Here is a 93,496-nt window from a genome sequence, read left to right as displayed (position 1 = left end):
GCCATTTCAATTCACCTCGTGTATTTAGAGTGATGCTTAGACAACACCATTCTAACTGAGGGATTTGAATATGGCTCCCTTTATTTTTAGGAGCTCTAGCATTTTACACAATTATACGGACTCAACTTTCTTCTCGAAGGGCTTTTTTGTTACCTTGAAACTGACCTTGTTAATTATTTCCACAAGCTGTACTATAATTTTTAGTTGAAATGTATGATTATGTCGGCATTTGATACTCGGATTTTCTTATATAAAAGTTAATAGAAATATATATCTTATTCTTGGATTATTTTTGAGAGAGTTGCGAGAAGAAAAGCAAGGGAAGTGGTGTCATGAAAGCGAAACGTATTCTATATATTGAAGACAATCTAGAAATCGGACGCTGGGTTCAGGAGGAACTTGAAAAGCGGGGATATGCATTTCGCTGGCAGTTATCCGGTGAAAATGTGGAAGACGAAATACAGGGAAGTGATGTGGTTATTCTCGACATCATGCTGCCGGGACTGGACGGTTTTACGATCGGCCAGCGATTGAAGAAAGCAGCGCCTTCGCTGCCCATCTTGCTGCTGTCCGCCCGAGCAGCTGTCGATGATAAGCTGCAAGGACTGCAGTTTGCCGATGATTATGTCACCAAGCCTTTTCACCTCGATGAGCTGGCTGCCAGAATAGAAGTGCTGCTCCGCCGCAATGGAGCGGGACTCCCGGATCATATAAAGCTTGGGCAGCACATCCTTGTTGATCTTTCTGGACGCACGGTGACCAACGAGCGTACTGGAGAAGAAGTTAACCTGACAGGAAAACAATATCAGATTCTTGAGTGTTTCCTGCGCCATCCGAATCAGATTCTTACGCAAGAGCAAATTTGGGCAGCTGTCTGGGGAGAATCATATATCCATGGAGACAAAGCTCTGTCGGTCCATATTCGCCATCTTCGCAAGAAACTGGAACAAGATCCTGATGAGCCGGAAATCATCCAGACCGTACGCGGCATTGGATATCGGGTGAAAATATGAAGCAGCGCTCCTTTTTTCGACGGTACTTAGTAATTCATTTCCTGAGCCTTGTTTTACTCCCCGTAATGATCCTTATGATGGTAATGGGCGTGCAGCCGTCTTCTGATCCGTCCATGGATACGACACGCAGCATACTCGTTTTGATCGGCCTCATCATTACCACCTTTATTTCAGTTTCAGGGGTGTTTTTTTATCGCCTTCGGCAGCAGCTCATCCGCTTGCAAAAGGCGATGACTGTTCCTGGGGACGGTTCCTGGATTCCAGAACCAATCCCAGAACGTGCTTCAGGAATGAATGAAGTGGATCAGTTGGGGGCTTCGTTTAATCAAATGATTCGGAAACTTCGCGATAGCCACCTGCGTGAGCAAGAAGAAGAATCGCTCAGAAAGCAACTAATTGCCAATCTGTCCCATGATTTACGGACGCCGCTGACCGCTCTTCGGGGGCACGCCTCCAGATTGCAAAGAGAACCTCTCAGCCAGGAAGGGATGGCCTCGCTTACAGCGATTGACCACACGATCACGCATATTAGCGAGCTAATGGATGATCTTTTATCCTATACAATGCTTACATCGGGTAAATACCCGTACCATCCTGAGCCCACCGATATGGTTCGATTCCTAAGAACATCTATTGCAACGTGGTATCCAGCATTTGAGAACGCAGGCTTCCATATAGATGCGGACTTGCCGTTCGATGCGACCTTCTCATGGGAAGTCGATCCGCAATGGATGACGCGCGTGCTTAGCAACCTGTTTCAAAATGTCCTTCGCCATGCGGTCGATGGACGGTTTATCGGTATTGCTGTGGATATCAGGCAAGAGCGGTTCATCATTCAAGATCATGGACCGGGGATGAATGCCCTTTCTGCCAATCGCGGCGCTGGGATGGGACTCACCATTTCAAAGTACATGCTAAATGAAATGGGGCTGCAAGTCCATTTTAGTTCAGATGCGATGGGAACGACCGTCTGGATCGGAAAAAAATTAGACTAAACTTAGAAATAATCTTCCCTGATTTTAGACTTGGTTCGATAAGATGTGAAGCATAACAAAGATAAGGAAGGTGTTATGCTTGCTCATTATCGAACAGTTAACCAAACGCCGTGGATCGCACAATATCCTAAACGGCATTAGCTTTAAAGCGAAGCCCGGTCGCGTGACCGGGTTCCTCGGTCCCAATGGCGCAGGGAAAAGTTCTACGCTGCGAATCCTATTGGGACTTGACCGAGCCACATTAGGGACTGCGCTGATCAATGGCGTGCCATACGCCCAGCTTACCGATCCACTGAAGACCGTTGGTGCCGTATTTGACGGATCAGGAGCACATCGGTTGCGCACAGGGCGAGCGCATTTGAATTGGATTGCCAGATCCGCAGGGCTTCCTCGTTCTCGGGTTGATGAAGTCCTCGAAATTGTAGGGCTTGAGCATGCTGCTTCGAAGAGGGTTGGCAGTTACTCACTTGGTATGGCGCGGCGACTAGGCTTGGCTGCCGCACTTCTCGGTGATCCGGAGATTTTGATATTGGACGAACCTACGAATGGGCTTGACCCCGAGGGAATCCGTTGGATTAGGACGTTTCTCCGTGAACGTGCGGCATCAGGGCACACCGTATTATTATCGAGTCATCTGATGGGGGAAATCGCCGAAACGGTAGACGACATTGTTATTCTCAATAAGGGGCACATTGTGGCAAGCGGTACGATTACCGAGATCGTAGGTTCCTATAAGACATTAGAAGATGCCTTCTTCGCTTTTACCACGAGGAGGGGAATCTCATGAAAACAGCGCTTGCCGCTGAGCTTTCAAAGCTTCTCTCCTTACCGACCATATGGATCGCAGTTGCGGTTGGTATACTGGTTGCGCCTGTAATCGCCGCAATCCGCTCCTTTCAGGAGCTTTCCGAAATCACAAAAGGTGTTCATACAGCGGCCGAATACCCTATCGGCTTGGAAGCGTTGGGGTTCGGTGTTCAGGGTGTTATTATTGTTGGCATTATAGCAATCAGTAGTGAGTACTTCACCGAGAGTGAAGAATCCGGCGGCGGACGCCAGATAACCACCAGTTTGACCGCCAACCCATCACGAATTCGTTTTCTGCTGTCGAAAGCGGCTGCCGTTGCAACGGTTAGCGCCATTCTCGCCATCATCGCGATCACTCTCACAATAATTGTGGTTCAGATCATCCTTGTGGAGCATGCTCCTGCGTTTGGGATTACCGATATTTCCCGGATTATCGGCGTTGTATGCTATTGGGTGCTTACCGCGCTGTTAGCCTTAGGAATGACAATCCTGACACGGCACGCCGCTCTGCCGCTGGCCGTTTTGATTGTGAATACCTCCTTCGTGACCGTGACTTATTTGCTGACCCGCATCACCCCTTTGGCCAACTATTTGCCGGATATGGCCGGAATTCGCATGTTGCTTGAAATCAAAGATACCGGGAGTACACTCACACCGCTTTTGGGCGGTGTAGTCATGGCGGCTTGGGTGACCGCATTGTTGTTCTTTGGAACGATTGCCTTTTGTCGGAGGGATGTATGAGTACGTTAATAGCCCGGACGTATGGCCCAGAAATGTATCGGGCGATCAAGGCGGAGCTGTCAAAGTTATGTTCGCTGCCGATTACATGGTTCACTCTCGGCGGTACCTTTATCGTCAATCTTATGCTGGCTTACGCTTACTCAAACGCCGGATTGCAGGGCTTAACCTCCATACAGAGCACGCTACAAATCGGGTTGGCTTCTGTCAGCTTTTCGCAAGCGGGATTTATGATCTTTAGTATACTGACCGTTTGCTCCGAATATAACGGAGGTCAGATTCGCACAACATTGACGGCCATGCCGCGGCGAGGCATCCAGATTTTCGCGGCGTTATTCGCGCTGACAGTCGTGCTCATCCCTGCTGCATTCGTTGTATCATCTTCTGGAGTTCTGCTAACCCAAATTCTAGTCGAAGATGCTGGGGCTCCTATAGTATGGGTACATCTCGTGTTCACCATGCTGGGAGTAAGCGCATACCTCACGTTGACTGCACTCATCAGTGCGGCACTCGGAGTTGTTCTGCACCGGATGCTTCCTGCGCTCGCTATCATGCTCAGTTATTACTACATAGCGGGTCCGCTTATACGGGATCAAGCAGATTTCGCAAAGTATCTTCCAGATAAGGCAGGAGTTGTGATGTGGTTTCCACAGCCCGATCATGCAAGTGCGCTCACCCCAGTGCAAGGCGGCATCCTTTTGGGTGCTTGGACACTTGCCGCAATTATCATTGCTGCGACAGTATACCGAAAGCGAGATGTATGAGCGATTGATGTTAGTTAATAGGCGAGTTGCACACTATTTGTTTGGAGCGGAAATAACGGATGAGAAGTTCATATGGGATTGCCCTCTCTTTTTTGAGAGGGTATTTTTAACATATGGTACATGAGGTTTAGGTAACGGTCTTGAGTCTGCCATTAGGCTGCAAGAAAACAGAAGATCCTGTCGAAGGTGAAATGAACAAAGATTAATTGGAGGGCAATCATGAGGGAATCGAAGGCACTCGCACGAGCAAAGAGTAACGCTAGAGAAATAAAACGGAACATTTTTGTGTTATATCTAGCTTATAAAGACCCGAGAGTTCCGTGGTATGCTAAGTTATTTGCGATTGCAGTTGTGGCATATGCATTCAGTCCAATCGATTTAATTCCTGATTTCATACCCATTTTAGGTTATCTAGACGATTTAATCTTGGTTCCGCTCGGGATCACAATCGCACTAAAAATGATTCCAACTCCAGTGATAGAAGATTGTAAGGAAAGGCGGAGGACATCCGCAAGAACGGTAAGCCTAAAAATTGGGTGACTGGCACCCTATTTATTTTCATTTGGATTTTATTAGCCGTTTGGATTGGGAGCATGTGCTATCACTTCTTCTCGTGGTGAAATGAACCCTTTTTCATGAACAATAATTTTTAATTCTTCTCTGGATAAGGTCCAGTGATTATTTCTCAATCTGCATGTATGAATTCTTTTTCCATAATATAATCATCCATGATAAATCCGTTGCCGATATCTGCGGCTTCTTCCCGTACGATCTGAAAGCCTTTTTTCTGATATACCGCGATGCTCGATTCATTATGACGATTAACCGTCAGCCAAATATGGCTTAGGTTTCGCTCTATGCACAGCTGCTCCAGGAACGCTAGCGCTCGGCTGGCGTAGCCTCGTCCCCGGTACTCCTTTTTGATATAAAACTTGCTCAGGAACAGTTTTTGTTCTTCTTGTCTTACCGACATATATCCGACAGCGAAGCCATCATGGCTGATCAAGTAATATTCATAGCCCTGATGATGAATCTGATCTGTCATCGCTGAAACGGATTGGAATTTTTCTATCATGTAATCGATCTGCTCCATCGTAATAATGGATACATAGTATTCGCGCCAAATTTCTGCCGCCAACCTAGCAAGCTCTGCGATTTCTTCCGCTGTATTCACGAGTGATATCTTAAGGTTCATATCCTGTGGCCGCCTTTCCGCAATTTCTTGTCTACGCTATTTTAAAAGAATACCACGAATTTGTGCAAATCGTTAGCGCATGGAGATACGGTTGGAAATAAGTCAATCAGTCCGTGAAATGGCATGGCGTGTGCAGGTTTCAAAAGACCAATAATGAATGAAAGAAGCTTATCTTTATTAATGATATAATGGAACATAACATGATGATGCCGCGATATTGGTAGGAGGGAAATTCACATGAATCAGACTAGTAGAAAAAATCATAACAAGGAATTGTCACCGGAACAGCGTGAACAACTTATCACCATATTGAAATCCCGTTTTGAGAAAAACTTGAACCGCCATGAAGGTATGGCATGGGCTGAAGTACAATCTAAGCTCGAAGCGAATGCCGATAAATTGTGGTCGCTGAGTGAAATGGAAAGAACCGGCGGCGAACCGGATGTGGTTGGGTATGATTCTCAGACGGACGAATACATTTTCTTCGATTGTTCAGCAGAAAGTCCTAAAGGACGGAGAAGTGTTTGTTTCGACCATGAAGCGTTGGAATCAAGGAAACAGCATAAACCAGGTGATAGTGCCGTGAATATGGCTGCTGACATGGGCATTGAGCTTTTAACAGAAGCACAATACCGGGAGCTGCAGAAACTTGGAAGCTTCGATTTGAAAACATCGAGCTGGGTCCAAACCCCTGCTAACATTAGAAAACTCGGCGGAGCTCTATTTTGTGACCGTCGCTACGATACGGTCTTTGTATACCACAATGGAGCAGAATCCTACTATGCTGCACGGGGATTCCGAGGCTCGCTGCGGGTCTAGAAAAACGTTAAGAATGTCGTTGCGGCGGGTTATTAACGTTACTTTCATCGTAATAGTATTAAGCAATACACATTCTACGTGGGCACATGCAGGGCTGCTACAAACTGCTCTTCAATGGTGAAGTACTGCTCACTAGTAAGCAGGAACGAAAAAAAGCGAATAGGAAATGAATGCAGAAGTACCCTCTCTTACCACGAGAGGGTACTTTTTTTGTATACATAGAGAATTATAATTTCGACATTTTTACTAATTATTCGTGATTTTTAACTATTTTTACATAGCGTTAATAATTGACGTTTATGATGGAAGAAAAGACCTGAAGGGAGTTGGACGAGGTTGATTACGGCGATTATAGATGTCGGATCGAACACGATTCGTCAAATGGTCTACGAATACTCGAATGACAACTATCGGATCCTGTTTGATCGCAAGACGATGGCGGGACTTGTACATTATGTGAAGAAGAAGCGGATGAATGAAGATGGGATACGCTTGGTTTGCGCGACATTGAATGAGTACTTGTTGATGCTGAGGCAGTCACCGGTTACACTGGACAGCATTCATGTCATTGCAACGGCATCCATTCGCAACATTGAAAATACACAAGAAGTCATAGAAGCGATTTTCGAGCACACCGGTTTACAGGTAGAGGTGATTGAAGGAGAGGAAGAAGCAAGGCTCAGCTATATCGGCGCAGCTCAAAGTGTCCATCTGGAAGATGGCGTGCTTGTGGATATTGGCGGCGGCAGCACGGAAATTGCGGTCTTTCAGAATAAAGAAATTTGTTTTAGCGAAAGTCTCTCCATCGGGAGCTTGAATATGTATGAGAGATTCGTAAAGAAGATTATTCCGGCCGAAGAAGAACGTGAGGCCATAGCAGCATGGGTTCGGTACCAGCTCTCTACCTTGAAGGTGCCGGATTTGGGTCCGCTTCCGATCTGCGGCGTAGGCGGCACGATTCGCAATGCGTATAAGCTGAAAGCAAAACTGAACGAGGATACGGATGAGAAAGACATACTCACCACTGTCCAATTGAGAGAATTGCTTCAACGTTTCAAGAATCACAAGAAGAAGCATATTGGCGCTATTCTCTTAAAGGCACCCGACCGCATTCATACACTGATTCCAGGCATGATCGTCCTGCATGAAATTGCGAATTTTTTCCAAAGTGAGTCTGTTTATATTAGCAGAAATGGCATCCGTGAAGGATTTCTATACGATCGAGTGATCAAAGGAAGGGAAAAGTCGTGAATACGATATATCAAGCGGCAGTAGAAACCCCATATATGCAAAATCGCGAGCTCTCATGGCTCAGATTTAATGAGCGCGTGCTGGAGGAAGCGATGGATGAAAGTGTCCCGCTGTTTGAGCGGTTAAAATTCATTTCAATTTTCACCAGCAATTTGGATGAATTCTATATGATTCGGGTTGGCAGTTTGACAGACTTGTCCTACATGGAGGAAGAGCATCGGGATACGAAGACGGGCTGGACAGCACAGGAACAATTAAAACATATTTTCTCGGCAACTGTCCCGTTGTATGAGAAGCGAAATGCTGCATTTGCACAAATCGAGAAAGCCTTGCAGCAACATCAGATTTATCGGATCGGAATGGATGATCTTGACAAGCTGGAGAAACGGCAAGTCGAAGCCTACTATGAACAATACATATACCCTGTCTTGTCCCCGACGGTTGTTGATTCTCATCATCCGTTTCCGCATTTGATGAACAAAGTACCGTATGTGATTTGCAGCTTCGAGGACAAAAAACATACACTGGGGATTATTCCGGTGTCAGCGGCGTTGCCGGCATTCATTACCGTTCGAGAGGAACCTTTTCGCTACATATTAACCATTGATGTCGTAAAGGGTTATGCAAGCCAGCTTTTTCACATGTATAAGCTGCAAAGCGCCAATCTAGTAGCAGTCACCCGCAATGCTGACATTTCTCCGGATGATGAACGGCTCGAATATGATGATGACTTCCGCCAGCTCATGAAGGAGACGTTAAAGAAACGCGCTCGATTAGATCCGGTTCGGCTAGAGGTGCAAGGGGTGCTGCCCAAATCCGTTGAAAAAATATTTCGTGAAAAATTACAGCTGGGTCCCGACCAGATTTTTGGGAGCATGGCTCCCATCGTGATGCAATATCCGTTCGACTTAATCCAGCGCATGCCGGAATCGCTGCAGAACGAATGCCTGTATCCGCCTTTCAAAGCTCACAATGCGATGGAATCGCAGCCTTATCTGTCCATGACCGAGTGGTGTCTGAAAGAGGATGTGTTGCTGTTTTATCCCTATGATTCGATGGAACCCTTCTTGCAGCTTTTGAAGGAAAGCGCGGAGGATCCTCATGTGGTGTCGATCAAATTGACGGTCTATCGATTGGCCAAGCATTCGCAAGTCATTCAATACTTATGCCAAGCTGCGGAGAATCATAAGGAAGTCGTTGTGCTTATTGAATTGAAGGCCAGATTCGATGAACAAAACAATATTGAATGGGCCGAACGGCTTGAGGAAGCAGGCTGCCAGGTGATATTTGGCGTGGAAGGCTACAAGGTGCACAGCAAGATTTGCTTGATCACACGCAAAGACAGGAATACGATCCGTTATATTACGCATATCGGAACTGGAAATTTCAATGAAAAAACAGCAAAACTGTACTCAGATATTTCAATTATTACCGCCCAAGAAGAGATCGGCAGAGATGCAGATGCCTTCTTTAAAAATATGGCCATCTCCAATCTGGAGGGGCACTATGAGCATTTGCTCGTTGCGCCCCATCATTTTAAGGAGCCCTTACTGCAATGTATTGACCGTGAAATAGAGAAATCTAGGCGCGGGGAGCCCTGCCGCATTGTGATGAAATCCAATTCTCTCACAGACAAGGAAATTCTCGAAAGGCTGACCGCGGCCTCTAACGCAGGGGTACCCGTCATGCTCATCATTCGCGGGATATGCTGTCTGCTACCGGGGATTTCAGGACATACGGAGAATGTAGAAGTTCGCAGCATTGTCGGCCGCTTTCTCGAGCATTCGCGTATATTCTGCTTCGGTACGGATGCGGACTGCACGATGTACATCTCTTCAGGCGATTTAATGACACGCAGTACAAGCCGTCGTGTCGAGATTGCTTGTCCGGTCAATAACCCCCATCTCAAGCAGCGTATTCTGCACATCTTAAAACTCCAATTGGAGGATAATGTGAAGGCTAGGCGTTTATCGAGCAATGGCCGGTTCGAGAATGTCGCGGTATCTTTCGGTACAGAGCGGGTAGACAGCCAGAAACAGCTTGTCGACGAATCGTCGCATGTGATGAATCGTCAGATTCGCGGACAACGCAGCTTCTGGCACAAATGGGTCCAAAATTGGCTGCAGTAATTCGGGGGAAAACATGTCCATGACAAACAAGTATTATGGCTCACGGCTCCATAAGCCTATAAGGAAAATAATAGTTAATATGCATAGGATGGCCGATATCATAAAAGCAGCATAAATGAAAGTCCAAAATACTTTATAAAGTGACTTTTGTAAAAATCGCTTGATCTTCATCACCCACGTTTTAAAATTTGTATCACTTAAATCAATTTCATAATACTTCAGCAGCTTTAATCAAGACTACATGTTGTATCGAACGGTTCAATCGATCAATATGTAGTGACAAATTCAGTATTTAGATCATTTATGAAATGGATTCACTTATATAATGCAATTCAAATTCACTAGGTTTCGCTTATATTTCTCAGCTCATACGAAAAAAGCATCCTAAATGAAGCAAGGATGCTTTTTTCAATTACTTTTTCCCAAGGTACGGCTTCTTTTATGTTGCTATTCAAAAGGGATCAGTTCATATCCTTCGCGTCCGAAGGCAGATGATAGACGAGCTGAAGATAATCGTTCACTCGGTTATCTTCGTCCATCGGATACGGATAACCAAAATGCTCGGATACCGTATGTGCCGATTCCCGGAACAGCTTCCCCATTTCAAATAAAGCCTGCCAGATCAGCTCGTAATTCCCGTCTGCAAATGTCCGAACAAATGCATCCCATTTCGGCGGTTCGAGGCATTGTTCGAAATATTTGCCCTCTTTGCCGGGCTCGACCTGAAACCCCGTAGCTGCGCCAATATACCACGTAAGCATACGCATCAGCATATCCCGCACGGGTCCCTCATACATCCGCATGGCATATGGCAGCTGTCTACGCCACAACCCTTTGGCAACGTACGTGCTCACCCACCAAAACTCGTTGCAGCAATGGTAAAATTGAACGTCCGTTGGAGGAGCCGGCAAATAATCGCGATTACTTGGCGGCGGCAGGTGTCCGAATCGTCCATCCTTATCCATCCATACGATGGTCTGGCTGTCATGGTCAAAGCGGTCTAATTGATCGATCTGATACCAGGTTAGGTCGATTCGGTTTCCATCCGTAAACAGCATCAGAAATGCGAACTTATCAAACCGCTCCGCATGAGGATTATCCATCTTGTCCGGAGTCTGCATTATCAATATGTCGCCAAAATGAGAGATCCAGCTCTGATCCTGGACGAAGTCATTCACGGAATCCACCAAATAGACGATATCGTAATCTTGAAACAAATCTTTCGGCGCTTCCGGGTTTGCCCTTGAACCGTTCAATAACACGGCTCGGATTCGTTCATCATGCATCGCAAAATCACAAATGAGCTGCATCATTTCGCGTTCATTTCGCATACACGCGTCACTCCTCTTGATTTTTCATTGCTTCGCAAAACTGGAAACAGGAGGAGGCCCTCGGGCATCATATGGTTACAGCTTGTTCATTTCTTTTTTCATGAATTGCTCACCTACCCCTCTTCAAGATCACTTTGTTATACTATAACACCGGCTAACACACAGGGTTAAGCTTAAATTCGATGGATAGGAAGATACATGTTAAGCATGACATGAACTAACTTTAACAGATCTTGCAAACGCCTTATAATTATGGTTATACCTCTAGCTAAAAAGGAAGTGTGAATCAATGAATATAGAAATGGTGATGCAGGAGCTTGAAGCACTCGGCAAGGAACGACTCAAGAAAATGTACATGTCCAATGGCGCACGCGAACCGCTTTTTGGTGTGGCAACGGGCGCAATGAAACCCATCGCCAAGAAGATCAAAATCAATCAACCGTTAGCTGAAGAGCTTTACGCCACGGGAAACTATGACGCGATGTATTTTGCCGGCATCATTGCCGATCCGAAAGCGATGACTCCAGCGGACTTTGAGCGTTGGATGGACGGAGCTTATTTTTACATGCTGTCCGATTATGTGGTTGCGGTCACTTTAGCAGAGACCGATATTGCACAGGAAGTGGCAGATCAATGGATCGCAAGCGGAGAAGAGCTGAGAATGTCGGCAGGATGGAGTTGTTACTGCTGGCTTTTAGGCAGTCGGCCAGACCATGAATTTGATGAACATAAAATCGCGAGTATGCTTGAGGTTGTAGAAAAGACGATTCACGATGCTCCCGAACGTGCGAAAGCTTCGATGAATAATTTTATTTACACGACAGCGGTATCCTATTCGCCGCTCCATGATAAGGCCGTCGAGACCGCGAAGGCCGTTGGCCCGGTAGAAGTCAAACGAGATCATAAAAAAAGCAGCATCCTGCTCGCTTCTGAAAACATTCAAAAGGCCATGGACAGAGGACAGCTTGGCTTCAAACGCAAATATGTAAGGTGTTAAATACGCGAGCTTATACCGCTTATCGGAGCCATCGGATGATATACTTATCCGTTTCCGAACAGAAAATTGAAGAAAAAAGGGGCCTTGAGCCCCTCTCTTGGTTTGAAATCTATATAAACATCGTGTGTCTTAACATAAGGCAATATTGCAGCCGCTCAGTATGCAAGAATTCTCCTCCTTCATAGATCGGCAAATACCAAAAATTCTCCTCTTACACTGACTCTCCGTGACATGGCACGTTTCGGTCTGCTTTATTTAAACCAAGGTATGTGGAACCATCAACAAGTAGTTGCAAGGACCTGGATTACAGAATCCATTTCGGCACACTCGGGTTCTTATGGATATCTATGGTGGCTGCGTGAGGAAGATGGAGTCTTTGTATACTTTGCTATGGGAGATGGCGGGAACATCCCGGATAAAGACATTGTCGTCGCAATTGCCTCCCACTTCGATATGCCTAAACGAGAATTTCCATTGACGCGAATGATGTTTTGATAGAACATATTTAGTAGAATCTGGATCGTTCGCGGTCCAATACACGTTAAAGGAGACACTCTCGATATGTTAGATCAAACTTTAATTCGTAGATTGAAAGAAACTTTAAAAACAGGCATCGAAAACCGTGAAGTTGCCGGCGCCAATTTACTGCTGATCCAAGAGGGCAATGAGATCTTTTATCATGAAGACGGTTTAGCGGATCGGGAAGCCAAGCTTCCCATCCAACGTGACACCCTCTTCAGGCTGTACTCCATGACGAAACCAGTTACTGCCGTGGCTGTGATGATATTGATGGAACGCGGGCAGATTGATTTGTTTGATCCTGTAAGCAAATTTCTGCCCGGATTTAAAAATCAAAGAGTCGAAGAAAACGGCCGATTAATTCCGGTAGATCGAGAAGTCAATGTATATGACCTGCTTTCCATGACTTCGGGATTGGTTTATGGAGGTCTTGGCATGGCTGGACGGGAAACCGAGGCCTTATTTCAAGAAATCGATCGCAGATTGTTAACCGATTCGCCGCTGAGTACATTAGAGATCAGCAATCGATTAGGTCAGTGTCCACTAGCGTTTCAGCCGGGATCCTCTTGGGCGTACGGCACCTCAGCCGATGTGCTCGGGGCAGTCGTCGAAGTGGTCAGCGGCATGCGTTTTGGACAATTTCTGCAGAAGGAATTGTTCGAACCGTTGGGCATGAAAGATACCGGATTCTGGCTGCCTGAAGAAAAGCGCATACGCTTGGCAAAGACGTACCAAAACGACGAGAATGGCGATTTGATGCTCTATACAGGGAATAATCTCGGCATTGTTCATCAGATGGACCGTGATCCGGCATTCGAATCGGGCGGAGCCGGCCTCGTTTCGACGATTGATGATTATGCTAAATTTGCTACTATGCTGATCAATCAAGGCCATTTTAACGGTGTTCAAATTTTGCAGCCGAGAACGGTCCATTATTTCTCATCGGCAACCCTTCATGCAGACCAGCAAAAAGCCTTTGATTCGTGGCATACACTGCGGGGACACAGCTACGGCAGCTTAATGCGCGTCATGACGGATTGCAAGAAAGCTGGTTTTCTGGGCAGTCCGGGCGAGTATGGATGGGACGGCTGGCTGGGAGCTTATTTCTGCAATTGTCCGCAGGAAAAGCTGACTTTCCTGTTCATGATCCAGAAGAAGGACGCCGGAACAACCGCTCTGACTAGAAAGCTGCGGAATATTATATTCAGTTCGTTACAATAGTCATTTGAACAATTAAACACCGTCACATGGGAGCGATGAGCTCCCTTTTCTTTGTATAAACCTATGAAGGGAATAAGCAATATTTTAGCAGAATTCAGCAATATTCAAGAGGAATGATGATCATCTATCCAACTACTATGAAAGAAAGGCTCTTTAGCTCCACCCATCATAGAAATCTAATAAAAGGAGTCGTTTATGGATATTCATTCTGTTTTCAACGAATTTCCTTTGGAGGGGTTTTACTTTTTAAGTAGAATGTGATCTATAACGCAATGATAAGCAAGTGAAGAATAAAATCAATATTGTTATTGGTTTATTGGAAATGAGTGGAATAACATATGAACAAGATTCTCATCATAGGAATTGTAGCTAGCGGCAAGACCACATTGGCAAAACGGATATCAGAAGAATTACATGTGCCTTGGTATGAGCTGGATTGCATCGTACATCATCAGACTGCGTCAGGGAGATATAAACGCACGGCCGACGAGCAGGTTGAAGTGATCATGGAGATTGATCAAAGCGGCCCATGGATCTTCGAAGGTACCGATCGAGAATCCTATCAATGTCTCTATGATATGGCCGATACCATCATATTCTTAGATACTCCGCTGTGGAAGCGTAGAATAAGAATCCTCACTCGATTCATAAAACAAAGGCTCGGGATGGAAACGAGTCACTATAAACCTACGATGCAGATGCTAAGGATGATGTATCGATGGACACGAGAGTTCGAAAGCAGCAGAAGCCTTTTTGAAGCTAAACTGCAATCATATCAGCATAAAGTAATCCGCCTTCGTGACAACTCAAGCTTACATTTTTTGACGGAGCATGCAAGGAACTGATCAAGTCGACACTTAACAGCAAATGAATAACTAATCTTGACATCAAAAAGAGGGGGCTTTCATCCCCCTCTTCCTATTTTCCTCTCATTGGTTTATTGACCGGCCGCTTGTTTTATGGACTATACACCTGCAAATTGCTGTATTCGGCGATAAGCGGGGCCATCTGCCGAAAACCCAGCTTACCTCCTCCCAGCACTGAACCGAATTCCGTGCCGTCATCCGTCCAATCGAGCACCGGCAATTCATTGATTCTGAACTGAATGTGCCCTCCTTGCTTGATCAGGAGCAGCCGGTAAGGCTGCAAGCAGTCCGCCGTCCCGGGAATCGGGTCCGCTCCTTGTGTGACGAGATGAAATCCGTAGCTTTTCCGCAAATTGCACGTATGAAACTGACGCTCCTCCGGCCACATGCGGCGGAAATAAGACAAGTGGTAGGCGTTGATATCTCCGTGATGATATTGATCATAGATGCCTGCCCGAGGTGCAAGTAACGGATCGAACAAATCCTGCCCCTTATCGCCGCGGGCTGAGAAGAATAAGATCGCCAATCCCGGCTCGCGAATCGGAAGGAATTCCCACGACACCGCATAGTCATCGCCGCACTCATAAGGAGCCCAGAAAACCAAATTTGCGGCTTGCCCTTCCTCGGGGGAGCGCACACTTTCTAACCGCATTCGCTTTAACGGGAAAGTGACTGCACCATCGCCTTCCATTCGAAATGATTTAACGTCCTCCGCGTTCGCTAAAGCATTCTCATAACGCAGCATCCACCCTTCCGGAATCAGTGAAGGTTTATCCATCTGCGTATACACCCTCTTCCTCCTTAAGGTAGTCTGTGATCAGCGTCAGTGCGATGATCGTATTGAGCGACCATTGGGCAGCTTCATTCGTATTGATCCAGTCGATTTCCTGAATGTCTCTCACTTGCTTGACGTTTACCGCATCCTTCTGCAGATCGACTTTCGCATATGGATTCCCGAGCAGGATCGACCACACTTTCTCCGCTGTCTCCTGATCGCGTCGATAATAAGCGCCATACGCCGCAATGCCCGCACTGAGCACGGGATGTTCGAAGCGCTTCGTGCTGATCGCGCTATGCGTCAACTGATCCTTCTGCTCCTGCGTCATATTGTAATAAACGCCGAACTCGGCTAGCATCTCCGGCCACTCAGGATCCTGAATCATATCCGCGAGCTCGAACCATACCTGAGGTCCGCCCATACTTATCGCCAAATGTCGTCCCCAGTTATCATCACCCATCGGCGACAAACGACCGGTCTTCGGATCGTAGCCATAGGTTGGACCGGAAATGAGCCGATAATTGGCTTGCTTGATGCACTCAATGCCGGTTAAAATTTTGTCCCGATAAGCAGTATCCTCATACCGTTCCCAGCGCGTCATCCAGTTCGAGCTGAACGCCGCCCAATCTGGGCCGACACGAATGTGTGTCGGATGCTCATCCTTCGGGAAGTAAGCCCGCATCGGGTCAAGCTGTACTGTTGCGAAGTCCGCATCCTTCACTTCATCCATTTGATCTCCAATCCGTTCATCGGCAGTCAAATAATAGTAGTAGCGATGCAGTCCAGCCATCGCGATCCGCGCTTCCTTGCATCCACAGCCCCAATGCACGACGTTATGCCGTGAGCCTAGACCTGCATATTCTCCGAAATGATAAACGTCCACTTCACTCGTATGGCGGGTCATCGCTTCCGCCATGCGGAAGATGTCCTCGCGTCCCGTGCGTAAAAACATGACCCACAGCCACATATTCGGTGCGAGCTCGGTATTTTGCCATGCGCAGCCTCCCAAATCGTAATTCCATACATGCCGTACAGGGTCATAGCTGTGCATGAAGTCTCCATAGTCCCAGAATCCGTACCAGCGCCGCTGTTCAACTTCATTTTGGTAAAAAGCAATGATACCGTCCAGGCGATCTTCAAGCTGTTGTCGAAGTGGCGTACTTCGATCAGGAAGACCCCAGATGCCGAAAGCACCCGTATCTCGATAATAGGACGGTTCGCATACGAGGAGCGGCGGAGATTCAAGCTGCTCCTGCATGAGCTGCAGTTCTTCCGACCCTGGCGTACGCGAAGTACACCATAACGTAAGCTCATTCGTATTGGCGATCCCGTACGGCGTGGCGCGCAGCTCCTCGGCACCCTCGTAGGACGATTCAACATGCGTCTCGGTGTCATAATGCCGCAGATCCATTGCCTGCGCGTCCGGCGACCAAAACCATGCAGTGAACTCCGTTTCTGCTTGAGCCATGCCCTTGATCTCCATCCCGGACGGATACTTTCTCCAAAAATGGCGAATCCCCGCTGCCAATCCTCCGCCTCTGCTGCCTACATACGTAAGTCCGCCTGCTCTATGTCCTTCCGCTGCTTTCAGCCAGCTGCAAACCTGCTTTGTCCGTTTCCAAATACGATAATGATCCGCGGTTTCCTGTACGATTTTGAAATCATCCCACGTGGCCGAGTCATCTAATAAACCAAGGAAAAATGAATCCTCCTCCGAGTCCATTTGGATCATTTCACCCGCTGTTTGCCGTATGTACAGCTCTCGGTATTTCCCGCCCGTTCGTCTGGTGTGAAGGGTTTTCGGTGACTCGCTGAATACACCTGTATCGCCAACGATCCGAACGTGCCGGTTATACAGCTCACCCTGCATCGGAACGGCAAACGATATGCCAAGCCCTTTGAGGCCATCCTCGTTAGGATTACCGTCATAAAACATGGTGTGGACGATACGGATCGATTCGGTCCCTGCATAAAAATACAGCCTGATACAAAATGGAATCCATTCCCGCCTGCCCGCAGATGCCGATGCCTGGTGTCTGCCGTCCACCTTTAAAACCGCTCTTACGGGACCATTTTGTTCCACCTTCACACTGTAAATATGCCCTTCAAACCTCTCCTCTCGTCTGATTACCTCGCCAGACACCGCTTGCGTTTCCTCACCCAAGCATACGAGCTTTCCACCCGTGCAGACAGTTTCGCCATCCCGAACGATACTGCGGATGACTGGACCGCCTTGCTTTGCCAAAGTACAGACGATCAGCCCCGTATCCACTACGATGGTTTCGTCTGTTTCTCGTACGGTCACTTGCTTATCCAGTGTCAGAGGTTCTCCTCGGCTAACCTCAAACTCCGTTTTCCCTTCCGGACATATAGCCGCATGTGCCGACCATTTTATGCTGCCGTCCGGCCAATACGCCGTCGCCCAGCTTTGCATCGGAATCATATTCGTGCTTCCATCATTTAACCGAAGCTGTGGCAGTTCCTCCCGCTTCAGATCCCCTTCGCTCCACGGAATGCCCCAAGTAACACCTGTTGAATCGATCAATTGCTTTTTCAAAGGACGCAGCTTCACCATCATTTTATCCGTTGGATTGCTCATGACTTACCATCTCCTTTGGTAGCCATTGTAGAGGGCCCTGAAGTTTACAGCAATTAGACTTTTTTGCGGCCATTCCTTCAACATTAGGCAAGCTTATTCTTAACGGTTGTTCCAGCCTCGCAAAAGTAGAGAAGTTTGCTATACTTTGATTTCGTGCTTTCAAATGAGAAAAACTCCTATCGGAGTCATTCGAGGAAGAGTGACCGCGTTTTAGTGAAAGCTTTTATCGCAGGCAGGAAAGTTTAACCCTTTATTACTTTAATGAAGTTAAACATTCCTATGTGGTAAAAAAAGACGCTCTCTCCCCTTATAAATCAGGGAAGAGAGCGCCTCGTGAATTTCATTATATTATCGTTTCGTATGCCTACATCTTGGAACCGCAGTGACCGCAAAATTGGCTTGAAGGATTCGCTGCTTTTCCGCATTGTCCGCAAAACCTTTTGACCGGAATGCCCATTTGGGCCTGAGGTTGAACCTGCGAGGGATGCCCGGATCCCATAGCGATTTTCTGCTCCTTCACAAAAGAAGTAATGATGACCACAATGGATGCGATGAGTGCAAGATAGATCCCGATGCCGGGACTGACATCTATCGGTCCGTAAAAATAATCTTGTGCATGATCCTCCTCAACGGCTTTAAGAATAAACATCCATGCCACCGAGAAAATACCGGAAATCATCGATAAAACAAGTCCAAGCATCCGTTTGTTATGGAACACTAGAATAAGCACACCAATTGCTGGCAGGGCTAAAAATATCGTTCCAATCATTTGAGCCTCTTCATCTGATTCTGCTGTTAATAGTTGGATCGGTGAATCGATGCCCTCATACCCTATAAACTCAATAATCGCACGGTACGAACCCTGCACATCAACAACTGGCATGAAAAAGCAAATAATTAATGCAGCCGCCGCAATCATTTTTATTACTTTTGCCGGATGATTCAAGTTGATAAGCCCCCAATAAGATCAGTATGTACAGTAACACCAAACTACGATTAGTTCATTTATCCTAATCGTCCTCTTTGATTATATGATCTATGTAAATATTTGTCGATAGATTCACGCAATCCAGGAAAAATAAAAAGCCTGGCAAGCGCCGGACCTTAAACTATCGATAGATGGTGGATTATGGTAAAATATTCTTATGCGCAACACAACTTGTGGTGGCATAGGCTCCCTCCGGAAAGGAGTTGATGCCTATGGAGATGGCTCTTCTTCTGTTAGGTACTCTGATCGCACTGGGTCGACTGATCATTGCGTTTCTGGAATACCGCATGAAAAAGAAGTAACCCGCCACAGGTTGACGGCCTAGCGGGCTAGCTTCATCCTTGAACACTATGGGAGGGAGTTCCACCCAAGTCAAACGTTGTGCGGGAGACGGTGGCCGCCGTCTCCTTTTTCTATTTTTAGCATATCACAGGAAGAATATGCCTTACAAGGGACGCGCGAGCTTTCCAAACCTAATATGATGCATATTTACCAAAACAAAGCGAGGAACAATGAATATGAGAACCTCTCATACATTTATAGAACATATACAGCACTGGGCACGAGCATACGACCGTAACGGGTATTTGAACGGATCGATTCTCGTTGCCTCCCATCAACAAGTCCTGCTTCAGGAAGGCTTCGGTATGGCGAATTGGGAACATCGGGTACCGAACACTTCCAAAACAAAATTTCGTATCGGCTCTTTGACCAAAGCCTTTACGGCGATGTGTATTTTCCAGCTGCATGCAAGCGGCAAACTCCATATACACGATGAGATCGGAAAGTATCTGAAGAATTATCCGAACGGGGATCAGATCACAATTTACCACTGTCTGACAAATAGCGCAGGCATTCCGAATTACACGAGTTTTTCGGATTTTTGGTTCCGTACCATGAGATTGCCTATGACGTTAGATCAGCTGATCGATTCCTTCAAGGGGCTGGAACTGGAATTCACTCCCGGCAGTCAATTCGCCTATTCATCGTCTGGCTACGCTTTACTGACCCAAATCATTGAAATCGTATCCGGCATGCCGTATCCATCCTATATTCTCGAACATATATGCCGCCCTTTAGGGATGAAGCATACCGGCTGCGATGACGGCAGCGAGCTTATATCCGGACTGGCCAGCGGATATTCCTATTGGGAAAAGCCTATACATGCCGCTTATGCGGACATGTCGTTTCCCTTAGGAGGATACGGGATGTACTCTACGGTAGAAGATCTATATATCTGGGATCAGGCCTTAAGATCGAATGCATTGATCGATGGAGAGCTGACCGATCTCATGTTCACCCCATACAAAGGATCTTACGGGTGCGGCTGGATGGTCTCTGATTTTCTTGGCAAATCTTGCATTCACCATTTTGGCGATATTAGCGGTTACTTTAGTGATTTTCTTCGGTTTCATGACGAGCAAGTGACGGTCATTTTCCTAAGCAATATGAATGTGACACCCGTTTCACATTTAAGCAGAGAATTGGCCAAGATCGTCTTTGGAGGACGTGCCGCTCTGCCTGTCGAAGCTAAGGCCATTCCAATGACGTTCACTGAATCCTTCATTGGAAGCTATCGGGCACATGATGAATCATTCGTTGTATCGGTTAATGAAAAAAATGAAGCGCTGTATGTCACCGTTCCTAAAATGTACGGGGTCATGTATAAGTTCAAGCTTATCCCCGTTTATCAAGACTCGAGTAAGACGGCCTTTGTCACTGAAATGATCCATGAAACGCTCGTGATCCACTATGCAGGTTCCGGAGAAATCACAGGTGCCGATTATACCGATTTTCATGGCAGGTCACATAAGCTGCATAAAGTTTGTTAGCTGCTATTGTTACAGTATACTTTCTCCTCAAAATGTAAGTTGGATCGTGAAGCATGGTTAAGACGCGGCATAATAGACCAGGATATAATAAATCCATTACACAGTCTGTCCGCTGTTCAATCCGGACGAATACCGTTATACTGATGAGAAAACACTAAATTAGCATGAACTGTAAAAAGGAGCACAACCATGTACAATTATAAATTAACCATTCAATATGACGGCGGACGCTACAAAGGCTGGCAGCGTCTTGGCGACAGTGATAATACGGTTCAAGGAAAAATTGAAAAAGCGTTGTCCGTACTCGTCGGTCACCAGGTCGAAATCATTGGAGCAAGCCGGACGGACGCGGGAGTTCACGCACTTGCACAGATAGCCAACTTCAAGATCAGCGAACCGATCGCAGAATCGAAAATGATGAATTTCTTGAACCACTATCTTCCGCCAGATATCTGCATTACCAGGGTGGAGCTGGTCGACGATCGTTTTCATGCACGCTACCATGCGAAGGACAAGACCTACCTGTATAAGATTTGGAACGAAGAATACAGCCATCCTTTTATGAGAAAGTACAGCATGCATGTGAAGAAGAAGCTGAGCCTTGAGGAAATGAAAAAAGGCTGCCAGTATTTTATCGGAGAGCACGATTTCACGGTTTATTCCAATGCCAAATCGAACAAAAAAGACATGGTGCGAACCATTTATTCGATGGATGTTGAAGTAAGCGATGGATTCATCCAGTTTCGTGTATGCGGCAACGGTTTTCTGTACAATATGGTTCGGAAAATGATCGGGACCTTGATCGAGATTGGATTAGGTGAAAAGAAGGCAGAGGAAATTCCCGCCATTCTTCAGTCAAAAGAACGACGCCAGACCGGCGGAATGGTTGACGCATGCGGACTGTATCTGGAAAGGATCAACTTTCAATAAACATTTGGGACGAGGTTTATCAACCTGCGTCCCTTTTTATTGCATCAGAAATTCATCGCTACATTCTACAAAGTGAAATGGAATGAAGTGAGATGATCAAGAAGTAGTTCACCACAACCCTTGCGGCTGTCATCTGCTTGATTTTCTGTGCGGTCATCTTTGTTCGACATATCAAGGAAGTATGGTAAATTCAACGGTTGTTCAGGAGAAAAGATTTATAGACTATTTATAGATAAAGATTTTAATAAATGATTAACAAGTTTGTAATTATATGGTATAATATTACTGAATTATAAGGAAAGGAGGTAAGGTAAGCCCCCATCTTGTAAGCGCTTAATTCGAGGTGTAATTAACGAAGAAGAGGAGGAAAAAAGTATGATGAAGAAGATTCTCTCTCTACTGACAGCGATTGTCCTTACGTTAACACTGACACCAACGATCGAAAAAGCAAGTGCTGCAACGGTGCAAGATCATGGATTGTACAAAATTATTAACCGGCACAGTGGACAAGCCCTAGAGGTCTATAATTGGTCGCACGACAACGGCGCGAATGTTTCCCAGTGGGAAGACCTCGGCGGTGACAATCAATTATGGCGTTTCGTCAGCGTAGGCAACGGCTATTATCAAATCATCAATGCCAATAGCGGACGTGCCCTCGAGGTATTTGAGTGGTCTACAGCCGATGGTGGAAATATCGTTCAATATCAAAACTTGAATAATGCGAATCAGCACTGGAGGCTGGAAGACAGCGGCGGCTATGTACAGCTGAAAAACCGTCACAGCGGAAAAGTCGCTGAAGTATATAATTTCTCTCAAGAACTTGGCGCCAACATTACTCAATGGACGGACCACGACGGAGCGAACCAGCAATGGACTTTGGTCAAAGTTTCTCCTAGCTCCACTACCGTCAATTCGACGATTGTCGTGGGTGCTGGACAAGTATTCGACGGTCAAGGCAGAACCTATATTGCCGGCTCGGCCTTAGGTGACGGCAGCCAAAATGAAAATCAGAAGCCTGTCTTCCGTCTGGAAGATGGCGCAACGCTTAAAAACGTTGTGATCGGTTCTCCAGCCGCTGATGGAATCCATACCTACGGCAATGTGAATTTATCCAATATCGTTTGGCTGGATATCGGTGAAGATGCTTTAACCATTAAAGAATCGGGAACGGTCACACTGAATGGCGGAGCCGCTTATAACGGCAGTGATAAGGTATTCCAAATCAATGCGCCGAGTACATTCAATCTGTACAATTTTGTCGCGAATAATGCGGGCAAGCTAATCCGTCAAAATGGCGGCACCACGTATACCGTTAACGTCCATATCGATAGCTGTGACATTTCCGATATGGATGAAGCGATTTTCAGAACAGACAGCAGTTCCAGCAGTGTCACCATGACGAATACAGTGTACTCCAATGTAGGAGACAAATGGATCGTCGTACAGCACGTGACGGAACACAACAACACGGAATATTAAAAAGCAGCTTCAAAGCTAAAGCCCGTTGGAATGACTCCGGCGGGCTTTTCCAATGGCTCTTCCCGAATCCATATAACACCGCTCTACTGCTCCGCCTTCTTACCCATTCCATGTCATGTATATAACTTCGGCTCTCCACATTCCTTACCCGCCCGAGTGTGCTATACTTTTATCGAATTGATCGAAATCTTCACTTATAGATCCCTTTAACGCTTGAAAGGTTTGAATTCGCATATGTTTATGTTGCAGCTTATAGCCATGATCACGATGACGATCGATCATATCGGCATTTTATTCTTTCCCGATGAAGAGGTGTGGCGAATCATCGGACGCTGTGCCATGCCGATCTATCTCTATTCACTCGTTCAGGGATACAGGCTGACTCGTTCGTTCAACCAATACACGATTCGATTAGGCCTGATCGCACTCATAGCCCAGCCGTTTTATATGGCGATGCTCGGCGGGTACCAGATCAATATCATCGGAACCTTCTTATTGATTCTTCTGCTGTTTCGGATACTCGATTCAAATCGATCATTTGAAATCAAAGCCGTTCTATTCGCTTGCGTGTTTTTGGTCTTGGAAATCCTCTCCTTTGACTATGGAGCTTATGCCCTCCTATTAGGTCTCATTTATCGTTATGTGCCGGTGCCATGGATGATGGCGGCTTGCCATGCGGCGCTAAATGTTCTCGTTTGGATGAATGATTCGAACATCATCCGCATGTACAGTACGTTCGGTACGCTTCTCATATGGCTGTTTGCCTTCGGCACATTTGGGCGATTCCAATCTATTCGGCTGCCCGCATGGCTTTGGCGCTCCTTTTATCCGGCACATCTCTTTATCCTCGTGCTGATGAGCATTGTTTTGACATATTAACCATTGACCATCTATTCGGCTATTCTCCGTCATCATCGAAAAACAATGCTCCTCTGCTTTCTTAATGTTTCCTGTTTCCACACCGGACTCAACGGTACGAGAGCAATCCCCTTTTTTTCTACGATGCAACTTCCACTTACAATAGATATCCTCATTTACTAAAAAATTACATGGATTTAACAATAAACAAATGTTCTCCCGCTATAGTCAAAGATAGATTTAAACCTATTTTTGGATTTAAGAAGGGAGTTCACTTCATGCAGCAAAAAAGATGGTTATTATTCGGATTATTAGTCATGATCGCTTCTTTAGTCATCGCATGTGGAAACGAAAAGAATGAAGGGGAGAAAGAAAACAACAACACAGCGGGTGCAGCAGGTGATGTTACGGAGAACGTATCGATCGACAAGCTTTCCATTGGGTTCGTGCCGTCACGCAATCCGGATGAAATCATTACAGCAACGGAACCACTAAAGAATCTCCTCAAAGAAGAAATGGCGGGTCTAGGCTACGACGTGAAGGAAGTGGATATTACGGTCGGAACAAACTATGAAGCCGTGGGAGAGGCGTTATCCGCCGGAACGACGGACATTGGTTTTATTCCCGGCGGAACGTACGTCATATACGATGACGACGCCGAAGTCATTCTGACCTCCACTCGTGCCGGACTCAGCATCGATTCCGACGATCCGAAGGAATGGAACGACAATAAACCAACGGCACCGACAGATGTTCAGACAAACTATTACCGCGCATTGATCATTGCCGGACCATCTGATAAGGGACAGGCGCTTTCTGAAAAAGTAAACAACGGCGAATCTCTGACCTTCGATGACTTAAACGATGCGACATGGGCCGTCATGTCCTCCTCTTCCCCCGCAGGCTACATCTATCCTGCTCTATGGCTTCAGGAAAACTATGATAAAACCATTACAGATCTAGATAACGTCGTGCAGGTTGATTCTTACGGCAACGCATTCGCGCGCCTTGCAGCCGGACAAATTGACATTCTCGTAACCTATGCCGACGCCAGACGAGATAACGAAGCGGCTTGGACTTCCGATTTCAGTCGTACCCAATCGATTTGGGATGAGACGAACGTCATCGGTGTAACACCGGGGATTTATAATGACACGATCAGCGTAAGCAAAAGCAAAGACTCCAATATCATCGATGAAGCAATGAAAGAGGCGCTTCAGGAAGCCTTTATGAATATTGCCGGAACAGAAGAAGGCAAGAAGGTCATCGCCATCTATAACCACGAAGGCTATCAAAAAGCTGTTCCTGAAGACTATGACAATGAAAGAGAAGCACAGAAAATCGTACAAAGCTTGAAATAAAAGGGTTTCTCAAATTTCACACGTTATAGGCGGCTGCCTGCATTCTCACCCTTGCCGACAGCCGTCTTCCTATTTTCCTCACATGGACCTAAGAAGGTCAAAGCGAATTCGTCAATGGATTGGAGAAGTGTATGATTGAATTTAGAGAAGTGGACAAAACGTATTCAAACGGTGTTAAAGCCTTAAGCAGCATCAACCTCAAACTCAATCGGGGGGAATTCGTTGCCGTCATCGGTCGTTCCGGTGCCGGAAAATCGACGTTCATCCGCTGTATCAATCGAATGCATGAGATTACGAGTGGTCAATTAATCGTCGACGGAACGAATGTTGCAAAGCTCAAAGGAAAGCAGATTCGGCGTTTTCGCAGACGCATCGGAATGGTGTTTCAATCGTTCAATCTCGTTACACGCACTTCTGCGCTTCACAATGTTCTTGTCTCTTTCGTCCCGGAATTGCCGCTTTGGCGGAAGCTTACCGGCATCTTTCCAAAGCACAATAAAATTGCAGCACTAACGGCATTAGACCAATTTGGACTGTTAGATAAAGCATATGTCCGGGTCGATCAGCTATCAGGAGGACAGCAGCAGCGGGTCGCTCTAGCGAGAACTCTGGCACAGCGTCCCGACATCATTTTAGCGGACGAACCGATCGCTTCCCTAGATCCGGTCACAGCCAGACAAGTGATGAACGATTTCAGAGAGATCAATGAGCATATGCAAATCCCCATTATCATGAATATCCATCATGTGGAGATTGCTCTGGAATATGCTACACGCGTCTTAGGGTTTCGGGACGGCACTATCGTCTACGACGGAGCCGCGAAAGACGTCACACCGGATATTTTAAAAGAGATTTACGGCGAAATGGAACATCAAACCCACACCGTTTTGGAGGAAGCCCATGCGTATGTATCATAAATTCGTTCCTCCTAAGCGGATGACGCTGCCTAACGGCAAAATCGTAACGGAAAAACGGTCGCCCGCCCCTCTCATCATTCTACTCGTCGTCATCGGCATCATCTTGTCCGTCCGTTTCACGGAATTCGATATACAGGTGCTGCTCAACCACTGGGACAAATTTTTCGATATTGTTCGCTGGATGATCCCGCCCGACTGGGGCTTCTTTACCGAGTTGTGGAGGCCGCTCGCGGACACGATCAAAATGTCGCTGCTTGGCTCGATCTTAGGATCTGCCGCCGCTTTGCCAGTCGCCTATGCCGCAGCATCCAACATGATCCGAAGCAGAATCATGATCTCCTTAGTCAAGGTGTTTCTAAGTATACTGAGAACCCTGCCGACATTAGTGACTGCCCTCATTGCGACTTTCATCTTCGGGCTTGGAACCACGGCGGGAACGGTTGCTATCTTTCTATTTACGCTCGCTTACGTCGGCAAGCTGCTGTACGAACAAATCGAAAACGCCGATATGGACGCCTTTGAAGCGATGGAATCGGCAGGATTAAAGCGAATCGAAGCCTTTCGATATGCGATCATGCCCCAGGTGCTGCCCGTATACTTATCAACAGCTTTGTTTTGCTTCGAAGGCAACGTTCGCTATGCTGCCATATTAGGTTACGTCGGAGCTGGCGGAATCGGATTCCTGCTGCAGGAGAGTCTCGGATGGCGTGACTATTCCGCTGTCGGTATGATCTTATTCATGCTGATCGTGACCGTTTTTCTCATTGAATCGATCAGTGAGTATTTTCGAAAAAGGCTGACCTAAAGGAGTATCCGATATGAAAACCGCGATCCAAAACCAACTAAACGCCGCACCGAGCCGCGTTCTATACTATACCGTAACGCTTACCATATTCTTGATTTTGTTGATATGGTCAGCTGCAGCTCTGGATCTGAAGCTGGTCGATGAAAGCGGCCGCAGCATCGCCGCGGGTATCATTTGGGGGCTGCTGCAGCCGGACTTAGATCTATTATTTGACTTCTCTTCTAAAGGTGTTCTGTATCTTCTTGCGGAAACTGTCGCGATTGCATTTTTGGGTACAGTCATCGGAGCGTTCCTCGCGATTCCATTCGCCTTCTTATCGGCGTCGAATATTGTTTCCTCTAAAGTTTCTTTCCTGTTCCGCATCCTGCTCATTGTCATTCGAACCGTTCCTGCATTGGTATACGGACTCATGTTCATCCGCGTGACTGGCCCCGGGGCCTTCGCCGGTGTACTGACGATTTCGTTAGCGTCCATTGGCATGCTCTCCAAGCTGTACGCCGATGCAATTGAAAACTTGGATACCCGCGTATTCGAATCCATGTCCTCCATGGGATGCTCCACCTTCGAAAAAATTCGTTACGGTATCATCCCCCAGCTGTTCTCTATTTTCTTGTCCATCGTCATCTACCGCTTTGACATGAACCTGCGGGAAGCGTCGATTCTTGGCTTGGTGCAAGCAGGAGGAATCGGCGCGCCGCTCATTTTTGCAATGAACGCTTACCGCTGGTCGGAAGCAGGCTCTATTTTAATTGGACTGATCTTATTGATTCTGCTCACGGAACTGTTTTCGAACAAAATGCGCTCCAAGCTGATTAAAGGATAATATGTAGAAATAGCATACGCCGATGAATTAGGAAGAGAAGCCTTCAATTCTATGAAACGCTGAATTGAAGGCTTCGGCTTTATTTGCACATCATCTAGCGATAACACGGTTACTACCTGGCTCCATTACGGCATCGTTTCGTTCTCACTAACCGCCCGAATATAGACGTCCGGAAACTTCCGTATAATTTCCATCTTGGCCTCATATTGATTGACGGCTTTAACATTCTCGAAATACAACACCCCATAATTGTCCTGAAATTCTACGGTATATGCATGCTGTTCATTCTCCATCTATTCCACCACCGTTCTATAATCATCCACTCGCACACAAGCTCATCTGTTTCAGGGATAGCCTCCCCTCGCCTACAAGGCAGTAATCACCTTGTCGATGATGCCGTATTCCTGTGCTTCTTCGGCTGTCATAAAATAATCGCGATCCATGTCTGCAGCCACTTTCTCCGGATCCTGTCCTGTCCGCTCTGCTATAATCTGCACCGACTTTTCGCGAATGGCCAAAATCCGCTTGGCGCTAATCGCAATATCGCTCGCCTGCCCTTGTGCACCGCCGTGCGGCTGATGAATCATGATTTCGCTATTAGGCAAGCTATATCGTTTGCCTTTCGTTCCGGCCAGCAGCAGTATGGCAGCGAAGGAGGCGGCAAAACCGGTACAGATCGTATGCACATTCGGCTTGACGAACTGCATCGTATCGAATATGGCAAATCCTGCGGTCGTGGACCCTCCCGGACTGTTAATATACATATAGATGTCCTTCTCCTTGTCCTCTGCATCGAGAAACAAAAGCTGGGCAATGACACTGTTCGCTAGCTGATCATCAATGGCTGAGCCGACAAAAACGATTCGATCCTTCAGCAGCCGGGAATAAATATCGTAGGATCTTTCTCCGCGGCCCGTCTGCTCTACGACGTAAGGAACATAATTCATTGTTCATACCTCCATTGCAGGTGTATTTTTCTCTGTTCCCTACGTAAACGGTTCGATGCGTTCAAAGGATACGGAGCTGCGAAGAAAAAATAACTAAAATATTTAGCTCATGTGCGTATCTTATCGAGGGTTTCATTCGTTTACATGAAGAGGGGGTTTCATTTCAAGTGGGACTGAATCTTATGAACATATAACAATGAATCATTGAATGATATAAAAAGGAGGACTTCCGTATGTCACGTAAAACCACCAAGGAGCTTCCAAACGCATTAAAGCACAGCGGTCAGCTGCAGCAGTTGCATGCGGCCTTACACCGATACTGTATCTCCTTAACGAAATCCACTTGGGATGCGGAGGATTTGGCTCAGGAGACTTGGCTTAAAACGTTGAAAGCGCTGGAGGGCCGCACACATGCCAATATTGAAGCCTTCATGCTGCGCACCGCCAAGAACCAGTGGATTGACAAGTCGAGAAAAACCAAGGTAGAACAGCAGTTCATCTGCGGGCTGCGTCCGGGCGATACTGAGCCGCTGCATGAAACACTGCATTTGGAGCTGGCACTGCATGCGCTCGTGGAGCTGCTTACCCCGCTCCAAAGAACCGTATTCATGCTTCGTGAAGTGCTTGAATATTCGATCGCGGAGACGGCAGAGAAGCTTTTGATGACGGAAGGTGCGGTTAAAGCTGCACTTCATCGGGCGCGCAAGTCGCTTAAGAATGTGAAAGGCGATGTAGATTTAGAGCGTCTTCCGCAGCCAATCAGTGAAGAGGAGAAATCCCACCTGCAGGAACTGGCCGCCGCTTATTTAGAAGGTGACACGACCTTGCTCATCCAGCTTCTATGGGGGAATATGGAAGTTCATGAGGCAGCACAGATGGTTCAAGGTCCAACCATCCAATTCACGGGCAGCATGTCACCTCAGATGGGAATGTACTCCGTCATGCAGATGGCCGCTTAACTTCTATCTAGCAAACCATCGGTGTCAAATTAGTTCAGGAAAAACGTCTTACGCCGCCATCCGATCAAGTTGAGAGAGTGAATAAACCAAGTAAAAAAAATCAGGGGCAGCTCCTTCATGAGCTGCCCCATTCTCTTACTCTCCGCTCTCTTGACGTGCTATCTCTTTGCGCACGATCGGCGCTACCTTCGTTCCGAGCAGTTCAATCGCCCTCAAAATGTCTTTGTGCGGCATCGTGCCGACATTGACGTGCAGGAAAAACCGGGTGATGCCCAGATTTTTGCGAAGCAAAATAATCTTCTCGGCAACATATTCGGCATCGCCGACATACAAGGCCCCGCGCATGCTGCGAGCTGCATCGAACGAAGACCGATCATAACGCGGCCATCCTCTCTCTTTCGCGAGCACGTTCATCTGTGCCTGTGTCGGCGGGAAGAATTTATCCGCCGCTTCTTCCGTTGTATCGGCGATGAAGCCGTGCGAGTGTGTCGCGATCTGCAGCTTGTCCGGGTCGTGCCCAGCACGCTTTGCTGCTTCCTTGTACAGGGACACGATTGGAGCGAACTGCTCTGGCATTCCTCCGATAATCGCTAACGCAATCGGAAGCCCCAGCATCCCTGCTCGAATCACCGACTGCGGGTTCCCTCCACTGGCAATCCATACCGGCAGCGGCTCTTGCACAGCGCGCGGATACACGCCGAGATCACGGATCGCTGGTCGATGTCCTCCTTGCCAATTCACCTTCTCCGAAGCGCGTATCTTAAGCAGCAGCTCCAGCTTCTCATCAAATAGTTCATCGTAATCCTCAAGGCTGTATCCGAAGAGCGGGAACGATTCGATGAATGAGCCTCGTCCGGCCATAATCTCCGCCCTGCCGTTCGAAATTCCGTCAAGTGTTGCGAATTGCTGATATACGCGAACCGGATCGTCCGAGGATAATACGGTTACTGCACTGGTCAGCCGAATGTGCTTGGTCATCGATGCCGCAGCCGCTAATACAACAGCTGGCGCCGAACTCGCATAATCTGCACGGTGATGTTCTCCCACGCCATACACATCGAGCCCAACCTGATCGGCCAGCACAATTTCCTCCACGGCGCGGCGCAGACGCTCTGCATGGCTGATCGCCTCTCCCGTTACTGGATCCGGTGTCGCCTCCAAAAACGTACTGATTCCGATTTCTATATGGTTATCTATATTAGACATCGTCCGCAGACTCCTTTGCAATGATCTTTTTCACTATCATACCATATTATCTTAAATTCAAACAATTTCCCCGGATATCACTTAGGGTTATGACACATTGATCTATCGCTCTCATGCAAAACTTTCTCCTCCTAGTCCATGGGGGCCTCCGCTTGCAACAAGATATAATACAAATAACCAATTCTAGCAGCGGATGAAAGGAGTGGACAGCAGGCATGGGCTTGCAGGATAAAGTAAGTACAGGACTCCAAGGCTTTGACCAAGCCATCGATAAACTCAGGCTCGGTGACAATGTCGTCTGGCAGGTCGATTCCGTAAGTAATTACAAGCAAATTATAGGACCATTTGTAGAACAAGCACGGCTGGATCAACGTAAATTGATATATGTTCGTTTCGGCAATCATGATCCTTTATTGAAAGATTCCCCAAAACTTACAACCTATCATGTCGATGCGAGTCAAGGCTTTGAGAGATTTGCAACGGAAGTACATCAAATCATTGAGCAGGAAGGCCGAAGAGCATTTTACGTGTTTGATTGCTTGACCGACCTGCTGCAATACTGGTATTCCGATCTCATGATTGGCAATTTCTTCAAGGTTTCCTGTCCGTTTCTGTACGAGCTTGACACGATCGCTTACTTCGCTATTATTCGCAACGCCCACACCTACAGCACCATTGCGGGAATCCGCGAGACAACCCAAGTACTGCTCGATCTGTATCAATTCAAGGAACATGTGTATATTCACCCTTTGAAGGTGTGGAACCGCTATTCGCCTACGATGTTTTTCCCTCATCTCATTCAAGGTCAAGAAGCCGTATCCATTACTTCCAGCACGGAAGCGGCTGAGCTGTTCTCACATATCCACCGCGGCGAGGAACGGCTGGATTATTGGAACGTCTTATTTCAACAAGCCAAAGAAGCGCTAAACCAAGACGAGTCGCTACAGCAATCGACTAAAAAACGGCTCATGTCTGTGCTGATCGGCCACGAGTCGCGCATGCTGGAGCTATGCGAGGAGTACTTTACCCTTGAGGACATCTTAGCCATTGCCGCGAGAGAAATCGGGACGGGCTTTATTGGAGGAAAAAGCGTCGGCATGCTGCTCGCCCGCAAAATCATCGAGAAGGATGGCGGCGAGCGGTTCGCATCGTTTATAGAGCCACACGATTCGTTCTATTTAGGCTCCGATGTGTTCTACACCTATGTTGTGCAAAACGGTTGGTGGAAGCTGCGCATGAAGCAAAAAACAGCCGACGGCTACTACTCCTATGCTGCTGAGCTTCGCGAAAAAATGCTGCAGGGTGATTTCCCGGAAAATATTCAAGAGCAGTTCGTTCAAATCCTCGAGTATTTCGGGCAGTCTCCGATCATCGTTCGATCTAGTTCGCTGCTGGAGGACAATTTCGGCAACGCCTTTGCGGGCAAATATGATAGTGTATTCTGTGTGAATCAGGGGACACCAGAGGAACGCTATGAAGCGTTCGAGCAGGCCATCCGCACCGTCTATGCCAGCACGATGAACGAGGATGCGCTGCGATACCGGATGAATCGCGGATTGTTCGATAAAGACGAGCAAATGGCCATTCTCGTACAGCGAGTATCCGGTGACCATTATAACGATGTATTTCTCCCGCATTTGGCTGGAGTCGGCAACTCTTCTAATCTTTATGTATGGGATCGGGACGTGGATATGGAGGCGGGAATGCTTCGGCTCGTATTCGGTCTAGGCACACGGGCGGTCGATCGAACGGTCGGCGATTATGCAAGGCTGGTTGCTCTAGATCAACCGACACGCATTCCTCCTATGAATAAAGAGGATCGCAAAAAATACGCTCAGCATTACGTTGATGTGCTTAGTCTCACCGACAACACGCTAACTACGGTAAACATCGATCAGCTGCTGACCTACAACCTTAAAACGGACACATCGCTGTTCGCTGCGCGGGATGAGCAAGCGGAAAGAAGGATGCAGGAGCTCGGCTATACGGATATGCCCGTACCGCAAATCGTCGACTTTGAGATGCTCCTGAAGCGTACAGAATTTCCGGCGCTGATGAGAGACATGCTTGCCCTGCTTTCCCGCGTTTATGACTACCCCGTAGACATTGAATATACCGCCAATTTCACCAAGGACGGGCATTTCAAAGTGAACCTGCTGCAGTGCCGGCCGCTGCAAACGAGAGGTCTCGGACGTCCCGTTGCTATGCCCGAGCTTGCTGATGAGCAGGACTTCTTTTTCGCGGCGACCGGTAATTTCATGGGCGGCAACGTCCGACTGCCGATCGATTATGTCGTTTATGTCCACGCGCAGCCTTACTTACAGCGAATCCCGCAGGACAAATACGCCGTCGCAAGACAGATCGGACTTATAGGTGCGGCGCTAAAGGGGAAAAACGTCATGCTGATCGGTCCCGGCAGGTGGGGAACGACTACACCATCGTTAGGTGTGCCGGTGCACTTCTCCGAGGTGAGCCAGATGTCTGTGCTCGTAGAGGTCGCTTCCATTGAGGCGGGGTTCATGCCAGAGCTTTCTTACGGCAGCCACTTCTTTCAGGATTTAGTCGAGACCGGCATCTTCTATGCGGCGATCTTCGACGGTCGACCAGATGTTGTCTATCATCCGGAATATATATTAAGCAGGGAAAATCTGCTGACAGAGCTTCTGCCACAAAGCGAGTCTTTCTCTGATGTCATTCATATTACAGAGGTCAGTGGCATGGAAATCTACTCGGATATCGTAACGCAGAAGCTGCTATGCAGGTAACGAATCGAACTCGCCAGATGTGCTCCTGCACCGTTATGGAGAAAAGTAATGATGTAACAGCCAGACAGCTCATGGCAGACTATAGACGAGATGCCATTCCTGCATCTGCTATAGCCCGTGCGATTGCATACGCCATTGAACAGCCTGCACAGATCGATGTGAATGAACTCGTGATCTGGCCTACCGCTCAACTGGCATAAAAGATGGTGACTCCCGCAGTTTCCGCATATTTTAGCTTTTCCTATAAAACAGCGGCGCATGTCCTGTCACCGACTTGAATATGCGGCCGAAATGTGTCACGCTGCCAAAGCCGACCTTTCGAGCGATCTGGCTTACTTTCATGGAGGATTGCTCGAGCAGCTTCTTGGCTTCCTTCACCCGCACACTGTTCAAATATTCAACGAATGAGAAGCCCGTCGCTTCTTTAAATGAACGGCTCAAATAATAGGGACTGACGAAGAACTTCTCAGCCACCAAAGGCAGAGACAGGTCCTCCATATAATAATTGTTCATGTACCGGACTACTTCCGATATTCTTTCATGCATGGGGCTCGGAAAAGCAGGGGGCTCCATGTTGTTTTGTTTGACGTGGCGGCAGCAAATTATAAGAAGCTGCAGCACCAAGGTCTGTGCATACATTTCGAAGCCTGGCTTTCGATCGTGCATTTCCTGTATAATCCTCTGTGCCAGCGTCTCAATCGAGAGCTGATCCTGCAAAGAACATCTAACGATCAAGTATTCCTTCTCGAACAGAGGCTGCAAAATATCCATATAGGATTCACTTAGTGAAGTCATTTGCTTTTCATGCAAATTCACGATCAACCGCTCATACCCTGGAATTTTCGAATTCGTTGTACGATGCAGTATGTTCGGAGCGATAATCATAATATCCCCTTCACCGATCGCCATCGTCCGGTCTTTGATAAAAAATTCACGCGTTCCAGACATCAAATAGAAAATTTCATACGTACTGTGAAAATGACTTGCCGGCATATGATGACTCAGCGCCTTCCGGTGGGATAACGAGAAGGTCCCTTTGCCATTATCGTATTGCAGCTCACTCATGCTTGCCCCCTCCCCTTCAAACCGACTTTTGTCTATTCATTTTACCGCAAGATATAAGAAGAATTCACGCCTTTTTGCAAAAAATGTACATATCGCTGTGCTACGATAAGAGTAAGCAACCGATAGGGAGGAATGAGCGCAATGAATTCTTCACAAACAAGCAGCCAAGTATTAAAAAAGGAGCTTACACCGATTGAGTGGGCGGAGAAGGCGTGTGAAGCCTTAATGGCCAAATTCGAACCGGAACAGCTTCCGCCGGACCGATTCCACTATCATCAGGGAGTCTTTCTGTCCGGTATGGAGAAATGCTGGCGGGAGACGAAAAAGGATAAGTATTATTACTACCTCAAACGTTGGGTCGACAGCCAGGTTCAAGAGGATGGCAGCATCAAAAAGTTCAATGCCGATGAACTGGACGATATTCAGCCGGGCGTACTGCTCTTCAACCTATATGAGCAAACGGGAGACGAACGGTATAAGAAAGCCCTGCACACGCTTGTACCTCTGTTAAAAGAATGGAAGACCAATCCATCAGGCGGATTTTGGCATAAGGGCCGCTATCCGAATCAAATGTGGCTGGACGGTTTATATATGGCTGGACCGATTGCGGTTCAATTCGGCAAGACATTCGGTGAAAGCAATTACTTCGATATGATGACCTACCAAGCCCTCCTCATGGAGAAGCACACCAAAGATCCCGAAACCGGTCTTTTGTATCACGGCTGGGACGAAACCAAAGAGGCAAGCTGGGCGGATCCCGAAACGGGTCAAGCGCCGGAGTTCTGGGGCCGTGCGATCGGCTGGTATCCTGTCGCTCTGTTAGAAATGTTCGAGCATCTTCCTGAGGATCATAAGGATAAAACGGCACTGGTTAAGGTCGTTCAGGACCTGTTGATCGCCCTGACGAAATACCAAGATGAAGCGACGGGCTTATGGTATCAAGTGGTCGACAAAGGACACCTAGATGATAACTGGCTGGAAAGCTCATGTACCGCCTTGTATGTGCATGCGATAGCCAAAGCCGTGCGCATGGGCTATCTGGACCCTCAATATATGAAAGTGGCTTGGAAAGGCTATCAAGGCATCATTGATACATTGAAGCACGATGAGAATGGCAACGTAGTCATCGGCAATATCTGTATCGGCACGGGCATTGGAGATTACGCCCACTATATTGCCAGACCTACAAGCGAGAACGACCTGCACGGCGCAGGCGCCTTTATACTGATGTGCGTAGAAATGAGTTTGGCGAAACCGCTGGCTGCGTAACAGCACGTTAAACAGTCCATCCAATGAGGATCGGACAACAAAAAGACTGGAGATCCATCATCAACACATTGGTGGATCTCCAGTTTTTCTTTTGCCTTGTTAGGTTTAAAGCGTCAATTATTTCTGCTGCCTTCTGCGCACATATGCCATGATCCAGCTGATGATGCCGATGGCATACAGAGGAAATACGATCAGAAAGGTGATCATGGTAAATAGGACACCCTCCAATCGAATTCCTTTTTGCTCTGTCGGTGTATCTAACATAAAGGCCAGCAAATAGATGATCAGCCCTGCCGCAAATACAAGTGCCGGACCTCGGTAAGCTTTCACCGCTGCAAGCACGAGAATTCCTAGCAGGACGATGAATGTGAAGACAGCCACTTCCACCATAGCGCTCCCTCCGTCTCCAGAGTCTATACCTCAGCCGATTCCTGCCGTGCAGACATCTTAGGACTCGCCGTTTTCCCAAGGCTCACATATATCAATACCAGTACAGGATACACGATACGGTCCGCATATACTTGTATATATGTTAAGGGTTCTGTTCCCATGTCAATGATCCCTTGCCAAATGAACAGATGCAGCATGGGCGTATACAATCCCATCATCAACCACGCGCACATCTTCCAATGGGAAGCTGCAGACTGCGTCATACCAATCATCAGGGTGATGATCAGCAGCCCGAGCCAGCCAAGGTATGCGGCGCCTGCGAGCAGTGCAACGATGCAAGTGAAAAGCATCGCACATGGGATCGGATGAAGTCTAGCGAGACGAAGCCACCGATCGACTACCTTTCGGATCGGTGCCGTCCATTTTCCGATACGCTCCGATTCCCGAAGCAGCAATGCTGCAATGAGCGTCGGAACGATCATGGACAGCAGCCAATCCGGTGCTTTGTCCACATCGAACCGATGGGCTGCGAATAATCCAATACATAAGAAAATATACAAACTGACGGTACCTTGCCAGAACCTCTTACTTCCCGAAAGCAGCAGCGTAAAGAGAAAGATAAGGAGCAGCGCACCCGCTATAGCCGTACCCATAAAGTATACTGCGGCCGATACGCAAAGCGCGGCGATTACTGAAATCGGCTCGATCCAGCCAATGAACGGTCCAAGGCCGATCCTTTGCCTCGTTTGCACCTGACTAGTTGTCGCGGTTTCCACTTCCGTATCCCTCCTTAATGTCCTCGATCATCTTCGAAAATTTCTTCCACGGCCAGCGTTCCAAATCGATATCTAAAGGACCGTAGCTGACCTTCGCCTCATTGGAGCGATCCGATGTCAATGCGAGCTGAAGCACGTTCTCGCTGCTCAAATCGCCCGCTTCGTATTCCAACGTATAAATGTAATCTTCTTCTTTCGTCACGGTATCATAAATTTCACTCAAATCATCTGCGCTTAGCGTATGCAGCATCTTGCCGCCGGTCTCATCCGCCAACTGCTGCAATACGTCCAAGTCTACATCTCCTAGACCGATCGGATATACGGAAATCTGCTCTTCCTTGGCAATTCGAATGGCATCCTCAAGTTCAGCCCTGCTGTCCTCATCATTGCCATCGGATAGCACAATCATCGACTTCCGTCCGCGTTCCTCAGACAACAGATTGGCTCCGGCAACGACCGCGTCATATAGTGCAGTTCCTCCATCTAGGTTCGTGTATACCGTCAAGCTGGCATCCCCATATTGATCCGTCAGCTGCTGAAGCACTTTGATCTCTTCCGTAAAGCCCAGCACACCCACCATCGCATCTGTCTTCCCTTCAAGATTGCGAATGAAGTCATATGCTGCGGCTTGTGACAGCTGTTTCGGCCAGCCGTTCATGCTGCCTGAATAATCCAAGTTGAGAACGATGCTGCTGGAATGAGTTAACGTCTGCTTCTCTACCATGAGCCACGGATTCAAAAGGCTGCTATCGTTCAACTTCACAATAAAATCTTTCGAACGCATATCTCCTACAGATTTGCCTGTCGATCTGTCTATGATCCGGAATTGATGCTTCATCGTGCTTCCGTCCAGGGTGGTGTTCAGCATTTGAATATAGTACGGGTACTTCGGAATCTCTTCGCCTTCCCCTGGAGGCAAGTAAGACACCGTCACTTCGCTGTCGGAAAATACAAAATAGTCCTTCACCTTCTCAGAAGGAGTAAAGGCGTATTCGCCAACCCACTCATTATTCTCGCTCCACGTTAACGGCACGGGTTTCATTTCGTCCCATGTCTGATACGTATCTCGCTCCGCTATACGCACGTTCGCCCGGCCTTTGGCGTGTATCGTAAGTTTCAGCTCTGTTCCGTAGTAGTCGCTGTCCACCCGTACGATGGCCATTCTTCCCGATATCTCGGAAGCGTCGTTCGGGTCAATTTTCAGGAGAAGATCTTCATCGTCCTCACCCGTGAAGGGATTCTCATATTCCTGAAGCAGGACATCGGTCTGCTGCATTTGATCCGAATGGAAGATGTAGTTCCCGCTCTTCTTCTGAACCGTTCGGTCGCTGGACATATCTTGATCAGGCAAAATCTGCACATTGCGGTCCATGTTCTCCTCCGGATCAAGCCCCGGCCACACTTCCAGCTTCGCGCTGCTTAACGGTACAACCCCGTCATGCTCTTCATTGTCCCACAAGCTGTAATTTTTCGTGAACATATCCACCACTTTGCGACCTGCAAAATGATCTAGATCATCTACCGTAGCAATCGAAATATATTGCGGAAAATACTCATTATGGTTCAATGCCGAGTAACGATAGTACGATTCATCCAGCCAGAGCCGATGCAGGAACAAATTCGCAACCACACTCTCCTTCACTTCCCGGCCGTCCTCTGCAATATGATTTTGCAAGTAGAATCGTTCCAGCATGAGACGGTCCTGCACGATATTTTTCGCCGAGAACTGCTGTCCGTCGCCGCAAAATCCCCAGCAATTGGCCTTCATTTCCACCCAGAATGTACCTTCATCGACGAAGGATTTGTCTGGTATCTGATTTTCGTCAGATACGTCATCCTGCGGGTTCAGCTTCGGAAACATCGTATGGTACGTTGCCGTTCTAGCCTCTCTCTCAAGAATACGGCCGATTAACAGCTTCGCATACTCCTCAAAGGCACCGCTGTACCGGTAATCTAAGCTTCCTGCAAGCACGTTCGTGCCTAACTTTTCAAGACCTTGGCCCGCTTCCTCCAGCTGCCGATTTTTAATCGTTTCCATGACCTCCGGGTGATTCTCCGTCAGCCACACTTCATACGGCTGAGATGAAATTTGCCCGCCGGAATAGCTGTCGAACATACTGTCTGCATACGCTTGGTATAATTTCCGATACTCTTTAATGTCTTGGTTGTTCCGGCCATCCTCGAAATAATCCCCTGGATCGTCGATCATCCCCTGCAGGCGGTTCATCAGTGCGGCATGAGATCCGTGGTGCGGGGTACCTATAAAGATCACCCGACGAACGCGGTCCTGAATTTCAGGATGCTCTGTGAAGTAATAACGCGTCAGCAAGCCGCCCATGCTGTGCACGATAATATCGAACTTCGAATCCTTTGGCAGCTGTGCGATCGCATCGCTGTATATTTGCTGTATTTTATCTGAGGTAATATCATTACGGTTATAATCACCGTAGTCAACAGACACGACCTTAGAGCCTTGGATTTGCAAATAGCTGTAAATTTCCGAGTTTTTCCATGATTCGCCGTCGTCGTTATAACCATGAACGAATAAGACCGGAATGTTCTCGACGACTTCATACGGATCGTATTCTTCCGCTTGTACTGGAATGACAGGCAATGTGGCCGCAAATACAGACAATATAAGCGTACACCATAGTAGTTTCATACTTCGTATCATCGCTTAATACCCTCCATCCGGATCGCTCACCACATATTTCATGTTGATCGAATCCCATAATCCGTAGTTGGAGACGACAACCTTAGATCGAACGGTGGTTCCATTTTTGTCCGCTTTTTGTTCAAAGACAGCCGTTTCACCTGGGCTTAACTCTTGCACTTGATCATCAAACTCTACTTCAATGTCCCCATGCTCACTGATCAGATCAATGGACATATGCTGGCCTGCATACAGCCTGGCCTCTTCAATGACCATGCTTCCTGTTTCATCATCCAGGGGCTCGATTTCCGAAAAACGAATCGTTGCCGAGTTTGTGTCTCTATATACACGTTCCTGCAGCAAAATATCCATTGAATTGACGTCATGAATGACGATCATATTATCCCGTGAATCGGGGAGATAGCTTTGGTCGTAAAAGTACATCGCCTTCGTCTCCGGATTGAGCGACACGTGCCGCTGATCCAGATCAAAGCCAAACGATCCCCAGTACGCATCCGTATTTAATTCCCCGACATGAACGACCGTCATCTGAGTATCATAGGTCAGCCGGCTTTCAAAGCCCTGCATCTTCGAATCCCACCACTGATCGTACTGCTCAGCAACCATCTCTTTAGTTACATCGACCGATTCCGTTGCTTCCACCGGCTTAAGTCGATCCTCAAACTGAAAAAACACAAAAGCTCCTATCATCGCTGCAGCGAATAGCAATATAACGGCTATACGCAGTTTCATAGATGCATCCCCCTCCCCTTCATGAACTCCATACCTCAGCACAGGTAAATAAGATCAGCAGAACGGACAAAGTGAAGTAAATTAGTGTCGGCAGCGAGAAGAACCTAACTTGTGCAGGTTCTTCGGCAGCGACCGTCATCTTCATCTCCGTTTCTTTGACTTCAGCGGTCTCAGCCGCTTGTTCTATGTACTCTACTTTCTCTGTACCTATCGGCGGAATCGCTTCTTCCATGACCGGCTCCCGCTCTGCAGGATTAGGATCGATCGTTTTACCTTCATTCACTGACTCTGCAGCCTGCTGTATATTCGGTTCCGTTCTTTGTACCTCTGCATTACCGATCTCCGCCGTTTCAACCGTCTCCGGAAGTCTAGCACCGCAATTCGGGCAAAATCTAGCCTCATTGGTTAATTTCTCTGAACATGTAGGACAATTCAACCGTCACACCCCTCTAGTCAAAAAATGGCACCGTATAATGAGAACACGATGCTCGTACGCATAATCCTTTATTATTCGACTAACCATTTGAAAAAGAAGTCGTTTACTGCTGCCGAAATTATAATCGATATAGGGGTATTTGTGAATGGGGATAACTGGTTTTTCTTTTCTTTTTCTGCGCATTTCGATGCATGACGAAGGTCCTACTTCTATTCGATCATGAGGTTCAACCTCCTCAGGCCAACCAGCTTCGACAGTCTAAAACAGCAGTTGAACCCCTAGAGGGAATTTTTTATAATGAATGGAAGCAGGGAGGTTGATAAATATGGCAAATCACATTGCCGGAATAAGAATCTGCTCATGCAAAGCCTGTTACGGGGGCGATACTTTGCATGAGGGTATGATCGTGACAGATTAACATCATCGCCCGAAATACGGGTTATCGTCTTCATCATAGGCTTTGCAGCGGTATGGATTTACACACCAAACCAAGGAGCTGAAAAGCCATGACAACCCCATATATTCAAAACCATCAATTTAATGTAGTCAAAAAACAAGCCAAGCTGCTTCAAGAAACGCTGGGCACCGTAGCGGATCGGAAAATGCTCCCAGATGGGTCCAAGATAAGGAAACTGCTGAATATCCGCTTTAAACAAAGGTCCTTTATATGTCCAATTCAGCATATCCTGGGACACAAAGGCCAGTGCTGCTCCACCTTCGCCCTCGATCCCGGACCCGACCAAGGCAACCCAACCGTCATCGTCCTTCCACACGAACGGATCCCGGAAATCTCCGAATGCGCCCATGCCCTTCTTCTGGACAATCAACGGTTCAGGATGTTTGACCCAACGAACCAGATCCGGATTTCCATCCTGAGAATAGGTACTTCGGGCAAGCGCCACACTCTGGTTCGGCGAAGCACCGTCATTGCCTGCCGTAAAGAACAAGACAGGCAGGCCGTCTGCATCATATGTCGCACTTCCTGACCAGATCCCGTCCGGTGCGAGTTGGTCTTTTTCTGGAGCTAATGCCACGGTAAGATCACGCCAATGCACCAGGTCTTTGCTTACCCAATGTCCCCAATGAATTTGATAAAAATAGGGTCCAAGAGGGTTATGCTGATAGAATAGGTGGTATTGACCATCAAAATAGATCGGCGCGTGGGGCTCGTTCATCCAATGCGCAGGCGGACTGACATGATATTGCGGTCTATGCCGGTCTCGAAGCAAAGGCGTCCGATCCAGCTTGATCTCGTCATACGCTAATTGCGGATGGGCCCCTCCACAGGCGGTATTCAACACATGCCGATAAGATGCGGCAATCTCCTCTGCGCTCAGAGCACGATGGTACATCTTCAGTTCATCCATGATACCGCTAAACATATGGAGGCTAAACACTTTACCCCATTGACTGCTGTGATTATTTTTGCCGATGAGCAGTTCCGTGTCTACCGCTTCGGCCAAGCGGGAATGAGGAGGCAGCTCAGCCGAGGCGATCTCGCTGCCGTTTAAGTACAATTTCATTTCCCCCTTAATTCCATCGAACACTGCATTTACATAAGACCATTTATTTTTGGGCAGTTCCAGGCCGTCCGGCGACCAAACTTCTTTCCATCCTCCGCCTTCCAGCCCGACTTGGAAGGACCAAGAGCCATGGCGAAACATGCCAAGCAAATAACCCTGTCTGCGATCCATGTTGCAGCGATTCACGATAGCTGACAACTTCCCTTCGAATCCCCATTCATAGGAACGGGGAGCTACCCATACACCTATACTCAAGGCTGATCGATATTGTATCTCCCGGTTCGGATCCCCTTCTTTAAAGGGATGAGCAATGCAAGTCGAGTAACCATCAAATAGAAGTCCGCTGCCCATAACTCCCTGTCTCCACTGCGGATTTCAGGATTCCGTCAACTCAGCTTCATTAAATACGTACTGAATATGATCCCGTACTTGAGAAATACGCTCTACCGCACTGGCTCCTGTTCCTTCATCAAAGGGCCAATACATCATCAGCCCCTGGTTGTCGGGTGATTGACTCACGCTTCATTTCCTCCTTGATATTTACTCCGCTGCGCCATTAGGAACATGAATGGATTTGAGAGCATGGAGATGGAGCGAGCTCAGTTGGGCTTCCCCTGATTTCACACTTATCTCCATACGATCCATCGGAGCATCCGGGAATATTTGGTCCGTTAGCACAACCAGCCCTGCATTCGCATACACTTCAACCGCATTGCGATCCAGCCAGATTTGCAGCCTGATTGTACCGTTTTCCGGAACAAGCCTGACTCCATGCTGGCATCCAAACGACGGGTGGAAGTCTGTTATGCCCGATTTGGTTCGGTCGATGAACAGCCATTGGCTCACGGGGTCATAACCGATGATCGTCTCAATCTCCCCAGCCGATTGCAGTTTGATTAGAACCTCGCCTGCGGATCGAATATCGATGTCCGCCTCAATCTCCAGCAAGTCATCCTCTGTCTTCAGCGTATAAGGAACCTCAGGCGTAACGGTGAGCATATTCCAGCTCTTCGATTCTTTTCGAAGCTGCTCTATTTCCCGGACAGGCAGTTGGGTTAGCACGATGCCTTCGTCCCGGCTGGTCAATGACAAGGCACGGGGCAACGTCATGGCGCCTCTCCACTCTCCGGTTGGCGTCTGGTTGGCATATTTCCAGTTGCTCATCCATCCAATCATCACGCGCCGTCCGTCTTGCGCTGGTATATCCGACCAAGTGACACCTGCATAATTATCCCTGCCATAATCCAGCCACATGACATGATCGGCAGGGTTGTCGTTGATAAACGTATTTCCGTCGAACTCTCCGATAAAATATTGCGTACGCGAGCCTTCAGGACAGTCTGGACGATCCCCGATGCTTACGATAAGCACCCATTTGGAGCGCCCGCTGTCATCGATCGGCAATTCAAAGAGATCCGGGCATTCCCAAACACCGTCGTGCGAGCCTTCCTCTTTGCCGAATTGGCCGATCAGCGTCCATTCACGCAAATTTTTAGACCCATAAAAACGAACATGATCTCCCGCCACAAGCACCATGACCCACCGCTCACTTTGCGGATGCCAGAACGCTTTCGAATCACGGAAGTCTATCAGATCTTCCTCAGCGAGAACAGGGTTCCCCTTGTATTTGTGCCAGGTTCGGCCTTGATCATCGCTGTAAGCCAAGCTTTGCCGCTGACGCGGCTGTCCGGTCTTCGGACAACTGTCCGCATGAGTAAAGATGGCGACCAATCCATGCGAACCTTCAAACAGTCCGCTGCTGTTGTTCCAATCCACCACGCAACAGCCGGAGAAAATGGCTCCATGCTCATCTGGGAACAAAGCGATCGGCATATGCTCCCAATGGATCAAATCCGAACTCACTGCATGTCCCCAATGCATCGGTCCCCATTGGTTGCCGTGAGGATGGTGTTGATAAAATAGATGATAGACTCCCTCGTAATACACTAATCCGTTCGGATCATTCAACCAATGAGAAGGAGGTGAAAAATGATAGCCTGGTCTAAATCGATCTTGTTGATGTTGTTTTTTGGTCTCGAGCATCTGATGAATCTCATCTATCCTCGGCATACTCGGTGTCTGTATTTCTACCACGCGATATTTCTTTTCGCCAGACGAGGTTGTTAGCCTAAATACTTGCCCCAGTCGCGTTAACAACATTCCCATGCCCATGGGGGATAGGAAGGAGAGCTTGCCTTTGTTAGCATCCTCTTCCTCAGGAAAACAAAGGGTGACCTGATCAGTCTTCTCTTCCTCGGTCTGAATACGGACGTCCATTCCAATCAGGACGACGTCGAATTTGGCGTCGGTCCTGCTGCTTAATATTCGTGCCAATCGCATCGTATAACGCTCGATCAACTGCTCCGCTTGCTGCTTCTGAACAGGGCTCCATGCTCTCTCTTCCCCGCACTTCTCAATGAACTGCTTTCCCTGCCGTTCGAAAAAAGAGTGCTGCTCCATGAGTTCCGACAAAAACGAAGACATTCTTCTACGTCTCATCGTAAGCCGCACCCTTCCTCGTATGTCCAAAGTCAATCCATTTCACCTTTCTTCTCCACATCCCCCGCACAATGAGGACCTCCTTCTGATCTCTTCTATATTGATGCCATTATACAGGTATGTAAGACAGCGCCTGCTTCCCCATCGCTTCCCACGTATCCATGAACGCTGCTTTTTTTATTTTCTTCGCTTGTTCTCCCGTTTGAGGGTCATTCACATATACATGCTGATCATCATATCCAACCATGACAACCGTATGCATTTGAAACGTGGCCTTCACTTCGCCTGTCGGAGAATCCCAGGTTACCCACCCGTCTGCTTGCGGCACGGTAAAAGAAACGGTTGTCCAAACCATGACAGGAGCGCCACCTGACACGTACTGCTCTAGTACTTCAAACGGTTCCCCCGTCAAATTTTGCGCTGTCGGAATATAAGTTTTCATCAGTTCCAATACAGGACCGTGATATACACCGAGTCCCATGTTCTTGCCCGTAATATCTCCGACAAATCCCTCCTCAGGATTGCCCCATTCGATAATACGGCCATGCTGATCCATCGCGATCGGCGTATGATCGCTGCGCAGCTCCGACGCTAAGCTGAGCTTATTCTTGGCAACCCCGTAATCGTTCACGACCATCGTTAAAGCAGTAATTTCACAACCGTTGTATAATTCCGGATGCTGGCGTATAGACGCTACTTCAAGCATCATGGACGGCTTTCTTTCCGCAATCATGACCTCTGGTGGTTTACCAGATTCAGCTCCTTCTTCCATCAGCACATCCGCAGCTTGTGATGAATCAACGTGCAGTTCTTCATCCATCGGACGATCGTTCCGGTATACCCAGATTTGTGCAATCAATAGACCGTTAAGACCAATGAGTGCAGCCGATAAAATCCCGTAAAACACATACTTCAAAAACGATCTCATGGATTTCGAATTCACACCTTTCCCTACGGTCCAGCTAGTTGTTCTTTATGTATGGAAATGCAACCCGACGCATCGCATCACCTCTATAATCCATTTAATGTAAGAAAGCAAATAGAACGAATGAAGACACCTCGCTCCAATGCGGCGAGATGCCTCCTTCTTACACCATAACACGGTTGGTAATGGCTGTCAATTGTACTTTAGATTTGCATTTTAAGGGAATTGGTCAATTAAAATCCAACAAAGAGATTTGGTGTCTTCATACCTATTTCCAACCAAGACTCTTCACATCCAAGTGAAACGAGCTTTGCTAGATACGAAACTTGAGTCATATGGATAGAAGAGTTTGCATTTGGAATTACAAACAGCATCTGGTAGAATAGTTCGTAAGGTCTCCAATCCGGAGGCCTCATTTTGCATAGGAGGAGTTAGAATGAAAACGCTTAACAGGCAATTTCAAGAATCCATTCTGCTGCGTCGACAAGGAGTGATTTACGATGAACCATAGTTATCTGCACACGAGTAAAGCACAATTGTTAAATCAGTTAGTTTACTTTGATGAGGAAAAAATTTATTTTATCGAGCATTATTTCCCCCATCCGAGCACTGAAAGATTTGACTTCGAACAGCTGCTTACGGCATATTGCAAGGAATTGGAGCGTCTTGTCAGCAACCTCGACGAGGAGCTGCTCCATGCACAAGTCCTCATTGGCAGTCAAGTGAAGCTGCGTTACTTAGATGACGGATTTACAGAAAGTTTTTCGATTGTGTTTCCACAGCAAGCTCGGCCAGATGCGCAAATCATCTCCTTTTTATCTCCGATCGGAAAGCAGCTGCTGTTAAGCAGGGTAGGCGAAATCCGAGAGATTGACGTACCAAGCGGTACGATTCAAGTTTCGATTGAGGAAATCAGGTTCGTCAATGCCGGTGATTTTCAAAGCAAAATATCGTAGACCATCGCAATATCGTTCTATTTTAGTTTAAAAGAATCACTGTTACCCTTTCTGTCCATCCAGCTTCGACAAAATCACTTGTATGTTTGCGGTGATGCGCGCATAACACATTAATAATGGCGTACCAAAAAAGGAGAGATGAAAATGATTCAAGTAAAGGAATTTGTGGATACCGACAGCTCCTACGCTGAGAACAAAGCGAACGAATTTCTCGCGACACTTGAGGAGGAACAAGTCGTCAATATTTGCTACGGTTCGGTCGTAAAAACATCTCCTTCCGGAACAGAGAATCAGCGAAGCACGATATTGGTGGTTTACCGATCCAATAAGAAGCGATAAGCACCATTGACACGCTGGAACCGGGTATCATATGCATAAGATGAACCTTCTGGGGAATATTACAATTGCTATGACCAAACCGCAACAAGGGGAACTGCATGATGAAACTATCGCCAGAACAGCGTGTCACCTTGCACGGATTTAATAATTTAACCAAGTCACTAAGCTTCAATATGTATGACATTTGCTACACCCGAACGAAAGAAGAAAGAAAAGCCTATATCGAATATATCGATGAGCAGTACAATTCGGAACGGCTGACCGGTATTTTAAAAGCGGTTTCCGATATTATCGGCGCTCACGTCTTGAATATTTCAAAACAGGATTATGTTCCGCAAGGAGCCAGCGTCACCATTCTCGTATCCGAAGGTCCTGTCGTCGAAGTACCAACTGAATCGTATGCCGAATCTCCCGGCCCACTTCCTGACTCTGTCGTCATGCAGCTGGATAAAAGTCATATTACGGTCCACACCTATCCGGAATATCATCCGGACGAAGGCATCAGTACATTTCGCGCCGATATTGACGTCTCTACTTGTGGAGAAATTTCTCCGCTGAAGGCACTGAACTACCTCATTCACTCGTTCGATACCGATATCATGACGATGGATTACCGTGTTCGCGGGTTTACGAGGGATATTCACGGGCATAAATTGTTTATTGACCACGACATTAGCTCGATTCAAAACTACATTCCTAAAGAAATTAAGGAACAGTACGATATGATCGACGTCAATGTGTACCCGGATAATATTTTTCATACAAAATGTAAGCTGAAGGAATTTGACTTGAACAACTATCTATTCGGCTATACGAAGGATCAATTATCTCCCGAAGAGCAGCAGGAAATTGCGGAGCGATTAATGAGTGAAATGGACGAAATTTTCTACGGAAAAAACATGGATCCTGCGTTCTAACAGACGAAAGGCCCCAGCTCTCACGATGCATTCTGTGAGAGCTGGGGCTTTTTTCTTGTCATCTAGTTACGGGCAGGCATAGGGCGTAATGCCGCCGCATCAACCTGCGGCACGAGTCCTTCGTCTGCGGCGCGCGTAAGCAGAGAGGTTACTGCTGCATAACCATCGTCTCCTAGGTCGCGGGTAAAGCTATTCACGTACAAGTCAATATGCGCTTGTGCTACCTTCGGCTCAAGCTCCTGCGCATGCTCAAGTACATAGGAGGCGGAAGCCGATGGATTGGCCCACGCATATTCGACAGATGCCCGCGTCCAATCTGCAATACGATTCAAGTCCAGATCACGCCTAGCGATAATGGCGCCTAAAGGAATCGGCAAACCGGTATCGGATTCCCACCAGCTGCCTAAGTCAGTCAGCAGAGACAATCCATAATTCGGATACGTAAATCGTGCTTCGTGAATGACCAGTCCCGCGTCGATAGAACCATCCCGCACCGCGGGCATAATTTCATGGAATGGCATGACGACGATTTCGTCCACCCCGCCTGGAACGTTCTGCGCCGCCCATAACCGGAACAACAAATAGGCCGTTGAACGTTCGCTCGGAACGGCTACTCGGCGGCCGCTAAGTGCCGAAGCATCCCCGCTTTCCTTTGCAAGGACAAGCGGACCGCATCCTCTTCCTAGTGCCCCTCCACATGGAATCAATGCATAATTCTTAAGCACCCACGGCAATGCCGCATAAGATATTTTCAAGATTTCAGGACCGCTGCCGCTGGCAGCCAGTCCATTCGTAATATCGATATCGGCATACGTCACATCTAGTTTCGGCGCACCCGGCACCAATCCATGGACCCATGCATGAAATACAAATGTATCGTTCGGACAAGGAGAAAAAGCAATCTTCATGATGACACCTCCGAAATGATTGAAAATGCAGCTTTAAGCTTGTCCAACGCTTCGGGGATACGCCATGCATCCCGGTCGCGTGGACCAACGACGTTGGAAATGGCACGGATTTCGATCATCGGCAGTCCAAAGTCTTGTGCTGCTGCGGCAACACCGTAGCCTTCCATCGCTTCGGCAGCAGCCCTTGGATGTCGGTTTAACAAGGCTTGGCAGGTTTCGGCTGTCCCGGTCGCAGTGGAGACGGTCAAGACCGATCCCGTATGTACGGGGAAGAGAGCCTCTTTTAACGCACCCCTGAACAGGTTTCCCCATTCTTCTTCTACGGCAATGCGAGACGATCCAAAACCTAACTCATCCACACTGCAGAAGCCTTCCGGGGTCTCAGCCCCAAGGTCTGCTGCTACAATCTCGTCTGCGATCACGACCGAGCCTACATCCGCGCGCTCCGCGAAGCCGCCCCCGATTCCCGCGCTAATCACCGCAGTGTACTTGCCTTTAGACAAGGCAAAGGCCGTTCTTGCTGCAGCGGAAGCCGGTCCGACCCCCGCCAGCATAACCTCAAATCGTTCATCACCCATCAGACCACTGCACACCGCATCACGCTCAGCAGCCACTGCGGTCATCACCAAAATGCGGCCGCGGCCCAGTAGTGCATTAGATTTTGAATTCTTCATGACAATCTCCTATTTGATCAATCCACGCTTGAGACCATTTTTCAATCTCCCGCAGAATCGGTTCCAATGCTTTTCCTTTGTCAGTCAATGAATATTCTATACGTACAGGAGTCTCAGGGAATACTTCTCTGTGAACGATCCCCTGCTGTTCCAAATCCTTCAGTCTTTCCGATAGCACTCTGCCGCTGATCGCTATCGATGATTCAATCGCGCAAAAACGCTGCGGCCCTGAAAGCAGCTGATAAATAATTAAACCGGTCCAGCGCTGACTGATGATCGACATCGCTTTCTCGAATCTGGGACATAAGACAGATGGATTCATGACAACTCCTCCCTTCGGTGATAATAAGATAAATCTACTCATGGAAGCTGTATAGTGCTTAAACCCTATTATAACAAAACAAAAAGATATCTCCATGAAATTTATTATCTTCATACTTGACGGAAATTCATGTGAATAATATACTTACTTACAAAAAGTAACTAATAAATCGGGAGTGTTTATATAATGAACTTTCACCAAAACCCCAATACATTTGCCAGTGAAGTACATCTTCTTGTGAGTGATTTAAACCGTTCAATTTCCTTCTATACTGAAGTGATCGGCTTCAAAGTGCTGGAACAATCGGACAGTAAGGCGATATTCACTGCAGATGGTGCGGCACCGCTTCTTACCGTTACAGAATCGGAGAATGTACAGCCGATGCAGCCCCGCAGGACGGGTCTATATCACTTTGCTCTGCTTCTGCCGACACGTAGAGATTTAGCTAAGGCGCTGCGTCATCTTGTTCAAACCGGTTATCCTTTGCAAGGGGCCTCTGACCATCTTGTCAGCGAAGCGATCTACTTAGGAGATCCCGATGGCAACGGCATTGAAATTTATGCTGATCGTCCGAAGGAGGATTGGAGCTGGCGCGGCGATCAAGTCGTAATGAGCACCGAGCCGCTCCATGTGGAGGAGCTGATGTCTTTAGACGACCAAGAGGCTTGGACGGGGCTCCCTTCTGGAACCATCATGGGTCACATCCACCTTCATGTAGCCGATTTGCACGCTGCAGAACAATTTTATTGTAACGGTCTTGGGTTTGATATCGTAACTCAGTACGGCACTCAAGCGCTCTTTATTTCGACAGGAAGTTATCACCATCATATCGGACTGAATACATGGAATGGCGTGGGCGCGGCGGCACCGGATCCCAACCATGTCGGGCTTCTCTTCTATACCCTCGTACTCCCTAGCCAAGTGGCTCTGAATGAAACGATTCAGCGTCTTCAGCAAATCGGAGCTTGGGTGGAGGAACAGCACTCGGTCACTTGGACCAAAGATCCGTCAGGGAATCTCATAGAACTTCGCGTTGGATAAAATAAAATGAAAAGGGGCTCTCTAGTAGAATCTCTAGTAGAGCCCCTTTTCATATGTAGACGAAGAACTTTGAATTATAGTCTCAATCCAAGCCGTTATCTCCTCTTCTTCAGAAGTTCATTCTCCACCTTTAATCGGTTAATCTCTTCCCTTAACTGAGCTGTATCCTTATCTACGCTGTCGGACCTTGATCCAGCTCCTTCTTTCATCCCTTTATGACTCATCCAAGCAAACAGGAGATTCGTACCGCCCCAAGCCATCATTTCGTTGGGGATATTTTCAGCCAGTCCTGCCAGGATTCCAATCACACCTGCTGCGATAAAGGCACCTCTGCTGACATTTGGTTTTGTAAATACGAACGCTAATCCGATGATCATAATGACACCCATCATCGTTCCGAACGTCTCCAAATTCTCGTTCTCTTCCCATGTTAAAGAAGGGGTGGGCGTTAAGCTCTGGTTAAAAACGAAAAGCATGAAGAAAAAAGATAAAATACCTGCTGCAATTCTCAAGCTGATTCCTCCCTGATGTTTTTCATATTTATGTATCGGTAAGGAATCTCGCAAAATGAAGTCAATTGCACATTGATGACTATTGATCATCTTTATCAATAGCGATGATTGTAATTTCATCCATTTCCTATGCTCATGTTGGAGGCGACGTTCATGTTTGTCGTGATGAGAACATTCATTGTATAAGAAGGTACTTCACAGCTTGTTGTAGATCGTTTTAGTCAGGAGGGCATTGTTGAAAAACACGACGGTTTTGTAGATGTCAATGTATTAGTGAAGAAAGGAAGAAAAGGGAACGAAGAGGTTATCGTGATGATTCGCTGGGAATCAGAAGAGCACTGGAAAAAGTGGGAAACCAGCGAAGCCCACTTTCAAGGCCACCGACAAAACTTTTGGAAAAACCTAAGCCTGAATCGTTGAAACAATTCATGGAATTTATGAGGTGAAGGCAACGAAGAAGGCATCGTCCGAATCTGCTATATAGCTCCATCCTGATGGTCTGACTCGCTGTTCTCATACCCGCCCGCAAAAAGGAACCGGCACCATCCGGTTCCTTTTTCGTACCGATTAACCGTTAATCACATGAATATGATCCAATAGCTTCATGCATAGAAAGTCCACATGATTCTGAGCCATGCTCTCTACTTCCTGATAACTTTGATTAAACCTGCTGCAGTACGTAATAAATCCATGCACCGACATAAACAAGCTCCAAGCTAATGATGATGCTTGAATGGAACCACTGCGCTCATCGAGACTTTCGACGGCTGCGGTATGTACTGCGGTAGAAAATAAATCAAAGCATTTCGCCTGTTCTGTTCTGGAATAACGCCGTAAATCCTCATCCTGAATAAGAAACATAATTTCGTATTGAAATTGATTTTCCAATCCAAATTGAATAAATGCGTCCATCATTTTTTTCAGCTTATCCAACGCATTCAATTTGCTTTCATTGATGATACGCATCTGCTGGCTGAACAGCAATGAAAAGTCATCAGCTACAAGCCGATAGAAAAGCTCGGCTTTATCTTGGAAATGATAATACAGAGAGCCATGACTGTATCCCATTTTTTTAGCAATAGATCTCATAGAAACACTTTGATAACCTTTCTCGAGGAACAGTTCTCTTGCTGCATTCAGAATAATTTCACGTGATAGCTCTTTTTCAACTGCTTTTCTTGCCACTTCCCAACTCACCTCACTATAGTATCCCTATAGACGTACTCAGCCTTGAAAATGTTCATGGTCTATAAATATGGGGTCGAGGGTCGTAATATTCGCTTTCCCCTGTGTCAGATCTGTGATCCAATCCACAAATGAATTCGATTCCGACTCGATCGGATAGCACACAAGTGTTACCTTGTCGGTAAATTCAGTTTCCCCCATGAGCATCTCTCGGTTTCTCAGCTCATTCTCCAACTTTCCCAGCCATGTATACTCGATACCGATCCGTACTTCACGATGCAGCACCTTGTATATAGTCTCCGCCGCATCTAAAGCGGCTACAGCGCCATCCGTATAGGCTCTGATGAGCCCCCCAGCCCCCAGCATAATACCGCCAAAGTAACGTGTAACGACGATCGCCGTATTTTTGATACCTTGATGTTTGATCACTTCCAAGATGGGCTTCCCCGCGGTTCCGCTCGGCTCACCGTCATCGGACTGCCTTTGAATCTGGTCCTGCTCTCCGATGCTGTAGGCGTAGCAATTATGTGTTGCGGACCAATGTTCCTTTCGGATCTGTTCAATAAATTCAAGCGCTTCTTCCTCATTCTGAACCGGCTTGGCATGACCGATAAAACGGGATTTTTTGATTACTATTTCTTTAAAGCCTTGTCGCTTCACAGTCCTAAAGTAATAAGGTGCCATTCTGTTTCTGCCTCCTTTGATGAAAAAGAAGGCAGCTCACTGCTGTATGAACTGCCTTAGCTAATCTTAACGCTGTAGACGTGCTTCGAGTTCCGCCTTTTGTGCTTCAAATCCAGGCTTTCCGAGCAAGGCAAACATATTTTTCTTGTATGCTTCTACACCCGGCTGGTCAAATGGATTGACTCCCAGCAAGTATCCGCTGATGCCGCATGCTTTCTCGAAGAAATATACCAAGTAGCCGAACCAATAAGGGGATGCTTCCGGAATCGAAACGGTCAGATTCGGAACGCCTCCGTCCGTATGGGCTAAAAGTGTACCTTCGAAAGCTTTCTTGTTCACAAAGTCCATCGTTCTACCGCTCAAGAAATTAAGTCCGTCCAGATCATCCGGATCGCTGGCAATCTCGATCGTTTCCTTTACTTGATCGACGAGAATAACCGTCTCAAACAAGTTGCGTGCACCCTCTTGCACGAATTGTCCCATCGAGTGCAGGTCTGTGGAAAAATCAACGGATGCCGGATATATTCCCTTATGGTCTTTCCCTTCACTCTCACCGTACAGCTGCTTCCACCATTCAGAGAAATAATGAAGCGATGGCTCATAATTGACTAAGATCTCAATCGCTTTTCCTTTGCGGTACAGTGCATTCCGAACGGCCGCATATTGATAGCTGGCGTTCTCCGCGAGATTTGGATTCGCGAATTCCTTGGAAGCATCTGCTGCACCCTTCATCATTTCATCAATGTCTACTCCGGCAACAGCAATAGGCAGGAGACCCACTGCAGTCAAGACTGAGTATCTGCCGCCGACATCATCAGGGATGACGAACGATTCGTAGCCTTCTTCATTGGACAGCTTTTTGAGTGCACCTTTTTCTTTATCTGTCGTCGCGTAAATCCGCTTGCGTGCTTCCTCTTTTCCGTACTTCTTCTCCAACAATGCGCGGAAAATACGGAATGCAATAGCAGGTTCCGTCGTTGTTCCCGATTTGGAAATCACGTTCACGGAGAAATCACGATCGCCAATCAATTGAATCAAATGATTTACATATGTAGAGCTGATGTTGTTTCCAGCGAAATACACTTCCGGTGTCTTTCTTTGTTCTTTAGGAAGATGATTGTAGAAGCTGTGAGTCAGCATCTCAATGGCAGCTCTTGCTCCCAGATAGGAGCCTCCGATTCCGATGACAACAAGCACTTCCGAATCCGATTGGATCTTTTGTGCCGCTTTCTTAATTCGGGCAAATTCCTCTTTATCGTACTGCGTCGGCAAATCAATCCATCCCAAGTAATCGGATCCTGCACCTGTACCTTTATGCAGCTGCTCATGTGCCGTCTTTACCGCTTCTGTCAAGTAATCCACTTCATGCTGCCCCAAAAAAGTTAAGGCTTTGCTATAATCAAACTTCAGCCTGTTCAATTGCACTTCCTCCTAACCGAAATATAGGGTGTGTCAGCCTACCTGATTTTCTTTACATGTATCATACTGTACATTTCCAACAAATTTCAAGTGATGAGGTCAACTTTCGACACAATCCCTGATGAATTTAAGCTCTTTCACCCATCGCTCGAAATTGCTTGGAATACACTTATTTTAGAAAAAACGGATGCATAAGATCATTATGCACCCGTTGTCGTTGCTGTGTATTGTTCCAATTAGAGCAGGTTTTTCACTCTGCGAACCGCTTCTTCTACTGTAAATCCATATTCTTCGATGACTTTTGGTCCTGGAGCAGACGCACCGAACGTAGAGATGCCCATGATGTCGCCTTGATCGCCGACATATTTTTCCCATCCGAGCGGATAAGCCATTTCAATTGCAAGTCTGGCTTTCACATCTGGAAGAATAACAGAATCCTTGTATTCCTTCGATTGTTTCTCGAAGAGCTCCCAGCTAGGCATGCTGATCACGCGAACTTGAATGCCCTCTTCAGCCAGCTTTTGCTGCGCTTTAACAGCAAGCTGAACCTCAGAACCGGTGGCAATAATTTGCGCTTGAGGTTTGCCGTTAGCTGCATCGGAGATGACATAGGCTCCTTTGGCAATGCCTTCTTTGCCTTTTTCAGCCGAACCTTCAAGAATTGGCAGGTTTTGTCTCGTTAAGACGAGAGCTACCGGACCGGAAGTATTCTCTACGGAATATCTCCATGCATAGGACGTTTCGTTGCCGTCTGCCGGACGAATCACAGTCATTCCAGGAATGATGCGGAGTGCTGGCAGCTGTTCGATCGGCTCATGCGTAGGGCCGTCTTCACCGACACCAATGCTGTCATGCGTAAGCACATACGTAACCGGAAGCTTCATTAATGCAGCAAGACGTACCGCTGGACGCAGGTAATCGGAGAATACGAAGAACGTTCCGCCGTATGGCTTCACACCCTCATGCAGCGCCATACCGTTCACCGCTGCCGCCATAGCGAATTCACGCACACCGTAATATACGTTGCGGCCGCTGTAATCCTTCGGTGTAAACACGCCCAAACCTTTCATATGCGTGTTGGTCGATGACTCCAGGTCAGCCGAACCGCCGATAATGCTAGGGACATTCTTCGCCAGTGCGTTAAGTGCCGCACCGGAAGCCGCGCGAGTAGCCATTGCCTTGTCTTCCGTGGAGTAAATCGGAAGATCTTTGTCCCATCCCTCTGGAAGCTGTCTATTCACAGCCGTCTCAAACTGCTTCGCCAGCTCTGGATGAGCTTTCTTATATTCTTCAAACATCGCCTTCCATGCTTGCTCTGCCTCAATACCTTTTTGCTTCACTTCGTTGTAATGAGCTTTAACTTCTTCAGGAATATAGAAAGCCTGATCTGTAGGCCAGCCGTATGCTTCCTTCGTCAGTACTGCTTCGTCAGCACCGAGCGGGGATCCGTGAGGACCTGCATGTCCGCCTTTACCGGCTTTGTTCGGAGAACCATATCCGATGACGGTCTTTACTTCGATCAATGTCGGCTTGTCGCTGCCTTGAGCTTGCTTAATCGCCGCATTGATTTCTTGCAGGTTGTTGCCGTCTTCGACCTTCAGCACGTTCCATCCATAACCTTTGAAGCGGCTGTGAACATCTTCGGAGAATGCAAGACTTAATTCGCCGTCCAAGGAGATATCATTGGAATCGTAAAGCACGATCAATTTGTTCAATTTCATGTGGCCAGCCATCGAAGCGGCTTCGCCAGAGATTCCTTCCATCAAGTCACCGTCTCCGCAGATAGAGTACGTATAGTGATTGATGACTTCAAATCCGTCCTTATTGTAAACAGCGGCAAGATGCGCCTCTGCTAAAGCCATACCTACAGCCATAGCGACCCCTTGTCCTAGCGGGCCTGTCGTAGCGTCAACGCCTGGCGTGTGACCGTATTCCGGATGTCCAGGTGTCTTGCTTCCCCATTGACGGAAATTTTTCAATTCTTCTAGGGACAGATCATATCCGCACAGATGAAGCAAGCTGTACAGCAGCATGGAACCGTGTCCCGCAGAAAGCACAAAGCGATCGCGGTTAATCCAATTTGGATTTTCCGGATTATGCTTCATGAATTGCGTCCACAATTCGTACGCCATAGGCGCTGTTCCCATCGGCATTCCTGGGTGTCCCGAGTTCGCCTTTTCAATCGCATCGATGGCCAATGTACGAATTGTATTTACGGCCAATTGCTGAATCGTTTGTTGAGTTACAGACATGCATGATTCCTCCTCCAATTGTAACTTGCATTATTGTACCATTTACGCAGTAGCTTTTCCACATTACCAAGTTAAAATGTACATGAAAATACGTTAGTTGTACGGACAAGTTGTTGTCTTTCGATTAAACAAAGACGACCGTCTTATTTTGATATACGAGAATTCGATCTTCCACGTGCCATTTTACGGCACGCGCAAGAACAATCCGCTCAATATGGCGGCCTATGCGCTTCAGCTCGTCGACGTTATCGCGATGGCTTACCCGCTGTACATCCTGCTCGATAATCGGTCCGCCATCCAGTTCTTCCGTGACATAGTGCGCGGTGGCACCGATCAGCTTCACCCCGCGGTTATACGCTTGGGCATAAGGCTTGCCTCCAACGAATGCCGGCAGGAAGGAGTGGTGTATATTAATGATCTGATTCGGATAATGCTGCAGGAAATATGGCGAGATGATCTGCATATATCTTGCCAAAATAATCGTATCCACTTTACCGCTGATCAATTCAAGATGCTTCTGCTCCGCTTCCTTCTTCGTATCTGCAGTAACCGGTACATAATAGTAAGGGATGCCGAACGATTCTACCTGCTCTCTCATATCCTCGTGATTGCTGATCACCATTTCGATATCGGCGTATAAATCACCCGCCTGCCACTGCCACAGCAATTCAAGCAAGCAGTGATCCTCTTTGGACACAAGAATAGCGAGCTTCTTCTTGCGAGCTGCCAGATGCATGCTCCAATCCATCATGAACGACTCCGCGATCGTCCCAAAATGTTTCTTCAAGCCCTCCAGCCGATTCGCCAAGTTGTCTAAATCAAATTCAATGCGCATGAAGAACATGCCGCCTTCGGGATCCATCGAGTATTGGTCCGACTGAACGATATTCGCGCTTTGTTCCGAGAAGAACTTCGAAACCGCGGCCACAATTCCAGGGCGGTCTGGGCAAGAAATCAACATCCTGCCTCGATTCTGATGGATCTCCTCTCTCTTTTTCGCGTATGCTGTTATCGATTTCACTACGCGGTTCCTCCTTCACTTGCAAACCATGCGGTTAATCGCTGATTGACCGCTTCCTCCTCATAATCCGGAAACAGTCCCGCTTCGGTGACCATATCGTACAACCGTTCCATTGGTTCCCGAGGATCTTGTTTTCTCGCTTTCGCATCCGATTTCAGTACCTGCCACGTATCTAAAATGAACGTGCGGGCATCGATCGATTGCTTCTGGAAATAGTGGCTGATCTTCTCCACATCCTCGAAAAATTCAGCCCCGAAACGCTCTTCTGCATCCCCGCGAAACAATGCGATTTCCGCCTCGTACATCGGACGCTGGATAGCCGGGTCTTTTCCAATCCATGGCGTTTCCAAAATCATCGGCAGGTGCTGCAGGGATGGATGATGCACAATGTAATTCATCGCTTTGAATCCAATCATGCCGGAACCGACGGTCGCATGGCGGTCCTTGCCGGCTCCGCGCGGGTTCTTGCTGTCGTTCAAATGCAGTACAGACAAGCGATCCAGTCCCACAATCTTATCGAACTGTTCTAATACGCCGTCGAAGTCATCGACGATGTTGTATCCGGCATCATGTGTATGGCACGTATCAAAGCAGACTTTAAGCCGTTCATTGTGCTCGACCTTCTCCATAATCGATGCCAATTCTTCGAAGCTGCGGCCGATTTCCGTCCCTTTTCCAGCCATCGTTTCCAACGCAATGTTCACATCGGTTTCCTTAATGCCCGCGAGCACCTCGTTCAGCCCTTCCGCAATTCTGGCAATACCGTATTCCGCATCTTTATCCGTATAGGCTCCTGGATGAAGCACGATGTTCTTCACGCCGATATAATGTGTACGGTGAATTTCCTGCTGAAGAAACTCCACGGCCAATTCATATGTATTGGATTTGTAGGAGCCTAGATTAATAATGTAGGGAGCGTGGACAACGATTTCCTCCACACCGATCTCCTTCATGACCGCTTTTCCTTCTTCTATGAACTGATTCTCAATCGGTTTTCTTCTCGTATTTTGAGGCGCCCCGGTATAAATCATAAATGTGCTGGATCCATATTGCTTGGCCTCATTCGCCGCATTTAAAAGTCCCTTGTCTGAGAACGACACATGGGATCCGATTTTCAACATATGGCATGTCCCCTTTTATTTTCACTATCGTCTATTGTACTAAGATTAGACTGGACCTGCAACGAACGTTTATAGGTATCGAACTTTCTGTTTTTTTCAGGTATAATGCTATATCAGGAATGAATGATAAATCTAAGGCATAAAGGGGTGAAGTAGGCATGCCGGATTGGTTTGCCTGGTTTATCTTTTTCTGGGTGTTTATATTAGTCGGCTTTATGGCGATCGGCGGTTTCTTCATGTTCCGCAAGTTTCTTAAAGTGCTTCCGAAAGCAGACGGAAAATCGAAGCTGGACTGGCAAAACTATTATGTAGAAAAGAGCAGGCATTTATGGACCGAGGAATCCAAGCAGTTTCTCGATCTGCTCGTATCACCTGTACCTTCGGCTTTCCGAGATATTGCAAAGCATTCCATTGCAGCGAAGATCGGTCAGGTTGCTCTTGAGAAAAACGCCACGGAAGTGACACGAGAGCATTGCATTGAAGGCTACATACTCGCTACACCCAAAAGAGACTACAACAGCTTGACATCGTTTTTGAACAAACACAATATCGATTACAGCCAGTATCGCCATCTGTTGAATTGATGAAACTCCCCATTCCAAGTGATGCGAAGCCTCGAAGGATTCGGCAGCGCAAATGTACTATCATCTAGATTGTCTGCGTCACTTTGATGGACCTTGTTCATGAAACGCACAGAAGCCGTTCGCCTCACTTCGTGGGAACGGCTTCTTCTTTATGATGATCGATGTAAACTCAACGGTCTCCGTTAAACAACCCGCCAAGCAAGCTTCCTTCCCCTTTACGGTTTGCATAGCCTGCTGCGGAGATCACGCGATCAGCAAGACGGCTGAACGGCAGCGATTGGATCCACACTTTGCCGGGTCCCTTCAGCGTGGCGAAGAACAAGCCTTCTCCACCGAAAAAGGCCGTTTTGATGCCTTTCACGAATTCAATATCATAATCGACATTCTGTGTCATGGCCACTAAACAGCCGGTATCAATCCTTATCTTTTCTCCCGGGCGGAGCTCTCGCTCCACGATGGTGCCGCAAGCATGAAGAAACGCCAGGCCGTCTCCTTCCACTTTTTGCATAATAAAGCCTTCTCCACCGAAGAATCCTGTGCCCAGTTTTCTTTGAAACTCAATTCCAACCGATACACCTTTTGCTGCGCAAAGGAAAGAATCCTTTTGACATATGATTTTATATTGGTACTCCGTTAAATCCATCGGCAAGATCTTCCCCGGATAAGGTGCAGCAAATGCTACTTTCTCCTTGTCATAACCGTTGTTTGTAAAAACCGTCATAAATAGACTTTCACCCGTAAGCAATCGTTTCCCAGCACCTAGCAGCTTGCCCATCAATCCCGTCTGCTGACTGCCATCTCCGAATATCGTCTGCATGGAAATACTCGGATCCATCATCATCATGCTGCCCGCTTCCGCAATGACACTTTCTCCAGGATCTAACTCAATCTCGACATACTGCATTTCTGTGCCGGAAATATGAAAATCGATTTCATGTGCATTCATCATTTTGATCCACCATCCTTTAACATGGTTTCCTTCTTATCGTTACGAATGTTTGTATCGAAAGATTCGTTTTACAATAATGAAATATTTCATCCTTATTTTGATTTTTACAATCATTTTTAGTTGTGAATTGATCATTTTTGTAATAAAATAAGAATTATGAGGATGATGATTATCGAGGGAGATGAACATAATGGACATTCATATATTCCGCGATCACGACGCATTGGATGAACATGCAGCCAACATCATTACACAGCAGCTCCTGTCTGTACCGGAAAGCGTGTTGGGCATGGCCACAGGCTCTACCCCGATCGGGCTGTACAACAAACTTACCGAGAAGCACGCGGCCGGACAAATCAGCTTCAGACAGGCCTTTACCTTTAATTTAGACGAATATGTAGGGCTGGAAAAATCGCATTCCCAGAGTTACTATGAGTACATGCAAAAGCATTTATTCCGTCATATCGATATTCCGACGGAGCATATTCGTTTTCCGAATGGAATGGCGGAAGATTTGGAGCAGGAATGCCAGCGCTACAATAAGATGCTCGCAGAGCAGCCTATCGATGTACAGCTGCTGGGTCTCGGCCACAATGGACATATCGGTTTTAATGAGCCGGATGAAGAGCTCGTTCAAGAGACGCACGTCGTACAGCTTGAGCCTTCAACGCGTCAGGCGAATGCCCGCTTCTTCGAATCGATGGATGAAGTGCCGACGCATGCCATCACCATGGGTGTCGGGTCGATATTAAAAGCGAAACACATCCTACTGATCGTCAAAGGCGAGGACAAAGCAGACATTGTCTATCAGGCACTGAAAGGCCCGATCACGACGCAATGTCCTGCTTCCCTTCTCCAGACTCATCCGCGATTGACCGTATTTCTCGACGAACAAGCAGGGAGGCGGTTGCAATAAATTCCTTTACTTCTTTTTGGATTGAACATGTTCATATCGTTCTTGAGAATGAAGTAGTCACACAGGGGGCTGTTCAAGTGCAGGACGGCCGAATCACCCAGGTTGCAGAAGCTGCTCCTGCAGATCATGGGCATGTGCTGGACGGACAAGGAGGCTGGCTGCTGCCCGGATTTATCGATCTTCATGTACACGGCGGCGGCGGGCATGATTTCATGGATGCTTCACAGAAGGCCTACGATACCATCACAGCCTTCCATGCGCAGCATGGCACTACGACGATGCTGGCTACGACCGTTACCGCTCCTCAGGATGCAATCGAACAGGTGCTTCACACCGCTGCAGAGAAGAAAAACAGCCCGATCGGTGCGAAATTAGCAGGCGTCCATCTAGAGGGCCCCTTTATCAGCCCGAAATGGCCGGGTGCGCAAAATCCAAGCTATATTGTCCCGCCTCGCATGGATTGGATGGAGCGATGGGTATCCCAATATCCGGGACTTATTCGAATGCTGACACTGGCCCCCGAGACTGAAGGTGCGCTGCCCATGATCCGCTGGCTGGCCGAACGGGAAATCATCGCTGCCTGCGGTCATACGGATGCGAGCTACGAACAAATTTTTGCGGCCGTGCAGCACGGCTTATCCCATGCGGTACATACATTCAACGCAATGAAGGGACTCCATCACCGAGAGCCTGGAACGGTAGGTGCTGTGTTGGAAAGCGATCATATGTATACGGAACTGATTGCCGATGGATTTCATGTACATCCTGGCGCAATCCGCCTATTGACGAAAGCAAAACCGAAAGACAGAGTCATTTTAATTACCGATGCCATTTCGGCTGCCGGTCTCGGAGACGGAGAGTATGCCTTAGGCGGCCTGCCCGTCGTATTGCGAGACGGCGAGGCCCGACTAAAGAATGGCGGCAGCTTGGCAGGAAGTACGCTGACCATGGACGGAGCAGTCCGGTTCATGCTTCAGCACAGCGGACTCAGCATCGTCGATATTTCACGCATGGCCAGTCTTAACCCCGCATGCCGCATCGGGATCGAACATGAAACAGGCAGCATTGCCAGCGGCAAAATAGCCGATCTGGTTCTTATGGATGCGGAATATCAAGTTCGGCAGGTGTGGATCGAAGGCCGCCCCGCTATTTCGACCTCAAAATAAATCGTCGCTTACAGCATAAAGAGGACCGTTTCAAATCGTCGTTCGACTTGAAACGGTCCTCTATTTTATTCCGGCAGATGAACACCGATATTCAACTTGGCAAGCTTGTCCGCTAACGCTGCGGGCAATGCTTCATCGGTAATACAGCCGCATATCGCATCCAGTGGAGCGATCGTAAAGAGCGAGGTTTTCCCTGCTTTCGTATGGTCGAATACGGCATACGTTTCGGTCGAACGTTGAATGAGCGCCCTTGCGATGGACGCCTCCTGCTCCGAATAGGTAGCAAGTCCCTGCAATTCGTTGATGCCGTCGACACCGATGAACATTTTCCCGATATGTATATGCTCCACCATCTTTTCAGCCAGCGGTCCGCAAAGCTCAAAGCTGTTCCCCCGCATAATACCTCCGGACACGACAATCTGAATGCTGGGGTTGGATGCCAGCTCCATCGCGATGTTAACAGCGTTCGTCACTACGGTAATATTTCGCTTCTCCTTCAAAGCTCGGGCAATTAAGAAGCTGGTCGTTCCCCCGGAAATGCCGACGACATCTCCTTCATGAATGAGAGACGCTGCAACTTGGGCGATTCGCTCTTTCTCTAAATACGATATATTTTCGCGTTCTTGGAACGAATATTCCTTCACCGAATGGAGGCCGTCATACATCGCGCCTCCGATCGTACGGATGACCGGTGACGTCTGCTCCAAAAGCTCTAGATCCCTGCGGGCGGTCGCTTCCGAAATATCAAATTGGTCAACCATTTGCTGTACCGTAATTTTCCCATGCCGCTTTAACCAATTCAGCAGCTCATCCCGGCGTTTATCCCCTTTTGACTGCTTAGGACCTGCCATACCTACACCTCTTCCGACACCTCTAGTAACCTAATGATAGCTTAGTTGATCTGAAATTTAAAGCTTGTGTCCATCCTTTGACATTCCCGGGATCGGACCCACCATCATAGAAGTTTCAAAACGATATGTATGCAAACAAAAAAGCCCTTGCAAGCAAGGACTTTTTCTAAGGTGATGCGGTTGAGAGGACTCGAACCTCCACGGGGGGTACCCACTGCCGCCTGAAGACAGCGCGTCTGCCAGTTCCGCCACAACCGCATATTTTTAACGTGCCTCAATCGAGCACGTTTTTTATTATATGATGCTCGGACCAAAAAGTAAAGAGGCATTTTTTGGTTTTTGTAAACCGATGCCTCTCACATTTCGAATATTAAGTTATTTTTGCCCGAGCGCTTCGCTTTATACAGCAGTGCATCGACACGTTGAAACAGCTTGTCCTTTTCCTCCGATGGCTGCAGCGTACTAATTCCGGCACTGATCGTCACCGGATTGTCTTCGAGCTCTTCAATCGGCGTGCTTTCAATCTTTTTCCGAATGTCCTCCATATTTTGAATGCATTCCTCAAGAGATCGTCCCATGAAGATCACCGCGAATTCTTCTCCACCGTACCTCGAAACAATGTCATTCGGTGTGACCATGCCATGGATAATCTCGCCGACCTGCTTCAGCACTTTGTCACCGATCTGATGGCCGTACGTGTCATTGACCTGCTTGAAATTATCAATATCCATAATACACAGCTGCAGTGGAATGGCGTGCCGCTTGCTGTGTTCGATTAATTTTTCCATATATTCATGGAAGGTCTTATGGTTGTACATGCCCGTTAATGCATCGATCTTCGTCATTTTATCAAGCAAAATGCTGCGAATCATAAGCTCCTGCTCCGTCTTTTTGGATTCCTCCAACAGCTTCCACAGATCCTTCACCCGTGCAACAACGATTAATGCGATGGTCATATAAGCGACAAAGCTGATCATGCTTACCACGAACTCAAATATACTGTGGTTCCCCTGATAAGGGTTCACGATCCAGTATACAACAGAGAATAATGCAATGTGGGCCGTACCGTTCCAAAGCAGCTTTGAGCGTTCGAAGAAAATGAGGGAAATGAATATTGGCAGTATCAAAACAATCTGTTCACCATATACATCCTTATGCATAAAAAGGTAGATCGTATAGGAGATAATACCGGAGCAAAGAACCAGTACGATTTCACTAGCTTTCGGGATTTTTCTGAGTAGATAATGAGCCAATAGAAGAACGCCGATGAGCAAACCGTCTGGAAAAAGCATATGGTGAAGAAGAAATGGATGAAGCGCAAAACCTTTTTGGTCCGTATGGAGCGACATCATTAAAACCATCAGTTGTCCAAGAATGAAGAGTATCAAAATGACCCAATACATGAGCATGACGATACGTTTCCATTTGATAAGATTTTGCGTCCGAAATTGATCGAAGTTCATAAACGTTAATCACCTAACGATATCGTCTTAAAGTCCTATATTATAATTTCTCTATTCTTCCAACTCTTTCCTCTTTGCTAAAAAAATTTAACAATTGAGAAATATTTGCTGACCCATGATCGACAAATCACAAACATACGTTCCTAGTATTTTACCACAAAAAGAAAGGAAAACACAGAAGCACCTCTACGATCGTTCGTAAAACCTCTAACCGAGGCCGGAACACATCATCTCGCTTCTCTGGATTCCCTCATACTTCATCAGCACGATCCAATGCCGCTAAAGTAAAAAGGGTTCAGTAAAAGGATGCCGCAGGTTGCAGCGTTACTCTGAACCCTTCACTTCTCTCCACTATGCTTTTCACTTCCCCAGGGGCAGCCACTCCAAAACTCTCTGAATCTTCATATCCCAATAGCCCCACTCATGCGCTCCCGGCTCTTCCTCATAGATATAAGGAACTTCCAGACGCTGCAGATGCTTAAGGAACCGCTGATTGTCCTCGTACAGGAAGTCTTCCGTTCCACAGCACATATACAGCTCTGTCTTTTTAGACGCCATCGCGAATTGCTCAGCCAAATAAAACAAATCGTTCGGACTATTCTTGAATTGCTCCAAACTGCCATAGATGAGATCGAATTCTTGCGGAAATTCTCGATGAAACCAGCTAGGATCCGTCACACCGGACAGACTGGCCACCGCGCCAAAGCGATCCGGAAGAGACAATCCTAGTTTCATCGCTCCGTAGCCTCCCATGGACAGGCCCGCCGCGAAGGTATCCTCTCTGCGATCCGAAACCGGAAAAAACGATTGAACAATACTTGGGAGCTCTTCGCTCACGAAATCCCAATAGCGGTTGCCGCTGACCATATTCGAATAAAAGCTGCGATGGACCTCCGGCATGACAACGACAAGTCCTAACTCCGAGACATATCTCTCGATGTTGGTTCTTCTAAGCCAAATCGAATGGTCGTCTGATAACCCGTGCAGCAGATACAGCACCGGATAACGTCCACCGCTGGCCTTACCTGTGAGCCCAATCTGATTTGTCGTCTGCTGCGGAAAGATTACATTCATCATCGTGCTTAATCCTAATGTATTCGAATAAAATGAACATTGAAATAGTGCCATATCGCAACACTCCTTAACGTATCGATATTGTATTTTACTTATTCCATAAACTAATGACAATATAAGCCGAAATTGACAATCGGCCAGAAAGTAACCGGTTGATTCAGAAAATAAAGCACTTCCTCAAAAGTCGTTACCGGAACAATCAGCATATCCGGCGCCGCAATAACCGCTTCTGCGAGAGATTCCAACGGGACGAAGAACACATCCGGATCGGCCCTTAAAGCTGCTGCGGTATATTGATAAATGCCGGGGACAGCTTCTATTCGGCCATCCTCAAGGATCGTACCGATCCCCATGACCTTCTGTCCTTGTGTCATGTCCTTACCCGTCAGTTCATTGAATAACGCTAGCGCTTCCATCAACCCGTCAGGTGTGTTTTGATTGGGGATTTGACGATAAAACTGCTCGTTCACGGTGTAGCCAATTTCACTGGACGGATTCTCCGAAGTAATGGATGCTAAAATGTTTTTAATTTGCTCCACTTCTTCTGTCCGCCTGTCATCCTTCGGTGCCTCTACCGTCAGCTGAGTACTGTTACCGATCCAAGCAGCCAGTCCATCCGCTACGAGCGCATTTCGCGTTATCATCTCCGGGACCGCAATCGTTCCTTTCGTATGGCGGTTCGCTTCGGACAATGCGATCTTATGCTGGAAATAGGGCGCGCTTACCGCCTGTCCGGGAATATGGAGGCCTAGTGTGCCGCACAGCACAAGAACGGCTCCTACACCTGTCCAAAACGGGTTCATGCCCAACCGCCTAGCACACTCCTGCATAAGGTCGATGACTGCACAAGTACCGATCACAAACATGAGCATCGACAGAAGCCAAGCTTCATCCGCAGAAGCGAAGAAGATCAAGAAGAGAACGATGTACACCACCGAACACATCAAAATGACAGCAGTGACTCGTCTTTGAAAGCACTGAGCAGCAACATCTTTCCATCTAAAATAGGATGATACGCCTGCCATCATTGCCGAAAGCAAGGGAAGCCATTGATACAATGAAGGAAGGCCGAATATCTGAATACCCAGCTTGCCGTTCAAGGTCCAGCCGAAAACATAGCCAAATATGTACGCGCCGTAAAGAACAAGCGCTCCAATATATCCGTATTGGGATCTTTTCAATCCGGAGATCCCCCTTTACTTCTCGTCTGTATTTAACCACATTATAGCGGTTGTCGAACAAAATCTCTATATGAAATAAGCACCGAAAGAAAACCTCTCCGCTTAACAAGAAAGCCCCTTCGTACAATTCATACGAGGGAGCTTTCGTTTTCTTGCTATGCGTTTGCTTTTTCCTTGATTGCCTTAAGCCGCTTCATGACGTCGTTTTCTCCGCGTCCATAATAATCATGCAGCCTGCAATACTCTTGATAGATCTGTTCGTAAACCTTTACATTATCAGGAATAGGCTTGAACGTCTCCTCGCGAACTCTTGCCATCTGCCGTGCCGCATCGACGATGGAGTCATAGCCGCCCTTTTCCGCTCCGGCCGCCACCGCACCGAACATGGCTGCGCCAAGCGCAGGTGTCTGCTTGCTGTCGGCGATTTTGATTTCTTTATTCGTCACATCTGCATAAATTTGCATCAGAAGACGATTTTTTTGCGGCAATCCGCCGCAGGCATAAAGCTCGTTAACCACCACGCCGTTGTCCTGGAATGCATCGATAATCTTTCTCGTACCGAACGCCGTCGCTTCCAGCAGCGCGCGATAGATTTCTTCCGGCTTCGTCAGCAAGGTTAGACCGAGAATCGTACCGGTCAAATTCGTATCCACCAGTACCGAGCGGTTGCCGTTCCACCAATCTAGCGCCAGAAGTCCGGATTGGCCCGGCTTGTATGCGGACGCTTTCTTTTCCAGCCATTCATGAACGCTGACTCCGGCCGCCTCTGCCTCTTTCTCGATATAAGCCGGTACGGCCTGCTCGACATACCATGCGAAGATGTCCCCCACTGCCGATTGTCCAGCCTCATAGCCTAAATAACCTGGAATAATACCGTCTTCCACGACACCGCACATGCCTTCAACTTCCTTTTCCTCCGTACCCAGAAGCATGTGACAGATTGAGGTTCCCATCGCCATGACCAGCTTGCCCGGCTCAACAACCCCTACGCCGGGTACGGCAGCATGAGCGTCGACGTTCCCAACCGCTACAGCCGTGTCTGTCGTAAGCCCCGTCCACTCTGCCATCTGCGGCGTCAGTTGACCTGCCTTCGTACCTAACGGCACGATGCTTCCTCTCAGCTTCGTATCGGTGAGCTGCTCAAGCCGAGGATCCAATGCTTTGAAAAATTCTTTGGATGGATAGCCTTCCTGCTTATGCCAGATCGATTTGTAACCGGCCGTACAGCTGTTGCGCAGGAAGCTGCCGGACAATTGCGAGATGACCCAATCTGTCGCTTCCATGAACAAATCAGCACGATCGTACAGCTCAGGCGCTTCGTTCAAGATCTGCCACACTTTGGCGATCATCCACTCTGATGAAATCTTTCCGCCGTAACGGGCAAGAAATTTCTCTCCACGCTGTGCAGCAATTTCATTCAGACGATCTGCTTCATCCTGTGCGGCATGATGCTTCCACAGCTTGACCCAGCTGTGCGGATGATCTTTGTATTCATCAAGAAAGCAGAGCGGGGTACCGTTCTCATCGACTGGAAGCATGGTACAAGCCGTAAAGTCGATGCCTAATCCGATGACATCCTCCGGCGCCACGCCAGACTGCTTCATGACCGCTGGCACCGAGCGGCGGATCACTTCGAGATAATCATCGGGATGCTGCAGCGCCCAATCGTGCTCCAGCTTCGCTCCTGTGCCGGGCAGTGTCTCATCAATGACACCATGCGGATATGGCGTCACATGGTCCGCAATTTCCGCTCCGTTGCTCAAATCCACCAATACCGCTCTTCCAGACTCTGTACCGTAGTCAATTCCAATTGCGTATTTTTTACTCATTTAAGTCCCCTCCTTTTCGAAATTATGATTTGGGCTGTCCGTAATATGCGTTCTTCCCATGCTTGCGCAGGTAGTGTTTATCCAGCAAATTCTGGTCCATGGAGCCGATACTTGGATTAAGCGCGATCGTGTGATAAGCCATCTTGGCTACTTCCTCTACCACGACGGCATTATGAACAGCTTCAGACGCATCTTTCCCCCAAACGAATGGAGCATGGCTGTACACCAGCACCCCGGGAACCTGCAGCGGATCGATGTCTTGAAACGTTTCAATGATGACCTTACCGGTATCCTTCTCATAAGCCCCTTGAATTTCTTCGGCGGTCATTGGTCTCGTGCAGGGAATTTCACCGTAAAAATAATCCGCCTGTGTCGTTCCTAGTGCTGGAATACCCTTACCCGCTTGCGCCCATACCGTCGCCCATGGAGAATGGGTATGTACAATGCCGCCAATCCCTGGAAATGCTTTATACAATTCAATGTGAGTCGGTGTATCGGAGGAAGGCCGCAAGTTCCCTTCTACCACTTGGCCGTTCAAGTCGACCACGACCATATGCTCCGGCTTCATCACTTCATATGAAACGCCGCTCGGCTTAATGACAACGAGTTTCTGCTCCGGATCGTAACCGCTCACATTTCCCCAAGTAAACGTCACCAATCCGTACTTTGGAAGCTCCAAGTTCGCCTCGCACACTTGTTCCTTCAACTGTTCCAGCATGACTCATTCACCTCTTCCAAAAAAATGATACCCTTATTATAACTTGTACGTACAAGTGTGTCGATAGTTTATTTTATTTTCCTTTGAGAAAAACACCTATCAGAATCCTTAGTTCGAGCATGAGTTCATACGAGAATAGGGTCGGAGTGGATAATACCTTCAGGACTCTCTTGCAGCCGCTTGAAAGCCGCTCCTCCAGCATTACCCGCACTTTCCGTGCCACGTTAGAGCAGTAGAGTCATCAGCTGATGACCTCTAATTTTCTCATTTTACCTTAAAAAAAAGAACCCTGCAGATGCAGGGTTCTAGATCAGTTAGGCGCGAATGGTGGACTCCCGAATAACCAATGTCGGCGGAAATATAGCTCTATCTATACTTATCTTTCCGTGCTCAATCATGGACAGCATCATTTCTGCTGCCTGCACACCGAGTTCCGCCTTCGGATGGGAAACAGTCGTCAGCTTAACCTCTGTCGCGGTAGCATAGGAGGAATCGTCAAATCCAACGATCGAGATGTCCTCCGGTACTTTCAATCCTTTTTCACGAATAACATCCAGTAAATGGACCGCCAGCTCATCGTTATAGCACACAAGCGCCGTCGGCGGTTCCTCAGATGCCAACGCATGTCTCAGCGCATTCTTCGGGCCCTCATATTTATCCTCTGTAGAATAACGGTGAACACCGTGAGGACTGACCTCCAGACCGAGCCTGCGGTGAGCCCTGACGAAGCCTTTCATCCGCTGTACGCCCTGCAAGTCGTCCGTTTTGAAAAGTCCCATGATTCGGCGGTGTCCAAGCCCCAGCAGATGTTCCGCGGCAAGATCACCGCCTGCTTCGTCGTCTAACTTCAAGTACGGGCATTCCAAGTCACCGTATCTTTCATTGATCATCAAATAAGGAATTCGCCGATTATCCAAGGACAAATAGTAATGATAATTCGGATTGCCCTCGGCACTTTTTGTCGGCTCTATAATGAGCCCGCTGATCGCTTGAGACATCATCATGTCCAGGCTTTCCCGTTCTTTTTCCTTCTGGTTATCCGTACTCGACAGCAGGAGGCGATAGCCCCGTTCCCTCAGCGTCGATTCAACCCCCCTGACAATGGAGGGGAAAATATAATCGGAAATATAGGTCGTAATCAGCCCGATCGTCTTCGGGAGATCGGCTGAAGACTCGGTGGTCAAGGTCCGCTCTGCGATGAAGGTACCTTTGCCGTGCATCCGGTACAGCCACCCCTCCTGCACCAGCTCACCAAGTGCTTGTCTAACCGTCTGCCTGCTGATTTGAAATTGTTCCGTAATTTCATTTTCGGATGGAAGCTGATCTCCAGGCTTATATTGTCCTGCGCCTATCCAAGAGATGATCTCCTGTTTCAACTGCATATATTTCGGAAGTTGTTGTTCTTTCACAGCACACCTCTAGCGATTACGTCATGTGCCCATTATAGCAACTTCCAACTTGTACGTACATATTTTAGAGCAATTTCCAACCAAGGTATCTTCTTAATATGGGCCGCGAATATGCATGCTGACTTCGTTATTGTAAAATTCGCGCAGCCGCTGGAGCTCCTCTTCCGTAAAGGATGGAACAACTGCCGCTGCCAAATTATCCTCGACCTGCTTCACATTCTTGAAGCCTGGAATGACGCAGCTGATTTCGGGTTGATCCAAAATCCAACGCAGTGCAGCACGTGCCATCGTACCTCGCCCTTCGGCAATCCACGCTAACCTCCGGCTCAGCTCCACCCCTTTTTCGAACGGCAGGCCTGCGAATGTCTCACCTACGTTGAACTGCTCCCCGTTTCTGTTAAAGCTGCGGTGATCATCCGGCTCAAACGTCGTCTGCTCCGAAAACTTTCCCGTCAATAAACCGCTTGCAAGCGGCAGTCGTACGAGAACACCCACGCCCTGCGCACTTGCCTTCGGGAGCAGCTCTTCTAAAGGCTTTTGTCTAAATATATTAAAAATGACCTGAAGCGCTCTCACATTTGGATAGTTCAGGCAGATGAGTCCTTCCTCCACCGTCTCCACACTCGCTCCGTAGTAACGAATCTTCCCTTCCTGCTGCAGCTTGTCCAGCACTTCGAACACTCGTCCGTCCTTCAATACCTCTGTCGGAGGGCAATGAATTTGATACAGGTCAATCGTCTCCCGATTTAGCCGTTTCAAACTGCCTTCCACGTACAACCGTACCGTTTGCTCTGAGTAGTTGGCTGGATCATGAATATCGCCGGCCCTGCAAAACTTCGTCGCAATACGAGTTTCCTGTTCTCTACCCTTGGTCGCCCGTGCAAGCAGCTCCTCGGCATGTCCATCGCCATACACATCCGCTGTATCGAAGAATCGCACCCCTTGATCCATCGCAGCATGAAGACCCCTAAGCGATTCTTCATCGCTTACGCTTCCCCAAGAACCGCCAATCGCCCAGGTACCGAAGCTGATTTCACTTACTTGAATATCCGTACTGCCTAACGCTCTGTATTTCATCTTCATCCCTCCATCATGACATGTGAATGGTTCCATTCCATTATAACCCAAGAAGGAACAGATGCTAGTAGAGACGACTTCGATTCTCGCGATCGATCCCCGAGGTGTTCGTCGTCCTGAAACGACTCACATCAAGTATGCCTATCGAAAATCGCCGACAGCACTGCAGTGAATCGTATGGTAAAATAATCAATAACGAACACACATCTGCTGCAAAAGGCGTGTTCATATGGAAATTCGAAAGGGTGACAACTTTGGGCGGAGAGCCAACTTCACACTGGAAAATTGCGATCCTTACGGCCAGCGACAAAGCTTCCAAATCCGAAAAAATCGACTCAAGCGCTGATGTCATTAAAAAACAGGTGGGGGATCACCAGCTCGGCGAGATTGTTGACTATCGAATCGTTCCGGACGAGCTCGATCAAATTGCGGCAGCACTGGTTGACATGGCGGATGAGCAATGCGCTGACCTGATCTTCACCACAGGGGGAACCGGGTTTTCTCCAAGAGATGTGACGCCGGAAGCGACGCTGCAGGTCATCGAGCGACAGGCTCCCGGCTTAGCGGAAGCGATGCGGATGGCATCGATGCAGATCACAAGAAGAGCCATGCTGTCCCGAGGGGTAGCCGGCATTCGCGGACGCACGTTGATCATCAACTTGCCGGGAAGCCCTAAAGCAGTAAAAGAGCACACGGATGCTGTTATCGATCAGCTGCCACATGCCCTTCAAATTTTAACGGGTAAGCAAACAGACCATGCATAGCTTAATGCTTGCTGGTCTTTATTTTGAATTTGCGAAAAAACATATTTTCGCTAATCTCGCTCCTGCTGCCGCTTTAGATTAACCTTCATCATTCATATACATGAATTCCATCGGTTCTTTGCAGTGATCAAAACCATTTCTCCGGTAAAATGAAATCGCATCATCACTCGGCCACACGATCATAAATTCAAAGCGCTGCTCTCTCCCCCACTTCTTTACATGTTGAAGCAGCTTAGAACCGATTCCCTTCGAACGACAGCTCGGAATGGTGTACACGTTCGTCATATACACAAAAGGATGGGTAATGCGGCCGGGTCTCGGCACTTTCTCGATCCGTTCGATATAAATATGAGAGACAATCGTACCGTCTATGTCTGCGACCCAGATGAACCACTGATTACCGCTGATGGCTTCCTCCAGAAATGTACGGCATTCAGCATCGAATGGTTCATAGGAAGCTTTCAACGCAGGTTTATGTTCATACGTAAAATCCCACCGCATGCATATTAGCTGATCGATATCCGCTTTTTCCGCTAATCGAATATTCAATACATTCCCCCCTGAATCCTTTGCTGGATAAATAAAAAAGCCCCTGCATGATGCAAGGACTTTCGATGTAATGCGGTCGAGAGGACTCGAACCTCCACGGGCGTACGCCCACTGCCCCCTCAAGACAGCGTGTCTGCCATTCCACCACGACCGCATATTGTATAACTGCATCTGCTGCAGCAAAAACTGGTGAGCCATGAAGGACTCGAACCTTCGACACCCTGATTAAAAGTCAGGTGCTCTACCGACTGAGCTAATGGCTCTCATTCTGTCTTAGCAAAGTAAGAAGTGGTGACCCCTACGGGATTCGAACCCGTGTTACCGCCGTGAAAGGGCGGTGTCTTAACCGCTTGACCAAGGGGCCGTAATCGTATCGTTTTTTGACGACAAAATGTATTATATCAAGAGCATCACGGTTTGGCAACTCATTTTTTTCACCAATTCGGCCAAGTTCCTCTTCATGAAAAAAGCTGCACACAGCAGCCTGTTTTCGCAGGAAAACGGTACGGAGAGAGAGGGATTCGAACCCTCGCGGCTGTTACACCCTAACGCTTTAGCAAAGCGCCCCCTTCGGCCTCTTGGGTACCTCTCCAGAAAAAAATGGCTCCCCGAACAGGACTCGAACCTGTGACAACTCGGTTAACAGCCGAGTGCTCTACCAACTGAGCTATCGGGGAAGGACATCAACTAATTTACCATGATTTAATTTTATAGTCAAGAGCACCTTCATTTCAATTATTGGAAACCTTAAAGCCGCTGCTGCAGCTCAAGTTTTCCTTTGCATTTGCCGCAGACATACTTCTTGGTATTGATTTTCCGTTTTCTGCGGTAGGATAAACCGCAGCTTGTACAGACATATACATATTTATATTCCATTTTCCGTTTGGTCGTTACGGCCTTGCAGTAACGCGATCCGCCCGTCTTTTCCAAAAGCTTCTTAAAATCCTCATCCCGGTGCTGGTATCCTTTGTTTTGCAGATGCAAATGATAATGACAGAGCTCGTGCTTAATAATTTTCTCTACTTCTTCTATTCCATGAACTTCGAGCTGCTTCCAGCTGATTTCGATATTGTGACTGCCTGTAAAATATCTTCCGCCCGTAGAGGTCAGTCTTCGATTAAACGTCGCCTGGTGCCGGAAAGGAAGTCCGAACCACTGCAGTGAAATTCGCTCGACCCAGCTTTGCAATTGCTGATCATTCATTGTCTTTGATTCCTCTCCTTATTTCATAAGCTTCCCTTGAATTTTAACTCCTCCTTCCGTTAAACTGTCAAGTATGAACGTGACTAGAGAGGGGTTAGAACGAGTTGTCAACGATGAAATATGTCATCTTTCAAGCGAAGGATCGGGTCGAATTCGTCGAAATGCCTGCATCGTATGCTTATCAATTGAGCGCTTTGAACGTGAGACTTCAGAAGGAAGTAGGCAAGCTTACGGCCGATCAAATACCTCAGCTGCCGGTAGTCCTCGGTGAATGCACGGAACTGGAAATCGTAGCTAAAGATGTAACGGTCATCAGCGGATTAGACTATATTAATCATTTGGAACGCACCTTTGCCGAGGTTCAAGAAAGTTCGTACCCGCTGATTTCCTTATTGACGGAAATTCGGGCGCTGCAAGCGCAGTTGGAGCAGTGGTACGAGGAAGAATACGAAGAAAATTAATCTGGGACCTGCACGAGAGCGGATATTAGCCCGTAAGATATTATTACCATCATACAACGTTCCGTTAGGAGGGCTGATGTCATGCCGCAATGGCTTTGCAACCAGTTGCTGCGGGCTTACCTTACGAAAGACATACGGCAGATCAAGCTCCTAAACGACTGCTGGTATTTCTACCGTGACAAATACACGGAAGACGAAGGCCAGGAGTTCAGCGGCAGCAAAGGGTTTAAATAGCTCTGTGCAGCTCATTCATGATTCATGCAATCGAATTTTTCTGTAAGCGACAAAACAAAATGCTCCCAGACAAAGGCGAAAGTCTTCGTTTCTGGGAGCATATTTTTGTTTAATCGAAAGATAGCGGCTGGCGCCTTGCGCTCTACGACGAAGCAGACCGCTTCATCGTTAAGCTGACTCTTCCCTTCTTCTCATCGACACCAAGCACCCATACAGTCACGATATCTCCTACCGACACAACATCCATCGGATGCTTCACAAATCGATCGCTTAATTGCGAAATATGAACAAGTCCATCATTCTTGACGCCAATATCTACAAATGCACCGAAATCAATAACGTTGCGAACCGTTCCTTGCAGCTCCATCCCGGGCTTCAAATCCTCAAGCTTCAGCACGTCTGTACGGAATATTGGAGCTGGCAGCTCATCCCTTGGATCCCTGCCGGGGCGCTGCAGACTCTCCACTATATCCTTGAGTGTCGGTACGCCGACCCCAAGCTGCTCTCCGAGCTGCTGAATATCCACCTGCGCCAATTTTTGCTTCATCTGTTCGCTGCCAAGCATCGAGCGGTCCAGCTTCATCTGCTCCAGCAGCTTTAGGGCTGCACTATACGATTCCGGATGAATCGGGGTGTTGTCGAGCGGCTCGCTCCCTTCCGGAATTCGTAAGAAACCGACGCACTGCTCGTATGTCTTAGCACCAAGTCTGGGCACTTTTTTGAGCTGAGCGCGGTTGTCAAACTTCCCGTTCTCATCCCGGTACTTTACGATATTTTTGGCAATCGTTGCATTAATCCCGGAAACATAGGACAAGAGCGAAGGGGAGGCCGTGTTCAAATCGACACCCACGTGATTGACGGCCGATTCCACAACGCCCTTCAAGCTTTCTTCCAACCTCTTCTGTGATACATCGTGCTGATATTGGCCGACACCAATCGATTTCGGATCAATCTTGACCAGCTCTGCAAGCGGATCCTGCACTCTACGAGCAATCGAAATGGCACTGCGCTCCGAAACATCGAGATCAGGAAATTCTTCCTGGGCCAGCTTAGAAGCCGAGTATACACTCGCCCCCGCTTCATTTACAATCAAATATTGTACCTGACGAGCCGGAGCCCACTTCTTAATCAGACCGGCAATGAACGTTTCCGTCTCACGCGATGCGGTACCATTGCCGATCACGATCAACTCGGTACCGTACTTCTCTACCAAACGGCCAATGATTTGCTCTGCCTCTGCCGTTTTATTGTGCGGCGGTGTTGGATACGTCACTGCAATTTCTAGCATTTTGCCTGTTTCGTCGACGACGCCGAGCTTACAGCCTGTACGATAAGCCGGGTCTACCCCGAGAACGATTTTGCCTTTCACGGGAGGCTGCAGCAGCAGGCTTCGCAGGTTATCCGAGAACACTTCGATGGCCTTCTCCTCACCCTGCTCTGTTAGTTCCCCCCTGACTTCACGCTCGATAGAAGGCGCAATAAGACGCTTGTAAGCATCCTCTATAGCGGAGGACAAATATGGAGTGGAAGGACATGACGCTTTGAATACTCGTTTCTGTATATACTGATAAATGATCTCATCCGGCACTTCCAAGCGAACCTTTAAGATATCCTCCCGTTCGCCACGGTTGATTGCCAACGTCCGGTGCGGCGGCAGCTTCTTTACCGGCTCTTGGTATTGATAATACATTTCATAGACCGACTCTGCTTCTTTATCCTTCGCTTCAGTGCAAAGGATGCCCTGCTGGAACGTATGCTTACGGATCCATGCCCTGATCTCGGCATCATCCGACAGCTGCTCCGCGATAATATCCTGTGCGCCTTGAAGCGCTTCCTCTATCGAATGAACTTCCTTCTCCGCATCGATGTACAGCGCTGCTTGTTCTTCAGGATGAAGCTTCGAATGCTGTTCAAGCAGCCATTCGGCCAAAGGCTCAAGACCTTTTTCCTTGGCAATGCTTGCACGGGTCTTTCTCTTCTGGCGGTATGGACGGTACAGATCCTCGACGGTCTGAAGCTTTTCTGCGATTAAGATGCTGTTTTTCAGCTCGTCTGTCAGCTTTCCTTGTTCATCGATAAGACGGATGACCTCAGATTTACGATCCTCCAGACCTCGCAAATACGCAAGCCGCTCGGAGATCAGCCTAATTTGTGTCTCGTCCAGCTCTCCGGTCATTTCCTTGCGATAACGGGCTATGAACGGGATCGTATTGCCCTCGTCCAGCAGTCCTACGGTCGTACGAATTTGACGAAGCGAGATCCCCGTCTCCACCGCCACCTGCTTCAGTATTCTTTCCTGGCGCGCCTTCAGCTCCTGTTCTTCCAACTTCCCCTGCTCAAGCGCCTGCTCTGAATTTTGCTGCATCCTTTGTCCTCCCTTTAGGGTGAAGCACGAAAAAACGAGGGGAGCCTCCCTCGTTTTACGCTTCTTAAAAATCGATTAGGCCCACACTAATCTGCAGCGCCTCCTCCACCTTCTTCATCGTTTCATCATCCAAATGTGTAATCTTATCTGTCAACCGCTGTTTATCAATTGTACGAATTTGCTCCAGCAGTATCACGGAGTCTCGGTCGAATCCGTGTGTCTTCGCATCAATCTCCACATGCGTCGGCAGCTTTGCCTTTTGAATTTGTGCCGTAATCGCCGCCACAATCACCGTAGGACTAAATCGGTTTCCGATATCATTCTGAATGATGAGGACGGGCCGGATCCCGCCTTGCTCTGAGCCGACCACTGGTGACAAGTCTGCGAAAAAAACATCACCGCGTTTAACAATCAATCGCTCACACCCCGCTAACTAAGCGGTCAAGAGTACTGTCCGCATCTTCCTCCGCATAAAAAGCCTCAGATGCCATATTCAAGTTAATCTTTGCCATTTCCATATAGCCTCGCTGCATCGTTTCACGCAGCATTCTCTTTTTCCGTTCCATTAAATATACCTTCATTGCCTGTCGAATAAATTCGCTGCGGTTGGAATTTTCATTGCGTACGATACCGTCCACCTCTTGCAGCAGATAATCTGGTAAGCTGATCATAATCCTTTTGGTGTTGTTTGCATTGGCCACCGATTCCGCACCCCCAAAACATTTCCAAACCATTAATACCATTATGTCGTAAGGCAAACAGAATTATACAAATCAATATATGAGCCTTGTATATCCTTTATGCTATACGAACATGTATTTCCCCATAGAAAAACCATTTTCCCATATAACGATAATTATTCTGCCTTCATCGCTTAATTCCTGTTTTTTTGTTCATCATTTTTGCAGCTAATTAATGTAAAAGTTGATTAATAATTTCGACGACCTGCCCATGCTTCACATACACTCTGGGTACACGATTGGAGACCATACACGTGATCTCATAGTTGATCGTGCCCAATGCATCGGCAAGCTCTTCCACAGGCAGCATTTGATCTCCCTGGCGGCCGAAAATAACCGCCTCGCAGCCAATTCGGACATCTTCAATCTCTGTCACATTCGCCATGCATTGATCCATACAGATCGTACCTACGACCGGAACTTTCTGGCCCTGAATCAGTACGTGCGCTTTATGGGAGAGCAGCCTTGAAAAACCGTCTCCGTAACCGACCGGCAGCGTAGCAATCACTTCGTCGCCGCTGGTACGATAGGTTGCGCCGTAGCTGATCGGGGTCCCTGCAGGAAGCTGCTTGACCATAACGACTCCAGTTTTAAAGCTCATGACAGGCTGCAACTGAATATGCTGCCGCTCTACTTCTGTCGAAGGATACAATCCATACATGCTGATCCCTAAGCGTACCATATTAAAGGAAAGCTCCGGCGTATCAATGGCTGCTGCACTGTTACCGGCGTGGATCCAAGTAAACCGGTGATCCATGCTTCGCTGGACAGCGTCAACAATGCCTTTGAAACGTTCATGCTGCATCAGCGTAAACCGCTTATCCTTCTCATCCGCACAGGCGTAATGGGTAAAAATGCCTTCTACTTCTACATTATTCAGTTGTAGTACTTCTTCAATGAAACGCAGCGCTTCCTCCTGATCGGTGATACCGATGCGTCCCATTCCACTATCGATTTTCACATGAATTTTTAACGTTTTCCGATGCGATGAACGCTTCATCGCTGCTAATACATTGCGGTCATATACCGTAAGCGTAATGTCTTCCTGGCGCGCAGGCTCTATTCCTTCCGGCGGCGTATATCCCAGCACAAGAATCGGCTTACGAATGCCCGCTTTCCGTAATTCAAGAGCTTCATCCAATATGGCTACGCCCAAATAATCTACGCTGAGCATCTCCAACTCCCGGGCGATCTCTACTGCACCGTGACCATATGCGTTGGCTTTCACCACCGCCATCATTTTCAATGAGGCTGGCAGTATGTTTCGAAATTCCGTAATGTTATGTCGCAAAGCATCCAGCGAAATTTCAACCCGGGTTGGCCGATAAATCGAATCCATACCCCTTCACCTTTCTCTGCGCTGTTCGGCTTATAGGTCGACGGTTATGCTGGTCATACAGACCACGAAATCATCCATCGTCGCATCCGAAACAACCACCTGAACATCCGCGTTAATCGGGTTGCTGACACTACCCATTCAGGGCATATAACAATCCTATGTTATCGGCTCGAGGGGTCTGCTGTCAATGCTCATTGCACATATGGAGCGCGAGAAAAGGCAGGTAATTTCAACCTATCGGCCTGTGCCCGGTATGAACGACTTTATTTGCCGATTTGTCCTTGAACGGATTCGGCAATTTTTACCATCTCGGATTCCGGAAGATCTGCCGAGGAGAGCTTAAACTCAATACCGTCGTAGAACCAGCGGAGCATTTTCTTCTCATCGCCGGTCATCACGCCCTGCATGCCTCCAATGTCCACCAGCTTGCCGACTCCCGCATCGACCGTTTGCTCCATCGGTCTCGACTCCACAATGGTGTAGTTGTATTCACCTGTAAAGTCCAGCATGACAGCCATTTGTTCACCAAATTCCAGGTCATGGACTCCGTTATGCAGGACACCTTCAGGCGTGTATGCCGGCATAATGACGCCAAACTGCTCCTCTACGCCATCATCTTCGATCTCACCCATCGTCGGCATCACTTCTAATTCATAGCTTGTTAAGTTATGCTGCATATCAAATTCACTTGCTTCGAATTTCTTATCGAATTCGAATTGGTTAAACTCCAATTCCACGAGCACTTGATTGCCGGAATCGGCAATTTCTACCCTTTTCGCTGCATAGCTTTTTTGATCGAGCCAAATTTTTTGTCTGGCTAAGGTACTGTTCTGGTAATTGGCCGTCACATCGAATACATAAGCACTATGTTCATCGTCCTTCGTAAACTGGCGCTGCCCGTCTTGAATAATGCTGTCTGCTAACGTTTGATACAGATACACCTGTCCTTGACCTTTCGGCCATTCGCTCTGGAAACGGAAGCTCTTCTTCAAATGAGGCGTTAAAATAAACACCCCTTCATCATTGCGAAGCACGATTTGAGAAATATCCTTCTCCATATTCGTTAGCGCGATACGGTAATACTCGGGTTTTTGGTAAGATACCTCAACTTCGTATTTTTGGGGCTCCTGGCTTGTATGAATCGTCATCACGCCCGATGCATAGTAACTGTTCAAGTCATTCACTACATCGCCTAAATCTCCAACTACATCATTTGCTGATTTGCTGCCACAACCCGCTAAAAATGCGGAAACGCATATCACGAGAGCCATAAGCACTGTGATTTTACGCATGTCATCATCCCCTCTTAAACAGTTTGGTTTCAACTGATACATGTCTATGAGGGAACTTGGACAATTATGCAGACAGGTTTGACGAGCCTGACAAGTTAGGAGTTGGGGATGATGCAGGTAGGATGGATCTAATTCGATATGGGTGGATATCACATGGGAGTACATCAAACTAGGGGCTATATTCTTATAAGGCGGCTGGCTGAACTATGCTTATAGTTCAGGAGTAGTCCATTAATGGATGGTGCTTTTTCATACGGGGATGGTCATCTTAACCGATGAGATATCATTCTATGAGATATCACTCTATGAAGAGCAGGAATGCACCACATCCACAAACGAACAAGGTTTCATGATCCGATATAGTGCATTTTTGCACCTGTATCAATCAACTGCCGAGAGTTCGCCACATTATAGTGCAGAAATGCACCTTAATCTCGTGTAGACAAGGTTTCATGATCCGATATAGTGCATTTTTGCACCTGATTCAATCAACTGCCGAGAGCTCGCCACATTATAGTGCAGAAATGCACCTTAATCTCGTGTAGACAAGGTTTCATGATCCGATATAGTGCATTTTTGCAGCTGATTCAATCAACTGCTGTGTACTCACTCCGTTATAGTGCAAGAATGCACCTTATTCTCATGCAGACAAGGTTTCATGATCGGATTTGGTGCATTTTTGCACCTGATTCAATCAATTGCCGTGTACTCGCTCCATTATAGTGCAGAAATGCACCACATCCACAGACGAACAAGGTTTCATGATCCGATTTGGTGCATTTTTGCACCTGGTTCAATCAACTGCCGTGAGCTCGCCACATTATAGTGCAAGAATGCACCTTAATCCCATGTAGACAAGGTTTCATGATCCGATATAGTGCATTTTTGCACCTGATTCAATCAATTGCCGAGAACTCGCTCCATTATAGTGCAGAAATGCACCACATCCACAGACGAACAAGATTTCATGATCCGATATAGTGCATTTTTGCACCTGATTCAATCAACTGCCGAGAGCTCGCCACATTATAGTGCAGAAATGCACCTTAATCTCGTGTAGACAAGGTTTCATGATCCGATATAGTGCATTTTTGCACCTGGTTCAATCAACTGCCGTGTACTCGCTCCGTTATAGTGCAAGAATGCACCTAAAAATAAAGTCACCTCACCCCATCCCACTCACTAGGGGGTTCTACGCGCCGGAACGGCTGCACAGTCTGACCCCCAGCACAATCTCGGCTCTTCTTTGATTGAGCTCAATTTCCCTCTTCCACCTAGGCTTCCTTTATTCCCGCCCCACCTCCCGGGCTTCCTTCTCTCTTGCCATCACCATACTGTATCATCCGCCAAAGATTGAACCCGTTCATATCGGGTGACTCTGCCGCTCTCACCTGACACCAATGGTCGCAACTTCCCTTTGTCACACAATTGCTGGAGTACCTTTACCGCTGTTCGTTTATTGATTTCGAATTCACGGACAAGATCAATCGGGCGAATAGATTTAGTCTGGCGCATGGCGAGCCGCATTACTTCGCGTTCCATAAAGGTGTGTTCACTTTCTGCCTGGGCGGATAAATAGGGAGCAAACAAGGATCTCAGCAAAAATATCGTTACATCTGCATTTTCCTCCAGCTCATCATATGGAATGGACACAATTCGATAGCCGAGCGATTGCAAATAGATCTCCCTATTCAGCTCTCGGCGGTACCTAATACGGTCCGTATTTTGGACATGTGGACCATATCCTTTAATTTCAAGGGCAAATCTAAAAGAACCGCAACTCCATACAAAATCTATAAAATAGGGCCTTCCACGCCAATCAACAATCTCATATTCAGGATGCAAATGTTCAAAATTACCGAATAAAGGCCACCATACCCGTTTTAGAAACAGGCGTTCACCGTGACCATGTCCTCGCTGCAACCGACTTCTTCTCTCTCCAGTCCGACGCCGCAAATGTGAATTCAGCCAATATTGATGCGCGTCTTCAAAACCCAAGCATTTCGCCTCCTATCCGAGCACAAAAAAGCCCCAAACTCCTTGTATCACAAAGGGAATTTGGGGCGTGCTTCGCCGTATTCTTTACCTCAATCCAAACGACATGATGAGTTTCGGCCGTTTGGATGAAATTGATCCAACATTTATATTAAATAAGCTATATGGGTCCGAGTCAACTACTATGTTGGAGATGCGTATGTAAGCAGAATCATTTGACGAACACCACATGAATCCGCCGGAAGAACTTTCCCTAATGTCCTTGTTCAGCCCTGTGCTTCTGGATATCGACCAAGTCCGTCCTCATACATTCATCGCCCAAGGATCACGTTCACCTGCAGCAAAATTGTCCACTTGGGAACTTAACGCCTTTTCACTGCAAATCTTAATACCGTCTTTAGCTTCGCTGGTTCTGTTTTTCTTGGATCCGATATATAGATTTCACGATGCGTTTTGCTCATGCGCTCCCATCCGTTGTCTTCACAATATGCCTTCATCTGGGCAAAGGTCCCCGGTTCATCATCATAGCTGCCAATATGCAGCATTTGACAGCTTGGCCCATCCGTCCATTCCCCGAACGTCACCTTCTCTAACCATGGACTTGGCTTTTTCTTTCGCGCACGCTCTTGAAAATGAACGAACCATGCATCTGTCACAAAATCCGGCTGGCGGATCATGATCGTATATTTCAGATTATTTTTGTCTGCAGCAGGCTTGGAGTAATCGACCAAATCCCACACCCCTTCAAGCGGGTAAACCGTATATTCGTAATATCCGGGAGGAACGTTATCCGTTTTATATGACATCTTCACGGCATAACTCAAACCATACAAAGCTTCTACTGCCCTTGCATACGCTTCTCCATTAGGATCTCCTTCCCCGCTGATCATGAAATAAGACATCTTGGGCACATCTATTATGGATGGAGCAGCCTTTGGCAAATAAAGATCCCTATCGTCTTTTTTATAATCGACTTTTCGAACCAATACTCTCTTCCCCTTTACAGAAAAATATAAGCTGAGTGTAACGATTTAAAGATGACAGCATATTGTCAGCATTCCATTTCTTAGTTGGACGCATGAGAAGGGAATGTGAATAAGGAACAAAAAAAGTTTAAATGTCATAATTAATTACACATCACAAATAAAATTCGATTAATATTCACATTTATCGATAAATTCCATTAATATCCTGTTAAATAACATAACATGTATTTATAATATGAAATCATAACGAGTATTTATGTTAGTTTATTTAACATAGATTACTATTTATTCGAGGAGGATAATCCATGCACTTATCCAAAAAGATGAAATGGAAGTCAAGTTTAGCCATGATTTTAGTCACCGCCGTTCTGCTTTTTCCATTATTACAAAGCTCGAAAGCCGATGCTGCAGCGAGAGAACAAGACGGACTGAACCGATTGGAGACGATACTCGAACCCATCATTCAAGCTGCACAGGAGGATGGAATTGAAGCTGCCGTCGCAGTTCAGGATTTAAGCGGTACATTTGGTCATGAGAAGCTCCAGGTGGGGTCTTCGGATTCGTATTTAGCCGCCAGCACCATTAAGCTTGCGTTAATCACTGCTCTCATGCAGGAGGTTGAAGCTGGCACGTATTCTCTGGAAGATACGATCACCGTGACACCCGACGTTGTTGTCGGCGGAGCCGGAACATTGAAAAACGAGGAATTCCCTCAAGATGTGACCATTGAGCATTTGGCCCGTTTGATGATCACTCAGTCCGACAATACCGCTACGAACGTCCTCATTGATCTAGTCGGGTTCGCTCGAGTGGAAACACTTATCGATGAACTGGATTTTGAGGTGATGCAGCTCGGCCGAAAAATGATGACGACTGCCAATCCTCCGGAACAAGAGAATTACGTGAACGCGGACGAGCTGGTTCGATTGCTGGAGTTAATCTATAAAGGCGATCTGGTATCCGCAGCTTCCCGAGACCAAATCATCGAATGGATGATGACGCAAGAGGTCAAAACTAAATTCGGCGCAGCACTTCCCGGCAAACCGATTGCACACAAAACCGGCGAATTGGGTGATGTGAGCCACGATGTCGGCTACTTCCTCATTCCCGATAAAGAAATTGCCATTTCTGTTCTAACGAAGGTGACCAGACCGGAGGATGCCGGCAAAGCACAGGAACTCGGAAATCCGATTGTCCAGCGAATTGCCAAGGCAGTATATAACTTCATAATGGACTACCCCGCTCCATCCGATACTTTGTCCTCATGGCCAGCGATGTCGGTCGCACTCGTACCGATCATCGATGAAGCTGAGCAAAATGGGATACGCGTCTCTGTGGGAATCAAAAACTTGAGTGGAGCAGAGGGAGATAGAGAAGTACTGCTAGGGTCGAGACAATCATATGCGCCGGCAAGCACGATCAAGCTGGCACTGGTATCCGCCCTGATGAAGCAGGTTGATGCCGGAGAACTGACTCTTGATCAAACCGTTACAGTAGAGCCGGAAGACGTTGTCGGAGGTACGGGTTCGCTGCAGGAAGAACAGTTTCCACAGGATGTGACCATCGAACGCTTAGCCCGACTGATGATTACCCAATCAGACAATACGGCCACGAACGTTCTGATTGACGTTGTAGGTTTGGACAAGGTGGCGGATCTCATGGACGAATTGAATCTGGAAGTAATGCATCTCGGAAGAAAAATGTTCGCAAGCGCGCCTACACCCGAAGAAGATAACTACATTGATGCCGCGGACCTGATTACCTTACTGGGTGCCATCTATAATGAAGAATTCCTCTCGAAAGCTTCCAAAGATCAAATCATAGAATGGATGGAAGCACAAGAAGTAGATACGAAGTTCGGAGCGGCGCTGCCAGACGCGCCTATCGCCCATAAAACCGGTGAAAATGCGAATGTCACACACGACACAGGATATTTCCTCATTCCAGGCAATGAAGTGGCGATTTCGGTATTGACAGAAGTCACGACAACCAGCGACTTTGACGAAGCACAAGACATCGGCAACCCGATTGTGCAGTCGATCGCCAAGAAAGTCTACGAGACGCTTACGTTCGCATTCCCATTCACGGACGTACCGGCAAACCACGAAGCAAGAGCTTACATCGAAGCCGCTGCAGCCGCCGGATTCATGGGTACACCAGCAGATACGATGTTTGGCCCCGAACTGCCGATCACGCGTGCAGAGTTTGTCTCTCTGCTCGTTAAAGCGGTCGGTGTAGAGCGAGCAGGAGCTCTTCCGTCATTCACCGATGTTCCCGGCGATAGTCCGTATGGAGCTGATATCGCGACAGCCCAAGAGATGGGGATTACATCAGGTATCTCAGCAGAGCTGTTCGGTTATGAGAACATCATCAGCAGGGCCGAAATGTCCGCTATGTTGGTTCGGGTCTATGAAAGATGGAATGGTGCTTTCGAAGACGCAACTGAACTGACTTATCTGGACACAGGCAGCATTCCGAAGTGGGCTATGGAAGCTGTATCCAAGCTGCAGCCCTTGAATGTGATGGAGGACTATGGAGACGGTACGTTCCGTCCGGACGAATCCGTTACTCGTTCCGACGCCGTGAAGGCGGTCATCACACTGTTGGGGTTGTAATGAATAAGCTTTAAACCCATCCATTTAAAACGGTGGAACAGGATTGTCTCCCTGTCCGCCGTTTTTCAACTTAGGTGCAGTGCGTCGATGATTTCCATATTTCTATTTCTTTTTACTTAATTTTTAGCAAATAATGTATTCAAGGACATACTAACCTTAATCCATGAGAAAGGTGGTAGGTATGTATGCACGACAAACAGCACGTCATCAAAGAATTGAATAAGTTTTTAAGAGGACGTTACATGGGCGTTCATCAATATGAGCAATTAATACAGCATGCGCAAAACCCGCTGCTGAAAGAGAAGCTTCAGCAATTCCAAGAGCATGCCAAGCTCGGTGCACAAAAAGTGGCAAAGCGGATTGAACAATTAGGAGGGACGCCCACTGACGATGTAGGGGTCATGGGGAAAATTCAAATTTGGCTGAAAAGCATAAAGGGATATCCCGAACAGACGGATGAGATCCTCCATGATGCGCTCGTCGGTGAAAATAAATATGGAATTCACCTCTCTCATGAAATGGTCGCAGGGGAGCTCGACGAAGAGAGCACGAAACTGATCGATTCTTTGCTCGAAGAAGATCAGAAGCGCGTCGACCAGATTAGACAATGGATCCAATCACACACCATTCTTGAAGCCCGCTGAATCCGTATCCGTCACCAAATTCACTCTTGTCGATCCTTTATGCTATACTGTTTACAACGTAAACATTTTGGAGGATCTCATCAATGAAAAAAGAAGAGCATCATCTATCCGATCCGATTCAACGTCTGCCAAAAGGGATCGCACTCAGCTGGGGCTTGGAAAAGGAACCGCAGCGAGGACCTAAACGCGAACTGACTCTACAGCAAATAGTCAACACTGCCATCCAAATTGCGGACAAGGAAGGACTTCCAGCCGTTTCGATGAATCGGGTCGCTAAATCACTCGGATATACGGCGATGTCGCTATACCGTTACATTTCCAGCAAAGACGATCTATTGCTGCTCATGCAGGATGCGGTCTGCAATATTCCGATTCCGGCGGAAAACTCTGCAGCACATTGGCGCGAACAGATGCGCGAATATACGCAAACCTGCCTCCGCACCATTTGGGAACATCCTTGGTTTGTAGACCTTCCCATCTGGGGCGAGCCGATGACGCCGAATCACATGCAGTTCGTGGAGTGGCCCCTCCGCATTATGCGAGATTTTCCGCTTACAGATCGGGAGAAGATGTCCATGATCATATTAATCAGCAGCTATGTACGAGCTTGGGGCAGTATTCTCCGAGATTCTTCTCGTGCCGAACAAGAAACCGGCGTTCCGGAATCGCAGAGAAGGGCGGATCTCGGCAGCGCACTTCTAGCATTGGCGAGTGCCGAGCGATATCCACATCTGTATCCGCTCATCGAATCAGGAACCTATACAGAAGAGAACGAGACGGAATCCAAAAGCATGTTTGGTCATGATTTTGATTTCGGACTAGAACGGATATTAGACGGAATTGAACATTACATTCAGAAATGAGCGCCTTACGTAAAAAACAGTGGCACCTTCCCAAAGGAACCACTGTTTCCCTTCATTCGCCAAAACGATTACCTCCGTCCTGCCTTCCGATGGAACACCCTGACACTCCATATGATCGAGACGGCCAAAATGAGAATACACCACCCTAATGCCCATAAGATATGCTCCGCAACAGATGTCCCTGTCAGCAAACCGCGTATGGTCTCGATGACCGGTGTAATGGGTTGATGTTCCGCCACCCATTGCAGCCATTCCGGCATTGTACTCGTGGAGACAAAAGCGCTGGATAGGTACGGCAGAAACAATATAATAAAACCATAGCCATTCGCGGCAGATGGACTTCCTGCGGATAAGCCAATGGCAGCAAACAGCCATGTCAGAGCCAAAATAAATAATACAATAATGCCGATCGAAATAAGCCACTCCACCGCATTAGCGGAAGGTCTGAAACCTACCAAAAGAGCAACGCCAATTACGATACCGGTAGCAACCAAATTACGAACTAAGCTTGCGACAACATGCCCCGTAATGACACTCAAGCTGAACATGGGCATGGTCCGAAGACGATTAATGATTCCCGTTGTCATATCCTGAGCGACGACTACGGCCGTACTTGCCGAACCAAATCCTGCGCATAATAAAATAATGCCCGGTACGACATATTGAACGTAGTTGCCGCTGGAATCGATGGCCCCGCCAAATACATAAGTAAACAGAAGCATTAAGAGGACCGGCAGCATAACAGCCATCAAAAGGGATTCAACGTCACGAATGCTGAGCCGCATACTGCGTCCAATAAAGACTAGATTCGTCGTCCCAATAGAGGCTGTTCTCGCCAATTGCTCTGTCCTATTCATGACGACATCACCTCCTTGCCCTCTTCGGTCAATGCAAGAAATGCATCATCCATGCTCGGCCTTCGTATATGGACTCGCGCCCCTTGCGGCACGGCCATTTTCAACCGATTCATCACTTGGAGGACATCCTCAATCGTTCCCTTCGTAGGAACACTTCGAATGATCTCGTCGTTCTCATCTCGCAGTTCAATGATTTCATTACCGACCCGCGATTTCAGTTCCTTAGGCGTCCCCATCGCAACCACTCTCCCTCGGTTGATGACTGCAGCGATATCCGCCAATTGATCCGCCTCTTCTAAGTACTGAGTCGTCAGAAAGATCGTGATCCCCTCCGTTTTCAGTTCCGCTTTAATGCTCCACAGCGCTTGACGACTTCTCGTATCCAGCCCTGTTGTCGGCTCATCGAGAAAAAGAATCGGCCTGTTGACCACGAGACTGATCGCCAAATCCAACCTGCGGCGCATCCCTCCTGAATAAGTCCTCACAAGCTTCTGAGCAGCCTTCGTCAGATCAAACTTTTCGAGCAGTTCATCGCTTCGATTACGCGATTCCTTGACCGTGAGACCAGACAGTCTGCACATCATTCGTAAATTTTCCGCTCCCGTCAAATTTTCATCCACTGCCGCATATTGACCCGTTAAACTGATCGATCTCTTCACCATATTTCTTTCATCTGACACATCGTAGCCATTCACTTTGGCAAAACCTCCATCCGGCTCTAGCAGTGTAGAAAGAATATGAATAAGCGTCGTCTTACCCGCTCCATTTGGGCCGAGAAGCGCAAAGATCGTACCTTCCTCTACGGAAAACTCCATATCGTCTAGTACGACCTGCTGACCAAACATCTTCCTCAGACCCTTCACCTCAATCGCATGTTGATTCACGAATATTCCGCCTTTCCGTTTATGTTATATACTATTTACTATAGATACAGTTTATGACATATACAATTATAAGTCAATGATGGTTTCATTTCGATAGCAGAACACTCGCAAAAAACAAGGATAGTCTGGACGAAACCGTGCAGATCATCTCTTTGCTGCTTCAAGGATTTAAACGCTGATTTCTGCGCGTCTATGACATATACAATAAATAAAAGGGTCCTTGCCGAACATAATGACGGCTTAGACCCTTTCATCCATCAAAAAACAATTTATTTAGACATCACTTTCCTGCGCCTTCGTTTTGAAGCTCGATACTTTCTCCTCCAGCTTCATGGCGTGTTCATACAGCTCTCCTGCATCATAAGAAATCGATTGGACATGTTCATGAATTTGTTCTGTAGCGACGTATACGTTCTCCACCTGCGACACAATTTCAGATAATTGGGACGCTTGAATTTCTCGATCCTCTGATATTTGTCCTGACTCGTCCGCGATCGATTGAAACGAACTTCCTAATTTTGATGTTTCTGCATCAAAATCATCAATATGAACGACCATGCTCCGAAGCGCGATATGCGCATCCTCCAGTTTACCCGTCAGCTTTTCCAAGCTTTGATGGGTGTCGTCCACCTTTTGCAGCCCTTGAACAATTCCGCGAATCCGCCGGTCCATCGTTCTTCGCATGCCGTCTACCGAGCTTCGGGTTTGTTCAGATAAGTTTTTAATTTCTTGGGCAACCACCGCAAAACCCTGTCCCTGTTCTCCCGCACGAGCCGCTTCAATCCTTGCATTCAATGACAATAGATTAATTTGTTCGGTCGTGTCGTTGATGAGCTGCATCATCTCTTCCACTTCGGAGGTGAACTTGCGCATGCCCTCCATTTCCTCCTGAACTGAAAGCATCGATTGATTCGTCTCTTGCTTCTCCTGCTGAATGCTTTCCATCCACTCGAAAATTTGATCGCCAAGTTTTTTTGTCTCACTCATTTTCTCTGCATAATGCCTGAACGACTCCACACTGTGCCGGATCGTCGACATGAACCCGTCCTCCCGTTCGTTCCCCGCTTCTATACTTGCCTGAAGCTCCTGCATACTGGCATTGATCTGCATCACACTTTCATGGTTGCTATGCACATTCTTACGAATATATCGCGTATGATCGAGCACATACCCGCTTGTCCTCGTAACGAGTGCCATATCACGCTGTACAGCCGATACAATTTCGTTGAGCGAATCAATCATTTTATTAAACGCTGCATTCAACTGTGCGGTATCCTCTCCAATTTCTACCGGAATCGATTTACTCAAATCTCCCTTGGCCGAGGCGATCTCTTCCATCGCCGTTATTGTATCTACCAGTGCAATAGATGCGCCATGCTCCGAAACGTTCAAACCGAGTCTCTCTTCTTCTGGAGACACCCTTACGCCGATCGTTTTCTTAATCAGCCAGAAGCAGAGCAATCCTAGCGGGAAAGCCCATAAGAAAGCGACGGAGACACCAAGCAGTTGAACTTGCAGCTGTTCCCACCTGCTGCCTGCAGACAGCATATCCACCGGCGCAAACAGCGGGATCGCCAAGGTCCCCCATACTCCACATACCCCGTGGACCGAGACGGCTCCTACCGCATCATCCAGCTTCAATTTATTTTCCAGCATGTAGATCGCAAATACGACGATAATCCCTCCGATGAATCCAACCATTACAGAGGTAAACGGACCAAGAACATGACATCCAGCAGTAATCGCTACAAGTCCGGCTAATATGCCGTTCAGCATATGCTCTACCTTTACCATTTTCGTCATCATCACGCTGCAGATCATACTCCCGATCCCGCCTGCCGAGGCAGCCAGCATCGTATTGAGTGCAATCAAGGCGATACTGCCGTCTCCGGTCGTGGTAGAACCCGCATTAAATCCAAACCACCCGAACCAAAGAAGGAACACCCCTAATGCAGCAAGCGGAATGTTGCTGCCAGGAATCGGATTGACGCTGCCATCCTCATTGAACTTGTCCAACCTCGGACCGACGATAATAACCCCTGCGAGCGCAACCCAAGCGCCAACAGAGTGCACAACAGTCGAACCTGCAAAATCCATAAAACCGAGATCGGCCAGCCAGCTCGCCTGATCCGTAAAGAATAAATTACCCCAAGACCAGTGTCCGAATATCGGATAAATGATAACGGCAATAAATATCGTCGCCAGCAAGTATGCGCGAAAGGTCATGCGCTCGGCAACCGCTCCGGATACGATCGTACTTGCCGTTCCGGCAAAAACGATTTGGAAGAATAGAAAAGCCCACAGCCAAGCATTATTTTCCGCCATAAATCCACTTAAGAAAAAACCTTCTCTCCCAAACCACCCTCCTTGCGTAGATCCAAACATGATCGGGAACCCGATAAATATAAACAATATACTTACCACACTGATGTCAGCTAAATTCTTCATGACGACATTAATTGAATTTTTCGCACGGACCAGACCAGATTCTAACGCCGAGAACCCTGCCTGCATCAAGAAAACAAGCCCCGCTGCTAATACAGTCCAAACAAAGTTCAAATTCAGTTGAATCTCCATGTTTTGCATGATCATTTCCCCCAGTCTATATTCCGTTTTTTTTGTGTCATGTTAGTTTACATTTATGATTTTACATAGTAATAAATTCCCATATAAAAATCAATACAAAAGTACGAACTTTTATTTTGTTATTATTTAAAATGTTCGGATATAATTTGGATTGTCCAACGATAATACCGTTTCTTTTTACAAATGATACATCAATTTCATAAAGGAATATTAATATTTTGTTTACGCTTACAACACCCAAAACGGTAGCGTCAAGAAATTTGTGTAAATAGAAAAACCATTTCTTGTAGATGCCGTTGTTTAGTCGGTGGTTGTGAACATTGCTAGAAGTTCAGCGCGTGCCTGGTCAAAGCCGGTATGGCAACGAGTT

General features: G+C 47.4%; 82 protein-coding genes, 6 tRNA genes and 4 pseudogenes. 38 read left to right on the top strand and 54 right to left on the bottom strand.

Features of this window, described 5'->3' with window-relative positions:
- Nucleotides 1–332 precede the first annotated feature (332 nt).
- The 6 genes and pseudogenes from ACFPXP_RS04620 to ACFPXP_RS04595 all read left to right on the top strand — a co-directional run bounded on the left by ACFPXP_RS04620 (nt 333) and on the right by ACFPXP_RS04595 (nt 4,937).
- On the top strand, nt 333–1,013 hold the full coding sequence (locus ACFPXP_RS04620) for a response regulator transcription factor (protein WP_379892814.1): 681 nt from the start codon (nt 333–335) through the stop codon (nt 1,011–1,013).
- Nucleotides 1,014–1,096: 83 nt separating this feature from the next.
- Entirely contained in the window at nt 1,097–2,008 is a 912-nt protein-coding gene (locus tag ACFPXP_RS04615) for a sensor histidine kinase (RefSeq protein WP_379892829.1), read from the top strand.
- Nucleotides 2,009–2,087: 79 nt separating this feature from the next.
- Nucleotides 2,088–2,795 (top strand): ABC transporter ATP-binding protein, encoded by a 708-nt coding sequence (locus ACFPXP_RS04610; RefSeq protein ID WP_379892812.1) that lies wholly within the window; start codon nt 2,088–2,090, stop codon nt 2,793–2,795.
- Nucleotides 2,792–3,556 (top strand): ABC transporter permease, encoded by a 765-nt coding sequence (locus tag ACFPXP_RS04605; protein WP_379892810.1) that lies wholly within the window; start codon nt 2,792–2,794, stop codon nt 3,554–3,556. Before ACFPXP_RS04610 ends, ACFPXP_RS04605 begins: the two co-directional genes overlap by 4 nt.
- Nucleotides 3,553–4,317 (top strand): ABC transporter permease, encoded by a 765-nt coding sequence (locus ACFPXP_RS04600; protein ID WP_379892808.1) that lies wholly within the window; start codon nt 3,553–3,555, stop codon nt 4,315–4,317. Before ACFPXP_RS04605 ends, ACFPXP_RS04600 begins: the two co-directional genes overlap by 4 nt.
- Before the next feature lie 219 nt (nt 4,318–4,536).
- A pseudogene (locus tag ACFPXP_RS04595) lies at nt 4,537–4,937 on the top strand (YkvA family protein).
- A 65-nt stretch (nt 4,938–5,002) separates the two neighbouring features.
- Here the strand turns inward: ACFPXP_RS04595 and ACFPXP_RS04590 are convergent.
- Nucleotides 5,003–5,512 (bottom strand): GNAT family N-acetyltransferase, encoded by a 510-nt coding sequence (locus ACFPXP_RS04590; RefSeq protein ID WP_379892806.1) that lies wholly within the window; start codon nt 5,510–5,512, stop codon nt 5,003–5,005.
- A gap of 237 nt (nt 5,513–5,749) precedes the next feature.
- Between ACFPXP_RS04590 and ACFPXP_RS04585 the strand changes: the two genes are divergently transcribed.
- The 3 genes from ACFPXP_RS04585 (at nt 5,750) to ppk1 (ending at nt 9,711) form a co-directional block, all read left to right on the top strand.
- A complete protein-coding gene (locus ACFPXP_RS04585) occupies nt 5,750–6,331 on the top strand; it encodes a DUF4256 domain-containing protein (RefSeq protein WP_379892804.1) in 582 nt (193 codons plus the stop codon).
- A gap of 336 nt (nt 6,332–6,667) precedes the next feature.
- The gene (locus ACFPXP_RS04580; RefSeq protein WP_379892802.1) at nt 6,668–7,582 is read left to right on the top strand and encodes a Ppx/GppA phosphatase family protein; all 915 of its coding nucleotides are present in this window, start codon (nt 6,668–6,670) and stop codon (nt 7,580–7,582) included.
- Entirely contained in the window at nt 7,579–9,711 is a 2,133-nt protein-coding gene (ppk1, locus tag ACFPXP_RS04575; protein ID WP_379892800.1) for a polyphosphate kinase 1, read from the top strand. The genes ACFPXP_RS04580 and ppk1 overlap by 4 nt, the downstream gene beginning before the upstream one ends.
- Before the next feature lie 461 nt (nt 9,712–10,172).
- On the opposite strand, the gene ACFPXP_RS04570 is transcribed toward ppk1, so the two are convergent.
- Nucleotides 10,173–11,042: an aminoglycoside 6-adenylyltransferase gene (locus tag ACFPXP_RS04570; RefSeq protein WP_379892798.1), complete on the bottom strand. Its 870-nt coding sequence runs from the start codon at nt 11,040–11,042 to the stop codon at nt 10,173–10,175.
- Between the two features lie 289 nt (nt 11,043–11,331).
- Here ACFPXP_RS04570 and ACFPXP_RS04565 point away from each other — a divergent pair, with 289 nt between their 5' ends.
- From ACFPXP_RS04565 to ACFPXP_RS04555, 3 genes and pseudogenes are all read left to right on the top strand, one after another.
- Nucleotides 11,332–12,039: a DNA alkylation repair protein gene (locus tag ACFPXP_RS04565; RefSeq protein ID WP_379892796.1), complete on the top strand. Its 708-nt coding sequence runs from the start codon at nt 11,332–11,334 to the stop codon at nt 12,037–12,039.
- Nucleotides 12,040–12,249: 210 nt separating this feature from the next.
- A pseudogene (locus tag ACFPXP_RS04560) lies at nt 12,250–12,534 on the top strand (serine hydrolase domain-containing protein); the annotation flags it as partial.
- A gap of 66 nt (nt 12,535–12,600) precedes the next feature.
- Nucleotides 12,601–13,779, top strand: a complete 1,179-nt coding sequence (locus ACFPXP_RS04555; protein ID WP_379892794.1) for a serine hydrolase domain-containing protein — start codon at nt 12,601–12,603, stop codon at nt 13,777–13,779.
- A 957-nt stretch (nt 13,780–14,736) separates the two neighbouring features.
- Here the strand turns inward: ACFPXP_RS04555 and ACFPXP_RS04550 are convergent.
- From ACFPXP_RS04550 to ACFPXP_RS04540, 3 genes are all read right to left on the bottom strand, one after another.
- Nucleotides 14,737–15,423: a DUF1961 family protein gene (locus ACFPXP_RS04550; RefSeq protein ID WP_379892827.1), complete on the bottom strand. Its 687-nt coding sequence runs from the start codon at nt 15,421–15,423 to the stop codon at nt 14,737–14,739.
- A complete protein-coding gene (locus tag ACFPXP_RS04545) occupies nt 15,416–18,001 on the bottom strand; it encodes an exo-rhamnogalacturonan lyase family protein (RefSeq protein ID WP_379892824.1) in 2,586 nt (861 codons plus the stop codon). Before ACFPXP_RS04545 ends, ACFPXP_RS04550 begins: the two co-directional genes overlap by 8 nt.
- A gap of 385 nt (nt 18,002–18,386) precedes the next feature.
- Nucleotides 18,387–18,968 carry a zinc ribbon domain-containing protein gene (locus ACFPXP_RS04540; RefSeq protein WP_379892792.1) on the bottom strand — a complete coding sequence of 194 codons (582 nt, stop codon included), beginning with the start codon at nt 18,966–18,968 and terminating at the stop codon, nt 18,387–18,389.
- A gap of 560 nt (nt 18,969–19,528) precedes the next feature.
- On the opposite strand from ACFPXP_RS04540, the gene ACFPXP_RS04535 reads away from it, so the two are divergent.
- The 8 genes from ACFPXP_RS04535 to phnE (ACFPXP_RS04500) all read left to right on the top strand — a co-directional run bounded on the left by ACFPXP_RS04535 (nt 19,529) and on the right by phnE (ACFPXP_RS04500) (nt 28,015).
- Nucleotides 19,529–20,842: a serine hydrolase domain-containing protein gene (locus ACFPXP_RS04535; protein WP_379892790.1), complete on the top strand. Its 1,314-nt coding sequence runs from the start codon at nt 19,529–19,531 to the stop codon at nt 20,840–20,842.
- A 189-nt stretch (nt 20,843–21,031) separates the two neighbouring features.
- Entirely contained in the window at nt 21,032–21,772 is a 741-nt protein-coding gene (truA, locus tag ACFPXP_RS04530; RefSeq protein WP_379892788.1) for a tRNA pseudouridine(38-40) synthase TruA, read from the top strand.
- Nucleotides 21,773–22,147: 375 nt separating this feature from the next.
- Nucleotides 22,148–23,251, top strand: a complete 1,104-nt coding sequence (locus ACFPXP_RS04525) for a pectate lyase (protein ID WP_379892786.1) — start codon at nt 22,148–22,150, stop codon at nt 23,249–23,251.
- 234 nt (nt 23,252–23,485) lie between these two features.
- A complete protein-coding gene (locus ACFPXP_RS04520) occupies nt 23,486–24,130 on the top strand; it encodes a TraX family protein (RefSeq protein WP_379892784.1) in 645 nt (214 codons plus the stop codon).
- Between the two features lie 257 nt (nt 24,131–24,387).
- Nucleotides 24,388–25,470: a phosphate/phosphite/phosphonate ABC transporter substrate-binding protein gene (locus ACFPXP_RS04515; RefSeq protein ID WP_379892782.1), complete on the top strand. Its 1,083-nt coding sequence runs from the start codon at nt 24,388–24,390 to the stop codon at nt 25,468–25,470.
- A gap of 131 nt (nt 25,471–25,601) precedes the next feature.
- Nucleotides 25,602–26,387 carry a phosphonate ABC transporter ATP-binding protein gene (gene phnC, locus ACFPXP_RS04510; protein ID WP_379892780.1) on the top strand — a complete coding sequence of 262 codons (786 nt, stop codon included), beginning with the start codon at nt 25,602–25,604 and terminating at the stop codon, nt 26,385–26,387.
- A complete protein-coding gene (gene phnE, locus ACFPXP_RS04505; RefSeq protein WP_379892822.1) occupies nt 26,377–27,192 on the top strand; it encodes a phosphonate ABC transporter, permease protein PhnE in 816 nt (271 codons plus the stop codon). Before phnC ends, phnE (ACFPXP_RS04505) begins: the two co-directional genes overlap by 11 nt.
- A 13-nt stretch (nt 27,193–27,205) precedes the next feature.
- Complete coding sequence (gene phnE / locus ACFPXP_RS04500; protein WP_379892778.1) at nt 27,206–28,015, top strand: phosphonate ABC transporter, permease protein PhnE; 810 nt, start codon at nt 27,206–27,208, stop codon at nt 28,013–28,015.
- Nucleotides 28,016–28,140: 125 nt separating this feature from the next.
- Here the strand turns inward: phnE (ACFPXP_RS04500) and ACFPXP_RS04495 are convergent, their stop codons facing one another.
- Complete coding sequence (locus ACFPXP_RS04495) at nt 28,141–28,308, bottom strand: hypothetical protein (RefSeq protein ID WP_379892776.1); 168 nt, start codon at nt 28,306–28,308, stop codon at nt 28,141–28,143.
- A 72-nt stretch (nt 28,309–28,380) separates the two neighbouring features.
- Nucleotides 28,381–28,962 carry an ATP-dependent Clp endopeptidase proteolytic subunit ClpP gene (gene clpP, locus ACFPXP_RS04490; protein WP_379892774.1) on the bottom strand — a complete coding sequence of 194 codons (582 nt, stop codon included), beginning with the start codon at nt 28,960–28,962 and terminating at the stop codon, nt 28,381–28,383.
- Nucleotides 28,963–29,195: 233 nt separating this feature from the next.
- Between clpP and ACFPXP_RS04485 the strand changes: the two genes are divergently transcribed.
- On the top strand, nt 29,196–29,921 hold the full coding sequence (locus ACFPXP_RS04485; RefSeq protein WP_379892772.1) for an RNA polymerase sigma factor: 726 nt from the start codon (nt 29,196–29,198) through the stop codon (nt 29,919–29,921).
- A 135-nt stretch (nt 29,922–30,056) separates the two neighbouring features.
- Here ACFPXP_RS04485 and ACFPXP_RS04480 read toward each other — a convergent pair whose 3' ends face one another.
- The gene (locus ACFPXP_RS04480) at nt 30,057–31,127 is read right to left on the bottom strand and encodes an LLM class flavin-dependent oxidoreductase (protein WP_379892770.1); all 1,071 of its coding nucleotides are present in this window, start codon (nt 31,125–31,127) and stop codon (nt 30,057–30,059) included.
- Between the two features lie 215 nt (nt 31,128–31,342).
- Between ACFPXP_RS04480 and ACFPXP_RS04475 the strand changes: the two genes are divergently transcribed.
- Together ACFPXP_RS04475 and ACFPXP_RS22740 are read left to right on the top strand one after the other, a co-directional pair.
- Nucleotides 31,343–33,892: a PEP/pyruvate-binding domain-containing protein gene (locus tag ACFPXP_RS04475; protein ID WP_379892768.1), complete on the top strand. Its 2,550-nt coding sequence runs from the start codon at nt 31,343–31,345 to the stop codon at nt 33,890–33,892.
- Complete coding sequence (locus tag ACFPXP_RS22740) at nt 33,883–34,092, top strand: hypothetical protein (RefSeq protein ID WP_449288664.1); 210 nt, start codon at nt 33,883–33,885, stop codon at nt 34,090–34,092. Before ACFPXP_RS04475 ends, ACFPXP_RS22740 begins: the two co-directional genes overlap by 10 nt.
- A gap of 31 nt (nt 34,093–34,123) precedes the next feature.
- On the opposite strand, the gene ACFPXP_RS04465 is transcribed toward ACFPXP_RS22740, so the two are convergent.
- On the bottom strand, nt 34,124–34,957 hold the full coding sequence (locus tag ACFPXP_RS04465; protein ID WP_379892766.1) for a helix-turn-helix domain-containing protein: 834 nt from the start codon (nt 34,955–34,957) through the stop codon (nt 34,124–34,126).
- Between the two features lie 132 nt (nt 34,958–35,089).
- On the opposite strand from ACFPXP_RS04465, the gene ACFPXP_RS04460 reads away from it, so the two are divergent.
- Nucleotides 35,090–36,226, top strand: a complete 1,137-nt coding sequence (locus ACFPXP_RS04460) for a glycoside hydrolase family 88/105 protein (protein ID WP_379892764.1) — start codon at nt 35,090–35,092, stop codon at nt 36,224–36,226.
- 117 nt (nt 36,227–36,343) lie between these two features.
- Here ACFPXP_RS04460 and ACFPXP_RS04455 read toward each other — a convergent pair whose 3' ends face one another.
- From ACFPXP_RS04455 to ACFPXP_RS04420, 8 genes and pseudogenes are all read right to left on the bottom strand, one after another.
- Complete coding sequence (locus ACFPXP_RS04455; RefSeq protein WP_379892763.1) at nt 36,344–36,616, bottom strand: hypothetical protein; 273 nt, start codon at nt 36,614–36,616, stop codon at nt 36,344–36,346.
- Nucleotides 36,617–36,639: 23 nt separating this feature from the next.
- Nucleotides 36,640–37,392 carry a hypothetical protein gene (locus ACFPXP_RS04450; protein ID WP_379892761.1) on the bottom strand — a complete coding sequence of 251 codons (753 nt, stop codon included), beginning with the start codon at nt 37,390–37,392 and terminating at the stop codon, nt 36,640–36,642.
- Nucleotides 37,373–40,066, bottom strand: a complete 2,694-nt coding sequence (locus ACFPXP_RS04445) for an alpha/beta fold hydrolase (protein ID WP_379892759.1) — start codon at nt 40,064–40,066, stop codon at nt 37,373–37,375. The genes ACFPXP_RS04450 and ACFPXP_RS04445 overlap by 20 nt, the downstream gene beginning before the upstream one ends.
- Before the next feature lie 3 nt (nt 40,067–40,069).
- The gene (locus ACFPXP_RS04440) at nt 40,070–40,798 is read right to left on the bottom strand and encodes a hypothetical protein (RefSeq protein WP_379892757.1); all 729 of its coding nucleotides are present in this window, start codon (nt 40,796–40,798) and stop codon (nt 40,070–40,072) included.
- 19 nt (nt 40,799–40,817) lie between these two features.
- Nucleotides 40,818–41,234 carry a zinc-ribbon domain-containing protein gene (locus ACFPXP_RS04435; RefSeq protein WP_379892755.1) on the bottom strand — a complete coding sequence of 139 codons (417 nt, stop codon included), beginning with the start codon at nt 41,232–41,234 and terminating at the stop codon, nt 40,818–40,820.
- A 605-nt stretch (nt 41,235–41,839) separates the two neighbouring features.
- Nucleotides 41,840–43,276, bottom strand: a pseudogene (locus ACFPXP_RS04430) (LamG-like jellyroll fold domain-containing protein); the annotation flags it as partial.
- A gap of 21 nt (nt 43,277–43,297) precedes the next feature.
- Nucleotides 43,298–45,256, bottom strand: coding sequence for a GH32 C-terminal domain-containing protein (locus ACFPXP_RS04425; protein WP_379892753.1), 1,959 nt, complete (start codon nt 45,254–45,256; stop codon nt 43,298–43,300).
- Nucleotides 45,257–45,365: 109 nt separating this feature from the next.
- The gene (locus tag ACFPXP_RS04420; RefSeq protein ID WP_379892751.1) at nt 45,366–46,184 is read right to left on the bottom strand and encodes a C39 family peptidase; all 819 of its coding nucleotides are present in this window, start codon (nt 46,182–46,184) and stop codon (nt 45,366–45,368) included.
- A 497-nt stretch (nt 46,185–46,681) separates the two neighbouring features.
- Here ACFPXP_RS04420 and ACFPXP_RS04415 point away from each other — a divergent pair, with 497 nt between their 5' ends.
- From ACFPXP_RS04415 to speD, 3 genes are all read left to right on the top strand, one after another.
- A complete protein-coding gene (locus ACFPXP_RS04415) occupies nt 46,682–47,137 on the top strand; it encodes a GreA/GreB family elongation factor (protein ID WP_379892749.1) in 456 nt (151 codons plus the stop codon).
- A gap of 144 nt (nt 47,138–47,281) precedes the next feature.
- Nucleotides 47,282–47,476, top strand: coding sequence for a sporulation protein Cse60 (locus ACFPXP_RS04410; protein WP_379892747.1), 195 nt, complete (start codon nt 47,282–47,284; stop codon nt 47,474–47,476).
- 101 nt (nt 47,477–47,577) lie between these two features.
- Nucleotides 47,578–48,393 carry an adenosylmethionine decarboxylase gene (speD, locus tag ACFPXP_RS04405; protein WP_379892820.1) on the top strand — a complete coding sequence of 272 codons (816 nt, stop codon included), beginning with the start codon at nt 47,578–47,580 and terminating at the stop codon, nt 48,391–48,393.
- A 62-nt stretch (nt 48,394–48,455) separates the two neighbouring features.
- Here the strand turns inward: speD and ACFPXP_RS04400 are convergent, their stop codons facing one another.
- The 3 genes from ACFPXP_RS04400 to ACFPXP_RS04390 are packed head-to-tail and all read right to left on the bottom strand — an operon-like array spanning nt 48,456 to nt 50,297.
- On the bottom strand, nt 48,456–49,301 hold the full coding sequence (locus ACFPXP_RS04400) for a 1,4-dihydroxy-6-naphthoate synthase (protein ID WP_379892745.1): 846 nt from the start codon (nt 49,299–49,301) through the stop codon (nt 48,456–48,458).
- Entirely contained in the window at nt 49,298–49,975 is a 678-nt protein-coding gene (locus ACFPXP_RS04395; protein ID WP_379892743.1) for a futalosine hydrolase, read from the bottom strand. Before ACFPXP_RS04395 ends, ACFPXP_RS04400 begins: the two co-directional genes overlap by 4 nt.
- On the bottom strand, nt 49,956–50,297 hold the full coding sequence (locus tag ACFPXP_RS04390; protein WP_379892741.1) for a winged helix-turn-helix transcriptional regulator: 342 nt from the start codon (nt 50,295–50,297) through the stop codon (nt 49,956–49,958). The genes ACFPXP_RS04395 and ACFPXP_RS04390 overlap by 20 nt, the downstream gene beginning before the upstream one ends.
- A 186-nt stretch (nt 50,298–50,483) precedes the next feature.
- On the opposite strand from ACFPXP_RS04390, the gene ACFPXP_RS04385 reads away from it, so the two are divergent.
- Complete coding sequence (locus ACFPXP_RS04385; RefSeq protein ID WP_379892739.1) at nt 50,484–51,338, top strand: VOC family protein; 855 nt, start codon at nt 50,484–50,486, stop codon at nt 51,336–51,338.
- Nucleotides 51,339–51,433: 95 nt separating this feature from the next.
- Here the strand turns inward: ACFPXP_RS04385 and ACFPXP_RS04380 are convergent, their stop codons facing one another.
- Nucleotides 51,434–51,850: a hypothetical protein gene (locus ACFPXP_RS04380; protein ID WP_379892737.1), complete on the bottom strand. Its 417-nt coding sequence runs from the start codon at nt 51,848–51,850 to the stop codon at nt 51,434–51,436.
- A gap of 153 nt (nt 51,851–52,003) precedes the next feature.
- Here ACFPXP_RS04380 and ACFPXP_RS04375 point away from each other — a divergent pair.
- Nucleotides 52,004–52,334 (top strand): annotated as a pseudogene (locus tag ACFPXP_RS04375) (antibiotic biosynthesis monooxygenase family protein).
- Nucleotides 52,335–52,417: 83 nt separating this feature from the next.
- On the opposite strand, the gene ACFPXP_RS04370 reads toward ACFPXP_RS04375, so the two are convergent.
- The 6 genes from ACFPXP_RS04370 to ACFPXP_RS04345 all read right to left on the bottom strand — a co-directional run bounded on the left by ACFPXP_RS04370 (nt 52,418) and on the right by ACFPXP_RS04345 (nt 59,532).
- Nucleotides 52,418–53,035: a TetR/AcrR family transcriptional regulator gene (locus tag ACFPXP_RS04370; protein ID WP_379892735.1), complete on the bottom strand. Its 618-nt coding sequence runs from the start codon at nt 53,033–53,035 to the stop codon at nt 52,418–52,420.
- Between the two features lie 39 nt (nt 53,036–53,074).
- Nucleotides 53,075–53,719 (bottom strand): YigZ family protein, encoded by a 645-nt coding sequence (locus tag ACFPXP_RS04365; RefSeq protein ID WP_379892733.1) that lies wholly within the window; start codon nt 53,717–53,719, stop codon nt 53,075–53,077.
- 66 nt (nt 53,720–53,785) lie between these two features.
- Nucleotides 53,786–55,138, bottom strand: a complete 1,353-nt coding sequence (locus ACFPXP_RS04360) for a glucose-6-phosphate isomerase (RefSeq protein ID WP_379892731.1) — start codon at nt 55,136–55,138, stop codon at nt 53,786–53,788.
- 236 nt (nt 55,139–55,374) lie between these two features.
- The gene (gene tkt / locus ACFPXP_RS04355; protein WP_379892729.1) at nt 55,375–57,390 is read right to left on the bottom strand and encodes a transketolase; all 2,016 of its coding nucleotides are present in this window, start codon (nt 57,388–57,390) and stop codon (nt 55,375–55,377) included.
- Nucleotides 57,391–57,514: 124 nt separating this feature from the next.
- Nucleotides 57,515–58,411, bottom strand: a complete 897-nt coding sequence (purU, locus tag ACFPXP_RS04350) for a formyltetrahydrofolate deformylase (protein ID WP_379892727.1) — start codon at nt 58,409–58,411, stop codon at nt 57,515–57,517.
- The gene (locus tag ACFPXP_RS04345) at nt 58,411–59,532 is read right to left on the bottom strand and encodes a deoxyribonuclease IV (RefSeq protein ID WP_379892725.1); all 1,122 of its coding nucleotides are present in this window, start codon (nt 59,530–59,532) and stop codon (nt 58,411–58,413) included. The genes purU and ACFPXP_RS04345 overlap by 1 nt, the downstream gene beginning before the upstream one ends.
- A gap of 158 nt (nt 59,533–59,690) precedes the next feature.
- Here ACFPXP_RS04345 and ACFPXP_RS04340 point away from each other — a divergent pair, with 158 nt between their 5' ends.
- Nucleotides 59,691–60,116 carry a DUF2621 domain-containing protein gene (locus tag ACFPXP_RS04340; RefSeq protein WP_379892723.1) on the top strand — a complete coding sequence of 142 codons (426 nt, stop codon included), beginning with the start codon at nt 59,691–59,693 and terminating at the stop codon, nt 60,114–60,116.
- Between the two features lie 169 nt (nt 60,117–60,285).
- On the opposite strand, the gene ACFPXP_RS04335 is transcribed toward ACFPXP_RS04340, so the two are convergent.
- A complete protein-coding gene (locus ACFPXP_RS04335) occupies nt 60,286–61,062 on the bottom strand; it encodes a TIGR00266 family protein (protein ID WP_379892818.1) in 777 nt (258 codons plus the stop codon).
- Nucleotides 61,063–61,255: 193 nt separating this feature from the next.
- Between ACFPXP_RS04335 and nagB the strand changes: the two genes are divergently transcribed.
- Both nagB and nagA read left to right on the top strand, forming a co-directional pair.
- Nucleotides 61,256–61,981, top strand: coding sequence for a glucosamine-6-phosphate deaminase (gene nagB / locus ACFPXP_RS04330; protein WP_379892721.1), 726 nt, complete (start codon nt 61,256–61,258; stop codon nt 61,979–61,981).
- Nucleotides 61,936–63,147 (top strand): N-acetylglucosamine-6-phosphate deacetylase, encoded by a 1,212-nt coding sequence (gene nagA, locus ACFPXP_RS04325; protein ID WP_379892816.1) that lies wholly within the window; start codon nt 61,936–61,938, stop codon nt 63,145–63,147. The genes nagB and nagA overlap by 46 nt, the downstream gene beginning before the upstream one ends.
- A 65-nt stretch (nt 63,148–63,212) precedes the next feature.
- Here the strand turns inward: nagA and ACFPXP_RS04320 are convergent, their stop codons facing one another.
- The 9 genes from ACFPXP_RS04320 to ACFPXP_RS04280 form a co-directional block, all read right to left on the bottom strand.
- On the bottom strand, nt 63,213–63,998 hold the full coding sequence (locus tag ACFPXP_RS04320; protein ID WP_379892719.1) for a DeoR/GlpR family DNA-binding transcription regulator: 786 nt from the start codon (nt 63,996–63,998) through the stop codon (nt 63,213–63,215).
- Nucleotides 63,999–64,173: 175 nt separating this feature from the next.
- Nucleotides 64,174–64,256, bottom strand: a tRNA-Leu gene (locus ACFPXP_RS04315).
- Nucleotides 64,257–64,354: 98 nt separating this feature from the next.
- Entirely contained in the window at nt 64,355–65,461 is a 1,107-nt protein-coding gene (locus ACFPXP_RS04310) for a GGDEF domain-containing protein (protein ID WP_379892717.1), read from the bottom strand.
- 360 nt (nt 65,462–65,821) lie between these two features.
- The gene (locus ACFPXP_RS04305) at nt 65,822–66,589 is read right to left on the bottom strand and encodes an alpha/beta hydrolase (RefSeq protein ID WP_379892715.1); all 768 of its coding nucleotides are present in this window, start codon (nt 66,587–66,589) and stop codon (nt 65,822–65,824) included.
- A gap of 50 nt (nt 66,590–66,639) precedes the next feature.
- Nucleotides 66,640–67,716 (bottom strand): hypothetical protein, encoded by a 1,077-nt coding sequence (locus ACFPXP_RS04300; protein WP_379892713.1) that lies wholly within the window; start codon nt 67,714–67,716, stop codon nt 66,640–66,642.
- Nucleotides 67,717–67,871: 155 nt separating this feature from the next.
- Complete coding sequence (locus tag ACFPXP_RS04295) at nt 67,872–69,545, bottom strand: ribulokinase (RefSeq protein ID WP_379892711.1); 1,674 nt, start codon at nt 69,543–69,545, stop codon at nt 67,872–67,874.
- Nucleotides 69,546–69,567: 22 nt separating this feature from the next.
- Entirely contained in the window at nt 69,568–70,263 is a 696-nt protein-coding gene (araD, locus tag ACFPXP_RS04290) for an L-ribulose-5-phosphate 4-epimerase (protein WP_379892709.1), read from the bottom strand.
- A 314-nt stretch (nt 70,264–70,577) separates the two neighbouring features.
- Nucleotides 70,578–71,672, bottom strand: coding sequence for a GntR family transcriptional regulator (locus tag ACFPXP_RS04285; RefSeq protein WP_379892707.1), 1,095 nt, complete (start codon nt 71,670–71,672; stop codon nt 70,578–70,580).
- 93 nt (nt 71,673–71,765) lie between these two features.
- Nucleotides 71,766–72,749 carry an aldo/keto reductase gene (locus ACFPXP_RS04280; RefSeq protein ID WP_379892705.1) on the bottom strand — a complete coding sequence of 328 codons (984 nt, stop codon included), beginning with the start codon at nt 72,747–72,749 and terminating at the stop codon, nt 71,766–71,768.
- Nucleotides 72,750–73,003: 254 nt separating this feature from the next.
- Between ACFPXP_RS04280 and ACFPXP_RS04275 the strand changes: the two genes are divergently transcribed.
- Entirely contained in the window at nt 73,004–73,513 is a 510-nt protein-coding gene (locus ACFPXP_RS04275) for a MogA/MoaB family molybdenum cofactor biosynthesis protein (RefSeq protein ID WP_379892703.1), read from the top strand.
- A gap of 78 nt (nt 73,514–73,591) precedes the next feature.
- On the opposite strand, the gene ACFPXP_RS04270 is transcribed toward ACFPXP_RS04275, so the two are convergent.
- The 7 genes from ACFPXP_RS04270 to ACFPXP_RS04240 all read right to left on the bottom strand — a co-directional run bounded on the left by ACFPXP_RS04270 (nt 73,592) and on the right by ACFPXP_RS04240 (nt 75,265).
- A complete protein-coding gene (locus ACFPXP_RS04270; protein WP_379892701.1) occupies nt 73,592–74,062 on the bottom strand; it encodes a GNAT family N-acetyltransferase in 471 nt (156 codons plus the stop codon).
- 71 nt (nt 74,063–74,133) lie between these two features.
- Nucleotides 74,134–74,216, bottom strand: a tRNA-Leu gene (locus ACFPXP_RS04265).
- A 33-nt stretch (nt 74,217–74,249) separates the two neighbouring features.
- A tRNA-Lys gene (locus ACFPXP_RS04260) sits at nt 74,250–74,325 on the bottom strand.
- Between the two features lie 26 nt (nt 74,326–74,351).
- Nucleotides 74,352–74,426 (bottom strand) — tRNA-Glu (locus tag ACFPXP_RS04255).
- Nucleotides 74,427–74,568: 142 nt separating this feature from the next.
- Nucleotides 74,569–74,654: transfer RNA gene (locus tag ACFPXP_RS04250), tRNA-Ser, on the bottom strand.
- Between the two features lie 9 nt (nt 74,655–74,663).
- Nucleotides 74,664–74,739, bottom strand: a tRNA-Asn gene (locus tag ACFPXP_RS04245).
- A gap of 70 nt (nt 74,740–74,809) precedes the next feature.
- The gene (locus ACFPXP_RS04240) at nt 74,810–75,265 is read right to left on the bottom strand and encodes a SprT family protein (protein WP_379892699.1); all 456 of its coding nucleotides are present in this window, start codon (nt 75,263–75,265) and stop codon (nt 74,810–74,812) included.
- Nucleotides 75,266–75,369: 104 nt separating this feature from the next.
- Here ACFPXP_RS04240 and ACFPXP_RS04235 point away from each other — a divergent pair, with 104 nt between their 5' ends.
- Both ACFPXP_RS04235 and cmpA read left to right on the top strand, forming a co-directional pair.
- Nucleotides 75,370–75,726: a hydrolase/acyltransferase gene (locus ACFPXP_RS04235; protein WP_379892697.1), complete on the top strand. Its 357-nt coding sequence runs from the start codon at nt 75,370–75,372 to the stop codon at nt 75,724–75,726.
- Between the two features lie 81 nt (nt 75,727–75,807).
- On the top strand, nt 75,808–75,960 hold the full coding sequence (gene cmpA / locus ACFPXP_RS04230) for a cortex morphogenetic protein CmpA (RefSeq protein ID WP_379892695.1): 153 nt from the start codon (nt 75,808–75,810) through the stop codon (nt 75,958–75,960).
- A 142-nt stretch (nt 75,961–76,102) separates the two neighbouring features.
- Here cmpA and ACFPXP_RS04225 read toward each other — a convergent pair whose 3' ends face one another.
- From ACFPXP_RS04225 to ACFPXP_RS04195, 7 genes are all read right to left on the bottom strand, one after another.
- Nucleotides 76,103–78,325: a Tex family protein gene (locus ACFPXP_RS04225; RefSeq protein WP_379892693.1), complete on the bottom strand. Its 2,223-nt coding sequence runs from the start codon at nt 78,323–78,325 to the stop codon at nt 76,103–76,105.
- Nucleotides 78,326–78,389: 64 nt separating this feature from the next.
- On the bottom strand, nt 78,390–78,740 hold the full coding sequence (locus tag ACFPXP_RS04220; protein WP_379892691.1) for a type II toxin-antitoxin system PemK/MazF family toxin: 351 nt from the start codon (nt 78,738–78,740) through the stop codon (nt 78,390–78,392).
- A 4-nt stretch (nt 78,741–78,744) separates the two neighbouring features.
- Nucleotides 78,745–79,026: a CopG family ribbon-helix-helix protein gene (locus ACFPXP_RS04215; protein ID WP_379892689.1), complete on the bottom strand. Its 282-nt coding sequence runs from the start codon at nt 79,024–79,026 to the stop codon at nt 78,745–78,747.
- A 211-nt stretch (nt 79,027–79,237) separates the two neighbouring features.
- The gene (gene alr, locus ACFPXP_RS04210; protein ID WP_379892687.1) at nt 79,238–80,404 is read right to left on the bottom strand and encodes an alanine racemase; all 1,167 of its coding nucleotides are present in this window, start codon (nt 80,402–80,404) and stop codon (nt 79,238–79,240) included.
- 263 nt (nt 80,405–80,667) lie between these two features.
- On the bottom strand, nt 80,668–81,696 hold the full coding sequence (locus tag ACFPXP_RS04205; RefSeq protein ID WP_379892685.1) for a DUF4367 domain-containing protein: 1,029 nt from the start codon (nt 81,694–81,696) through the stop codon (nt 80,668–80,670).
- Between the two features lie 1,326 nt (nt 81,697–83,022).
- Complete coding sequence (locus ACFPXP_RS04200) at nt 83,023–83,694, bottom strand: hypothetical protein (protein ID WP_379892683.1); 672 nt, start codon at nt 83,692–83,694, stop codon at nt 83,023–83,025.
- A gap of 359 nt (nt 83,695–84,053) precedes the next feature.
- A complete protein-coding gene (locus ACFPXP_RS04195) occupies nt 84,054–84,677 on the bottom strand; it encodes a GyrI-like domain-containing protein (RefSeq protein ID WP_379892681.1) in 624 nt (207 codons plus the stop codon).
- 305 nt (nt 84,678–84,982) lie between these two features.
- Here ACFPXP_RS04195 and ACFPXP_RS04190 point away from each other — a divergent pair, with 305 nt between their 5' ends.
- The 3 genes from ACFPXP_RS04190 (at nt 84,983) to ACFPXP_RS04180 (ending at nt 88,799) form a co-directional block, all read left to right on the top strand.
- The gene (locus ACFPXP_RS04190; protein ID WP_379892678.1) at nt 84,983–87,292 is read left to right on the top strand and encodes a serine hydrolase; all 2,310 of its coding nucleotides are present in this window, start codon (nt 84,983–84,985) and stop codon (nt 87,290–87,292) included.
- A 185-nt stretch (nt 87,293–87,477) separates the two neighbouring features.
- A complete protein-coding gene (locus ACFPXP_RS04185) occupies nt 87,478–87,936 on the top strand; it encodes a DUF2383 domain-containing protein (protein WP_379892676.1) in 459 nt (152 codons plus the stop codon).
- An 83-nt stretch (nt 87,937–88,019) separates the two neighbouring features.
- Complete coding sequence (locus ACFPXP_RS04180; protein ID WP_379892674.1) at nt 88,020–88,799, top strand: TetR/AcrR family transcriptional regulator; 780 nt, start codon at nt 88,020–88,022, stop codon at nt 88,797–88,799.
- Between the two features lie 68 nt (nt 88,800–88,867).
- Here the strand turns inward: ACFPXP_RS04180 and ACFPXP_RS04175 are convergent, their stop codons facing one another.
- The 3 genes from ACFPXP_RS04175 to amt form a co-directional block, all read right to left on the bottom strand.
- Nucleotides 88,868–89,656, bottom strand: a complete 789-nt coding sequence (locus ACFPXP_RS04175; RefSeq protein WP_379892672.1) for an ABC transporter permease — start codon at nt 89,654–89,656, stop codon at nt 88,868–88,870.
- Nucleotides 89,653–90,540: an ATP-binding cassette domain-containing protein gene (locus tag ACFPXP_RS04170; protein ID WP_379892670.1), complete on the bottom strand. Its 888-nt coding sequence runs from the start codon at nt 90,538–90,540 to the stop codon at nt 89,653–89,655. The genes ACFPXP_RS04175 and ACFPXP_RS04170 overlap by 4 nt, the downstream gene beginning before the upstream one ends.
- A 273-nt stretch (nt 90,541–90,813) precedes the next feature.
- Nucleotides 90,814–93,126: an ammonium transporter gene (gene amt, locus ACFPXP_RS04165; protein WP_379892668.1), complete on the bottom strand. Its 2,313-nt coding sequence runs from the start codon at nt 93,124–93,126 to the stop codon at nt 90,814–90,816.
- Between the last annotated feature and the right edge of the window lie 370 nt (nt 93,127–93,496).

Origin of the sequence: Marinicrinis lubricantis (assembly GCF_042658665.1) — a bacterium.
GTDB lineage: Bacteria > Bacillota > Bacilli > Paenibacillales > KCTC-33676 > Marinicrinis > Marinicrinis lubricantis.
The sequence above is the reverse complement of the archived record's forward strand: the minus strand, read 5'-3'. Positions and strand labels throughout refer to the sequence as shown.

What these genes read in the sequence shown, in the direction of transcription:
- ACFPXP_RS04525 (WP_379892786.1), top strand. Translation starts at nt 22,148, where the DNA reads ATGATGAAGAAGATTCTCTCTCTACTGACAGCGATTGTCCTTACGTTA.
- ACFPXP_RS04535 (WP_379892790.1), top strand. Translation starts at nt 19,529, where the DNA reads ATGAGAACCTCTCATACATTTATAGAACATATACAGCACTGGGCACGA.
- ACFPXP_RS04420 (WP_379892751.1), bottom strand. Translation starts at nt 46,184, where the DNA reads ATGAGATCGTTTTTGAAGTATGTGTTTTACGGGATTTTATCGGCTGCA.
- alr (WP_379892687.1), bottom strand. Translation starts at nt 80,404, where the DNA reads ATGGATTCGATTTATCGGCCAACCCGGGTTGAAATTTCGCTGGATGCT.
- ACFPXP_RS04175 (WP_379892672.1), bottom strand. Translation starts at nt 89,656, where the DNA reads ATGAATAGGACAGAGCAATTGGCGAGAACAGCCTCTATTGGGACGACG.
- ACFPXP_RS04335 (WP_379892818.1), bottom strand. Translation starts at nt 61,062, where the DNA reads ATGAATGCACATGAAATCGATTTTCATATTTCCGGCACAGAAATGCAG.
- ACFPXP_RS04415 (WP_379892749.1), top strand. Translation starts at nt 46,682, where the DNA reads ATGAACCATAGTTATCTGCACACGAGTAAAGCACAATTGTTAAATCAG.
- ACFPXP_RS04520 (WP_379892784.1), top strand. Translation starts at nt 23,486, where the DNA reads ATGTTTATGTTGCAGCTTATAGCCATGATCACGATGACGATCGATCAT.
- ACFPXP_RS04590 (WP_379892806.1), bottom strand. Translation starts at nt 5,512, where the DNA reads ATGAACCTTAAGATATCACTCGTGAATACAGCGGAAGAAATCGCAGAG.
- amt (WP_379892668.1), bottom strand. Translation starts at nt 93,126, where the DNA reads ATGCAAAACATGGAGATTCAACTGAATTTGAACTTTGTTTGGACTGTA.
- ACFPXP_RS04545 (WP_379892824.1), bottom strand. Translation starts at nt 18,001, where the DNA reads ATGATGGTGAAGCTGCGTCCTTTGAAAAAGCAATTGATCGATTCAACA.
- ACFPXP_RS04305 (WP_379892715.1), bottom strand. Translation starts at nt 66,589, where the DNA reads ATGGCACTATTTCAATGTTCATTTTATTCGAATACATTAGGATTAAGC.
- ACFPXP_RS04345 (WP_379892725.1), bottom strand. Translation starts at nt 59,532, where the DNA reads ATGTTGAAAATCGGATCCCATGTGTCGTTCTCAGACAAGGGACTTTTA.
- ACFPXP_RS04320 (WP_379892719.1), bottom strand. Translation starts at nt 63,998, where the DNA reads ATGGCAGGTCCTAAGCAGTCAAAAGGGGATAAACGCCGGGATGAGCTG.
- ACFPXP_RS04455 (WP_379892763.1), bottom strand. Translation starts at nt 36,616, where the DNA reads ATGGTGGAAGTGGCTGTCTTCACATTCATCGTCCTGCTAGGAATTCTC.
- ACFPXP_RS04185 (WP_379892676.1), top strand. Translation starts at nt 87,478, where the DNA reads ATGCACGACAAACAGCACGTCATCAAAGAATTGAATAAGTTTTTAAGA.
- ACFPXP_RS04445 (WP_379892759.1), bottom strand. Translation starts at nt 40,066, where the DNA reads ATGATACGAAGTATGAAACTACTATGGTGTACGCTTATATTGTCTGTA.
- ACFPXP_RS04240 (WP_379892699.1), bottom strand. Translation starts at nt 75,265, where the DNA reads ATGAATGATCAGCAATTGCAAAGCTGGGTCGAGCGAATTTCACTGCAG.
- phnC (WP_379892780.1), top strand. Translation starts at nt 25,602, where the DNA reads ATGATTGAATTTAGAGAAGTGGACAAAACGTATTCAAACGGTGTTAAA.
- cmpA (WP_379892695.1), top strand. Translation starts at nt 75,808, where the DNA reads ATGCCGCAATGGCTTTGCAACCAGTTGCTGCGGGCTTACCTTACGAAA.
- ACFPXP_RS04385 (WP_379892739.1), top strand. Translation starts at nt 50,484, where the DNA reads ATGAACTTTCACCAAAACCCCAATACATTTGCCAGTGAAGTACATCTT.
- ACFPXP_RS04225 (WP_379892693.1), bottom strand. Translation starts at nt 78,325, where the DNA reads ATGCAGCAAAATTCAGAGCAGGCGCTTGAGCAGGGGAAGTTGGAAGAA.
- speD (WP_379892820.1), top strand. Translation starts at nt 47,578, where the DNA reads ATGAAACTATCGCCAGAACAGCGTGTCACCTTGCACGGATTTAATAAT.
- ACFPXP_RS04550 (WP_379892827.1), bottom strand. Translation starts at nt 15,423, where the DNA reads ATGGATAAACCTTCACTGATTCCGGAAGGGTGGATGCTGCGTTATGAG.
- truA (WP_379892788.1), top strand. Translation starts at nt 21,032, where the DNA reads ATGTACAATTATAAATTAACCATTCAATATGACGGCGGACGCTACAAA.
- ACFPXP_RS04440 (WP_379892757.1), bottom strand. Translation starts at nt 40,798, where the DNA reads ATGAAACTGCGTATAGCCGTTATATTGCTATTCGCTGCAGCGATGATA.
- ACFPXP_RS04475 (WP_379892768.1), top strand. Translation starts at nt 31,343, where the DNA reads ATGGGCTTGCAGGATAAAGTAAGTACAGGACTCCAAGGCTTTGACCAA.
- ACFPXP_RS04410 (WP_379892747.1), top strand. Translation starts at nt 47,282, where the DNA reads ATGATTCAAGTAAAGGAATTTGTGGATACCGACAGCTCCTACGCTGAG.
- ACFPXP_RS22740 (WP_449288664.1), top strand. Translation starts at nt 33,883, where the DNA reads ATGCAGGTAACGAATCGAACTCGCCAGATGTGCTCCTGCACCGTTATG.
- phnE (WP_379892778.1), top strand. Translation starts at nt 27,206, where the DNA reads ATGAAAACCGCGATCCAAAACCAACTAAACGCCGCACCGAGCCGCGTT.
- ACFPXP_RS04400 (WP_379892745.1), bottom strand. Translation starts at nt 49,301, where the DNA reads ATGAAGATTGCTTTTTCTCCTTGTCCGAACGATACATTTGTATTTCAT.
- ACFPXP_RS04365 (WP_379892733.1), bottom strand. Translation starts at nt 53,719, where the DNA reads ATGGCACCTTATTACTTTAGGACTGTGAAGCGACAAGGCTTTAAAGAA.
- ACFPXP_RS04585 (WP_379892804.1), top strand. Translation starts at nt 5,750, where the DNA reads ATGAATCAGACTAGTAGAAAAAATCATAACAAGGAATTGTCACCGGAA.
- tkt (WP_379892729.1), bottom strand. Translation starts at nt 57,390, where the DNA reads ATGTCTGTAACTCAACAAACGATTCAGCAATTGGCCGTAAATACAATT.
- ACFPXP_RS04205 (WP_379892685.1), bottom strand. Translation starts at nt 81,696, where the DNA reads ATGCGTAAAATCACAGTGCTTATGGCTCTCGTGATATGCGTTTCCGCA.
- ACFPXP_RS04180 (WP_379892674.1), top strand. Translation starts at nt 88,020, where the DNA reads ATGAAAAAAGAAGAGCATCATCTATCCGATCCGATTCAACGTCTGCCA.
- ACFPXP_RS04190 (WP_379892678.1), top strand. Translation starts at nt 84,983, where the DNA reads ATGCACTTATCCAAAAAGATGAAATGGAAGTCAAGTTTAGCCATGATT.
- ACFPXP_RS04280 (WP_379892705.1), bottom strand. Translation starts at nt 72,749, where the DNA reads ATGAAATACAGAGCGTTAGGCAGTACGGATATTCAAGTAAGTGAAATC.
- ACFPXP_RS04565 (WP_379892796.1), top strand. Translation starts at nt 11,332, where the DNA reads ATGAATATAGAAATGGTGATGCAGGAGCTTGAAGCACTCGGCAAGGAA.
- ACFPXP_RS04395 (WP_379892743.1), bottom strand. Translation starts at nt 49,975, where the DNA reads ATGAAGAATTCAAAATCTAATGCACTACTGGGCCGCGGCCGCATTTTG.
- ACFPXP_RS04495 (WP_379892776.1), bottom strand. Translation starts at nt 28,308, where the DNA reads ATGGAGAATGAACAGCATGCATATACCGTAGAATTTCAGGACAATTAT.
- araD (WP_379892709.1), bottom strand. Translation starts at nt 70,263, where the DNA reads ATGCTGGAACAGTTGAAGGAACAAGTGTGCGAGGCGAACTTGGAGCTT.
- ACFPXP_RS04620 (WP_379892814.1), top strand. Translation starts at nt 333, where the DNA reads ATGAAAGCGAAACGTATTCTATATATTGAAGACAATCTAGAAATCGGA.
- ACFPXP_RS04390 (WP_379892741.1), bottom strand. Translation starts at nt 50,297, where the DNA reads ATGAATCCATCTGTCTTATGTCCCAGATTCGAGAAAGCGATGTCGATC.
- nagB (WP_379892721.1), top strand. Translation starts at nt 61,256, where the DNA reads ATGGACATTCATATATTCCGCGATCACGACGCATTGGATGAACATGCA.
- ACFPXP_RS04295 (WP_379892711.1), bottom strand. Translation starts at nt 69,545, where the DNA reads ATGAGTAAAAAATACGCAATTGGAATTGACTACGGTACAGAGTCTGGA.
- ACFPXP_RS04480 (WP_379892770.1), bottom strand. Translation starts at nt 31,127, where the DNA reads ATGTCTAATATAGATAACCATATAGAAATCGGAATCAGTACGTTTTTG.
- ACFPXP_RS04340 (WP_379892723.1), top strand. Translation starts at nt 59,691, where the DNA reads ATGCCGGATTGGTTTGCCTGGTTTATCTTTTTCTGGGTGTTTATATTA.
- ACFPXP_RS04460 (WP_379892764.1), top strand. Translation starts at nt 35,090, where the DNA reads ATGAGCGCAATGAATTCTTCACAAACAAGCAGCCAAGTATTAAAAAAG.
- clpP (WP_379892774.1), bottom strand. Translation starts at nt 28,962, where the DNA reads ATGAATTATGTTCCTTACGTCGTAGAGCAGACGGGCCGCGGAGAAAGA.
- ACFPXP_RS04485 (WP_379892772.1), top strand. Translation starts at nt 29,196, where the DNA reads ATGTCACGTAAAACCACCAAGGAGCTTCCAAACGCATTAAAGCACAGC.
- ACFPXP_RS04515 (WP_379892782.1), top strand. Translation starts at nt 24,388, where the DNA reads ATGCAGCAAAAAAGATGGTTATTATTCGGATTATTAGTCATGATCGCT.
- ACFPXP_RS04425 (WP_379892753.1), bottom strand. Translation starts at nt 45,256, where the DNA reads ATGAGACGTAGAAGAATGTCTTCGTTTTTGTCGGAACTCATGGAGCAG.
- ACFPXP_RS04465 (WP_379892766.1), bottom strand. Translation starts at nt 34,957, where the DNA reads ATGAGTGAGCTGCAATACGATAATGGCAAAGGGACCTTCTCGTTATCC.
- ACFPXP_RS04605 (WP_379892810.1), top strand. Translation starts at nt 2,792, where the DNA reads ATGAAAACAGCGCTTGCCGCTGAGCTTTCAAAGCTTCTCTCCTTACCG.
- ACFPXP_RS04310 (WP_379892717.1), bottom strand. Translation starts at nt 65,461, where the DNA reads ATGAACTTCGATCAATTTCGGACGCAAAATCTTATCAAATGGAAACGT.
- ACFPXP_RS04615 (WP_379892829.1), top strand. Translation starts at nt 1,097, where the DNA reads ATGGGCGTGCAGCCGTCTTCTGATCCGTCCATGGATACGACACGCAGC.
- phnE (WP_379892822.1), top strand. Translation starts at nt 26,377, where the DNA reads ATGTATCATAAATTCGTTCCTCCTAAGCGGATGACGCTGCCTAACGGC.
- ACFPXP_RS04570 (WP_379892798.1), bottom strand. Translation starts at nt 11,042, where the DNA reads ATGCGAAATGAACGCGAAATGATGCAGCTCATTTGTGATTTTGCGATG.
- ACFPXP_RS04555 (WP_379892794.1), top strand. Translation starts at nt 12,601, where the DNA reads ATGTTAGATCAAACTTTAATTCGTAGATTGAAAGAAACTTTAAAAACA.
- ACFPXP_RS04600 (WP_379892808.1), top strand. Translation starts at nt 3,553, where the DNA reads ATGAGTACGTTAATAGCCCGGACGTATGGCCCAGAAATGTATCGGGCG.